73 protein-coding genes, 1 tRNA gene and 4 pseudogenes are annotated in these 81,252 nt (G+C 60.4%); 45 read left to right on the top strand and 33 right to left on the bottom strand.

Going from position 1 to position 81,252, the window contains the following annotated elements; genetic code table 11:
- Window positions 1–38 precede the first annotated feature (38 nt).
- On the bottom strand, window positions 39–2,609 hold the full coding sequence (locus tag NKJ94_RS05490) for a DUF4011 domain-containing protein (protein WP_352523392.1): 2,571 nt from the start codon (window positions 2,607–2,609) through the stop codon (window positions 39–41).
- Window positions 2,610–3,147: 538 nt separating this feature from the next.
- Here NKJ94_RS05490 and NKJ94_RS05485 point away from each other — a divergent pair.
- Both NKJ94_RS05485 and NKJ94_RS05480 read left to right on the top strand, forming a co-directional pair.
- On the top strand, window positions 3,148–3,813 hold the full coding sequence (locus NKJ94_RS05485) for a thermonuclease family protein (RefSeq protein WP_352523390.1): 666 nt from the start codon (window positions 3,148–3,150) through the stop codon (window positions 3,811–3,813).
- Window positions 3,753–3,956: an excalibur calcium-binding domain-containing protein gene (locus NKJ94_RS05480; RefSeq protein WP_352523389.1), complete on the top strand. Its 204-nt coding sequence runs from the start codon at window positions 3,753–3,755 to the stop codon at window positions 3,954–3,956. The genes NKJ94_RS05485 and NKJ94_RS05480 overlap by 61 nt, the downstream gene beginning before the upstream one ends.
- 29 nt (window positions 3,957–3,985) lie before the next feature.
- Here NKJ94_RS05480 and NKJ94_RS05475 read toward each other — a convergent pair whose 3' ends face one another.
- From NKJ94_RS05475 to NKJ94_RS05430, 10 genes and pseudogenes are all read right to left on the bottom strand, one after another.
- Window positions 3,986–4,867 carry a hypothetical protein gene (locus tag NKJ94_RS05475; RefSeq protein WP_352491527.1) on the bottom strand — a complete coding sequence of 294 codons (882 nt, stop codon included), beginning with the start codon at window positions 4,865–4,867 and terminating at the stop codon, window positions 3,986–3,988.
- 126 nt (window positions 4,868–4,993) lie between these two features.
- Window positions 4,994–5,140, bottom strand: a pseudogene (locus NKJ94_RS05470) (DUF4236 domain-containing protein); the annotation flags it as partial.
- Window positions 5,141–5,198: 58 nt separating this feature from the next.
- A complete protein-coding gene (locus NKJ94_RS05465) occupies window positions 5,199–6,239 on the bottom strand; it encodes an OmpA family protein (protein WP_352491463.1) in 1,041 nt (346 codons plus the stop codon).
- A complete protein-coding gene (locus tag NKJ94_RS05460) occupies window positions 6,236–7,549 on the bottom strand; it encodes a methyl-accepting chemotaxis protein (protein ID WP_352516048.1) in 1,314 nt (437 codons plus the stop codon). The genes NKJ94_RS05465 and NKJ94_RS05460 overlap by 4 nt, the downstream gene beginning before the upstream one ends.
- Window positions 7,549–8,319 (bottom strand): hypothetical protein, encoded by a 771-nt coding sequence (locus tag NKJ94_RS05455; RefSeq protein ID WP_352491465.1) that lies wholly within the window; start codon window positions 8,317–8,319, stop codon window positions 7,549–7,551. Before NKJ94_RS05455 ends, NKJ94_RS05460 begins: the two co-directional genes overlap by 1 nt.
- A 40-nt stretch (window positions 8,320–8,359) precedes the next feature.
- Window positions 8,360–9,793, bottom strand: a complete 1,434-nt coding sequence (locus NKJ94_RS05450) for a hypothetical protein (RefSeq protein WP_352516062.1) — start codon at window positions 9,791–9,793, stop codon at window positions 8,360–8,362.
- 854 nt (window positions 9,794–10,647) lie between these two features.
- Window positions 10,648–11,259 carry a nitrogen fixation protein NifQ gene (locus NKJ94_RS05445; protein ID WP_352491520.1) on the bottom strand — a complete coding sequence of 204 codons (612 nt, stop codon included), beginning with the start codon at window positions 11,257–11,259 and terminating at the stop codon, window positions 10,648–10,650.
- 323 nt (window positions 11,260–11,582) lie between these two features.
- A complete protein-coding gene (locus tag NKJ94_RS05440; protein ID WP_352491466.1) occupies window positions 11,583–11,783 on the bottom strand; it encodes a ferredoxin in 201 nt (66 codons plus the stop codon).
- 40 nt (window positions 11,784–11,823) lie between these two features.
- Window positions 11,824–13,041 carry a cytochrome P450 gene (locus NKJ94_RS05435; RefSeq protein ID WP_352480501.1) on the bottom strand — a complete coding sequence of 406 codons (1,218 nt, stop codon included), beginning with the start codon at window positions 13,039–13,041 and terminating at the stop codon, window positions 11,824–11,826.
- A gap of 852 nt (window positions 13,042–13,893) precedes the next feature.
- On the bottom strand, window positions 13,894–14,961 hold the full coding sequence (locus NKJ94_RS05430; protein WP_352523388.1) for a hemin-degrading factor: 1,068 nt from the start codon (window positions 14,959–14,961) through the stop codon (window positions 13,894–13,896).
- Window positions 14,962–15,684: 723 nt separating this feature from the next.
- On the opposite strand from NKJ94_RS05430, the gene NKJ94_RS05425 reads away from it, so the two are divergent.
- On the top strand, window positions 15,685–16,005 hold the full coding sequence (locus NKJ94_RS05425) for a HesB/IscA family protein (protein WP_023678237.1): 321 nt from the start codon (window positions 15,685–15,687) through the stop codon (window positions 16,003–16,005).
- Between the two features lie 69 nt (window positions 16,006–16,074).
- On the opposite strand, the gene NKJ94_RS05420 is transcribed toward NKJ94_RS05425, so the two are convergent.
- Window positions 16,075–16,467, bottom strand: coding sequence for a hypothetical protein (locus tag NKJ94_RS05420; protein WP_352523387.1), 393 nt, complete (start codon window positions 16,465–16,467; stop codon window positions 16,075–16,077).
- Between NKJ94_RS05420 and nifS the strand changes: the two genes are divergently transcribed.
- The 16 genes and pseudogenes from nifS to NKJ94_RS05340 all read left to right on the top strand — a co-directional run bounded on the left by nifS (window position 16,466) and on the right by NKJ94_RS05340 (window position 32,723).
- A complete protein-coding gene (gene nifS, locus NKJ94_RS05415; protein WP_352523384.1) occupies window positions 16,466–17,683 on the top strand; it encodes a cysteine desulfurase NifS in 1,218 nt (405 codons plus the stop codon). The genes NKJ94_RS05420 and nifS overlap by 2 nt on opposite strands.
- Window positions 17,680–18,887, top strand: a pseudogene (gene nifV / locus NKJ94_RS05410) (homocitrate synthase). The gene nifS and the pseudogene nifV overlap by 4 nt, the downstream one beginning before the upstream one ends.
- Window positions 18,884–19,264, top strand: a complete 381-nt coding sequence (gene nifW, locus NKJ94_RS05405; protein WP_352466655.1) for a nitrogenase stabilizing/protective protein NifW — start codon at window positions 18,884–18,886, stop codon at window positions 19,262–19,264. The pseudogene nifV and the gene nifW overlap by 4 nt, the downstream one beginning before the upstream one ends.
- 189 nt (window positions 19,265–19,453) lie before the next feature.
- On the top strand, window positions 19,454–20,305 hold the full coding sequence (locus NKJ94_RS05400) for an electron transfer flavoprotein subunit beta/FixA family protein (RefSeq protein WP_352466656.1): 852 nt from the start codon (window positions 19,454–19,456) through the stop codon (window positions 20,303–20,305).
- 18 nt (window positions 20,306–20,323) lie between these two features.
- A complete protein-coding gene (locus tag NKJ94_RS05395; RefSeq protein WP_352523382.1) occupies window positions 20,324–21,433 on the top strand; it encodes an electron transfer flavoprotein subunit alpha/FixB family protein in 1,110 nt (369 codons plus the stop codon).
- A gap of 9 nt (window positions 21,434–21,442) precedes the next feature.
- Complete coding sequence (locus NKJ94_RS05390; protein ID WP_352523411.1) at window positions 21,443–22,750, top strand: FAD-binding protein; 1,308 nt, start codon at window positions 21,443–21,445, stop codon at window positions 22,748–22,750.
- A gap of 11 nt (window positions 22,751–22,761) precedes the next feature.
- Window positions 22,762–23,061: a ferredoxin family protein gene (locus tag NKJ94_RS05385; protein ID WP_023678245.1), complete on the top strand. Its 300-nt coding sequence runs from the start codon at window positions 22,762–22,764 to the stop codon at window positions 23,059–23,061.
- A gap of 181 nt (window positions 23,062–23,242) precedes the next feature.
- Complete coding sequence (nifA, locus tag NKJ94_RS05380; RefSeq protein ID WP_352523381.1) at window positions 23,243–25,006, top strand: nif-specific transcriptional activator NifA; 1,764 nt, start codon at window positions 23,243–23,245, stop codon at window positions 25,004–25,006.
- A gap of 238 nt (window positions 25,007–25,244) precedes the next feature.
- Window positions 25,245–26,723: a nitrogenase cofactor biosynthesis protein NifB gene (nifB, locus tag NKJ94_RS05375; protein WP_352523380.1), complete on the top strand. Its 1,479-nt coding sequence runs from the start codon at window positions 25,245–25,247 to the stop codon at window positions 26,721–26,723.
- 32 nt (window positions 26,724–26,755) lie between these two features.
- Window positions 26,756–26,950 carry a 4Fe-4S dicluster domain-containing protein gene (locus tag NKJ94_RS37560; RefSeq protein ID WP_023678248.1) on the top strand — a complete coding sequence of 65 codons (195 nt, stop codon included), beginning with the start codon at window positions 26,756–26,758 and terminating at the stop codon, window positions 26,948–26,950.
- A 99-nt stretch (window positions 26,951–27,049) separates the two neighbouring features.
- Window positions 27,050–27,370 (top strand): nitrogen fixation protein NifZ, encoded by a 321-nt coding sequence (locus tag NKJ94_RS05365; RefSeq protein ID WP_352516056.1) that lies wholly within the window; start codon window positions 27,050–27,052, stop codon window positions 27,368–27,370.
- On the top strand, window positions 27,367–27,579 hold the full coding sequence (nifT, locus tag NKJ94_RS05360) for a putative nitrogen fixation protein NifT (protein WP_023678250.1): 213 nt from the start codon (window positions 27,367–27,369) through the stop codon (window positions 27,577–27,579). Before NKJ94_RS05365 ends, nifT begins: the two co-directional genes overlap by 4 nt.
- A 38-nt stretch (window positions 27,580–27,617) precedes the next feature.
- Window positions 27,618–28,523 (top strand): SIR2 family NAD-dependent protein deacylase, encoded by a 906-nt coding sequence (locus NKJ94_RS05355; RefSeq protein WP_352523379.1) that lies wholly within the window; start codon window positions 27,618–27,620, stop codon window positions 28,521–28,523.
- Window positions 28,524–28,596: 73 nt separating this feature from the next.
- Window positions 28,597–30,465, top strand: coding sequence for an ABC transporter ATP-binding protein (locus tag NKJ94_RS05350; protein ID WP_352523377.1), 1,869 nt, complete (start codon window positions 28,597–28,599; stop codon window positions 30,463–30,465).
- Entirely contained in the window at window positions 30,465–32,360 is a 1,896-nt protein-coding gene (locus tag NKJ94_RS05345) for an ABC transporter ATP-binding protein (protein ID WP_352523376.1), read from the top strand. The genes NKJ94_RS05350 and NKJ94_RS05345 overlap by 1 nt, the downstream gene beginning before the upstream one ends.
- A gap of 159 nt (window positions 32,361–32,519) precedes the next feature.
- Window positions 32,520–32,723 (top strand): hypothetical protein, encoded by a 204-nt coding sequence (locus tag NKJ94_RS05340; protein WP_352457028.1) that lies wholly within the window; start codon window positions 32,520–32,522, stop codon window positions 32,721–32,723.
- A gap of 251 nt (window positions 32,724–32,974) precedes the next feature.
- Here NKJ94_RS05340 and NKJ94_RS05335 read toward each other — a convergent pair whose 3' ends face one another.
- The 3 genes from NKJ94_RS05335 to nifA (NKJ94_RS05325) form a co-directional block, all read right to left on the bottom strand.
- Window positions 32,975–34,015: an LLM class flavin-dependent oxidoreductase gene (locus NKJ94_RS05335; RefSeq protein WP_023678254.1), complete on the bottom strand. Its 1,041-nt coding sequence runs from the start codon at window positions 34,013–34,015 to the stop codon at window positions 32,975–32,977.
- Between the two features lie 91 nt (window positions 34,016–34,106).
- Complete coding sequence (gene hisC, locus NKJ94_RS05330; RefSeq protein WP_352523374.1) at window positions 34,107–35,246, bottom strand: histidinol-phosphate transaminase; 1,140 nt, start codon at window positions 35,244–35,246, stop codon at window positions 34,107–34,109.
- A gap of 235 nt (window positions 35,247–35,481) precedes the next feature.
- Window positions 35,482–37,254, bottom strand: coding sequence for a nif-specific transcriptional activator NifA (gene nifA / locus NKJ94_RS05325; RefSeq protein ID WP_502904164.1), 1,773 nt, complete (start codon window positions 37,252–37,254; stop codon window positions 35,482–35,484).
- Window positions 37,255–37,995: 741 nt separating this feature from the next.
- Between nifA (NKJ94_RS05325) and NKJ94_RS05320 the strand changes: the two genes are divergently transcribed.
- The 3 genes from NKJ94_RS05320 (at window position 37,996) to NKJ94_RS05310 (ending at window position 40,923) form a co-directional block, all read left to right on the top strand.
- A complete protein-coding gene (locus tag NKJ94_RS05320) occupies window positions 37,996–38,205 on the top strand; it encodes a hypothetical protein (protein WP_156937379.1) in 210 nt (69 codons plus the stop codon).
- Window positions 38,206–38,259: 54 nt separating this feature from the next.
- Entirely contained in the window at window positions 38,260–39,588 is a 1,329-nt protein-coding gene (locus tag NKJ94_RS05315) for a dicarboxylate/amino acid:cation symporter (protein ID WP_352523373.1), read from the top strand.
- Window positions 39,589–39,891: 303 nt separating this feature from the next.
- Window positions 39,892–40,923, top strand: coding sequence for a LacI family DNA-binding transcriptional regulator (locus NKJ94_RS05310; RefSeq protein ID WP_352523372.1), 1,032 nt, complete (start codon window positions 39,892–39,894; stop codon window positions 40,921–40,923).
- A gap of 582 nt (window positions 40,924–41,505) precedes the next feature.
- Here NKJ94_RS05310 and NKJ94_RS05305 read toward each other — a convergent pair.
- Window positions 41,506–42,435 carry a LysR family transcriptional regulator gene (locus NKJ94_RS05305; protein ID WP_352523371.1) on the bottom strand — a complete coding sequence of 310 codons (930 nt, stop codon included), beginning with the start codon at window positions 42,433–42,435 and terminating at the stop codon, window positions 41,506–41,508.
- Between the two features lie 266 nt (window positions 42,436–42,701).
- Between NKJ94_RS05305 and NKJ94_RS05300 the strand changes: the two genes are divergently transcribed.
- The 9 genes and pseudogenes from NKJ94_RS05300 to NKJ94_RS05260 form a co-directional block, all read left to right on the top strand.
- Entirely contained in the window at window positions 42,702–43,295 is a 594-nt protein-coding gene (locus NKJ94_RS05300) for a NodA family N-acyltransferase (protein ID WP_352523370.1), read from the top strand.
- A complete protein-coding gene (gene nodB / locus NKJ94_RS05295) occupies window positions 43,292–43,951 on the top strand; it encodes a chitooligosaccharide deacetylase NodB (RefSeq protein ID WP_352523368.1) in 660 nt (219 codons plus the stop codon). The genes NKJ94_RS05300 and nodB overlap by 4 nt, the downstream gene beginning before the upstream one ends.
- Before the next feature lie 14 nt (window positions 43,952–43,965).
- Window positions 43,966–45,291, top strand: a complete 1,326-nt coding sequence (nodC, locus tag NKJ94_RS05290) for a chitooligosaccharide synthase NodC (RefSeq protein ID WP_352466667.1) — start codon at window positions 43,966–43,968, stop codon at window positions 45,289–45,291.
- A gap of 80 nt (window positions 45,292–45,371) precedes the next feature.
- Window positions 45,372–45,968 (top strand): nodulation methyltransferase NodS, encoded by a 597-nt coding sequence (gene nodS, locus NKJ94_RS05285; RefSeq protein ID WP_352523407.1) that lies wholly within the window; start codon window positions 45,372–45,374, stop codon window positions 45,966–45,968.
- A 35-nt stretch (window positions 45,969–46,003) separates the two neighbouring features.
- Window positions 46,004–46,237: pseudogene (locus tag NKJ94_RS05280) on the top strand (carbamoyltransferase N-terminal domain-containing protein); the annotation flags it as partial.
- 55 nt (window positions 46,238–46,292) lie between these two features.
- Entirely contained in the window at window positions 46,293–47,204 is a 912-nt protein-coding gene (gene nodI / locus NKJ94_RS05275) for a nodulation factor ABC transporter ATP-binding protein NodI (protein WP_023719311.1), read from the top strand.
- A 3-nt stretch (window positions 47,205–47,207) separates the two neighbouring features.
- Window positions 47,208–47,996 carry an ABC transporter permease gene (locus NKJ94_RS05270; protein WP_352516374.1) on the top strand — a complete coding sequence of 263 codons (789 nt, stop codon included), beginning with the start codon at window positions 47,208–47,210 and terminating at the stop codon, window positions 47,994–47,996.
- 67 nt (window positions 47,997–48,063) lie between these two features.
- On the top strand, window positions 48,064–49,014 hold the full coding sequence (locus tag NKJ94_RS05265; protein WP_352523367.1) for a LysR family transcriptional regulator: 951 nt from the start codon (window positions 48,064–48,066) through the stop codon (window positions 49,012–49,014).
- A gap of 31 nt (window positions 49,015–49,045) precedes the next feature.
- Window positions 49,046–49,312, top strand: a pseudogene (locus NKJ94_RS05260) (hypothetical protein); the annotation flags it as partial.
- Window positions 49,313–49,423: 111 nt separating this feature from the next.
- On the opposite strand, the gene NKJ94_RS05255 reads toward NKJ94_RS05260, so the two are convergent.
- A complete protein-coding gene (locus tag NKJ94_RS05255; protein ID WP_352516376.1) occupies window positions 49,424–49,657 on the bottom strand; it encodes a hypothetical protein in 234 nt (77 codons plus the stop codon).
- Between the two features lie 555 nt (window positions 49,658–50,212).
- Here NKJ94_RS05255 and NKJ94_RS05250 point away from each other — a divergent pair.
- The 4 genes from NKJ94_RS05250 to NKJ94_RS05235 all read left to right on the top strand — a co-directional run bounded on the left by NKJ94_RS05250 (window position 50,213) and on the right by NKJ94_RS05235 (window position 56,341).
- Window positions 50,213–51,004, top strand: coding sequence for a calcium-binding protein (locus NKJ94_RS05250; protein ID WP_352523366.1), 792 nt, complete (start codon window positions 50,213–50,215; stop codon window positions 51,002–51,004).
- 354 nt (window positions 51,005–51,358) lie between these two features.
- Window positions 51,359–53,167 carry a type I secretion system permease/ATPase gene (locus tag NKJ94_RS05245; RefSeq protein WP_502896047.1) on the top strand — a complete coding sequence of 603 codons (1,809 nt, stop codon included), beginning with the start codon at window positions 51,359–51,361 and terminating at the stop codon, window positions 53,165–53,167.
- Window positions 53,142–54,455: an HlyD family type I secretion periplasmic adaptor subunit gene (locus NKJ94_RS05240; protein ID WP_352523365.1), complete on the top strand. Its 1,314-nt coding sequence runs from the start codon at window positions 53,142–53,144 to the stop codon at window positions 54,453–54,455. Before NKJ94_RS05245 ends, NKJ94_RS05240 begins: the two co-directional genes overlap by 26 nt.
- 668 nt (window positions 54,456–55,123) lie before the next feature.
- The gene (locus NKJ94_RS05235; protein WP_352523364.1) at window positions 55,124–56,341 is read left to right on the top strand and encodes a tyrosine-type recombinase/integrase; all 1,218 of its coding nucleotides are present in this window, start codon (window positions 55,124–55,126) and stop codon (window positions 56,339–56,341) included.
- A gap of 21 nt (window positions 56,342–56,362) precedes the next feature.
- Here NKJ94_RS05235 and NKJ94_RS05230 read toward each other — a convergent pair.
- Window positions 56,363–56,438, bottom strand: a tRNA-Ile gene (locus tag NKJ94_RS05230).
- Between the two features lie 172 nt (window positions 56,439–56,610).
- Here NKJ94_RS05230 and NKJ94_RS05225 point away from each other — a divergent pair.
- A complete protein-coding gene (locus NKJ94_RS05225) occupies window positions 56,611–57,321 on the top strand; it encodes an SIMPL domain-containing protein (RefSeq protein ID WP_352523363.1) in 711 nt (236 codons plus the stop codon).
- Between the two features lie 133 nt (window positions 57,322–57,454).
- On the opposite strand, the gene NKJ94_RS05220 is transcribed toward NKJ94_RS05225, so the two are convergent.
- Window positions 57,455–57,811 carry a hypothetical protein gene (locus NKJ94_RS05220; RefSeq protein ID WP_352523361.1) on the bottom strand — a complete coding sequence of 119 codons (357 nt, stop codon included), beginning with the start codon at window positions 57,809–57,811 and terminating at the stop codon, window positions 57,455–57,457.
- Window positions 57,812–58,059: 248 nt separating this feature from the next.
- Window positions 58,060–58,506 (bottom strand): YcgN family cysteine cluster protein, encoded by a 447-nt coding sequence (locus NKJ94_RS05215; RefSeq protein WP_352523406.1) that lies wholly within the window; start codon window positions 58,504–58,506, stop codon window positions 58,060–58,062.
- Window positions 58,507–58,729: 223 nt separating this feature from the next.
- Here NKJ94_RS05215 and NKJ94_RS37555 point away from each other — a divergent pair, with 223 nt between their 5' ends.
- Both NKJ94_RS37555 and NKJ94_RS05200 read left to right on the top strand, forming a co-directional pair.
- Window positions 58,730–60,880 carry an OmpA family protein gene (locus NKJ94_RS37555; RefSeq protein ID WP_502896043.1) on the top strand — a complete coding sequence of 717 codons (2,151 nt, stop codon included), beginning with the start codon at window positions 58,730–58,732 and terminating at the stop codon, window positions 60,878–60,880.
- A 237-nt stretch (window positions 60,881–61,117) separates the two neighbouring features.
- Window positions 61,118–61,633 (top strand): TIGR00645 family protein, encoded by a 516-nt coding sequence (locus tag NKJ94_RS05200; protein ID WP_352523358.1) that lies wholly within the window; start codon window positions 61,118–61,120, stop codon window positions 61,631–61,633.
- 30 nt (window positions 61,634–61,663) lie between these two features.
- Here NKJ94_RS05200 and NKJ94_RS05195 read toward each other — a convergent pair whose 3' ends face one another.
- Entirely contained in the window at window positions 61,664–62,530 is an 867-nt protein-coding gene (locus NKJ94_RS05195) for an SDR family oxidoreductase (protein WP_352523357.1), read from the bottom strand.
- Between the two features lie 180 nt (window positions 62,531–62,710).
- On the opposite strand from NKJ94_RS05195, the gene NKJ94_RS05190 reads away from it, so the two are divergent.
- Together NKJ94_RS05190 and NKJ94_RS05185 are read left to right on the top strand one after the other, a co-directional pair.
- A complete protein-coding gene (locus NKJ94_RS05190) occupies window positions 62,711–62,977 on the top strand; it encodes a type II toxin-antitoxin system VapB family antitoxin (RefSeq protein ID WP_352523356.1) in 267 nt (88 codons plus the stop codon).
- Window positions 62,974–63,363 carry a type II toxin-antitoxin system VapC family toxin gene (locus NKJ94_RS05185; RefSeq protein ID WP_352523355.1) on the top strand — a complete coding sequence of 130 codons (390 nt, stop codon included), beginning with the start codon at window positions 62,974–62,976 and terminating at the stop codon, window positions 63,361–63,363. Before NKJ94_RS05190 ends, NKJ94_RS05185 begins: the two co-directional genes overlap by 4 nt.
- A gap of 7 nt (window positions 63,364–63,370) precedes the next feature.
- Here NKJ94_RS05185 and NKJ94_RS05180 read toward each other — a convergent pair whose 3' ends face one another.
- Together NKJ94_RS05180 and NKJ94_RS05175 are read right to left on the bottom strand one after the other, a co-directional pair.
- Window positions 63,371–64,006: a helix-turn-helix transcriptional regulator gene (locus NKJ94_RS05180; RefSeq protein ID WP_352523353.1), complete on the bottom strand. Its 636-nt coding sequence runs from the start codon at window positions 64,004–64,006 to the stop codon at window positions 63,371–63,373.
- 7 nt (window positions 64,007–64,013) lie between these two features.
- Complete coding sequence (locus tag NKJ94_RS05175; RefSeq protein ID WP_352523352.1) at window positions 64,014–64,883, bottom strand: S1C family serine protease; 870 nt, start codon at window positions 64,881–64,883, stop codon at window positions 64,014–64,016.
- 170 nt (window positions 64,884–65,053) lie between these two features.
- Here NKJ94_RS05175 and NKJ94_RS05170 point away from each other — a divergent pair, with 170 nt between their 5' ends.
- Window positions 65,054–66,001: a S1C family serine protease gene (locus NKJ94_RS05170; RefSeq protein ID WP_352523351.1), complete on the top strand. Its 948-nt coding sequence runs from the start codon at window positions 65,054–65,056 to the stop codon at window positions 65,999–66,001.
- 103 nt (window positions 66,002–66,104) lie between these two features.
- Here the strand turns inward: NKJ94_RS05170 and NKJ94_RS05165 are convergent, their stop codons facing one another.
- Both NKJ94_RS05165 and NKJ94_RS05160 read right to left on the bottom strand, forming a co-directional pair.
- Window positions 66,105–67,016 (bottom strand): arginase family protein, encoded by a 912-nt coding sequence (locus tag NKJ94_RS05165; RefSeq protein WP_352523350.1) that lies wholly within the window; start codon window positions 67,014–67,016, stop codon window positions 66,105–66,107.
- A 116-nt stretch (window positions 67,017–67,132) separates the two neighbouring features.
- A complete protein-coding gene (locus tag NKJ94_RS05160; RefSeq protein WP_352523349.1) occupies window positions 67,133–67,555 on the bottom strand; it encodes a VOC family protein in 423 nt (140 codons plus the stop codon).
- A 66-nt stretch (window positions 67,556–67,621) separates the two neighbouring features.
- Here NKJ94_RS05160 and NKJ94_RS05155 point away from each other — a divergent pair, with 66 nt between their 5' ends.
- On the top strand, window positions 67,622–68,248 hold the full coding sequence (locus NKJ94_RS05155) for a TetR/AcrR family transcriptional regulator (RefSeq protein WP_352523348.1): 627 nt from the start codon (window positions 67,622–67,624) through the stop codon (window positions 68,246–68,248).
- Here NKJ94_RS05155 and NKJ94_RS05150 read toward each other — a convergent pair.
- On the bottom strand, window positions 68,181–69,137 hold the full coding sequence (locus tag NKJ94_RS05150; protein WP_352523405.1) for a LysR family transcriptional regulator: 957 nt from the start codon (window positions 69,135–69,137) through the stop codon (window positions 68,181–68,183). The genes NKJ94_RS05155 and NKJ94_RS05150 overlap by 68 nt on opposite strands.
- A gap of 109 nt (window positions 69,138–69,246) precedes the next feature.
- Between NKJ94_RS05150 and NKJ94_RS05145 the strand changes: the two genes are divergently transcribed.
- The 3 genes from NKJ94_RS05145 (at window position 69,247) to NKJ94_RS05135 (ending at window position 73,974) form a co-directional block, all read left to right on the top strand.
- Window positions 69,247–69,891, top strand: coding sequence for an FMN-dependent NADH-azoreductase (locus NKJ94_RS05145; RefSeq protein WP_352523347.1), 645 nt, complete (start codon window positions 69,247–69,249; stop codon window positions 69,889–69,891).
- Window positions 69,892–69,967: 76 nt separating this feature from the next.
- Entirely contained in the window at window positions 69,968–71,401 is a 1,434-nt protein-coding gene (locus tag NKJ94_RS05140) for a 3' terminal RNA ribose 2'-O-methyltransferase Hen1 (RefSeq protein WP_352523346.1), read from the top strand.
- The gene (locus NKJ94_RS05135; protein ID WP_352523345.1) at window positions 71,398–73,974 is read left to right on the top strand and encodes a polynucleotide kinase-phosphatase; all 2,577 of its coding nucleotides are present in this window, start codon (window positions 71,398–71,400) and stop codon (window positions 73,972–73,974) included. The genes NKJ94_RS05140 and NKJ94_RS05135 overlap by 4 nt, the downstream gene beginning before the upstream one ends.
- A 7-nt stretch (window positions 73,975–73,981) precedes the next feature.
- On the opposite strand, the gene NKJ94_RS05130 is transcribed toward NKJ94_RS05135, so the two are convergent.
- The 7 genes from NKJ94_RS05130 to NKJ94_RS05100 all read right to left on the bottom strand — a co-directional run bounded on the left by NKJ94_RS05130 (window position 73,982) and on the right by NKJ94_RS05100 (window position 81,203).
- Entirely contained in the window at window positions 73,982–74,272 is a 291-nt protein-coding gene (locus NKJ94_RS05130; protein WP_352523344.1) for an HlyU family transcriptional regulator, read from the bottom strand.
- A gap of 114 nt (window positions 74,273–74,386) precedes the next feature.
- Window positions 74,387–75,004 (bottom strand): PadR family transcriptional regulator, encoded by a 618-nt coding sequence (locus NKJ94_RS05125; RefSeq protein WP_352523343.1) that lies wholly within the window; start codon window positions 75,002–75,004, stop codon window positions 74,387–74,389.
- A gap of 239 nt (window positions 75,005–75,243) precedes the next feature.
- Window positions 75,244–75,624 carry a thiol-disulfide oxidoreductase DCC family protein gene (locus NKJ94_RS05120; protein ID WP_352523342.1) on the bottom strand — a complete coding sequence of 127 codons (381 nt, stop codon included), beginning with the start codon at window positions 75,622–75,624 and terminating at the stop codon, window positions 75,244–75,246.
- A 207-nt stretch (window positions 75,625–75,831) separates the two neighbouring features.
- Window positions 75,832–76,125, bottom strand: coding sequence for a GYD domain-containing protein (locus NKJ94_RS05115; RefSeq protein WP_352523340.1), 294 nt, complete (start codon window positions 76,123–76,125; stop codon window positions 75,832–75,834).
- 201 nt (window positions 76,126–76,326) lie between these two features.
- Window positions 76,327–78,348 (bottom strand): RNA polymerase sigma factor RpoD, encoded by a 2,022-nt coding sequence (rpoD, locus tag NKJ94_RS05110; protein WP_352523338.1) that lies wholly within the window; start codon window positions 78,346–78,348, stop codon window positions 76,327–76,329.
- A gap of 373 nt (window positions 78,349–78,721) precedes the next feature.
- Complete coding sequence (gene dnaG, locus NKJ94_RS05105) at window positions 78,722–80,683, bottom strand: DNA primase (RefSeq protein ID WP_352523336.1); 1,962 nt, start codon at window positions 80,681–80,683, stop codon at window positions 78,722–78,724.
- 130 nt (window positions 80,684–80,813) lie between these two features.
- A complete protein-coding gene (locus NKJ94_RS05100) occupies window positions 80,814–81,203 on the bottom strand; it encodes an RcnB family protein (RefSeq protein ID WP_352523333.1) in 390 nt (129 codons plus the stop codon).
- Window positions 81,204–81,252: the final 49 nt, after the last annotated feature.

Genomic DNA, 81,252 nt, shown 5'->3' with positions numbered 1-81,252 from the left:
CGTCTCCTATGCATGAGGCTCTGCGCCGGCCAGCCGGCTTAACCCTCGTACCGTTGCATATCGGATGACGGGCCGCCCTCAGGCCCAGCAATCATAGGGACTAGCGCCAGCAGTGGCACAGATGGCGATCGCTCCCCACGCCAATCTGCCCCGAAGGCGGAACGGCCAAAAGCGTCGCCTTCGCGGACTCTTGCTGCGGCAGCCTGACCCTTCATCAACAGGTCGAGGAGACCAACTATCTGCGTCGCAGGCGCGCTGGGGTCGACCACAATAGTCCGCACAAGTGCAGTGGCGCGACGGTAGTCGCCGTTCAATGCTTTCAATATCCCGGTGTGTGTGGCGAGCGCTTGCCGCGCCGCGGCCACGTCGGTACTCCACGCGGCATCAACAACCTTGCCCTGAAGCTCGGCTCTGGCAGTCTCTAGCGTCGCTACGCTATCGGCAAGGTCGCCTGCCTGTTCCAGCCCAGAGTCCCAAACGGTGGCTGCGAATGCCTCAGGGCTCGCATCGGGGGCTGCCGCAACTCTCTCGCCAGTCACCACTAACCTGAGAAGTCCTGCAAGCGTGTCCGGTAGGACCGTAGACCCCAGTTCTTGATTTAGCCGCTCAGCTTCTTCCTGCAAGCGTGGCAGCAACACGGTTAGTTGGCGCGCACGATGGAAACCATCTTTCGGAAATTCCGAGGGAAGCTTTGCAAGCTCTGTCTCGAGACCTTCAATTGGCGTGTCGATAGCCATCGTCGCCAACTGCTCTGAAAGTTCCTCGGACTTGCGGGCGAAATCCGTTCCTGACCAGAGAAGCGATGAAGTGTCTTTCGGACGCTCATCCCATACCGGCGAGACGAGCGCCTCGGCAGGAAGCCCAGGCGCAGACGCAAGAAGTTCAGCGCGATCTTCTATCTCACCGCTGTCGCTGAGAATTTGCGGAGGCTTCGCCTCGATCCGCTCAGCAATATCGACCAGTTTGGCGTGCAGCGCCTTGGCTTGATCCAGCAACGCCGCGATGCGTGGGACGAGCCTCTCAATGGTCGTTGGAAGAACGACATCCAGGCCAACTCCCCTCCATGGGTGGTGGATGGGCAAGCCGATCTCGTTGATCCGTTGAGAGACCTCATCGAGCAATTTGCGACGTTGCGAAACGCCATCATTTGTCCAGCTTGTGGCGTCCGTAAGTTCGATGTCCACGGGTTTCTGACCGGCCTGCCTTAGGCGGGTCAGCTGACCTAGAACCTGATAAGCGGTGAGTTCGGAGGCTCCATACGGAACATGCATCCTTGTAGCATGTGCATTGAGTTTATCCCTAGCCTCCAGCAGGCGTTCAGTAAGAGAAGAAGCCAGCTGTCCGCGAGGCGATCCGAGTTGCCAGGTGCGCCGCAACTCCTCCAGCATCATGCGCTTGTTTGCCTTGTTGCTATGGAGCTCGAGGCAGGCGTCGCCCACCCCCGCAGTGTCAAGCCGTCGCTTCACGACCTCAAGTGCGGCCATTTTTTCCGCAACGAACAGCACGGTCTTTCCGTCGGCAACGGCCGACCCGATAATGTTCGCAATCGTCTGCGATTTTCCTGTCCCGGGAGGACCTTGGATAACGAGGTCGCGACCCTTTCTTGCATCATGGATCGCCAGCGTCTGAGAACTGTCACTGTCGACGATATGCAACATTTCGGCAGGCGCAATATGCGGATCAATCGCAATGTCGTCCGACATCAGCGGTTCGCGTGTTTCGAAACCATCTGAAAGAAGCGAGCGGATCTTCGGTTGTTCGATAATCTTTGCGCCATCCGGCCAGAGATCCGGATCCAGGTCACGGTACATCAAGAACTTAGCGAACGAGAAGAAGCCGAGCACCATATCATCGGCAAGCACCTGCCAACCCTCTTTGGTCGACACTGCTTCGGCAACGGCATCGAGATAGGCCGAGACGTCGAAGTCGTCTCCTACTTCAAAACGCGGCAGGGCGAGCTTGTGGATACGGTCGAGATAGAGTTCCAAGGAGAGGTTTGCGGTAAGATCTTCCGGACGAGCTCGCAGCCGAAACTTTTCTCCAGCGGCCCCTCGCTCAAGCCGTACCGGCACCAAAATGAGAGGAGCCTGACGGTTGTTTTCTTTGTTGTTCGGGTCAATCCACTTCAGCATGCCAAGGGCCAGAAAGAGGATATTGACGCCCTGCTCTTCCTCAAGTGTGCGGGCATCGTGGTAGAGATCAAGGAGCCGGCGCTGCAGCCCCGTTGGGGTCATCCTCGTCTGAAGCTTGGTGTCAGAATGTCGCGCAGATACCCCTCTATCGTCGAATCCTTCGTCCTCAGGCTGAGCAAGAGCAACGGGGGAATAGTCGATTTCCTCGTCTGGAGGGCTGCTTTCAACCTGGCCTGCCTTCGGCCGATCCGGCTTGCCGGCCAGGAAGGTAAAAGCCTTTCCTTCGCTCACCAGCAATCGATAGATCTCAGACGACCTCTCGTCGACAATATCGATCGTCTTCGCGCTCTTTGAAAACCGTGGCACATTCAAAAGTCGGTTGCGAGCAGAAAGGTCGAGCAATTCCATCCTGGCTCGCTCGAGCTTTTCCTTTAAAGGCAGATCGCTTTGGAAGACCGATTTTTCAACTTCCGACACTCACACCCCCCTGATAGGCTGGACACATAGAGCCTACACAAGGGCTGTCCGCAACATAAAATGCTCGTTTTTCAACTTCGAATGGCTGCCACCAACACTTCAATCGTTTTAGTATTGTGAGCACCGCGGCTTAGTGGAAAAATTGCGGATGTTTGTTTAATGTTCCGGACACTTCGCATCCCCACCTTGATCTCGAGGTTCCCTTTCGGACAAAATGCCATCATACCTCTGGACGAGGTGTTGGCAGCTCTGGCATCTGCCTCGCCGGCCACGACCAACTGGCGCACAAGCCGACTTCTTTTTCAATCGGCCCTCCTAATTGCATTCCGAGAAAACTTGTAGGCTCCAGCGCGGAAAGATGGTCGTGTTCACGAAAAGGGCAACTACAAAGTCGTGACTTCGGGCTGATCTGCGAAGGCACCATGGTGTTCAAAGCGCCGAACTACAAGGCAAACCAGCGCCAGCGAAAAAGGCGCCTACGAAGCGTGCAGAGGCACGTTAGAAATCATGCAGCCTGCGTTTCGCAAAGGATCGGAAATTGAATAACAATCGCTATTCTCATCGTCGCCGCGCGCGACCAAGGCGCGGCGCGGAACCAATCGTCCGCAGACGTTTCTTTCCAGATGTGCCCTTGCCTCTGATCCTAGTGATCGTGGTGGCCTTGGCTGCTTACGCCACCCACTATTTTACAGGGCCGGGCGACCAGTTACGTGGTCTGGATATAGCAAACTCGACCGGGTCGAGACCGGCGCCGATTGTCGGCATAGCATCGGTGGTTGATGGAGACACGATAGAGATCCACGGGCAGCGCGTCCGCTTCAACGGCATCGATGCACCCGAAAGCCGCCAATACTGCAATGACGCGAGCGGACATCAATACCCCTGCGGGCGCCAGGCGGCCGAAGCACTGGCGAATTTCCTTGCGGCTTCGCGGCCTGTCCAATGCACATTTGTTTCATGGGATCGGTACCGTCGCTTCGTCGGTGATTGCCGTCGCGCGGACGGTGTCAGCGTCGCGTCCTGGATGGTTGAACATGGTCGAGCCTTGGACTGGCCCCGCTACAGCCACGGGGCCTATGCGCAACAGCAAACTAAGGCTGAAACCGCTAAGGTCGGAATCTGGATTGGAACTTTTGACAAGCCTTGGGCGAAGCTACGAACCCAACCAAAAGCCCACTTGGGCTCATCAGCCGTCGCCAAGTAGCACAGAGCTACTCATGCCAACCTCGCCGCTTTTGCAGGCAGATTTCATCTTGCGAAGAAGCGCGTTGGTATCTCGCCAACTGCTCATGGGGGAGCAAGTTGGATCGAGATAGCGATGGGATTCCATGCGAAGGCGTTTGCTGACCTGGCCATGCTTTGAGCCATCGCCACTATCAGTCCCTTGAGTGCGCGTTCAGCGTTATGGATTGGCGGTCGGAGCTTCGATGCAATTGCGCGAGTGCCGATAGAGCCTGGCAAAAGGGCTGGCTGACGTTTGTCTTGGAAAATTCCACCAGCTCGTTAAGTCCGGACGGGCTAGAAAACCGCAACGCTTCGTAGCGGCAGACAGGGATCTGCCGATTGTCTTTGAAACGCTTGTCGGGCCCGCCGTTTTTGTTTGGGTGAGCCCAAGTGTAGCTCACGATCTCCGCATCAGATGGAACTTTGCCGGTCTCGATAAAATTACTCGGGGCGAATTGGGTCTGCAGATCGGCATATCCGACTGCGCCGTATCGGTTTCCGTCCTTCACCAGCACTAGGTCAGGCATGAAGAAGAGCACCTGCCGACCCACATGGATTGAAGGCGGAGTAACGTTGCTGCGCACAACCTTCGGCAAGGAGCTTTCAAGTGTCGTGGGCTTTTTATCGACCAGCATGCTGGCCCCGGCATTTCGCTTCCAAGCCGTCAGATCCTCTATCTTGCCGCCGGCAGCGACATGCCATCTCCCGCCGCAGCCGGTGAGAGTTTCGAACGCGCCGACAAGTCGCCCGTAGGCGGCCTCCGCGTCTTTTTCCAAATCGTAATAGAGCACGCTTACCCGGCGGTAGCTGTCAAACCATTTGCCAATGAGCATACCCGGCACAAAGGCACCGATGCCCAGCACCGGTGCGGCACCTCCGAGCTTGGTCCCCACAAGGAAACCTGCAATCCCGAACAGAACCGCGAGTGCTACGGACAGCCGCGTCTGCGATTGCCTAGCATTGATTTCATCGAGTACATTGGCAAATGTCTCGTCACGCATCTCCACCACATCGCGGGACTCGATTTCCCTCATTACGACGCCGTCAGAGACGTACTCCGGGGGCGAGGATTGTGGACGGGGTTGCGGCGCAGATCGGGTTTGAGAGAGCTGTACTACCTTCTTGGCGCTAGCCTTGCCTAAAGTGCCACGATAGTAGAGCCCACCGACGCCGGCGTGGATGTAGTGACCTCGTGGCCCAGTGCCGATGCGGAGGCCCTTCACGCCAACGGAAGCGCCAACCCCGCCGGACGAAAAGTTAAAGCGGAATGGTCCCGCACTGATCGATTTTCGAACGTAAAACCCCATAGCCCAATCCCCCAACTCAACTGCCGTACCGGCTAAGGCGCCAGTCTCTCGTCCCCATTCATGGCTTGGCGCCACCAACCGGCGCCAATTTTGATCGCTGCCTCACCCTAATCTCGATTCGCCTTCGAGCCCGCACATCGCCCATCTGCGCTCCGTCGGTGAGATGATCGCCGGGCAGGATGAGCTGACCACCTGACATCGGCAAAATCGTAAACCCCTTTAATGCGGGCATGTCACTGAGCACACTCGTGACTGAAATCGCGCGCGCCAGACCAAGGCCGGCATTGTCGGCGGGATGGAGTGAGCCGATTTCCACTTTCCCTGACAAAACCGGTTGGAGCCCTTTGTCCATGTTGGAGGATTCGCCCGCCATTGCCTGTTCGTCCGTGTGTCCAATCACCTCAATCACGTCGACACCGTAAGAGGTCGCAGTGCCGGCGATTGTCTTCGCAAGATCGCGCAACTTTGTTTTGAACGGATCCGAAAGCTCTGCGCTTCCGGTATCGAAATTATAGCCATCCAGTTCGCTGAGACTAATGATCGGCGGCCAATCGTGAGGTTTTGCTGCTTGCGTCGGCTCTGCAGCCTTCTTGAGCACATCAGCCAGATCCTGCAGCCCTTTGTCGGTGCCGATGTAACCAAATTCTTTCAAGACCTTCGCCGCATCTATCATGGCCTTGGCCTGATCAACGCTTATGTCGTTGTCCGCAAGGACCTTCGCGACAGGGGCATTTCGCACGACCTCCTCCAGGGAAATACCTGCTTCCTTGACCGACTTAACAGCATCCTTGGCCAGGACCAGCTCGCGCCATTCTTCGTCGGGAACGGTTCCTCCGCTCGCGGGCTGAAACACCGCTTTTATCTGAGCCAGAAGCCGCTTGTTTTCGGCTTCGAGCCTCTGCACGTTTTCCTTGTTTGATTGAGCGGCTCGCAGCGCCTCATCGGTCTCTTTCTGCTTTTTCGTGATGATAGCACCGGCTGCTAGCAGCAGGCAGAACACCAAAAGCAGCATCGTCTCGGCCATGGTCAGGCCCAGTATCAAACCGCGGCCGTAACCCTTGCGCTCGAAGGCGACCGAAGTTCCGCCAGCGTCACTCACCTGCCCCACCAACTGGTTCGCTTAGGCGGTTCCGTTCGTTCGGCGGGAGGCTCGCTTCCCAGAGTTTGGAAAGCGTCTGGTTGGGGCTCAGGCTCGACCCTAATCGGTGCGCTCTCGACGGTGTCATTTGCGGCCAGATCTGCCAGTGGCTGTTCGATCGCGATAGGAGCGTTGAGAGGGGGAACAGGCCTCGGCGCGTGGAGGCTTCTTCCTGCCAAGGTTGCGACAAGGTCTCCGGTGTCCTTGCTTTGCTTTTGCACCACTGCAGCAAGCGCCTGGGTCAAGCGCTGTTGCGCTTGGACACTCTCCGCTGTTTGCTCTGCGGCTGCCACAGCCCTTTCCACACCTGCGGCCACTTTAGCCACAGCATCAACGATGCCCGCCATGCGGGCTTGCTGTTCCTGCGAAGCCGTCTCTGTTTTGACAGCATATTGGGCGACCGCGCTGCCAAGGAGTTTCACCATCGGCGCCAGATCGTTCTTAAGGACCTCATCAGGGACGACAACCTTCTCTAACTTGGTGGCTACGCTGTCGGCCTGTTCACCCAGTCTGCCAACTGAAGAGGACATTGAGCTGTTGGCCTTGTCGAGCAGATCGGCTGCCGCCTCGACGCGCTGTGCGATCGACGAGAACTGACTTTCGATCTGCCCAAAATTATCGCTCAAAGCATTGCTGAGCTTTCCCGAGGCCTCTTGAACCGGTTTGATCGATTCCATCGCGATTTTATCTAGCGCCGATCTTATGTGCTCTCCGTTCCGCTCCGCTTGAACGGCAATTTCGGCAAAACCCTCCTCCAACATCTGATTGCTGACGCGGCGAAAGTCAGCGAATTCCCTGGTTACACTTTCCATCTCAGCTCTTACACGACGCGTCATATCGGCGAGCTCGTGCCTGGCCGTCCGTTCGATGTCGGCAGGATCGCGGCGCATCTGATTGTAAAAGATCCGCAGAGCAATGCCCGTGATCGTCGACGTCACCGCGATACCAAAGTTCCTCACGATTGTGTCGGTGGATCCTTCGGAACCAAACTGAAACAGCGATACGCCGAGACTCGTCAACGTAAACAGGAAACCCATGTAGTAGAGATTGTCGCCAGTCTGCTCATCGTGGAGCCGCAGCTTGCCGGTGAAGACGGACGCGGCAAGATAGATGAGCATCAGGCATACCGGTGCGCTCGCCGCCATTATCGGGTCTACGCCCGACAGCTTGGCTATTGCGATGAACACACAGCCGCCCAGGGTTAGTGTCGCAAAGACGACAAGGGGCAGGCTCGGATGTCCCAAGAAGGACTCCCCTCGCTTCTTGGCCATCAGTTTAACCCCTCCAACCCTACCAGCTTCTCAAACTCGCCATGATGAGCTTGAACCCACCGGGTCCAGAACTCTGCATGTCCGAAAGAGCCAAATGGCTTCTTCGCCCTATCGACATAGAGTATCGTAACCCCCACGCCATCAAGCGATGTCCCGTAGGTCCTGTCGGCCGAACTATCAAGGTACTTCTGGTAATCGAGACCCGAACGATATTGTGAGTACAGCGCCGTATGTTCAATCATATCCGACACGACTATTATTCGCTTTGCGGTCTTCTCTTTCGCCAAACCGCTATCGAATAATGACAGTTTGATTTTTTGCATTCCGGCCATGATTGGAGATTGGCTAGCGGATTCTCCATTGGGAATCTGGTCGGGAAGCTTCGTCAGAGGATCCTCGAATGCATCTTCCCATTTCTTCTGCCGCCGGGACGGATTGTTCGTCCAGCTGTCGACCGTCGAGCCATCGCCCGGGTTGCATCCATCAAACATCACAGTCAGGTCGCCGGGGGTCGGGCCCAGCGTCAATATCCTCAGATAGCCGCCGGGCTCGACGCGCCCAATGGTCTTACGGAATTCATTCTTCAAATCGGCCATGGTTATTGGCGAAATCGGGTCGGTGGCGTCGATCAAGACCGCCGTCAGGCTTACAGGACCGGCCAACGGGCAATTCGTGCTGGCGTCGATTTGGTCCTTCCCGGATCTCGACCACATCCAAACAAAACCGGCCAGCATCGCAGCCGACAGCACGGCCAATCCAACTGCTGCCACAATGGTGCCGCCACTGCCATTCTTTCTTCTGCGGCCCCGCCTAGCCATTCACGCTGTCCGGATGAAGCTTGTCGAGATCTCGGTACTGTTCGATCCCCCGCTCGCATTCCAGCCCGATGAGCCGCACCTGAGCGTTGAGTTCTTCCTGCGCGTCACGAATTGAGGCGCCCAGGTCCTTCTCGCTCCATTCATCGTCGGACGATATCAGGGGTTTTATGCGCTCGAGTCTGTAGGGCGTGGCAAAATGTTTTGGCGCTGGCTCTGTGCGGGCCTGGATATTGGCCTCCCTGTACTTTGCGAGAAGCTGGTTGCAGGCTCGCTCCAGCTGGTCTTGATGCTGCACAAAGAGCGTCAGCAGCCTCGACCGATGATCGATGATCGCCCGATGCTCCCTGCGTCTGCTCCCCAGCCGCTTGACGATGTCCTCCACCTTCTCGTTGTGCTCATCGCGCACCTCTTGCAGAGCCTCGATGAGCTCGCTCTTGCGCTCGATGTAGTCTTCCCTGCGAGCGACCAATCTGTTTTCGACACCCGCATAGCCTGGGTATGGGTCGAGAACGAACCAGCCGTCGATAAATGCAAAAATCGAAAACATGAGACCGATGCCGAACAGAAGCCAGGATTTCACATCCATAAGGCCGGCCGGATTGGCGAGCATGCTGCGCACAACCTCGACACCGGCTCCGTTCACAAAGGACCCGCTGACCTCGCGGTAATGTGCAAGCGCTAGGTTTATGGTCAATGCCAAGCCGATGTATGCCACTATCGACAACGCGCCGATCACCTTCACGAAAAACGATCTGTGAGTCACCAGGCGTGCACAGAATATTGCGAAAAGCAGAGCGGCGCCGATGTTCAAAAACGAGAACGCGGCGGCTTCGAGGAGTCCGCCAAAAAATCCCTGTTCATTTCCCTTGGCAAGGAAATTTCCGTTCATCGCCGTTTCAATCAGAAACAGGAAAATCAGCAAGGAAATTCGGAAAACGTAGGCTGCTCCGTGCTGAATCCTAACGGCGCGGACAAGCCCGTGCTTCTGTTTGAACCAGGCGTGCTCCTTCTCCGCGTCGTTGAGCGATTTTCGCAATCCGTGAAGTTCGTCCAGGCCTACCGCGATCGAGGCCTTGAAATCAGAAACACTGGCGGCGTTCGCCTGACGGATCAGACCAAATTGCTCTTCAAAGTCGAGGCCCGCCAAACGTCCGGAGAGAAGCTGCAGGCTATCCTCGAGGGTGTGGTGTGCCGCCTTTTTTTCGTCCTCGACCCTCTCGATGACTGCATGCTCAACGTCGTCGAAATTCTTGGCCGCCTTCGGAGGTTGGTTCGCCTCGCCCCGCTGCTTTCCGCGATCTCCAAGATCCATTTCGCGATCAATTTTCGCGACATCCAAGCTATTGAACAATTGGGTGCTGGCGCGGAAATCGTGATTTGCCTCTAGCAGTGACTCTCGCAGTTTATTTAGCTTTTCGAATTTTATTCCCACAGCACCGCACCCAGATTTTGTACCTCTGCCCGCACAAATGGCTTCTATGCACAGTAGAAGCAAAGGGCAACTGCGTCTTCGCAACTCTGCGGTCCACTGCTCACGAGACGATCGTCTGATGTAAAAATGACCACGATAGCTGCCGTGGCAAGCGGGCTTGGGCGAATGAATAGGCCAGGCAGCATACTCTTCTCCGCCGGGCTTTGTGGCGAAGGAACTGAAGATCACGCCAACGAGCTGATAAAATCGACTCCAGAGGCGTTTGCGCAGTAGCAGAAGCGCGCGCCCTATTTGGCTGGGACTAGACTGCCGACCCCAATGTCCGCCGTCCTGTGAAACCGGCTACGACCTCGATTGCTTCGTCGGCGACGTTGATTCGTTTGAGGCCAACAGAATTAGTCTTGAGCTTGATCGCCAACTTTTCTGCATCCTTCAACCGGGCCAACTGCTGCTCCAACTGGGCTTGCAGCTTTGCAATTTCCGGTTCAGGTCGAAAGTCGCCTTCTCTTCGAGCGCCTTTCTTATCGGCCCGCTGAAAATCGGTCGAAGTCTGGCGTTACCAGGTATAATGCTGACGTCAACAATGGACGCTTCGATATACCCGTCCACGTGGCCAGTTCCGTTCGTTCTTGCCGACTGGTTCTGCTGGGCGCAGTTATTTATGGCGCCTTGCTTGCCGCAGGGGCCATTCGCAGGTCGCGGCCAGTCATCTTGCCCAGGAGGCCGAAAAGAGGGCTATCGCTGCCGAAATGGCCGTCTCAACGATGGCGTCCGTGGAGATTTGACAACAGACATATGGCGCGGCGCGAGCGCTGACGCTGTACGACTGACGCAAGCGGCTCTCAATCCTAGGCGTTGTCCTTGGTCCGTGTGAGGCGGCTTTCGCCTTCATCCGGGCCGAAGCAGCTTTCGAAATCATTGCAGTCCCGGCAACTGGGGGCGCTGCACAGCGAAAAACCTTCGGCCTCGCAGAGCTTTCGGTAAAAGTATTTTTTCCATTTCATGTTTTGGGTGTTGCCGGCCGCCAGCGTCGGAAAATGCGAGGCGAGCAGGCGGCCGAGGTCGGTTCGATTAAAAAGGCCAAGGTCCTGCCAGAGGTGGTCATTGCGCATCGCACGCCGGGCGATGATCTTGGCGAAGCGGGCGCTCGCCGGGTCGCCATGTCGGGCATGCGCCAGCAGCAGTCCATGCAGAAGTTCTTCTTCCAGATCCGGCTCGGGCTCGCTCACCTCTTTCAAGGCAAACGCGTTGATAGGAAAAGCAGGGAAACAGCGGACCAGGACATCGCGCAACTCGGCGCGCGAAAGTCCGGTTGCCTCCGTCGCCGTCGCCTCGCCGGCCTCGATCTCCTCGAGCGCACGTGAAAGCACACAGGCAAGCACATGCTGGTCGAACCTCCTCTCCAGCTCGATGTGCGGCCATTGGCCGGTGCTGAGCCGGGCATAATGTTGGGCAAATATGGTGCGTTCTCCTGGTTTCGTCCTATCAAATCATGCAGAGACCCGGCCTGCCGCAACATGGGTCGGGCAGTTCTTCGGTATGGCACTCCGGGTCGCCTCGCGTCGAGTAGTTCGGCAATTCTCGTCTGGTCCGTCGGCTCTGACGCAAATTCTGTGATTGGAAGAGGTGTTCGCGAACCCCTGCCCTGCCGTTTGCGCCTCACGGGGAACACTGGCGCCGGAAATGCCCCTGCAGAGTTGGACGTGAACCGTGCGGGACAGAGGTCGCGTGCTGAGTGCGGCCACATGGTTCAAGCCCGCCAGACTCTCGGTTGAATGAGTCCTCAAAGCGCGCAGCGGGTGAGTTCCAGCGCACGTTCAGGACAGGATCGCGCGCCCCGCGATGCAGGCAGTTCCTCCCCTTCCGCAACTTCAATGTCACCGGGCAGGATGTAGCCCTCGTCATCAAGCTTGAAGATGTCCGGCGCTTGCGCCGCGCATCGCGCGTGACCCTGGCATTTGGCCTTTTGGACGATGATGCGCATTGCGCTGCCTCCATTGTCTGTGCCCCGGGTCGGGGCGGGCCTAAGACCAGTCCAGGATCAAATTTTCGATCCCGAACACATGGCCGCCAGAAGTTATCGGTGCCGTACCCTGCTTGATCCTGAAAGCCGGGATGCGCGCCAACCACTCCTCCAGGCCAATGACAATCTCCCGCCGGGCAAGGTGTGAGCCAAGGCAACGGTGGGGACCATAGCCAAACGCTGCGTGGCGGTTGTCCTCCCGCTCCAAATCGATTGTGTTGGGGCATTCGAATTCCGCCGGGTCACGATTGGCAATCATCGTGGCGCAGGAAACATAGTCCCCCTTCCGGATCGGCGCGCCTTCGAAGTCGATATCTTTCGTAGCCACGCGGATCAACTGAATGGGCGGATAGGCCCGCAGCAATTCTTCGGTTGCGAGCGGGATGCGGTCCGGTTCGCTCCGCAGCAATTGCTGATCTTTGAGGTTGCGCGCGAGGTACGCCAAGTCAAAGCCTATAGCTGCTGCGACCGTGTCGAGCCCAGCGACGAAGACAAGCACGCCGATGCCGCGGACTTGGGTGTCCGTCAGCCGGCGGCCCTCGACCCGTGCCTGCACGATAAAGCTCATGAAATCGTCAACCGCCTCCTGGCGGCGCATGGCTGCAAGTTCGTCGATGAATGCCACGATCGTCCGGGCAGCCACAGGTCGTTCCTTATCGTCGCCGTGGAGCAGATCTTTCCCCCAGCCGACGAATGTATCGAGTCGGTCATCGGGCAACCCCAGAAAGCGAAGAAAGGTGCTCACCGCGAAAGGAAAGGCAAAATCCTTCATCACGTCGCAGCTTGTGCCCGACGCGGCGATCCTTTCGATCAGCTCGACCGCCCGTTCGCGGACAGCCGGTTCCAAAGCCAACACCCGCTTTGGCGAAAGCAGCGGATTGAGCAGTGAGCGAAAGACGCCATGGGCCGGTGGATCGAGCTCAAGCGGGATCGTCGGCCAGTTTTCACCCAGTATGGAGGAGAAGATGCTGCGATGGCTGGAAAAAGTCTCTGCGTCCTGCAGCACCTTCCGCTGGTCCGCGGCACGGGTGATGACCCAGGTACCCCGGCCATCTTGCGTGTTGTAGCGGGAGTAAAAGATCGGAGGCCCGTCATGTACGCAAGCGACAGCTGCGTGTGGATCCCCGTTGGGTGTTGGTGGCATCCCTGGCGATGTAAACAGGCTGAAGTCCCTCACCATTTCGGGCGGGACATGATCTGGAACGGGGTTGGTCGCCATTTTGTTTTCTCTACATTGGCGTTCATGGCTCGATTGAGATTGCACCGCTGTTCATAAAGTCGATTTCCAGCATGGGCACGTCTCTTGTCGGGCGCCTTCTAGATTCTGTCGCCTGATACAGCCCACCTGCACCAGCGCGGATGAGATCGGTTGCGAAGTCGATCAGAAGGGGCATCTCCGCCGCGCTGCGGGCATGAAGCAAAGCCGCCGCTTATCCCCGTTAGGGTTGAGAGGCTGGTCAATCACCTCTGAGCTCCGTGACGCACTGCTGATGCCCTGCTGATCAAATTGTCGAAGCAAGTCGCGTGCCGGATAGGCGTACCCATGGCGCTGCACCAAGCAATGCCAGCCTGCACTAGGCCCGCCGCTGATGATCACCTGTCCATCATTCTTAGGACAACGTCCGACAACCGACATCCGTGGTCGGTTTTGTCGAGTCCGCGACATCGGGCTGTTCGGCCTGGCTGCTGCTGCACAGCCTTCCGGTCGACGAGCGAGGAGATCGCTCGCACGGCCCGGATTGAGCAACGACGCGATCCAGCGCAAGGTTCGGGTGCGGTCCGACAAGACCCGGCCGCGCTTCCGCTTCGGTTCGGCGCTGATGGCATATGCGTTGTTGTAGCCGCTGCAAGGATTTCCGGTCAGACGAGCGATGCACTCGTGCGCAGCGATCCGGCCGGCGACGAGCCTGACTGTATCGATGCGGTCAATTCCGGCGTGCACACCTGACCGTGCGTATGCGCTAACACGGCAAGCTCTATCGCACATGGACCTATATTTCCTCGCGAGCCGCTGTCGGAACGTGGCGCCGAGCCCTATGGCGGCCGGTTCAATCCTACGGGCCTGCCGGCTCTACACATCCCTGTCGGTCGGACCGGGAACGCGTGGCAGACTCTCGGCCAGAAACCGCCAGTCGCTGCGCTCGCGTTCGCCTTCCTTGCGCGTGCCGAAGAACTGGATGATCATCTTGCCGTCGGCGCCATAGGCTTCAACGGACGTGACGTGACCGTCCCTCGTCGGCTTGCGCACGGCCCAGACCTCGCGGATGTGATGGGTCCTAAGATGCAGATGGAAGGTCTCGTCTAGCACATTGATCCGCGGCCCGATCTGCTTGACCGACTTGATCGGGCCGGAATGGATCTGGATGCAACCACGATTGCCGACAAAGCACATGATCGGCATCTCGTCTTCGGCCGCCTGTTGGAACAGGGCGCCAACGGCATCATTGTCGAGCAGCCAGGCGTAATCCTCGTCGGCCATACGCATCGCCTGGCAGCGGCTGAGCTTCAGTGTTTTCAACATATGGTAGAACTGATGCACGTCGCTCAGCCGGCTCCAGTGCTCGCGTAGGTCGTCGACCGTGGCGGTTTGGTCTGGACTCACTGCGTTATCGCGCGCCCCGCTCGCCTCGACCGATATGATCGGCTCCTGGTCGGAGGATACGAGCTCTGCCGCCAGATTCTGATAGGCGTGCAGGTTCGAGGCGGGCCTGAGATGTATTTTGTGCATCGCCTCGCCGGTGGCATCAAAGAATTGCAGGCTGCGGCGGATCTCGGCTCCCTCGCGCTTCTCGACGGCGAAGCCATACGCCCACGCTTTCGGGAAGATGCGCAGGCCGATGTCGTCGCCGAGCACCATGGCATGCTGGTTGCCGGTGACCACTTTTTCGTAGACGCCGATCTTTTCGTGCACGGCACTTTCATTGCGGGTGAGCGCCATCACCTCGCCGACCGCTTCGAGGCCGGTCAGCAGATCATCGACGCGCGGCTCGATGCGCACCGCGCCGTGACCACAATGCGCCGCGACCAATTCCGCTTCCGAAATGCCCAATCGAGCGGCGAGATCATGCTCCCGGATTTTCGGATTGTCTTCGCACGCCCGCCGGATTTCGTCCGGCGACGGTTTCTCGCGCTGGTCCATGTCTTACCCCTGCTTCCACCTACGTGTGAGGATCAGCTGCCCTGCCGGTGAATCTTCAGCCGATCGGGCGCGCCGTAATGCTCGACCCTGATCTGCTGCTGGCCCGTGAACAAAGTGTCGCTGGACAGCGTGCGCACGTCGTCGCACCCGCGCGAAAACCGGGGGTGCTATCGGAGCGGCGAGACCCGAGTGACACGAGCAGGCACATGCCGATGGAATCTCATCGAGCCGGCCGGCGGCCACCGGGCGGTGGTGAGCGATTGTGGGTGTTGTCGCAATCGGCCAATCGGTCATTCGGATGCCACGGGCGGCGCTGCTTCGCCAAACAAAGCGTGTCTGACCCAGTCCTGACATGTTGCTCCCTTGCTTCGCCGCATCGATCGCGAGGGCACCCACGACACGATTGTGGATCGGCAGTCTCTTGCCGCCTCGCCAGTGGAGCCTCAAAAACCGTGCCAATTGCGCCGAAGCAGCTCAGAAGGAGTCTTCTGTAATGGTCATTGGTTTAATGTGAGTTCAGCCAACAACTCAGGCCCAACATCCCGCGTGGCGGACCCGACAAACCCGACAGTACGTGTCGGTTGGCCGACACCTTCGCAGCAATGGACTCACAAGAACCACCGCAGGGTCAGAGATGCCGCGCTGTGTTGAAACGGTTTTCGCTTTGGCACGGTGCATGCAGCGTGATGCGCAAGCAGGTCCCGGACTGAGGAGAATGGAGCCATGATTACGCTCACCGACAACGCTGTTGCCGCCATCAAGACTGCTCTTTCCCGCGCCAGCGAGCCGGCGGAAGGCTTTCGCATCATGGTCCAGGCCGGCGGCTGCGCCGGCTTCAAATACTTAATGGGCCTGGAGAGCGTGTCGCGCGAGGGCGACGCGATCACCGAGACAGATGGGATCAAGCTGTTCGTGGACGCGGGCTCCCAACCCCATGTCGCCGGCATGACCGTCGACTTCCTCACCGGGCTCGAATCTTCCGGCTTTGTCTTCGATAACCCCAACGCGCGCGAGAAGTGCGGCTGCGGCAAGTCCTTCAGTTGATCGCCCGAAGCGCCTGTGCGGGTCCATGAAGCGATTGCCGCCAACGGACTCTTTTGCGGAAGAGGAGGCTTACATGGCCGGCACAACAGATGTCCCCGTCCTCAACAACAAGGCAAGGTCAAAGCCGATCTCGGGACCGGCAATCGCTTCCGGTAGGATGCAAAGAACGTCGCCTGCCGAAACAGTTCGGTTCCTGGTGGCACCCGAGCTGCTGGCGGCCAAATCGCGCCGCTGCGCCAAATTCGGCTTATCGATAACGTTGTCGTGTTCGGGCGTCCTTACCTGCGGGCTGACGGCGGCGACTGCGGACTTGTCCATGTCGACGCCGATCCGGTCTAAGTCAAACTCTCGGGCGTCTGCGCCGGCTGCCAGTTCGGGCCCATCATCATCAACGGCATACGCCAGAGGCTCAATGAGGCGGTCGCGCGCTCGCGTCATTCCGGTCAACTGAGGATCGCACATGAAACCTGTCTACCTCGACAACAATGCAACCACACGGGTCGATCCTGAGGTCGTGCAAGCGATGTTGCCGTTCTTTAGGGATCAATTCGGCAACCCTTCGTCGGCGCACGCTCTTGGCGCCTCAGTCAGTGCGGCGGTGAGAAAGGCGCGGCGGCAGTTGCAAGCTCTGATCGGCGCGGAGTTCGACGATGAGATCACCTTCACCTCGGGTGGGACAGAAAGCGACAATGCAGCGCTTCTTTCGGCGCTCGAGGCGGCGCCCAACCGAACCGAGATCGTGACGTCCGCGGTCGAGCATCCCGCCGTGCTGACGCTCTGCGCGCATCTTGAGAAGACCCGCCGCGTCAAGGTGCACAGGATCCCGGTGGATTGCCGTGGCCGGCTCGACCTCGACGCCTATATGGCCGCCCTCACCCCACAGGTGGCAATCGTCTCGATAATGTGGGCGAACAATGAGACTGGTGTGATCTTCCCCGTGGCCAGGCTTGCCGAGTTGGCCAAGGAAGTGGGCGCCCTTTTCCATACCGATGCTGTGCAGGCGGTCGGCAAGCTTCCGATGGACCTGAAGTCGACCGCAATCGACATGCTGTCGCTCTCCGGCCACAAGCTGCACGGGCCGAAAGGGATCGGCGCGCTTTTCGTAAAACGTGGCGTCAATTTCCACTCGCTGATCAAGGGGGGCCACCAAGAACACAACCGGCGTGCTGGCACCGAGAATACGCCCGGCATAGTCGGGCTCGGCATGGCGGCCGAACTCGCCTTGAAATTCATGGACGACGAGACCACACGGGTAAAGTCGCTCCGCGACCGTTTAGAGGACGGGATTCTCCAGCGCATCCCAAGCACCTGTGTCACTGGAGATCCCCTGGAACGGTTGCCCAACACCGCAAACATCTCCTTCGAACATGTCGAAAGTGATGGAATTCCACTCCTCCTCAGCCGCGTGGGCATCGCGTGTTCCTCCGGCTCTGCCTGCACCTCCGGCTCTCTGGAACCGAGCCATGTCCTGAGCGCGATGAAAACGCCACACGCGGCAGTCCGCTTCTCCTTGGCGCGGGACAACGGCGAAGCGGACGTCGACCGGGTGCTCGAGGTCATGCCGGCAATCGTGGAGAAGCTGCGTGGCTTTCCCAGTTCTGGGCCGGGTAAGCGAAGCTCCGAAGACGTTCAATCCGGTCTATGCCTGAGCGGCAGCAGAACCGGCTACCGTTTATGACCCGTCATGTCTTTCTCAACGATACGACCTTGCGCGATGGCGAGCAGGCGCCCGGCGTCGCCTTTACCACGACGGAAAAGCAGGAGATCGCCGAGTCTCTTGCGGCGGCCGGCGTCACAGAGATCGAGATCGGCACGCCGGTCATGGGCGCCGACGAGATCGAAACAATTCGCGCCGCGGTCGCGCGGTGTCTCCCGGTTCGGCTCATGGCCTGGTGCCGGATGACGTCGCTGGATCTCGATGCAGCGATCGAGAGCGGCGTCCACGCCGTCAATCTATCGCTGCCTGCGTCGGACATCCAACTTGCCGCCAAGCTCGGCCTCGATAAGGCGGAGCGCTCCAGGTCATCGAACATATGGTGAGGCGCGCAGCCGCCGCCGGCTTCTTCGTCGCGGTGGGCTGCGAGGATGCCTCGCGGGCCAATCGGGATCATCTCGCCCGCGTCATCGAGACGGCTGCACACGCCGGCGCAAGCCGCGTCGGGCTAGCCGACACAGTCGGCGTTCTCGACCCGTTTTCGACCTTCGAACTTGTCGTCCAGCTTGTGGCGCAGTCTCCAATCGACCTTGAATTTCATGCGCACAACGATCTCGGACTTGCTGCCGCCAACACGCTGGCCGCAATCCGCGCAGGCGCGCGCCATGCGTCCGTCACCGTCCTGGGGCTCGGCGAGCGTGCGGGCAATGCCGCGCTGGAAGAGGTGGCCGCCGCGATGGCGGTCCTCGACGGCGCGGATACCGGCATCGAGCTGACCGCATTGCCCGACCTCGCCGCCCAGGTGGCTTGGGCCGCCCGCCGGCAGACCGCGGCCATTAAGCCGGTCGTCGGCGCCGATGTTTTCACCCACGAATCCGGCATTCACGTCGCAGGGCTGCTAAAGGACTCGCGTACTTATCAAGGGCTCGATCCGGCTCTCGTGGGCCGCTGCCGGCGTATCGTCATCGGCAAGCATTCCGGCGCCACTGCGATTGCCCATGTGCTGAGCGAAAGCGGTCGCGATCTCGACCCGGATCTGGCAGCCGCGATGGTGGCCCGCGTCCGGCGCGAGGCGGCCGAGACCAAATCGACCGTCACTGCAACTCAACTGGTCGAGCTCTACGATGGAATGTGCAGCGAGGCATCCCTCGCGGAGCTGTGCGGGTCCAGGTCAGCCGTGCGCGAGCGCACCGACACCACAGTTTTCCGACCAGGGAGAATGCAATGAATTGTTCCGCTGACAGCCGCCCCATCGATGTCACCAACATCCTCGCACGACTGAAGCGCCTGTCGGCTGCGGAGGAGTTCTTCTCAGTCCTTGGCGTCTCCTATGACCCGAAGGTGCTGAATGTCTCGCGGCTCCATATCATGAAGCGCGTGGGCCAATACCTTGCCGAAGAAGATTTCTCCGGTCTGCCCGACCAGGTGATTGCCGCGCGGGTGCGCGCGACGCTCGAACGCGCTTACGAGGACTTCGCGATTTCCTCGCCGCTCACGCATCGGGTCTTCAAGGTGCTCAAAGACCACGATCCGAACAAACCTGCCACGCCGGGCCGCACCTTTGTCCCGTTCGACTCCGTACTGAAGCGGTTCGGACAGGAATGACCGCGACACGGATTGCGACGCGACAATGTCGAGAAGCCGACAAATCCGGTCATCACCACAGCGCCCTCAGAAGCAACCAAGCGAAGTTCTAGGAATTGGGGGCAGCGCAAAACAGTTGGCACGAATGATGCAACCCAAGGAGATGAACCGCCAAGCCCGCATCCGGACAGGAGCCTGGAGAAACCGCCAATGCACATCGTAATCTGCATCAAGCAGGTGCCGGACTCGGCACAGATAAGGGTCCATCCGGTGACGAACACGATCATGCGCCAGGGTGTTCCGACCATCATCAACCCTTACGACCTGTTCGCCCTCGAAGAAGCCCTCAGACTGCGCGACGCCTATGGTGGCGAAGTCACCGTGCTCACTATGGGTCCGCCCATGGCAGAGGACGCGCTGCGCAAGGCGCTCGGTTACGGCGCCGACCGAGCGGTGCTCTTGACCGACCGCTATTTTGCCGGCTCCGACACGCTGGCGACCTCGTTCGCCCTTTCCCAGGCAATCGCGAAGGTTGGCGAGACGTTCGGCACGCCAGACCTCGTCTTCACCGGCAAGCAGACGATCGATGGCGACACCGCCCAGGTCGGGCCCGGCATCGCCAAGCGCCTCGGACTCCTGCAACTGACCTATGTCGCGAAGATCGCCTCTATTGACCTTGCTGCGCGCGAGATCAAGGTCGAGCGCCGCTCCGAAGGCGGCACACAGATGCTGAAGAGCAGGCTCCCTTGCCTGATCACCATGCTGGAAGGCACAAACGAGATCCGCCGGGGCTCGATCCAGGACGCCCTGTGCGCCGCGCGCAGCCAGGTCTTGAAATGGAGTGCGGCCGACGCCGGCATTGAGGATCTCACCAAATGCGGCCTACGCGGTTCACCGACGGTGGTCAAGCGCGTTTTCGCGCCTCCTGCGCGAGCGGAAAAGGCGGCAAAAATCGACACCGCCGAGATGGCCTTGCGCGATGTCGCTGACGAACTCATCACGGCAATCTTCACCCGCCAGCCGGCATTGGAACATGAGCTCGCCTTCAACGGCGGCGCGTGAGAGGGCAAGGAGCAGACGATGTCGAACGCGAACCGAGAAACCCCTCGCCCTGCCGCCGGCCGTGCCGGCATAAAGAAGGAGCTGCCCGCGCATTTCAAGGACTACCGGCACGTTTGGGTTTTCATCGAGCTCGAACGCGGCCAGGTCCATCCCGTATCATTCGAACTGCTCGGCGAAGGCCGCAAGTTAGCAGACAAGCTTCAGGTCCAGCTTGCAGGCGTCGTGCTTGGACCGCCGGGAGAGGCCATCGGGAACGCCGTTGCCGAAGCGTTCGCTTATGGCGCCGACCTTGTCTACATCGTCGAGGCGCCGCTGCTCGCCGACTATCGTAACGAGCCATTCACCAAGGCGATGACGGATCTGGTCGATACCCACAAACCCGAGATCCTTCTTCTCGGTGCCACCACACTCGGCAGGGATCTTGCCGGCTCCGTGGCGACGACCTTGCAGACAGGGCTCACGGCCGACTGCACCGAACTTGATGTGGATACCGACGGTTCGCTCGCCGCCACCCGTCCGACTTTCGGCGGTTCCTTGCTGTGCACGATCTATACGCTCAATTTCCGCCCCCAGATGGCGACAGTGCGACCGAGGGTCATGCCCATGCCACCGCGGGCGGATAAACCGGTCGGGCGTGTCATCCGGCACAAGCTCTCGGTAGCCGAGAACGAGATCGTTACCAAAGTCCTGGGCTTCCTGCCGGATAGTCAGTCGGCAAAGGCAAATCTTGCCTATGCCGACGTCGTGGTTGCGGGAGGCCTCGGTCTAGGCGCGGCGGAGAACCTGCAGCTTGTGAAGAATCTCGCGCGGGCAATTGGTGCCGAGCATGGCTGTTCGCGCCCGTTGGTCCAGAAGGGCTGGATGCCGGCTGATCGGCAGATCGGCCAAACTGGCAAGACCATCCGGCCGAAGCTTTACATAGCGGCTGGGATTTCCGGCGCCATCCAGCACCGGGTTGGCGTCGAGGGGGCGGATCTCATCGTGGCCATCAACACCGACCCGAACGCGCCGATTTTCGATTTCGCCCACCTCGGGATCGTCACCGACGCGATCCGCTTCCTGCCCGCACTGACGGAAGCCTTCACCCGGCGGCTGTCGCCCCACAGTCGCGATAAGCTTGCGAGCTAAGGGATGGACATGATTGAGGAACAATTCGACGCGATTGTTATTGGGGCCGGCATGTCCGGAAACGCAGCTGCTTACACCATGGCCAGCCACGGCCTGAAGGTGCTGCAGTTGGAGCGGGGTGAATATCCGGGCTCCAAGAATGTCCAGGGTGCCATCATGTACGCGAACATGCTGGAGAAGATCATCCCGGATTTCCGGGACGATGCGCCTCTCGAGCGGCATTTGGTTGAACAGCGGCTTTGGGTGATGGACGACACATCCCATACCGGGATTCACTATCGGTCGGACGACTTCAATGAGGCGAAGCCCAACCGCTACACGATCATCCGTGCCCAGTTCGATAAATGGTTTTCACGTAAGGTGCGCGAGGCCGGCGCGACGGTTCTGTGCGAGACGACCGTGACGGAACTCATCCGTGACGCCAAGGACAGGGTGATCGGCGTCCGCACAGACCGGGCCGGCGGAGCCATCTACGCGGACGTGGTCGTCCTCGCAGAAGGTGTATGCGGACTGCTTGGCACGCGGGCCGGCCTGCGCGAGATGCCGAAGCCGCAAACCGTGGCGCTCGCCGTCAAGGAAATGCATTTCCTGCCCGAAGAGGTCATTGAGCAGCGGTTCGGCCTGAAAGGCGATGAAGGCTGCGTGATCGAGGCGGTGGGCACGACCTCCCGCAGCATGGCCGGGCTCGGCTTCCTCTACACCAACAAGGAGTCGATCTCACTGGGCATTGGCTGCCTCGTCTCCGATTTCGCCGCGATGGTCGAGAGCCCTTACGTCCTCCTCGACGCCTTAAAAACCCATCCTTCGATCCGGCCGCTGATTGCCGGCTCGGAAGTGAAAGAATATTCCGCGCATCTCATTCCCGAAGGCGGCTACAAGGCTATTCCGCAGCTCTTTGGCGACGGTTGGGTCGTGGTCGGCGATGCCGCGCAACTGAACAACGCCATTCACCGCGAGGGTTCGAACCTCGCCATGACCTCCGGCCGCATCGCGGCTGAGGCAATCATCGAGGTCAAGAGCCGCAACGGTCCTATGACCAAACGGAATCTCGCCCTTTACAAAGCCCTGCTGGACAAGTCCTTCGTGGTCAAGGACCTAAGGAAATACAAAGACATGCCGGCCTTGCTCCACACCAATTCCTGCAATTACTTCACGACTTATCCGCGGTTGATGTCGCAAGCCGCGCAGAACTTCATGCGTGTCGACGGCACGCCGAAGATCGAGAAGGAAAAGGCGACCACGGCGGCCTTCATCAAGGCGCGCTCGCGCTGGGGGCTGGTCAGCGACGCGGTCCGCCTTGCATTGGCGTGGCGCTGAGGGGAGACGAAATGACGATCGCAGTGACGAAGTCACGTGTCGAGGACAAGCTTTACCAGAACCGCTACTTGGTGGATTCCGGCCGTCCGCATATCAAAGTGCGACCGCACGAGAGGCCAAGCGCGAACTTGCTCGCGCTGACCCACGTCTGCCCCGCGAAATGTTATGAGTTGAACGACAAAGGTCAAGTGGAGATCACTGCCGACGGCTGCATGGAGTGCGGCACCTGCCGGATTTTGTGCGAGACCAGTGGCGAGATCGAGTGGAACTATCCACGCGGCGGCTTCGGAGTCCTCTTCAAATTCGGATGAGGACGCACGCACCGTATCAAGAGGGTCAATCTTGGTACACCTGAGGTCGCGACCAACGCCAAGTCTATCTTTGCTTGATTTGCCGCGCCACGAAGAGAAGCTCGTGAATACTGTGCTTTCAGAATTCAGACTCAGACACAAAAGGAGGAGCACTCTGGACGACAACCGCTGAGGTGTTTCCATGGCTCACGTACCGCAAGATCGGGTCGACGAGGTAGCACCTCGGGATACCCGCCCCGAACCGCCCATCAAAAGCATGCCCCAAGCAGATATCGCGCTCAGGGGACTCTACGAGATATCGAAGGTGCTGACCGCCCCCAGCGAGCTGGAGACTACGCTCGCCAATGTCGTGAACATCCTGCCTTCGTTTCTGCAGATGCGTCACGGAGCAATCGTCGTCCTGGACGCTGAAGGAGAGCCGGAGATTGCCGCAACTGCCGGCAATACCCACGCACCTCAATCAGGCACTCGCCGCGTCATACCACAGGCCATAACAGATCAAATCGTCGCTACGGGGACGCCGCTCTTCATACCGGACGTCTGCAAGTCCCAACTATTTCAGGCTGACCTTCAAACATCTTCGAGCAGCGGCACCATCCCAATTGCCTTTATCGGTATCCCGCTAAAGGCTGATCATAAAATCCTTGGGACATTGTCGATCGACCGCGCCGGAGACGGCGCCACCGACTTTCGCGACGACGAGGACACATACTTCCTGACGATGGTCGCCAACCTTGTCGGCCGGACGATCCGTCTCCATCGCATCCTGAGTACAGATCGTCAGCGGTCTGTCCATGAGCAATGGAGACCGGAGAAATCGCCCAACGAGGGGAGGACCTACGACCCTGCCCGGCATGCGGATGTCAAAATCGACGGGATCATCGGGGAAAGCCCCGCACTCAAGCAGGTGCTCGAAACCGTCTCGGTCGTAGCAGGGACCAATTCCACCGTGCTACTGCGGGGTGAAAGCGGCACCGGCAAGGAATTCTTTGCGCAAGCCATCCATAAGCTCTCACGTCGGAGGAAGAAGTCTTTCGTCAAATTGAACTGCGCCGCACTGTCTGAAAGCGTTCTGGAGTCAGAACTGTTTGGGCATGAAAAGGGCGCTTTCACGGGTGCTATCTCCCAGCGCGCCGGTCGTTTTGAATTGGCAAATGAGGGAACGCTGCTACTTGATGAAATCGGCGAGATTTCGCCGGCCTTTCAAGCCAAGCTGTTGCGTGTCTTGCAGGAAGGCGAGTTGGAGCGAGTCGGCGGCACCAAAACGCTACAGGTCGACGTGCGCCTCATATGCGCCACCAACAAGGACCTCGAGACGGCCGTCATAAAAGGGGAGTTCAGGGCCGACCTTTATTACCGCATCAATGTGGTGCCAATTATCCTGCCTCCGCTCAGAGAGCGACCCGGCGATATTCCACGCCTTGCGAACGCCTTCCTCAATCGATTCAACAAGGAGAACGATCGCGCACTCGCCTTCGCGCCGTCGGCGCTTGACCTGATCTCGCAATGCTACTTCCCTGGTAACGTCCGCGAGCTGGAGAACTGCGTCCAAAGGACGGCCACACTTGCGCGTTCAAGGACGATCACGCCATCCGATTTCGCCTGTAAGAAGAGCCAGTGCCTTTCCTGGCTCCTCTGGAAGCGAGCCGACCGCTCGAATGGCGGCAATACCATCGACGATCTCGCACGGGTCAACGCAGGGCCGGTCGGATTGCGGCTGCCGGCCAGTCGCATCGGTGCCTCCGCAGGCAACGTATCTCCCCTTGCGGCCGGCGATCCAAACGATCCCGCTTGTCCCCCGCGTCTGACGGAACGCGACCGGCTGATCGACGCGATGGACAAGGCCGGTTGGGTTCAGGCCAGGGCGGCTCGTATCCTCGGCCTCACGCCGCGGCAAATCGGCTACGCGCTGCGCCGATATGGCATCGAGGTGAAGAAATTCTAGACGTCGTGATGACGTCAAACGTAAGCCCGGAGTAGTCTCCCTCACACTCTTCGCGCCCAAGGCTGGTAGCCTTCGCGACCCGATTTGCTTGTCCACTGTCGGAAGCCCGACAAAGGTGTGTCGGAGCAATCCGACGGAATCCGACACGAAAGCCAATTCGTGAACCAAACCCGCTCTTTGAGCTGGCATAGCTCTTGCGGTTTGAACTGCGACATTCACCCAGCAACGGAGCCGTTCGATGTCCGCACCGGCAATTTCGCTTGAGAGCCTCAGCACGACATTCGATGACCAGTTGCTTGCCACCGTGAAAGCCGGTGGCTGCGCGTCTTCGTCCTGCGGCTCGTCGATAAAGCCGGACGACATGGATCCGGCTGTCTGGGAAAAGATCAAGGATCACCCCTGCTTTTCAGAAGAGGCGCATCACTATTTCGCGCGCATGCACGTCGCGGTCGCGCCCGGCTGCAATATCCAGTGCAACTACTGCAATCGCAAATATAACTGCGCCAACGAAAGCCGGCCTGGGGTGGTCTCCGAAAAGCTGACGCCCGACCAGGCGCTACGCAAGGTGATCGCGGTCGCCAACGAGGTGCCGCAGCTTTCCGTGCTCGGCATCGCCGGACCTGGCGATGCCTGTTACGACTGGAAGAAGACGAAGGCAACGTTCGAACGAGTCGCCAGGGAAATCCCAGACATCAAGTTTTGCATCTCCACGAATGGGCTCGCGCTGCCGGACCATGTCGATGAGCTTGCCGACATGAATGTCGATCACGTGACGATCACCATCAACATGGTCGACCCTGAGGTCGGTGCAAAGATCTATCCTTGGATCTTTTACGACCATCGCCGCTACGTCGGCATCGAAGCCGCCCGGATCCTGCACGAGCGGCAGATGTTGGGTCTGGAGATGCTGACCGCGCGCGGCATCCTCACCAAAATCAATTCGGTGATGATCCCCGGCGTGAACGATGAGCATCTGATCGAGGTGAATAGATGGGTCAAGGAGCGAGGCGCGTTCCTGCACAACCTCATGCCGCTGATTTCGGACCCGGCGCACGGCACGCACTACGGACTGAGCGGGCAACGCGGCCCAAACGCAATGGAGATGAAGGCTCTTCAGGATCGTGTCGAAGGCGGCGCCCAGTTGATGCGCCACTGCCGGCAGTGCCGGGCAGATGCCGTCGGCCTGCTCGGTGAGGATCGTGGCCAGGAATTCACAGTCGACCGGATTCCCGGCGAGGTCACCTACGATGCCAGCAATCGCAAGGCCTATCGGGAGCTGGTCGCGGAGGAGCGCCGTGATCACGTGGCGGCTAGGAGAGAAGCGATCGGATTGGTCAAGGCAGCGAGCCCCGGCAAGTCCCTTCTCTTCGCGGTGGCGACCAAGGGCGGCGGCCGCGTCAATGAACATTTCGGCCATGCGAAGGAATTCCAGGTTTATCAAGCCTCGCCGAGAGGGATCAGTTTTGTCGGGCATCGGAAGGTGGAGCAGTATTGCCTCGGCGGCTGGGGCGGAGAAGCCGCCCTCGATGGCGTCATCGCAGCGCTTGAAGGCATAGATATCGTGCTGTGCGCCAAGATCGGAAACTGCCCGCAGGATCAGCTCGCCGACGCTGGAATCCAAGCCACCGACGCATATGCCCACGACTATATCGAGACCGCAATCAGCGCGATTTACGCGGCCGCGTCTGGGACCCCCGCACTCGCGGCGACGGCCTGAGCGCGTCTCATCCATTCGGACCAGGAGTTAAAATGGCTTTCAAGATCATCGCATCCCAATGCACCCAATGCGGCGCCTGCGAATTCGAGTGTCCCTCCGGCGCGATCAAGTTCAAAGGCGAGAGCTATGTGATCGAGCCGCAAAAGTGCACCGAATGCGAGGGGGTCTTCGATGCGCAGCAATGTGCCTCGGTATGCCCGGTGCCGAAGACCTGCGTTCCTGCGTGACGGACATTGGGCCGCCGACATGGTCGGGGATGCCTTCGCAGGACGCCTGGAACGCCTTTGTTCACAATCTGCAGCCTCAAGAGAAATCAGGGAACGGACATGTCGCTCGGACGCGAAGAGGAGGTCGAAATCCGCAGGCCTCCACGATTCATGCCGGGAGAGCGGGTACGTGCCACTCGCCACATAAAGAATGACGGCACCTATCCTGGCAGGGAGATCGGCGAAAATCTCGTGCGGAAGGGCGACGAGGGATATGTGCGCGACATTGGCACCTTTCTCCAGCAGTTCTTCATCTATGCGGTCGAATGGATCGACCGTGGCACCGTCGTCGGCATGCGAGCGCGTGAACTGATGAGCCTCGACAAAGCCGAGGCGCCCTGCAGTGCTGATAGCAATACCAATGAAGGGACGGCCAGATGAAAGTCATGATCCGCAGGACCGATGCTGGCTTGTCGGCGTATGTCCCGAAGAAGGACCTCGAAGAGCCGATCATCAAGCTCGAGAAGGAAGAGTTGTGGGGCGGAACTGTGACGCTCAGGAACGGGTGGAGGCTCCTCCTACCCGATCTTCCACGGGATACGCGTCTGCCGATCACCGTCGAGGCAAGGAAGGTTTCCGAAGAGGACTGATGCTGCCCCTTGATAAGGTGCGTCGCGAGGAAACGAGCATGAACACCATCCTGACATCGGGCCACCTCGTCATCGTGCGGGACAGTTTTGCCGAAAAGCTGCTTGACCTGGCGAAGGAAGCGCTCGCCGCCGATCAGGTGATCCCCTATCTCGGTCCGGGTCTTCTTGGGTTCAACTGTGCGGAACCGCCTGTGCCGCATACGCCCGAGGTCGTTGCCGCGGCACTCAATGCACGGGCGCCAGCCCCTTCCAGGATCCGCACCAATATGTGGTCGGTTGCGCAGTTCATCGAACAGCGCCGGCATCGCCGGACGCTTCAAGCTTGGATGACCGACATATTCGCAGCGCCGGTGGCGCCGACCCTCCTCCACGCCTGGCTCGCAAGGCTGCCGCTCTCCCTCATCGTCGACAGCTGGTACGCCGGCGCGATGCGCACGGCTCTCGGAGAGACCGGCCGAACGGACGTCGTTGAGATACAAGGCGTCACGCGGGCGAACGAAATCGGTAACATTTGGACGAAAACCTACGATTTGTCCGGGAGGGAACTCGACCCCCGATCGGGGGCGAAGACGGTTCTCTATACACCTCACGGGAGTATTAGGCCGGCGCAAAACTTTCTCGTCGCAGATTCGGACTATGTCGAAGTCCTGACCGAAATCGATATCCAGACACCGATCTCAGACGTGGTGAAGGAACGGCGCATCACCCGTGGATTTTTCTTCGTTGGCTGCCGCTTCAACGATCAGATGCTGCGCACCTACGCCAGGCAAATCATGAAGCGCTCCCGAGGTCCACATTGCGCGGTAATGGACGCGGAAACGCTGACCAGAAACGAAGCGCGTTTCCTTGCGGCAAGCGGAATCACGGTGATCGACATGCCAGTAGGTGAAGCCGCGGCTCGGCTTATAGGAACGGGCACTGCTGCAGGTGGTGGACAGGATTAACAATGGCGGGCCCCTTTGATGATTGGTCCTTCGGCTTGCCTCGAAGGCGCAAAATGCAGTCGGGAATACACCCGTGAGCAGTGATGCTATCGGCAGCGCAACGAACGCTCTGAATTCGTTGACCGATGTGGAAGCGGCGCGCTGGGGCCGGGATTTGAGTACGCTGTTGCGCATCACGCGTATGAATTTGCGGCATCCCTGGCAGGTCGCCTTCGCTATGGGCTCGACGATCATGGCGGCAATCCTCCAGTTGCTCATTCCCCAGCTTCTCGGCCGGGCTGTCGACCAGACCCAGACAGCCATCGGGGGCGGTGTCGCGGGGACCGCGGCAGGACAAGCGCTCTGGACCCCGGCTCTCCTGCTGCTCGCCGTCAGCGCGCTACGCGGCCTTTTCACGATGGCGCAGAACTATTTTGCCGAAGCCGTCGGGCATCATGTCGCGTACGAACTGCGGCTCGCCTACTACGACAAGATCCAGCGTCTCAGCTTTTCCTTTCACGACCGGGTCCATTCAGGCGATCTGATCACCATCGGAATGCTCGATCTCCAAGGCGTGCGGATGTATTTTTCCACCGCGCTCGTTCGCGTGCTCCTGCTCACCATGCTGATCGGGATCGGCGCCTACATGATGATCTCGACCGATCCCATGCTCGGCCTGGTCGCGCTGAGCTTCGTGCCTTTTGTCGCCTGGCGCTCATCGGCCACACAGCTTAGGCTGCGCGCCACCTGGCTCGACCTGCATGAGCGGCTTTCAGTACTAAGCCGCGTGATGGAGGAAAATCTCGCAGGCATCCGCGTGGTCCGCGCTTTTGCGGCTCAAGCCTATGAGATGCTGAAGTTCGACGGCGCTTCCAAGAACGCGCTCGACCTCGCCCACGACCGAGTTGACATCTACGTGCCCAGCACGTCGGCGATGACCTTGTCCTTCTTTTTCGCAATGGGATTGGTGCTCTGGATCGGTGGCAGCAAGCTCGTCGCTGGCGAGATAAGCGTCGGAACGGTGGCGACCTTCCTGACCTTCATGACAATCCTGCAAATGCCAGTCCGCCAGATCGGCCTCATGGTCAATGCCTTTGCCCGCGCTTCTAGCTGCGGTTCGCGGCTTTTCGGTCTCCTCGACCAGGAGATCACAATCAGGGATGCTCTCGAGGCCAGACCGCTCGAGATAAGCGACGGCACTCTGCGCTTCCACAATGTCTCGTTTGCGTACCCCAGCGCCGAAAACCGCGCCATTCTGAAGAACCTCAGCTTTGAGGCCCGTAGAGGCGAGACGATCGCGATCGTCGGTCCGCCGGGTTCGGGCAAATCGACGATAGCTCATCTGGTCCCCCGCTTTTATGACGTGACCGGTGGCGCCATCACGCTGGACGGCCAGGACATACGCAATGTCACCCTCGCGACGCTTCGCAAGGCGGTCGCCGTCGTACAGCAGGATGCATTCCTATTCACCACTACGATCGAGAACAACATCGCTTATGGCGATCCCTGGGCGAAGAGACAGCGAATCGAACGCGCTGGCGAATTCGCCCAGCTCCACAACTACATCCTCGGGCTCCCAGCGGGCTACGAGACGGTCGTGGGCGAACGCGGCGTCTCTCTCTCTGGCGGCCAGCGCCAGCGTCTCACGATTGCTCGCACCATGATGCTGCGCCCCTCCGTCGTCGTTTTCGACGACTCAACGGCCGCGATCGATGCCGGCACCGAGCAGCGCATCCGCGCGGCGATGCGGCGCTTCGCCAAGGATCGGGTGACGATCATCATCGCGCACCGGCTGAGTGCGCTTGTGCATGCCGATCAGATCCTTTTTGTCGATAACGGCGAAATCGTAGAACGCGGCACGCATCAAGAGCTTTTGGCGAAGCGGGGACGCTACAGGGCCCTTTACGATCTCCAGACGCGCCCGGGTGATGACAATATGACCCAGTATGGGGGCGCCCGCTGATGGCGCAGGGCCGCGCCGGCGAAGTCGAAGCCGAACGTGACGACGGTAGACGCCCTCCGCGCGCGGTTGTCGGCTCGCACCGCATCGAGGAGGAGATGTTCGGCCGGGCTTTCGACAAGAGCATCCTCCGGCGCATCTGGGCTTTCGTCCGTCCCTATCGGGCCAGGGTAGTCATCACGATTGCAGCAATGCTGATCTTCACCGGGACGCAGCTTCTCATCCCGTTGATCATCCGCTACGCGCTCGACCAGGGCATGAACCCGGCAAGGACCGATCGCTCAGCCCAGCTCGCGGCCGTCGGCGCGTTCGTTTTGGCGATTTTGGTCAATTTCGCTGCCGGCTACATGCAGGAAACCGTGGTTGGGAAAGTGGCCGAAACTGTCCTGTTCGACATCCGCCGCGCCATGTTTGGCCATCTGCAGAAGGTTTCGCTCTCCTTCATGGACAAGACCGAGGTCGGACGCCTCATGTCGCGCCTGCAAGGCGACGTCAACTCCATACAGGAATTCCTCGAAACCTCGGTATATTCCGTAGGCGATGTTGCGCTTCTCTTCGGCATCGTTTTCGTAATGCTGTGGCTCGACTTCCGGCTCGGCCTCCTGACGCTCTCGGTTCTGCCGGTCCTGGTGATCGTCCGCATTGTCTGGCTGCCGCGTGCCCGCGACGCCTTCATGGCCGCACACGAGACTAATTCCGTCGTCAACGGCGCGCTGGCCGAAGCCATTCACGGCGTGCGCACCGTCCAGTCAATGGACCGCCAGCAGGTGAATTTCATCCTTTTTGACGACAAGGCCCATGCCAACCTCAGGACCCACCTGATCGCTGCCAAATATGCACTGGTCATGGTGCCTATCGTCGATGGCCTCACCGGCCTCGCCATGGCCGCCGTTATTGTGGTCGGCGGCTCGATGGTCATGAATGGCCGCATAGATGTGGGCGTATTGGTTGCCTACCTATTTTACATCCAGCGCTTCTTTGACCCGATCCGCTCACTCACCCTGCAATATTCGGTCATGCAGCGCGCCATGGCCTCAGGCAAGCGCCTGACCGATGTGCTCGACGTCAAGATCGATGTTCAGGACAAACCCAATGCCGAGGTGCTTTCGCCCGAAATGGACGGCTCGGTCGAGTTCAGGGACGTCACCTTCGGCTACAATCCGAACCGTTCGGTGCTGAAAAATGTCTCTTTCCGGGTCAATCCCGGCGAGACGGTCGCACTGGTCGGGCCGAGCGGTTCTGGCAAATCGAGCGCGATGGCCCTGGTCCACCGCTTCTATGATGTTCAGCAGGGCCAAGTGCTGGTCGGCGGACATGATGTGCGCGATCTCACCCAGGAATCGCTCGGCCGCCAGGTCGCCATGGTGCTGCAGGAGCCGTTCCTGTTCACCGGGACGGTCTTCGAGAACATTCGATACCACAAGACGGAAGCCACGCGCGACAAGGTGATCGAGGCCGCCAAGGCGGTCGGCGCCCACGACTTCATAATGAGCCTCGCCGACGGGTATGACACCCAACTTGGCGAACGCGGCGACAACTTATCTCTCGGCCAGCGCCAGCTTATCAGTTTCGCCCGCGCCCTCGTCGCCGACGCCAAGATCCTCGTGCTCGACGAAGCTACCGCCAACATCGACAGCTACACGGAAATGCAGATTCAGAAGGCTCTGATAAAGCTGCTTGAAGGGCGCACTGGCCTCGTCATCGCCCACCGTCTTGCCACGATCCGGGGTGCCGACCGCATCATCGTGCTTCAGAATGGCCAAGTTATTGCGACTGGCAACCACGATCAGCTAATAGCCATGGGGGGCCTGTATTCCAAACTCTACAATCTCAACTACGCGTCCTTTGACGATATTCCAGAACACGATACGACCGTACAAGCCGGCTCCCAGACCTGACGTCTTGGCGGCCTTGTGGTACTGACATTGACTTCGGGCGTGCCGGCGGACACTCAGGCCGCCGCAGACGAGGAAGCAGGCAGCATTCATGCAAAGCACTCGCGCGGATCGTGAAGACCGGCTGCGAACGATTTCCTCCAGCGTCGTTATCCGACCGCGGTGCACGCCGCGACATCGGGCGAACTCGCTCCAGGTGGTGTCGCTCGGCGTAGCAAAGCCGCTCGCGAGCGCGCCCTCAACAGCGCCGTAGCGAGTGACGGCTTTGCTACCGCCGAGCCGCTGATGAAGCTGGATGCGGGAGCCGCCACCGGCGCCGCCCCGGTCGAGAAGAACCTCTTGCGGCGGGCTATGGGCAACGACTAGCGCGAGCGCGACGAGCAGATGCGTGCCGGCATCGTGACGCGCTCGGCCATCATCTCCTTAGGATCGTGCAGTCTCACACCGTGCCCAGATGCCGGCCAACGCACAAACCTGGTAATCTGTGCCGCCGGCTCGTCGTCAGTTTGGCCTCCCTCACGATTTCCCAATCCCCACCACGTGCACGCTCGAGCACGTGGATGTGAGGGAGCGCTGTTACAACGATTTACCTTCGGATCAGACCGCGAATTTCATGGTCAGCCAAGTCGAGCCATGATTTCGGATTGAATGGTCGTCGCGGTGTATAGGGAAGCATCTAGCGGCAGATTCCCAAATGCCAGTTGACAAAGAAGGTAGTTAGCACCTGCCTCTTCCAACTGACTGAGCAGAGCTTCTCGCACAGACGCTGCTGATCCTACCACGCACAATTCACTCTCGACTGCCGCATCGAAGGTCAGCGGCAGGTTGGGTGGAGTGGGGATAGCGTTAAGCTCGTAAAGGAATTGGAAGCTCTTGAGCCATCGTTCGTAAGCAGGTGCCGCGAGCGAATAGGCATGTGTGTCACAACGCCCAACCACGACCATGCGGAGCAATCCAATAAATGGCGCTCGATCGCCCGCGCCAGTGTTGTCCTCTTGATAGGCGCGGAACGCATCAGTAGTTTTGCGAACAGAAGAGGAAGGTCCTACACACGCGATATTTGCTCCATTCGCAGCGGCCCAGGCTGCGGACTCGGGTCGATTGGCGGCGACCCATGTCGGCGGATGTGGACGCTGATGAGGTCTTAGCGTCAAAGGAACGTCATTGAGCTCAAAATGGCGGCCTTGATAGCACAGCGTGCCAACCTTCATGGCATTAACAAGTATTTCAACAAGAATTTCGCTGGCTTCCGCATAGCGGCCCGGCACCGCGTCCGCACCAATCCCGAAGTAACCCAATTCGATCGGGAGAGCACCGCGCCCTATGCCCAGTTCGAGCCTGCCACCGCTCAACTGGTCCAGCATACAGATCTCTTCGAACGCACGCAGCGGATGATAAAGCGCAAGCAGCATCACCAAGGGTCCGAGACGCAGGCGCCGGGTGCGCTGGGCGACGCTCGATAAGAACAGATTCGGCGATGGACCTCTCCCATGGGGGGTACAGTGGTGCTCTGCGAGATGATAGGCATAGAACCCTAGCTGATCGCACGCCTCTGCTAATATCAGGCGATCTTCGTACTGCCGGGCGATATCGAGGCCGTCCTCGTCCAGATGATCGAAGATGCCGAAGGCTAGATTTGAAGGAAAGACGTTTGTCACTCGATATTGTCCCCGATTTTAAAGAAAAATGTTGTCGTGCTTGGGTGACCAAGCAAGTCTAAAGATAGCAATGTGTGATATCGGATTAGCGTCAGCGTACCGAACGAGCAGAGCCTGACGCTCCCCTGCCCGTGGTGCTTGGTATGTTTAAGCTTCCAACTATATCGCGAGCGGCAGCAAGAAATGCATCCAATTGCTCTTTTGTGCCGATGCTGACGCGGATGCAATGTTCCAAACCATTGTCCGGAAAGTAGGCAACGAGTATCTTTTGCCTTTCCAAGGCTGCTTGCCACCATGAGCCGTCCTGTCCCGCTGGCACACGGGCTAGCAAGAAATTAGCGTGGGAGGGCGTTACGGAAAATCCAAGTTGCGACAGTGCGGCTGTCACTCGCTGTCGTTCATGTCTGATGTGCTTGTGGTTCTCTGCGTAGGCGCCGCGATGCGCAAGCACGCTGATACCAACCGCATGCCCGATCACGTTCATGTTGAAGACGTTCTGGATGTTGCGCAGCCTGCCAATAATCTCAGGGTGACCGAAACCGAAACCGACGCGAATGCCGGCGGCGGCATAGCTCTTCGAAAATGTTCTCAAGATCAGAAGGTTCGAATAACGGTTGATGAGGCGCAGCCCGTGATCGGGTGCAAAGTCGACGTAGGCCTCATCGAGGACGACCAGGCGATCCGATTGTGCCACGAGGCGTTCGATATTGCTTATCGAGAGGAATGTTCCGGTCGGATTGTTTGGATTGGCCACCAGAATGAACTTGGCGTCTTTTGCCGGACCGGAAAGCAATTGCTCCATTGGCAGCGAATGAGTTTGACATCCGATCTCGAGAAACTCAGCACCATGCAACATGGCAAGTTTGCGGTTGAACGAAAACCCTGGCGATATCATCGCCACCTTGTCGCCAGGGGCGAGGAAAGCTCTGTAGATGAGTCCGAGCAGTTCAGACGACCCGTTGCCTGCGATGACCTGATCCGTGGATACGCCATAGGTATTGGACGCTGCTTCCCTCAAGCTGATGTTATCGTCGTCCGGATACAGATACTGGCGCTGGAGGGCCGCCACTGCACTTTGCATTATGATTGGCGGCAACGGAAACGGGTTCTCATTCGTATTCAGCTTGACAAAACTTTTGTCCGGCGCTGGTCCGTTGGACGGCAGAGCATCTAACTGTCGCGTCCCTTGCGGAAGAGACGAAAGCACAGCTTGCAGTTTTGCATCGGACATATTTTATCTCCGTTTCAGTCGCACAGGGGCATCCGTATGAGCTCGCAACGAGAGCAACATGGCGGACGGATTGACGATGGCAGCGTCGCCTTTCACAAGATGGTCGCAACGCCGGCTGCCACGGGAATTCGGCCAGGCTGTCCTCGGTCGGATCGACTTGACGCGGACGCGGATCTGCATCCCTGCGCGGGCCAAGCCGCTAAGCGGTCTCAGCTAATCCGCCTGAGTCAAGCTTTCACAGACGCTTGACCTCGATGCCGTATTTCCTCAGCACGTAGCCAATCTGGCGCGGGGTCAGTCCAAGCAGGCGCGCCGCCTTTGCCTGCACCCAGCCACATCTTTCCATGGCAGCAATGACGCGCTCGGCGTCGGTGGTCCTCGCGCCCAATGAGTGGGTTGCTCCGGCAGGCGGGACTGTTGTGGCGGCTGAACGAGCGGCCGCATCCGGCGGCGTGGCCGGATTCACTGCCTCTGGGAGGATTGGCGCTGGTTGCAGCTCGGCCTTGCCCGATCTGCTCTTCCGCAGCGCCTCGGCAAAGCATTGGTCGTGGGAGCACGCAAAGTCGTTTCTCCCGATTGATCGTCCCTCCGCCAGGATCGCTGTCCGGTGCACGCAATTTTCAAGCTCGCGAATGTTGCCGGGAAATTCACATTTCATCAGTACTTCAATCGCACGCGCATCGAAGGTCAGCGTACGGCCGTTCTCATCGTTGAAATTCTTGAGAAACTCAGCTGCGAGGAGCGGAATATCGCTGCGCCTTTGGCGTAATGCCGGCACCAGCAAGGGAACCACGTTGATGCGATAATATAGGTCGGCGCGGAACTCATTCCTTGCAACCGCCTCTTCAAGGTTCCTGTTCGTGGCGGCAATCACGCGAACGTCGACCTTGATGGTCTGGTTGCTGCCGACGCGCTCAAACTCCTGCTCCTGCAGCACGCGCAGTAGCTTTGCCTGGAAGGAGGCCGAGATCTCGCCGATCTCATCCAGAAACAACGTCCCCTTGTCGGCGAGCTCAAAGCGACCCTTGCGGGAATTGAACGCGCTTGTGAAGGCACCCTTCTCATGACCGAACAATTCGGATTCCAGGACTGTCTCTGGCAGCGCTGCACAATTGAGTTTGATGAAGGGCCGCTTGGCGCGCGGCGACAACTCGTGAATTGCCTTGGCGACCAGCTCCTTCCCGGTACCGGATTCGCCTCGCAACAGAACCGTGGTCTTTGCCTTAGCTACAACTGCGATCTTCTCGAGCAGCGCGCTTAGCGCCGGACTATCGCCAATCATTCCCTTGACGTGAACCTTCTTGCGCTGCGGTGCAGGGTGCTTGACATCAGAGAATTGCGTTTGCAGCCCATCTTCCACCTCCGTCGGTCGTTCGCGGTCGCCCGCGGAGAAGCGGTGCAACTTGACTGTCTGTCCCACCATGTTGGCTATCATGGTGAGCAGCCGGACATCATAATCGAGCCGATACGTTGACCTGCTGTCCAAGGCGCGGTCGATAATCAGCGTGCCTACGGCGTTCCCATCAACACGAATGGGAACGCCGATGAAGGACACGGTGTCGGAGGCCCCAAGCACCTCTATGTCAGCGGCAGTGAAGGCCGAATGCACCGCTATGTTCTCGGCGACGAGCGGCGTGTCCGTCGTCACAATCAGATCGATTGCCTTGCGCGGCAGGCGCATCCGGGAGCGCTCATCGCTGTTCTCGTCGCAGCCGGTGACTACGGTGATGTCCAGTTCGCCCTCAGCGTCGAAGAGAGCGATGATGCCGTGCCGCATCTGCACAAACGAGGGCAGGAGATCGACGACCTTGGCCAACGTGACTTCGAGCCGGGCGGGGTCGGTGAGTACTTTCGATATTTCGAAGATGCCGGTAAGCGCGTGCTCGTGCGATGGCACAAAAGGGACCGCGGTGTTCATCTCGGACTTTGGGTAAGCCCTTTTCGCATCCGGAAGCGAAATGCGGCACTCGCTGGCATTTTGTTCTGATTTGGGAATGTTGTGGTGCATGTGATCCTCGATCTCGCGCCATGAAATGCATGCCTGCGGCATGTGCGCCCGCGACGTCGCGGGCAAGCGCGAAAATGCTCTGACGTGAACTCGTGCCACCGCCGTGTGGTCGAGTGCAAAGCGGGTCGACCCCTGACGCATCGCTTGGCTCTCCCTCCACGAAGCTTGGTCACGTTCTCGGCTTGCACGGGGGCAACCACACGTTGATTTTCAAAAGACTGGAGCGAGGCGGGATAGTCAATCGAGCTTTCTTTCATTCGTGAAAGGAAACCTCGCGGCCTATGATAGAATTCATCAGTTCTAATTTTTGTCGGCGATGTTGAACGACAGAAATACGGCGCCGGCGATGCGGTGCCCGAGCGGCTGACCGCGCCGAGTATAAATTGCCGGGCCGTGCCATTCACCAGCGCCTGCGAACCAGGGGCGGCAGCGATAATCACTGCCGACGACACTGGTCGGTCGCGGCAACCGCCATTTCCTCGATATTGATGACGCAGATAAGGCGGCGGCGTCGCGTGTGAAGGCGCGAAGCTGGCGGTCGAGCGCGGCTTTCTCGCCGGTGCTCGGAACTTCTGAACCGCATCGTCGCGGTCAGCACCAGCGGCGTCAATCCCTACGTCTCGACGTCGCTTTCAAGCTGTCGCTGCAGCGGCAGCGCGGCAAAGAACACGGCAATTCTCCGCTCTGGTGCCAGCGATGCGGCCCTTCCCAAAGTCGGCAAACCGAGGAGCCCACCACGATGTGCAGCAAAACCGCAAGCCAGAGAGATCGACCGGCAATCTGCCGGAGAACATCAAGCGCGTGCTGGACGGCGGCCTTGTCATTCCCGTCTTGTGCCACCGCATTCATCCCATCATTGGCGAGCCCAACGTCAGTTCAGGTCATGCGGATCCATTTGGCATGGGTATTGCGGCGGCGTTGGTGCAGCGTTCGACCGGAGCGCCGCGATAGGGAGAAGCCCGGGAGAAGTCACGCCACCTCGATCCGGTCAGGGAGAGAGAAACAGTGTCAGCTGCACAAGTCCGCGGCGCGAGTCCCGCGCCCCGCAAACCCTTCTATGCCAAGCTTTACGCGCAGGTGCTTGCCGCCATCGCCCTCGGCGTCGCAATTGGCTATTTCTATCCGGGGACCGGCGAGAGCCTGAAGCCGCTGGGTGATGCCTTCATCAAGCTGGTCAAGATGATCATCGCGCCTGTCATCTTCCTGACAATTGCGACCGGCATTGCCGGCATGAACGATCTTCACAAGGTCGGCCGGGTCGCCGGCAAGGCAATGGTCTATTTCCTCACTTTCTCGACGCTGGCGCTGATCGTCGGCCTCATCGTCGCCAATGTCGTCCAGCCTGGCGCCGGCCTCAACATCGATCCGGCCTCGCTCGATGTCCAGGCCGTGAATACCTATGCCGCAAAGGCCCACGAGCAGTCGGTCACCGGCTTCCTGATGAACATCATCCCGCCAACGATTGTCGGTGCCTTCGCGGAAGGCGACATCCTGCAGGTGCTGTTCTTCTCGGTTCTGTTCGGCATGGCGCTCGCGATGGCCGGAGAGACGGGCAAGCCTGTCGTTTCCTTCCTACAGGCGCTCATCGCGCCTGTCTTCAAGCTCGTCGGCATTCTCATGAAAGCCGCGCCGATCGGCGCCTTCGGCGCAATGGCCTTCACCATCGGCAGATATGGCATCGGTTCGGTCGTCAACCTCGCGATGCTGGTCGCGACGTTCTATTTCACCGCCTTCCTCTTCGTGTTCGGGGTTCTCGGCGCGGTCTGCCGCTACAACGGCTTTTCGATCTGTTCTCTCATTCGCTACATCAAGGAAGAGCTGCTGCTTGTCCTCGCAACGTCCTCCTCGGAGGCCGCGCTCCCCTCGCTCATGCAGAAGATGGAGAAGGCGGGCGCCAGGCGTTCGGTTGTGGGTCTCGTCATCCCGGCCGGATATTCGTTCAATCTGGACGGCACGAATATCTACATGACCCTGGCGGCCCTCTTCATCGCGCAGGCGACGAACACGGATCTGTCAATCGGCGATCAGGTGCTGCTGCTGCTCGTTGCGATGCTTTCCTCCAAGGGCGCTGCAGGTGTAACAGGTGCGGGCTTCATCACCCTGGCTGCTACGCTCGCCGTAGTTCCGAGTGTTCCCGTTGCTGGGATGGCACTGATACTCGGCATCGACCGCTTCATGTCCGAATGCCGGGCGCTGACGAATTGCGTCGGCAACGCAGTGGCATCCCTCGTCGTTGCCCGCTGGGAAGGAGAATTGGACCGAGCGCAGATGAAAGCCGCCTTCTGCGGTCATCAGCTTGCCGAGGCATCAAACCGGATATCCTCCGCCGAGTAAGGGCGACGCACCGCGACCGGTTTCGCCAAGCTGGTCACATGACCTGAACGATCGACTCGCAGGCTCTAAACGGCGCCTCACGGACCATGTATCAGAAGCGCTAAATGTGTGAGTGCAAATCGTCGCCGCCCTAAGCGAATGAACCTTCCGTTATACCCGGCCGGTCTACGTCTGGAGTAGCCCAATACGCTGTCGATCATTCAGTATGCGGGCGTCTTCACTTTTGCCCACCCGAAACCATTGTCGAATCGCGCTAGGTGACAGAGAGCCAGCCTGCGTCAAAAACCAATCAGAATAGGACCCATGACCAAGCGCCCCACAATTGCCGATCTCGCCCGCGAAGCCCGAGTCAGCGTAGCAACGGTCGATCGGGTTCTGAACGCCCGCCATCCGGTGCGCGAGGAGACCGCGCGGCGGGTCCACGACGCCGCCCACGCGATCGGCTATCATGCTGCCGGGCTCATCAAGCAGCGCTTTCGGCGAGACCTACCGTGCTACCGTCTGGGCTTCATCTTGAGAAAACCGGCCCAGCATTTCTACCAAGACTTTGCGCGCGAGGTCGAAGCGTCGGTCAATTTGGCCCAGTCCTTCCACGGCATTCCGCTCATCCAATTCGCCCCGTCACATATGCCGAGCGACCTAATCGCACCGCTCAAGGATTTGGGCGCACGCTGCCATGCGATCGCGATGGTGGCACCGGACCACCCAAAAATTACAGCAGCGGTTGAGGACCTCAAGGCCAAAGGCATTCCAGTTTTCTCGCTGCTTTCCGACTTCGCCGCCGGCGTGCGACAGGGCTATATCGGCCTCAACAACCGCAAGGTGGGGCGCACGGCCGCTTGGATGGTGTCCAAGGTCGCAAAACGGCCCGGCAAGGTGGCGGTGTTTGTCGGTAGCCATCGTTTCCAGGGGCACGAGCTCCGTGACGTCGGCTTTCGCTCCTATTGCCGTGAGAACGCGCCGACGTTCGAGGTGCTCGATCCGCTTGTGAACCTGGAGAAACGGCAGATCACCTACGAGGCAACGCTTGATCTCATGCAGCGGGAACCCGAGCTCGTCGGCTTCTATGTCGCCGGGGGCGGCATGGAGGGCGCCATCTCCGCGGTCCGGGAAGAGGGTAAAAGTCGCGATCTCGTCGCGATCGTGAATGAAATCACGCCGGAATCTCGGGCGGCACTCGCTGATAACATCATCACGATGGCGGTCGCCACGCCAATGCGCCGGCTTTCCCAGGAGCTGATAACGCTGATGATGCGGGCTATCGAGACCGGCACTGCTGAAACACCAGGACAGACATTTCTGCCGTTCGACATTCATCTGCCGGAAAATATATGAAACTGATGGCTTCTATCGTAAGCGGGGAAGTTTCCTTTCATAAATGAGAGAAAGTTGATTGATGATCCCATCCACGCGGGGTAGCCGCACCCCACAGGCCTCAGCCGCGGCCCAGGATGAAGCGCCAATTGGGTGAACGGATCGGCCACGCGTTCAGGCGGAAGCGCGAGGTAAATTCCCTACATCCGCAGCGTCAATCGCGACCGGCTTCATTGCCAACATCTCGACGTTGTCGGTGCAGGGCGGTGTCGTCAAGGATGCCTCACGCCAGTAGCCGAGCGAGGCCGGCACAGTCCATTGGGATTGACCTCGTCGACCGGCATCTCCTCGCCTGGCCGCGCGTGAAAAGCCGCGGCAAGGCCGGGCAAAGTTGGCATTTGAGTGGGGCTAAACATCTTCTGGGACTTCGCACGCGAAATCGGAGGCGGCAGTCAACTCAGCACCAACCCGGGCATGTGTTCTGCTCGTTCCTGGCCCTCGTACTCAGCAAGGAACTGCGCCGCTCTGCCGAGCCAAAGGCCTGACGCCCGAATGGCAACCGCTCCTACGCGATCGCGACCGCCTCCAGGAAGCCCGAGACGCTCAATAGCTTTCAAGCAATGGCGCCAGGCGAGATGCCTCCTGCAACATCATTTCCCGCATCCACAGGCTTGCCGGATCAGTATTGTGAAGCGCAGGCCATTGGACGGCCTCCGTGAATGCGGGATGAGGAAGTGGCGGCGGAAGTCCGACAATCCGCAGGGGTGTTGTTTTTGCGAAATGCTGCGCCAGCCGTAAGGGCATGGTCCCGATGCGGTTGGTGCCTGATAGGACGGGCGCGATCAGGCTAAAGCCCTGTACGACGACCTCGATACGTCTCTCGAAACCGTGCTCGAGCAAATACCACTCCTCCATGGTGGGCTGCCGGGTATGCCTGAATTTGAGCACGACATGCCCCATCGACAAGTATCGCTCGAATGTAAGTGGCTCTGACAGCTGCTTGTTCGTGCCGCAGCCTACGCATACGAGCATATCTTCGAACAGGGCTGCGCGAGGATGTTTCGACATGAACACTTCCGGCATAATCAGAAAATCAACGTCGCCGCGCCGGAGAAGCTCCTCGGGGTCGTCGCAAATAGGCAGACATTCGAAGCGGACGGCGGGAGCTTCCCGCGCAGTACGCTCTACGATCCCCTTAAAAAGCACGAGCGTGAGGTAATCGGAAAGCATGATTCGGAAGAGACGATCCGATTGGGCTGGGTTAAAGGCGTCGGAGGAAATAATCGATAGCTGGATGTGCAGCAATGCGTCCCGGACTGCTGGGGCAAGCCCCTCCGCGCGCGGTGTCAAAATGAGCTCGCGGCCGTTCATCGTAAATAGCTCATTGCTGAAGTAGGCGCGTAACCGAGCGACGGCGGCGCTCATGGCCGGCTGGCTCAGATTAATACTGTTGGCCGCGGCAGTGACTTTACGCTCCCTGATCAGAGCGTCCAGCACAACGAGGAGATTCAGATCCAGCCCCTTAAACCGCATATCCTGATCTATCCAGCGTGTGGATGGGCATCATCTAAACAATCAATTTTACGAATTTACGAACCATGCATTAGAGGAACGTAAATGACCGACGTCAAGCTCAAATCGACGGCGCCGACACGGGCGGGAACATCGAGAGAGCTCATTGGCGAGCCCCACCGGCTGGCTCACCTTCGCTAACGACAACGGTTGAGTGCAGCCAACAACGCCGCCGCTTTGGCCGGGTAATGCGGCCCGCAAGAAACTATTTTGAAGAGAGGTCCTGAATGCGCCCTCAGGTGCAGTGGAAATTGTGCTGGGAAAACGAGTTGCAGCTCTCCGATCACGTCGAGCTCGCCGAGTTCTTTCGTGATACCTACGGGCCGACTGGGGCGTCCAACGCAGAACCGTTCGTGGGTAGTCGAAGCTGGGCCGGAGCCAGGCCTGAACTCCGCGCAATCGCCTATGATTCAAGCGGTGTAGCGGCTCACCTGGGCGTACTGCGCCGTTTCATCAAGGTTGACGCGGTCGACCTGTTGGTGGCTGAGCTGGGCCTGTACGGGGTACGTCCGGACCTTGATGGTCTCGGAATCGCCCATTCAATCCATGTCATGCTTCCAATACTGCAGGAGCTTGGCGTTCCATTCGCTTTCGGAACGGTCCGGGACGCGCTGCGGAATCATGTTGAGAGGTTCGGGCGGCGATACAGCCCTTTGGCCGTTTTGTCGGGAATTCGCGTGCGCTCCACCCGACCAGAGGCGCGCCTCGACCTGCCGCCCACACGCATCGATGACGCACTCACCATTGTTCTGCCAGTTGGACGGCCGATCAGCGAATGGCCCACGGGCACGATGATCGATCGGAACGGACCAGAGCTATGAGCCGTCCCGATTGCTTGTACGAAGTGCGCCGTGAGTGCTCTGACGGCACCGGCCGTCGCAGCGTTTATCTGACGTTTGACGACGGTCCCAATCCACTTTTCACACCGGAGATTCTCGATGTGCTGGCAGAGCAGCGGGTACCGGCGACTTTCTTCGTCATCGGCGCCTACGCCTTAGAGCACCCGGATCTCGTCCAACGAATGTTTGCAGAAGGGCACGAGCTAGGCAACCACACGATGACTCATCCGGATCTGTACAAATGCGGCTTCGGCGAAGTGCAACGTGAGATCTTTGAAGCGAACGGCGCCATCATGAGGGCGTGCCCGCAGGCCTCGGTGCGCTATATTCGCGCGCCCTATGGCGCCTGGAGCGAAGAAGTCTTCACAGCGTCACAGATCGCCGGGCTGACGGCCCTCCATTGGTCCGTCGACCCACGAGATTGGTCTCGCCCTGGGGTCGACGCGATTATCGATACCGTGCTCGCCTCTGTCCGGCCGGGCGCAATCGTACTCTTGCACGACGGATGCCCTCCCGGCGAGTTGAGCCAGGGCGCTCACGCCGGTCTGCGCGACCAGACGGTCACGGCGCTGTCCCGGCTGATTCCAGCACTTCATGAGCGCGGATTTGTAATCCGCTCACTTCCTCAACATCACTGAACAAACGAGATCCCATGACTCTTCTTGGTACAACCAGCACTGTGGCCATTTCGCTTTATGCACTGCTCTCGACTGCTTATAAGAGCATGCAGGGGATTTATGCTCTGCCGACAAACGACTCATCGGCGTTGGAGGATCTCGTCGGCTCCGATCAACTGCCCAGCGTGGATGTCATCGTCCCCTGCTTCAACGAGGATCCGCGCACGCTTTCAGAGTGCCTGGCGTCCATTGCAGACCAAGAATACGCCGGAAGACTTCGGGTCTATGTGGTTGATGACGGTTCTGGAAATCGCGAAGCCGTAGGAACTGTCCACGAAACCTACGCGCGCGACCCTAGGTTCGACATCATTTTGCTTCCCGAGAATGTTGGAAAGCGCAAGGCGCAGATCGCCGCGATACGCCGCTCATCCGGGGATTTGGTGCTTAACGTTGATTCAGACACGATACTCGCGTCCGACGTCATCACCAAGCTTGTACCGAAGATGCGAGATCCAGCGGTCGGCGCAGTCATGGGTCAGTTGATTGCCAGTAACCGGAGCGAGAGCTGGCTGACAAGGCTGATAGACATGGAGTACTGGCTGGCTTGCAACGAGGAGCGCGCGGCACAGGCTCGCTTCGGTGCCGTTATGTGCTGTTGCGGCCCATGTGCCATGTACCGCCGGTCTGCGCTCCTTTTGTTACTGGACCAGTACGAGTCGCAATTTTTTCGGGGCAAGCCAAGCGACTTCGGGGAGGATCGCCATCTCACTATCCTCATGCTGAAAGCAGGCTTTCGAACCGAGTACGTTCCGGGCGCCATCGCGGCCACAGTCGTTCCGAACAGACTCGGACCGTATCTGCGCCAACAACTCCGTTGGGCACGAAGCACATTCCGGGACACGCTGCTTGGGCTGCGCTTGCTGCCCGGCCTCAATAGCTATCTCACGTTGGACGTGGTCGGACAGAATCTCGGGCCGCTACTCCTCGCCCTATCGGTACTAACGGGCCTCGCACATTTCGCACTGACAGGCACTGTGCCTTGGTGGACAGGACTGATGATTGTGTCCATGACCATGCTCCGATGCAGCGTGGTAGCATTTCGTGCTCGACAGTTTCGATTTCTGGGCTTTTCCCTGCACACGTTCATCAACATCTTTCTCTTACTTCCCTTGAAGGCCTACGCGCTGTGTACATTGAGCAATAGCGATTGGCTGTCGCGAAGCTCTGCTGTCGCTACATCGAACACTGGGGGAAAACAGGCCCCCACCCAAACTCCGATCACTGGATCAAGCAGGGCAGAATTCTCACCGCATGCGGCTCCGCTTCGCAGGCTCAATCTTGCGCGGATTCTTCGGGATTAGCGCTGTCGAGCAACATCTGCGGCGACGAGTGATCGCTAATTACCTAGGTGGACGAGAGGTGGACGAGTTTGACCCAGAACATGAATCATCAGTTGCTCGATCGGGAATTGGCCGCAGACGATCCGTGGCGCCTCGACGGCAATCCGTTCGAGCGGGAGCGCCACACGCAAATGCTCCAGCTGGCGCTTGCCCAAGGCTCCATTACAAATGCCCTCGAAGTCGGGTGCGCTGCCGGCGCATTCACGGAAAAACTAGCTCCCTACTGCCAAGGGCTCACCGTCATCGATGTCGTGGCGCAAGCGATTGCTCGAGCACGTCAACGGATAAAGGAGCCGTCGCGCATCAACTGGATAGTCTCCGATGTTCAACAGTTTTCGACCGACCAGTTGTTTGACCTGATCGTTGTGGCGGAGGTCCTATACTACCTCGAAGACATAGCCGAGATGCGCGCGGCCGTCAAAAACCTGGTGCGGGTGCTTGCGCCAGGCGGGCATCTGATCTTCGGATCGGCAAGGGATGCTAATCGCCGTCGCTGGGGTCACGCCGCTGGTGCTGAGCCGGTCATCGCCATGCTGAACGAAACGTTGATCGAGGTAGAGCGTCTTGAGTGTCGGGGCGAGTCGGCTAACGAACACTGCTTGCTCGTCCGTTTCCGGAACCCGCTTTCCGCTTCCTGATGAATCGAATTTATCGCCGTTAACGTGGAGACACTATGCGCATCTGTGGTATCAAGCTGACCCATGACGGGGCGATCGCCCTTGTCGAGGATGGACGGCTCGTCTTCTGCGTTGAGCAGGAAAAGCGGCACAACAATCCGCGTTACCAAACCATCGATAATCTCGACGCAATTGTCGCCGCTTTGGCGGAACAGGGGCTAAATCCTTGTGATGTCGATCAATTCGTTATCGACGGCTGGGATGGCGAAGACGAGTCACAGTTTCAGGTCGGGCAGGCAACCAAGCAACCGCCAGTCTTGGCGACCCTCTCGGTAAAATGAACCCATGTCCATGGTAGCGATCGATCTTACTGACGTAAGCAAAACTTATGACAAGCTCGTTGTCGACAGACTGTCGTTCCGCGTTGCAGCGGGGGAATGCTTCGGGCTCTTGGGACCGAACGGTGCGGGCAAAAGCACGATTGCGCGTATGGTCCTCGGCATGACATCGCCTGATGCGGGGAAGATTACTGTGCTCGGCGCTCCAGTGCCGGCGCGCGCGCGTTTGGCACGTATGCGCATCGGCGTGGTCCCGCAGTTCGACAATCTTGATACCGCGTTCACTGTACGCGAGAACCTGTTGGTGTTCGGGCGCTACTTCCGGATGAGCAGACGCCAGATCGAAGCGGTTATACCGTCGCTGCTTGAGTTCGCCCGCCTCGAGAACAAAGCGGATGCGCGCGTCGCCGAACTGTCCGGCGGCATGAAGCGGCGCCTGACGCTCGCGCGTGCGCTGATCAATGACCCGCACTTGCTGGTGATGGACGAGCCGACCACCGGCCTCGATCCGCAGGCCCGCCACCTGATCTGGGAACGGCTGCGATCGCTGCTGGCGCGGGGCAAGACTATTCTTTTGACTACCCATTTCATGGAAGAGGCCGAGCGGCTGTGCGATCGGCTGTGCGTTATGGAGGAGGGGCGCAAGATCGCCGAAGGCCGCCCGTCCGCACTCATTGACGAGCAGATCGGCTGTGACGTGGTCGAGGTCTACGGCGGCAATCCGCATGAACTGGGTGCGCTGATCCGGCCGTACGCACAGCGCATCGAGGTGAGCGGTGAGACGCTTTTTTGCTATGCACCCGATCCGGAGCAGGTGCTGGTGCAGCTACGCGGGCGCGCGGGTCTACGCCTTCTGCAGCGTCCCCCCAATCTCGAGGATGTGTTTTTGCGGCTAACCGGGCGCGAGATGGAGGACTGAACAATGGGCGAACGTTATGCGGCGGGCATGCCCGCCAATGCGTGGAATTGGGTCGCGGTTTGGCGCCGCAACTATCTTGGATGGAAGAAAATCGGGCTTGCATCGGTTCTCGGCAACCTCGCCGATCCGATGATCTATCTGTTCGGTCTCGGCTTTGGCATCGGAACAATGATAGGTCCTGTTGATGGCACTTCGTACATTGCGTTTCTCGCGGCTGGCATGGTTGCCACAAGCGCGATGGCATCGGCGACCGCTGAAACGGTTTACGGGAGTTTCGGCCGCATGGACCACCAGCGCACCTGGGAAGCAATGCTATGCACTCAGCTGACGCTCGGCGATATCTTACTCGGCGAATTGGCGTGGGCAGCCACCAAGGCCCTGATGGCGGGCACAGCAATCACTATTGTTGCCACCACGCTCGGCTACGCATCGTGGCCATCCATCCTCTGCTTGCTGCCAGTCATCGCTCTCAGTGGCCTCGCCTTCGCGAGTCTAGCGATGGTCGTCACGGCGCTTGCGCCCAGTTATGAATATTTCATATTTTATAATACGCTTGTTATAACACCCATGCTGTTCCTTTGCGGCGCGATGTTTCCGGTCAACCAATTGCCCGGCGCTTTTCAGGACGTCGCCTCCTTGTTGCCGCTCGCACATGCAATTGACCTCATTCGTCCGGCGATGCTTGGCCGTCCGGCCGGCAGCATGGGCCTGCATATCGGCGCGCTTTGCATATACACGGTTTTGCCGTTCTTCCTATCGGTTGCTCTATTTCGTCGTCGGCTGATGCGTTGACGCTACTCACCATTCGTAAAATTGATTCTTTGGGCGATACCCATCCACGCGTCGGATAGGTCAATACATGCGTTTTAAGGGACTCGATCTAAATCTCCTCGTTGTGCTGGACGCTTTGATCAGGGAGCGTAAAGTCACCGCCGCGGCCCGCAGTATTAACCTGAGTCAGCCGGCCATGAGCGCCGCCGTCGGTCGGTTACGCGCCTATTTCAGCGATGAGCTATTTACGATGAACGGCCGCGAACTCATTTTGACACCGCGCGCGGAGGGGCTCGCCACAGCAGTCCGGGAGGCATTGCTGCACATCCAGCTGTCGATTATTTCCTGGGACGCCTTTAACCCGGCCCGATCGGATCGTCGCTTCCGCATCATCCTTTCCGATTACCTCACACTCGTATTTTTTAAGAAGATCGTAAAGCGTGCTGCGCGGGAAGCTCCCGCCGTCCGCTTCGAATGTCTGCTTATTTCCGACGACCCCGAGGAGCTTCTCCGGCGCGGCGACGTTGATTTTCTGATTATGCCGGAAGTGTTCATGTCGAAACATCCTCGCGCAGCCCTGTTCGAAGATATACTCGTATGCGTAGGCTGCGGCACGAACAAGCAGCTGTCAGAGCCACTTACATTCGACCGATACTTGTCGATGGGGCAGGTTGTGCTTAAATTCGGGGACACCCGGCAGCCCTCCATCGAGGAATGGTATTTGCTCGAGAACGGTTTCGAGAGACGTATCGAGGTCGTCGTACAGGGCTTTAGCATGATCCCGCCCCTTCTATCAGGCACCAACCGCATCGGGACAATGCCCTTACGGCTGGCGCAGCATTTCGCAAAATTAACACCCCTGCGGATTGTCGAACTTCCGCCGCCACTTCCTGCCGCATTCACGGAGGCCGTCCAATGGCCTGCGCTTCACAATAATGATCCGGCAAGCCTATGGATGCGGGAAATGATGTTGCAGGAGGCATCTCGTATGATTACCCCGCCTAAGAGCACCGGACGTCTCAGTTGTCGGCCGAATTGAGAAACTGACCCCCTCGGTTATGAGAGGAGGCATGGATGGCGATTGGGATTGGGCGATTCCTGCATTGTCGAGAACGATGCAGGGAGAGCAGATCCTTCAGCCTGAAGAGGTGGCAGCGATGCTGCGGCTGCATGAGCTTGGCTGGGGAATGAACCGACGGGCGAAAGAATTCGGGTGCGCTCGCAACACGGTGCCTCGGTATCTAAGCGAGGGCGGGACTGATCCGTTTCGCAAGCCTGTGCGGCCGACCGCGTTTGACGGACTGGACGATTGGCTGCGGGAGCGCTTCTTCCCCCATGGCTCGGGCTGGATGACGATCTCGACCCGCTCCAGATGCGCCGGGAACGCCTTGCGCGGTCGCGCAGCACGTCGCGGCTCGCCTGTCGGTCTTGCGGCCTCGAGCTCGGACTCAATCGCGCCGAGCCCGGTCTGATTTCGAAGGCGAAGGCCTGCTGGGCACGTTCGAGCTTCTCGGAGCTGCGACCGAAGCGGCGCGCTCCAGCTGCTTGACGATCCCATGAAGGTCGGCGATCCTCTCCTGGGCAGGCTCGTTGAGTGTCGCCATCCGGACGATCTCGGCCTTGAGTGTTTCGCTCCGGAGTTGTTGCAGTTCGGCCTTCTCCGCCGCCATGGCGACGAACATCGCCTTGAGCGTATCGATTTCGTGGGGACGGGGCGAAGCGCTTCTCGTCATGACGCCGACAGAAGCTTATTGTGCACGGCCTGAAGCCCGCCTTTTGCGCCTGAGTCACTTCGCCACGGCCTATCCGGCCGACCTCGGACGCCGTCTCCGTTCGGCTCAAACGAGCCAGTCCATGCCTTCCGAGCGCCATCAGTTCGGCGCGGCAAGCCGGATCACGCCGTTCTCCACCCGCGGCCAGCGGAACTTGTCCCCGTCCAGCGCTTACGGTGCGGGTATGCCGGCGTCGAGCAAACAGAGAGAAGTTTGGGGCCGAACCAGGTCGGCCCCGTTACGAAGTGTTGTCCTGGTGGTTTGAGTGTCGAATCTTCAGATCGATTGCTTGGGCGACCAGCGTCCCCGCCGCCAGCGAGCCCGCAACTGCTCAGCAGAAGGGCGAAGTGAACGTGAGTGCATCCATTTCGTAAATGTGTGTCTATCCAAGCAATCGATTTCTCTAATTATCCGATGAGGAATATCAAGGCGTCAGGCAGGGTGCATCACTAGGAGTATTTTGCGATGGTAAAGATTATCGAGGGTGGCCCGGGTTCCGAAACACTCCTCGGCACCGAGCTTGAAGATTGGATGGAGGGTTTCGGAGGCAATGACTGGATTGAAGGTCGTGGCGGCAACGACGAGATCTCGGGTGGCGCGGGCAGTGACCGAGCCATCGGCGGCGAGGGTAACGACCGCATCTTCGGCGGAGATGGCTGGGACGATCTCTCCGGCGACAACGGCCGCTTCAACCCGCGCGTCTCCGGTGAGGACAATGACAGGCTCAGCGGCGGTCCCGGCCAGGATGTCCTCTACGTGGGTGACGGCCAGGACACGTTGACCGGGGGCACCGACAGTGACACGTTCGTGTTCCAGTTCCACAATCCGGTGCCTGGGGTTGTCGGGTCGAAGTCGGACATTTCCACTATCACCGATTTCAACCCGGCGGAGGACAAGTTCGCCTTCGATGCGGTGGGCCTCTACAACGACGGTTTTGGCGCGAACTTCGTCAACAACGCCAGCATACAGTCCGGCTACCCGGTGAGCAGCTTCTACAGTGGTGCGGCCTCGGGTGCGAACGGCGAACACGTCGTGGTGATCACTGGCGAATCTTTCAACTCTGCTTCTGAAGCCGCGAGTGCGATCTCCGGCGAGCACGCCGGCGACATCATTGTCTACCAAAGCAGCTACACCGACAGAGTCGCAACTCTGGCCTATGTGACCGCCGACAACAGCGCGCATGAGTTCGCCCACCTGGGCGGTGTGGTCACCGTGGCCGACCTAGGCCTGACCGCGTCGGACTTCACCTTCGTTTGATCCAGAAAACCCATACGGTACATCGCCCCGCCCCCCCGGGGCGGGCGCTTTCCGTTTCCGCTACTTGCGATGGGCCGGGGCGCCCGGGAGCAGTCGCAGCGTGTACAGCTTGACGAAGCCCTGCGGGTCGCGCTGGTCGTACACCGAAATCTCCCCTGAAGGTGTGGGCGGTAAGCCTGTTCGGGCCCTTGCGGCCGGCCACGATGACGTTGCCCTTCCAAACCTTCAGCCGGACGGTGTTGTTGTTGACCCGCTCCATTAGATGCCAAACCAAACATATTCGGCGGGAGCACTGATCCTGAATCAGCGAGTCGGTTGCCGCTCGGGGAGCAATATAGGGAGCTGGGTCGCCAGATCCTCACGGAGACCTACGTGAGTAACCATTCCTTGAAGGATTCAGCTTTGAGACCTTTCCCTCTGACTTCCGCTATTTGGGGAGTTCTGTTGATCAGCGGCGTGGTCAACGTGCTTGCGCTGATCTCGCCGCTGTTCATGCTTCAGGTCTACGACCGCGTTCTGGCAAGTGGCAGCGTATCGACGCTAGTGGGGCTCGTCGTGCTTGCTGCAGGGCTTTATGCGTTCCAATGCCTGCTCGACGTTTTGCGCGCCCGCGTGCTGCTGCGGATTGGCGAGCGTTTCGATGAACAGTTTTCCGGACGCGTTCACGATGCGATCGTTCGCCTTCCGCTTTTAACGCGCATGCCGGGCGACGGCTTGCAGCCGCTTCGCGACCTCGACAATATTCGCGGATTCTTAGGTGGAAACGGTCCGACAGCGTTCTTCGATCTGCCATGGATGCTGCTTTATCTTGCCATTTGCTTCCTCCTTCATTTCTGGATCGGCATGACGGCACTTATCGGGGCGATCGGTCTCACATCTCTGACACTTCTTACCAACACTCTCTCGCAACGGCCGATACGCGAGACCATTGCCCACGACATGGTGCGCAATGGCCTACTGCAAGCAGCGCGTTGCAATGCCGAGGTCGTGCAAGCTCTCGGTCTCGGAAAGCGGATCGCTGCCCGATGGCACAAGGCCAATGCCGAGTATCTGGCCGCCAACCGGAAAGCTGGGGACGTGGCAGGTGGGCTGGGTGGCATTGCAAAGTCGTTGCGCGTGCTGCTGCAATCGGCCATTCTTGCCGTCGGCGCGTACCTTGTCATCAGGCAGGAGGCTACGGCCGGGGTCATGATTGCCAGTTCGATCATGATGGGGCGTGCGCTGGCTCCGGTCGATCTGGCCATTTCAAGCTGGAAACCCTTCCTCATGGCGCGCCAGGGTTGGGCGCGGCTGGAGGACCTCCTGGGAACGGTTCCTGAAACCGCTTCTGTTATGCCAATGCCTGCACCTGAACGCGAACTGCGCCTCGAAGGCGTGACAATCGTTCCGCCCGGCGAAAGGAAGCCGACCGTGACCGGCCTTGCGTTTGCCGTTCAGGCGGGAAGCGCACTCGGGATCATCGGTGCATCGGGTTCCGGCAAGTCGACACTCTCGCGCACCATCGTCGGCGCATGGGCGCCGGTCGCCGGAAAGGTTCGCATCGACAGCGCAAGCCTCGATCAATGGGACCGGGAAGCACTAGGCCGTCATATCGGCTATCTGCCGCAAGGTGTTGAACTGTTCGACGGCACCATTGCCGAAAACATCGCTCGTTTTGAAGATAATCCTGACCCTGAGGCTATTGTCGCCGCGGCGAAAGCAGCGGGCACGCACGAACTGATCCTCCGATTTGAGCACGGCTACGAAACTCCAATTGGTGAGGCCGGATCGGCACTTTCCGCCGGGCAGCGCCAGCGTATCGGTCTTGCCCGTGCTCTTTATCGAGACCCTTTCCTTGTTGTGCTCGATGAACCCAATGCCAATCTCGATGCGGAAGGCGAGGCTGCGGTCGTCAAGGCGATCGCCTCCGTGCGCGGGCGCAAGGGCATTGCGGTTGTCGTCGCCCATCGGCCGAGCGCCATCCGCGCCGTGGATTTGGTGTTGGTGATGGAAGGTGGACGGCAGCGAGCATTCGGTGCGCGTGATGAAGCGCTTTCCAAAGTCCTGAAGGGGGCAGCGATGGCACGAGGCGCTGGCGTCAAAGCCATCGAATCTACACAGGATAACGTGGGAGAGCGCGCTGACATGGAGGATCCCGGTGTCCGGCATTCATCAGAACAATGACGTTTCCAGCTCCATTCGCCGGCACCTGGTGGCGGGCCTTCTGGCGAGCGTGATCTTTGTTGGAGGAGCCGGAGCCTGGGCGGCCTTCACGAATCTCTCCGGTGCGGTTGTCGCGTCCGGACACTTTGTCGTCGATTCCTATGTGAAGAAGGTGCAGCACCCGACCGGTGGGGTGGTGGGAGAAATCCTGGTGAGCGAAGGTGATAAAGTAAAAGCCGGCGACATCCTCATGCGGCTCGACGCCACCCAGACGCGCGCCAATCTCGCTGTAGTCAGCAAGCGGCTCGATGAGCTGGCCGCCAACCTGGCACGACTCGAAGCTGAGCGTGACGATCTGGCGGAGATCGCCTTCCCGGACTGGCTGCTCGCCCGCAGAGATGTTCCGGACGTAGTTTCGGCAGTACATGGCGAGACGCGGCTGTTCGAATTCCGCAGACAATCCCGCGACGGAAGGCAGGCGCAGCTAGCGGAACGCATCACTCAATATGAGCACGAGATCGAGGGACTCAAGGCGCAGGAAATTGCTTGTGAGAAAAGCACCGAGATCCTCCAAAAGGAAATTGCTGCCCTGAGTGGGCTGCGCGACCAAGGCATTGTCTCGGACCAACGCTTGAACAGTCTGAAGACGCAGGTTGCCACTTTCGGCGGCGAACGCGGTGAGAAGATTGCACATCAGGCACAGACGGCAGCCCGCATAGCCGAAACGCGCCTGCAGATCCTGCAGATCGATCCGGATTTCAAGACGGAAGTCGGCCAGGAGCTCAGAGAGGTTCAGGCGCAGGTTGGGGAGTATGTTGAGCGCAAGGTGGCGGCTGAACAAGAACTGCGACGGATCGATATTGTCGCGCCGCAGTCAGGCGCCATTCAACAACTCGCAGTTCATACGGTCGGAGGAGTGATCACGCCCGCCGATCCGATTATGCTAATCGTGCCGGAAGGCGACGATCTTGCGCTTGAAGCACGAATCACCCCGAAGGACATCGACCAAATCCAGCTTGGTCACAAGGCCGTGCTGCGGATGTCAGCCTTCAATCTGAGGAGCACGCCGGTATTGAACGGATATGTCAGCCGGATCGCAGCCGATCTGGCGACGGACGAAAAAAACGGCGTTTCGTATTACCTGGTGCGTCTGTCGGTTCCGCATGCGGAACTGACGAAGCTCAAGGACCTGACGCTCGTGCCCGGAATGCCGGCCGAAGCGATGATCCAGACGGGCGAGCGTACGGCGCTTTCTTATTTTGTGAAGCCGCTGTCGGACCAAATCAGTCGCGCATTCCATGAGGAATGAAAGTGATCCACAGAAATATTTTGTTATTCTTGTTGGTTGTTACGCATGCATGAGAGTCATAACCGTCTGAAAACACAACCATGCCGTTCCTCAGTTGGATTGCGCCTCTGACTCAGATACGTGGTTCCGCGGTCATTTTGCCCTTGCAAGTCGCCGCCCATTCAGTTCTTGGCCTCGAGCGCATTAAGATACCCATCATCGTACACAAAGGCTGGAAAAGAGTCCGGTGTCTTGAGCGATCCTAGGTCTGGAGACCTAGGGTGAGCCTGCAAGCACAGGGCCAGGACATGATTGAGCGTCTGCAATATTCGGACAGGTGCATAGAAAGACAGGCAGGCGCCAAAGACGCGCTTTCAACGCACTAAACCGATGCTGCGCACCCCGAGCGTCTTGCCGCCCTCGCTCCCGCCGGTAGGAATCAATCGCGAGCAGGCTGCGACGTTCATCGGCGTAAGCTCAACGACCTTTGATGAAATGGTCCAGGACGGCCGGATGCCGCAGCCACGAATGCCGAGCAAGGGGCGCATTGTTTGGGACGTCGAGGAACTTGTATCGGCGTTTCGAAAGCTCCCTCACCGCCAAATCGGAGGAGCACCAAAGCTTGACGAAGATTCGCCGCCACTAGACAATCCTTGGGATCGAAAACCACGAACATGACGGATGAGCCCGTGAAGGTCGATCTTAAGGGCGTAGTGAAGGACACTGATCGCCACGGCAATGATCGGTACTATTTTCGCGCACCGGGTCGGAAGAAGGTCCGGCTCCGTGAACCGACCGGCAGCGACGAGTTCCTCGAGGAACTGCGGTGCGCGCGCGCCGAGGTCACTTATGTTCGGCCCGGCACTCTTCCCGAGATTTGCCGGCGCCTCCCCAAGCCTTCCGAGCCAGCGAAGAAAGGCACGTTGCTGTGGCTTTGCCAGGAGTATTACCGTCGGGGCGGCACGGAAATCACCCAAGACACTATGGCGCGCCGACGAGCAATTCTGGAGCGCGTATGCGAATTACCTCATCCCCTCGAAGGTGACCCGGATCCTCAGTATCCCACCAAGGGATCTCTGCCATTCGCCGGTATGAAACGGTCTCATGTTAAGGAGATCAGGGACACCAGGCTCGACGCCCTTGGCGCGGCAAACAATATCGTAAAAGCCATCAGCGCGATGTTTGAGTGGGCAAAGGACACAGAGATTCCGGGCGTCGACTCCAATCCCGCCCGCGGCATCAGACGGCTAAAGAGCGGCGACGGCTGGCACCCATGGGACGTGTCGGAGATCGTTCAATATGAGAAGCGGCATCCGCTGGGTACCGCAGCCAGACGTGCGCTCTCGATCTTCATGTTTACTGGCCTGCGGTTGTCCGACGTCGCGATCTTCGGTCGACAGCACATCACGCTCGTCTACAACGAGGAGACCGAGCAGTGGGAGAAGTGGATCAGAATTAAGCCTGGGAAGACCAGTCGTAACAAGGATGCGGTGTTGGTGGAGCTCCCGCTTCTGCCCGAACTAGAGGCGGAACTTGAGCACACGCCCTCCGACCAGATGACCTTCCTGGTCAATGAGTATGGTCGCCCGTTCTCGGAGAACGGTCTGGGCAACAAGATGCGCCAGTGGTGTGATCAAGCTGAGCTGCCGCACTGCAGTGCTCATGGAATTCGCAAGGCCGGCGCGACGATCGCCGCTGAGAACGGCGCGACGCACGAGCAGCTGAAGGCGATATATGGGTGGACTACGTACCAGCAGCCCGACCACTACATCAAGAAAGCGCGTCGCCGGAAGGTAGCGAGAGCGGCGAAATACCTGCTGGTTATCGATCGAAAAGAGAACAAAATTGTCCCACTTTCTGAGGGGGTTGAAAGAGGTGGGACAAAAATCGCCAAAAAATCCAATTAAATCAACGGCCACAAAAGCCAATGGTGGGCCCGGAGGGACTCGAACCCCCAACCAAGCGGTTATGAGCCGCCGGCTCTAACCATTGAGCTACAGGCCCCACGGCGCTGGATTAGTGTTTTTCCCTGAACCGCACAAGGCTTTCCGAGCAGGCGTTCCAAGGGGCTGGCAGAGATCGCCCAAATCAGCCCATATTGATAACCTATTGCACGTAGCCCATTGGACGCCGCTCAACACTCGGCTGTCTTGGGATCGCAGATCGAGGAGATTTCATGACCAGACGTATTTTGCCCCTGGCAATTGCCGCCGCAATCGCATTTCCGACGATCGCCGGGGCCGCCGATTCGCCGCCGCCACCGCGCATCGTCGTCACCGGCGAAGGCGAGGCGGCGATAGCACCCGATCTGGCTCTGCTGACGCTCAGCGTCATGCGCGAGGCCAAGACAGCACGTGCAGCGCTCGATGCCAATAACGACGCCATGGCCGCGGTGATCGCCGCGATGAAATCTTCCGGCATCAAGGAGCGCGACCTACAGACCGCGGGCATCCAGATCAACCCGCGCTATAACTACACCAACAAGCCCGACGGCAGCCAGGAGGCCGAGCTTGTCGCCTATCAGGTGACCAACACGCTTTCGGTGCGCATCCGCGACATCGACAAGACCGGTGACATTCTCGACAAGGCGGTGTCACTCGGCGTCAACCAGGGCGGCGGCATCTCCTTCTCCAACGACGATCCGGCGGCAGCCGTCACCGAGGCCCGCAAGAAGGCCGTCGCCAATGCTATGGCGAAAGCCAAGACGCTGGCCGAAGCGGCCGGCGTCGGCATCGGCCGGGTCCTGGAAATCACCGACCAGAATTTCGCACCACCGCCGATGCCGATCAACGCCAAGGCTTTCGATGCCGCCGGCGCATCGGTTCCGGTGCAAGCCGGCGAAAATTCCTATACCGCGCAGGTGACGGTGACTTTCGAACTGAAGTGATCATCGCTCGCAGCATGAAAAACCCCGGAGGATCGATCCCCCGGGGTTATTTGAGCCGCGCCCTTCCGTCCTGGCGGAAAGGGGCTCCGCTACTCTACCGGCTGCAAGTCAGCCGGCCGCAAGCCCGAAGATCTTAGCGATAGAGGACCGGACAGCCGCGGTCGTTGGCGAATACGATCACCACGCGGTCGCCATACTGGCGGCCAGCGACCTTGACCGTACGGCGGTTGATGTCGATGATGCGGATGCGGTGCAGGCCCATGCGTTCGGCCTTGTCGAGGGCACGCTCCGGCGAACAGGACCGGCGCCAGTTGCCATGACGGCGGTGTTCGCGGTAATTGCCATCGTCGTCGCCGGTATAGACGCCAACGCGCGGGTCCTGGTTGTTGCCGAAGCCGAGATAGATGCTGTCTGCATGGGCCGGGAGGGCAGCAAGCGTGCCAAGGCCGACAAGAGCCGAAAGAGCCGCCATCTTGATGGTGTTGAACATTGTAATTCTCTCCTTGTTGAGGGTTTCCACCCGTTTTCTTCAAACCGATGGGAGGAGAATGCACCCGTCTGTCTGAATTTTTTACGAACCGGCCGTTCATCTCCAGTTCATGCGGCAGAAACGGGGATAGTCTCTCGCTCCTGGAACCGGTGCTATGGACGGCGGTGCTATATAGGGTGGATGGGCATAGGTGGATGGGCAACGTCCGTTTTGCCGTCGGTTCCGCGTCCTCGATTCCGGAGTGACTCCTACGGCTCGTCAGCGAGCATATGGTCGAAATAATCGTCCGGCTCGGCAAGGTCGGTCTCGCTGGCGCTGACGCGGCCGCGCATCGAGATGCCGGCCTCATGTACGGTCTCGTCGCTTCCCGACACCAGCCGGTGCCACCAATAGAGATCGCGGCCCTCGGCAACCAGCCGGTAGGCGCAGGTCTTGGGCAGCCAGCTGATGGTGCGCACATTCTGCGGCGTCAGCCCGACGCAATCTGGAACGCGCGCCAGCCGGTTGGCATAATCGGAGCAGCGGCAGCTTCCGGCGTCGAACAGCCGGCAGCCGACGCTGGTCCAGTAGATATCGCCGGTGTCTTCGTCCTCGAGTTTGGCCAGGCAACATTTGCCACAGCCGTCGCAGAGCGATTCCCACTCGACCGGGGTCATCGCCTCGAGCGTCTTGGTTTTCCAGAACGGCTTTTCCATTGTCGGCATGTGGCCCTCGGACGCGTCAAGGTCAAGCACGGCAACGCGTGCACCCTCGTCCGAACCATACGCGGGGACCATACGCCGGGACATACGAATGACATGAAGTCGCCTTCAAAACGCCGGTCAATCGCCCTGTACCACCGCTAAAACCTACAAACAGGAACCAAACATGGTTGCTGAAAGTTTGGGCGGGGATGGGACGCCACAAGGAGTGTTTATGATGAAACGCCAACCACGGATTCTGGCAGGCACGGCGCTTGGCCTGTTGATGGCGTCCGCGCCGTTAGGCGCGTTCCCGCTGCAAGGCAGTGCCGCATTCGGCCCCGCCCAGAACAGCGCAATGCTTATCCCGGCGCAGTCGAATTGTGCCGAAGGCGAGTCGGCCGAAGCCTGCGCCCAAGGCGGAAAGTCGGAGCCGGAACGGAAGCCTGGCAAGAGGCGCGACCGGCAGCAGCAAACCGAAGCGGCGCCCGCCGAACAATCGAGCGAGCCCGAGCAGAAGCCGCGCAGGAACAAGCGCGAGCAGCAGCAGAGCGAATCCGCACCCGCCGAACAGCTTGCGCCTTCCGGCGAAGAGCAGGGCAATCAACGCAGGAAGAAAAACAGACAGCAGCAGCAGATCGAAGCCGCACCGGCCGACCAGCAGGCCGCTCCTGCGAACGATGATCAGCAGCAGCAAAAGCCACGCAGAAAGAAGCGTGACCAGCAACGACAGGAAGCCGCACCTGCTGAACAACCCGCCGAGCAGCTTGCCCCTGCAAACGACGATCAGCCGCTCACGCCGCGCAGGAAGAAGCGCGACCGGCAACAGCAGGAAGCCGCGCCTGCCGAACAGCCGGCCGAGCAGGCTGCCCCCGCAAACGACAACAACCAGTTGGGCAATCCGCGCAAGAGGAAGAACAAGCAGGACCAGCAGATCGAGGCGGCGCCGGCCGAACAGGCGCCGCGCAAGAAGGAACGCCCCGCCGGCGAGCCTCTCCCACAGACCGAGCCACTTCCAACCGACAAGCAAGCGGCTCCTGTCCAAGGCGAACAGCCCCAGGACCAGGCGAAAAAGCGCGGCAAGAAGCCCGTTGGGGAAGAGCCGGTGACAGGCGAACGGCAGCCCGCAACCGGTGAGCAGCCCGCCACGGGCGAACAGGCAGCACCCGCCGAGGGTGGGACCCCTGCTCAGGGCGAAGCCGCGGCCAACCCGAACGAGGCGCCCATCCTCGACAGCCAGAAGGATGTCAGGCGCAGGCACGGCAAGGACCAAGGCGGCCAAAACGCGGGTCGCCAAAATGGCGGCAAAACGGGTGGTCAGGAGAGCAACCAGCCTGTCGAGCAGAACGGCAACCAGGCGGAAGTCTCGAAACCGGCTCCAGTCGACCAGGGACCGCCGCCCACCGACGACCGGACAGCCCAGCAGGAGATCAAGCCTGAAAAGATCGCTCCAGTGACGGAGGAAAAAGGCAAGCGCATCGAGCGCTCGGCCGATTTCGAGGACGTTCGTCGTAGGCGCCGCCCGCAAGGCGCCAACGTTCTCAGGGAATTCGGCGACCGCGTCATCCTTCAGTTCAACAACCAGACTTACGTGGAAAGCAGCGATGCACCGCGCATGCACCGCGGCGCCAGAAATGTCTATTATGAGGACCTGTCGGGCGATCGCACCCGGGAAATCGTCGAGCGTGACAATGGTGTCCAGATCGTCACCATCCGCAACCGCTACGGTGATGTCATCCAGCGTTCACGCATCGCGCCTGACGGGCGCGAATATGTGCTGAGCTATGTCGACGAGCGCAACTATGACGATGATGCAGACTGGCGCGACCCGGGCGACGACCTGCCGCCGATGCGCCTTACCATTCCGCAAGAGGAGTACATTCTGGATTCCGAAGAGGTCGAGGATCCGGACGACTACTACACCTTCCTCGAACGGCCGCCGGTGGAGAGGGTCCAGCGCCTCTATTCGATCGACGAGGTCAAGCGCTCGGCCCGCGTGCGTGACATCGCCCGCCGGATCGACCTCGACACGCTCAACTTCGAGTTCGGTTCGGCTTCGATTTCCGACATCGAGGTCCAGAAGCTGGAGGGTGTTGCCAACGCCATGGAGAAGCTGCTGAAGAAAAACCCGGCCGAAACCTTCCTGATCGAAGGCCATACCGATGCAGTCGGCACGCCGGAAGCGAACCTCGCTCTGTCCGACCGCCGCGCCGAGGCGGTCGCCGAAGCTCTGACCAATGCCTTCGGCATCCCGCCGGAGAACCTGACGACACAGGGCTATGGCGAGGAGTATCTCAAGGTAGACACGTCGGGACCCAATCGTGAGAACCGCCGCGTCGCCATCCGCCGCATCACCCCCTTGGTGGCGCCGGTGGCCAGCGCCCAATAAACCGCAATGTGAACCGCGCGATTCGATCAACCATTGAATCGCGCGGTCATCAATCTTGAAACGCGCGATCACCAATCCCAAATTCTGGACAGGGCGTTCCCTGCCCCGTCCCGACTCCAGCGGGACACACGAGCCCCGCCGGTCCCCTCCCGGCGGGGTTTCGTTTTTTAGGACCTTGCAAACCGCCGCAGCCTGCCCGAAATACGGCGCTCCGACAACGGAGCCCGGAACCGCCGCATGAAGCGCCTCGAACTCGCCGTCGAATCGATCATTCTCGCCTCGCGCTGGCTGCTGGTCGTCTTCTATCTCGGACTGGGCGCGGCGCTTGCCATCTATGCCGTGTCCTTCGGCAAGAAGCTGTTCGAGTTCGTTTCCGTGGCCTTCACGCTCGACGACACCGACACCATCCTGAAGATGCTCGGCCTCATCGACGCCGCGCTGGTCGCTTCGCTGGTGGTGATGGTGATCATCTCGGGCTACGAAAACTTCGTCAGCCGCTTCGATGAAAATGACGGCAAGGTGCATTGGCTGGGCACAATCGATGTCGGCTCGCTCAAGGTCAAGGTCGCCTCGACAATTGTCGCCATTTCCTCGATCCACCTCTTGCAGGTTTTCCTGAACTCGGTCTCCTACACGACCGACCAGCTGATGTGGCTGACCGTCATTCATCTGGCCTTCGTTCTCTCGGCACTGATGCTTGCCTATATCGACCGGCTGATGGGTCTGGGCAAAGCCAAGAAGGCAGAGGAGTGAGCACGCGTCGGTGCCCGCTTGATATTTCTGTCAGTAGATACTTTGGATTTGGGTATCCGTCCGGTCGAACACCTCGTCCGGCACAAAAAAGTCGCCGGCGAGCGGACCCGTCGTGCCCGGCGCATAGGCCGATAAATCGCTGACGCCCTCGGCGCGCAGCACTTCTTCGTCGATGTAGAAATTGCCGGTCGCCTCGCGCGACGGCCTGACCAGAATGGCGTATGCGGCATCGGCCATGATGTCGGGCGAACGGCTCATCGCCGCCACCGTCGCGCCGCCCAGGAGGTTGCGCACCGCCGCCGTGTCGATGGTCGAGATCGGCCATAGCGAATTGACCGCGATGCCGTCCCTGGCGAACTCCGCGCTCATGCCCAGCGTGCACATCGACATGCCAAACTTCGCCATCGTATAGGCGACATGGTTCTTGAACCACTTGGCCTTCATGTCGAGCGGCGGCGCCAGATTCAAAATGTGAGGATTTTCCGCCAACTTCAAGTGCGGAATACACATTTTGGAGACGAGAAAAGTGCCGCGAGTGTTGATCTGGTGCATCAGGTCGTAGCGTTTCATATCGGTCTCCAGCGTACCGGTGAGCTGGATGGCGCTGGCGTTGTTGATGCAGATGTCGATGCCGCCGAACGTCTCCACGGTCTTGGCGACGGCTTCGGCGACCTGTGCTTCGTCCCGGATGTCGCACAGCGCGGGCAGCGCCTTGCCGCCGGCCTGCTCGATCTCTTGCGCCGCCGTGTAGATCGTCCCCGGCAGCTTCGGATGCGGCTCGGCGGTCTTGGCCGCGATCGTCACATTGGCGCCGTCGCGCGCGGCGCGCAGCGCAATCGCCAGCCCGATGCCGCGCGACCCGCCGGAGATGAACAGCGTCTTTCCCTTGAGCGACATCCTTGCGCCTCCCTGTGCTACTCTCTTTTCTCCTTGCGATCCTTGCCTGCACCGCCGACGGATACAAGCGCCCCTAACCCTTAGCGGTGGTGACGCTACGGAGGATCGTGGATTTCGCGGGGCGCGTTGAAACTGACGGCAACTTGGTATATATTCTATACGAGAAGGGAGAATATATAAATGGCTTTGTCGATCAAGAATATGGAGGTCGAGCAACTGGCACGTGAGCTCGCCCGCCGCCGCCGGGTATCGGTGACGGAGGCCATCCGTCAAAGCCTCGAGCGCGAGGTTGCGCGCGAGCGGCTTGTGCCGCGCGACGACACCGGTGACCTTTTTCAACGTCTGATGGCGATTGCCGAACGAGCCGCACGAATACCGGAGCGCAAAGACGCGATGAGCGACGATGAAATTCTCGGTTACGACGAGCTGGGTATCCCGACGCGATGATCATCGATTCCTCGGCGCTGGTCGCCATTTTACGCACGGAGCCGGGCTACGACCGCTTCGTTTTGGCGATCGCCCAGGCTGAAAGACGTTTGCTTCCGGCACCGACACTGCTCGAAACGACAATGGTGCTCGTCGGCCGCTGGCAGGACCAGATTATCGATCGCTTCGAAGCCTTTTTGCGCACCGCCTCGATCGAGACGATGCCCTTCACGGCCGACCACGCCGCGGTCGCTCGTCAGGCGTTCCTGCGCTATGGCAAGGGCCGGCATCCGGCAGCCCTCAACTTCGGCGACTGCATTGCCTATGCTACGGCCCGTATCGAAGCCATGCCATTGCTGTTCAAGGGCGACGATTTCCGGCTGACCGACATCGAACCGGCTGTTTGATCCACGGTTAGACCAGCACCAGGCCCTGCCGCATGGCGATGGCGATCGCATCGGTGCGGTTGGCAGCACCGAGCTTCGTCAGGATCGCCGCGACATGGAACTTCGCCGTGTGCACGGAGATGTTCAACCGCCGCGCGATAACCTTGTTGGGCGCGCCTTCGGCCAGCAGTGCCAGCACCTCGCTTTCGCGCGGCGAAAGCGTCGGCCGGACGATATGCTCGTCAGTCGGCTCCTCCTCGAACCGGTCGCTGTCATGAAAGGCAAAATCGTCATGCCGGTCGGACAGAGCGTGGCTGTCACGAGAGACACGGTAGCCCGCCGCCGCCAGCCGCGCGGCGGCGGCGATCAGCAACTCGTCCGCTGCCGCCGGCAGCACGGCAAACACTGTATCGGCCGGCCGCTGCCGGGTCGCCCGCGACGACAGCAGCACCCGGGGCATAGCGGCGTCGACGAGCCTGCCTTGCACGTCATGATCATCGACGATGGCGACATCCATCGCCCCGCTCCCGTCGACTTCGCCCGCCAGAACCGGCCGCAGATCATCGGTCGCGGCAAGAGCTGCGGACAGACTTCGCGCGCGCTCGACGTCGTCGAGGGCGATCAGCACCGTCAGCCGTCTGCCAGCGACCTCACCGCTTACCATCTATCCCTCAGCTCAGTGGCTTTTCGCCGATGGTCAAGGAGACCTCACGGTTCTCGCCGCCGCGCACCACGCCGAGCGTCACCAAGGCGCCGGCGCTGTCCGGCCCGAGCTTGCGGATCAGTTCGCGCGGGCCATGCACCGCCTCTGCGTTCCACGACACGATGATGTCGCCGAGACTGAGACCGGCCGCTTTCGCCGGGCCGTTATCGTCGAGGCTCATCACCATGGCGCCCTGTGTATCACCATTGCGGACCGGATGCAGACCCGCGCCAAGATAGCCGCGCGCCACATGACCCTTCTCGCGCAGCGTCGTGACTGCCCGCTCGATCGTCTCGTAAGGCATGACCAGCGCCCGCCGGCGCGGTCCGAACAGCAGCATGCCGATCAATCCGCCCTTGGCGTCGAGCACGGGGCCGCCCTCGAAACGGCCACCGGCATTGACGGCAAGGTTGATGCGCTGGTCGATCGTGCCGCCGCGCATCGAACGCCAGGCCGGACCGACCTCGCCGACCGTGCCGAAGGTGGCGAGCGCCGCACCGCCGCTATTGCCCGCGACGATCGCCAGATTGCCCGGCCGCACCGCATCCGCCTTGGTCAGCGACGGCATGCTCGGCGCGCCGGCCGGTTTCAAAACGGCCGTGCCGGTGGACGGGTCGCGGCCGACCAGTTCGGCCTTGACTGTTTCGCCCGAAGAAAACGTCAGCTCGATCTCCTCGCCGGCCTCGACCGACTCCTCGGCAGTGACGAAATAGCCGTCCCGCCAATGGAAAGCAGTTGCCGTGCGGTGGTGCGTCGCGAAGCTGGCCGTCGCTGGTGCCGCAGCTGCCGCTATGTCGGCAATGGCGTCGGAAAACGTGCTCAGATTGAAATCGCTCATGATTTGTCTCCTGGGTTCTTCGTGACCCAGATATCGCTCGGCAGGGCGTTCGCGAATACTCGCCTGACGGCTAGTTGGGCGTTTGACTGGCCATCTGGTCAGGTCGCGGCCGGTCTAGCCGCTCCGCACATATAGGCATCCTTCATTTTAAAAGACACGGAGCCCCGCAGATGGCCCTGCCCGCCCAGCAATTGCAATATGACGATGCCCTTCTCGATGCCTATTCGGCGACCGTCGCCGATGCCGTCGACCGCATCGGACCCGCCGTCTGCCGCATCGAGCGCGTCGGTGGCCCCGGCGGCCATGGCTCCGGTTTCGTTATCGCGCCGGACGGGCTGGTCGTCACCAACTTCCACGTCGTCGGCGATGCGCGCAGCGTGCGCGTGTCGATGCCGGACGGCGCCTCCAGGGAGGGCCGCGTGCTCGGCCGCGATCCCGACACCGACATCGCGCTCGTTCGCGCCGACGGCAGCTTTGCCGATATCGCGCCGCTCGGCGATTCCAAGCGTTTGAGGCGCGGCCAGATCGCCATTGCCATTGGCAACCCGCTCGGCTTCGAATGGACCGTCACATCAGGCGTCGTCTCGGCGCTCGGCCGCTCGATGCGTGCCTCCACCGGCCGGCTGATCGACGACGTCATCCAGACCGACGCCGCGCTCAACCCCGGCAATTCCGGTGGGCCGCTTGTGTCTTCGGCGGGCGAGGTCATCGGCGTCAACACCGCGATGATCCATGGCGCGCAAGGCATCGCCTTTGCGGTTGCCTCCAACACCGCCAATTTCGTCATCTCGGAAATCATCCGCTTCGGCCGCGTCCGCCGCGCTTTTATCGGCGTTTCCGCCGACACCACCAACCTGCCGCGCCGCGCAGCACTTTTGTCGCAAGTGTCGAGCAGCACCGCGGTGCGCCTGCGCAGCGTCGAGAAGAACAGCCCGGCGGACAAGGCTGGCCTCAGGGAAGGCGACATCATTGCCGCCATCGACGGACGGCCGGTCACCGGCGTCGACGATCTGGTGCGCATGCTCGACGCCGAGCGCATCGGCCACGAGACGCTGTGCACGGTGGTGCGCCGCTCCGGCATTACTCAGGTCACGGTGATGCCAGTGGCGCGAAGCTGAGCTCTCGACCATGATCCCGAAAAGTGGGAACCGGTTTTTCGGACAAGATCATGGTCAAACAAAAGATAGAGCCCCATCCCGATCCATCGGGATGGATGAGGCTCTATCGCGGCGCATAGATCCGGCTAAGCAGCGAGACCAGCAGCGCTGCCAGCTCGCCAGTCGGATCGAGATCCGGATCGAAAATGGTCATGTCCATTCCGGTGCAGCGCGGATCCGCCACCAGCGCCGCGAGGATGTCGACGAGATCGTCCGGATCGATGCCGGGGCTGCCCGGTGAATCCACCGCCGGCATCACTGTCTGATCGAGCGCATCGACGTCGAAATGCACCCAGTAGGGCCAGCCGGTTCGCGCCAGCGTGTTCCAGGTCTTGTCCAGGACCTTCGCCGCGCCAAGCTCACGCACGGCAAAGACGTCGATCAACGTCATCGCGGTCGAATTGATGTCCGGCCAGCCGAAGTCGGGGTTGCGGTTCTCGCGTTCGCCGATCTGTATCACCTGTTCGTCCGCCACAAGCGGTCTTGCGATATCAGGCCAGTCGGTCAGCAACGGCTCACCACGTCCGGTTGCAAGCGCAAGGTCCATGCCGGGGGCCGAGCCGAGTAAGGCGTTGACGTCGTAGTTGCCCGGATGGCGGAAATCGCTGTGACCATCGACATGGACCAGTGCAACCGGACCATATCGCCGTGCGGCAGCCAGCGCGCCAAGCAGGACGGCGCAGTCGCCGCCCACGACCAGCGGGAACTCGCCTCGTCCCAGCGCGCCGGCAACGACCTCGGCGAGTGCGAGATTGAAGCTGCGTATCGCGTTGCCGTTGCGCAGCCGGGTGCCCGGCTGTGGCTCGGTGAGATAGGCGGGCCGATCAAGATCAACCACCTTGGCGGGCGAAAGCATCTCGACCAAGCCGGCTTCGGTCAGAGCCTGCGGCGCGTGCCAGGTCCCCGGTATATGATGCGGCCGGAGCGGACGGAGGCCAAGGTTGGAAGGTGCGCGGACAAGGCAGATTTCACGCATGGAGAAGGCCCAAGATTGATGAACCCTAACCATAGACCGCAAAGGCGTGATCGGCCACGCGGCTGAAGCCTTCACGTCGCGTCTGCCGACAGTTCCTGCCAGCGGCGCTGTCTCGCTCAGCCCGCCGCGCCATCGGCATATTGCGCCAGGAATTCCGGGCGCGGCGGGATCGGCCTGATCACGTCGATCAGCACGCCGTTGGGGTCGCTGGTGATGAAATGGCGCTGGCCGAAGGGTTCGTCGCACAGCGTTCGCAGGATCGGCAGGCCGGCGGCGGTGATCCGCTCATAGATGGCATCCGGATCCCTGACCTCGAAATTGATCAGCAGGCCCGACGTGCGGCCCCGCCCTTCCTCCGGGATCGTCTCATGATCGCCCTGGACGATGCCGAGATTGACGCGGCGATCTTCGGCTGAGCGCAGATGCACGTACCAGTCGGCCTCGAATAGCGGCCTGAAGCCGAAATGCGCGACATAGAAGGCTGTCGTGCCGGCAACGTCGCCCGTCATCAGCACCGGATAATAGCTCGTCGTCCTCATCTTTCCTTCTCCTAGCGAATAACATACAGTCTGCATGTATATTGAATTAACATACAGGCTGCATGTATGCAAGAAGAATCCACGCGCCGCTCCAACCGCGATCGCACCGAAGCGACCCGCGCAGAACTCATCGCCGCGGCGCGAAAACTGTTCAGCGAAAAATCCTATGCCGAGACCGGCACACCTGAGATCGTCGCAGCCGCCGGCGTCACGCGCGGCGCGCTCTATCATCACTTTGCCGACAAGCAGGCGCTGTTTGCCGCCGTGGTCGAGCAGGAGGCGCAGGCTGTCGCGGAAGAGATCGAGCGCGCTTCGCCGCCCTCGCTGCTTGCCCGCGACGCGCTGATTGCCGGCTCGGATGCCTATCTGGTCGCTATGCGCGCTCCCGGCCGCACGCGGCTCTTGCTGCTCGACGGACCGGCCGTGCTCGGCCGCGCCGCCATGGACGCGATCGACAACCGCCATGGCAACCGTTCGCTGCGCGAGGGCCTTGTCGCCGCGATGCGCTCGCAGTCCATGGCGAGATTGCCGGTGGAAGCGCTGACCGCCTTGCTTGCCGCCGCCTTCGACCGCGCAGCGCTCGCCATCGAAGCGGGCGCGTCGACCGAGGACTATCGCGCCGTTCTCATGGCGCTGATCGACGGTCTATCTCCGACTCCTCCTCAGGCACCTCGCCCGGCTCGAACTCGTTGAAGCAGCCGAGCTGGCGCTTGAACTGGTCGATCAGCCAAGCCGCCGCCGGTTTCGGACTGCGGTCGGCCCGGTGCATCGCATAGAGCGGCGAACGCACCTCGCTGAACGGCTCCAGATCCAGTTCCACCAGCCGGCCACTCGCCAGATCGTCGGCAATCAGCCAGCGCGGCAGCCCACCCCAGCCCAGCCCCTCGCGCATCAGCATATGCTTGGTACGCAGATCAGTCAGCCGCCAGGTGCGGTAGGCAAAGACCCCAAAGTCGCGCCCCTTGGTGCGCTCGGACTGGTCGGTGACAACGAGCTGAGTGTGTTCGCGCGCATCCTCGATCGCCACCGGCTTCGGCAGCAGCGCCAGCGGGTGGCTGGGCGCGGCGGCCAGCACTATCGACATGAAGCCGATGCGCACGAGGTGGACGTCGACCTCGCCCAGCAGGCCGCCAACACCGAGATCGGCGTGCCCGCTGACGACATGATCGGGGATCAGGCCGAGCGTGCCGATATGCAGGCGCAGCATCACGGTCGGAAACCGGGCCTCGAACGCCTTCAGCACCCGCACCAGCACCGGTGAGGGCAGCGCCGCATCGACCGACAACGCCACTTCGGCCTCCAGCCCCTGATGGTGGCCGTCTACGCGCGAGCGGATGCGCTGCAGCACACCCGTCATGCGCCGCGCATCCTCCAGCATCGCCCGGCCGATCTCGGTCAGTTGCGGCTCGCGCATACCCTCGCGCTCGAACAGTTTCAGCCCAAGCTGCGCCTCGAGGTTGGCGATGCCATAGCTGATAACGGACTGCGCCCGGTTGAGCTTGCGGCCGGCGGCCGAGAAACTGCCGGCTTCGGCGACGGCCACAAAGATCTGAAGTTGGTCGAGCGTCGGGTTGGGTTGCATCATAATATCCACTTTATAGATGGATAGTATAGAAAATATACCAGTTTTTCGAATGGGTCGATGGCCCCATATCCAGCGGATAAATTATTTCAACCCTGGAGAGCCCACCATGTCCATCCTTCTCGTCACATCGAGCCCGCGCGGCGCTGCCTCGCACTCGACCCGCATTGCGACTGAATTCGCTGAAAAGCTTGTCGCCGCCGACTGGTCGAACACGCTTGTCGTGCGCGACCTCGTCGCCAACCCGCTGCCGCATATCGATACGGATTATGCGACCGGCATCTACACACCCGTCGAATCCCGCACCCTGCGCCAAGCGGAAGTGGTCGGCGTATCTGACACGGTGCTAGACGAGCTGTTTGCGGCCGACACCGTCATTCTCGCCACCGGCTTCATCAACTTCAACATCTCGTCGACGTTGAAATCCTGGGTCGACCACGTCGCCCGCTCCGGCAAGAGCTTTGCTTATGGCGAGACTGGCCCGAAAGGCCTCGTCACCGGCAAGAAGGTCTACATCGTGCTGGCTTCGGGCGGCATCTATTCCGAGGGCGCCGCGGTGCAGCTGGACCACGCCATTCCTTACCTGCGCAGCGTTCTTGGCTTCCTCGGCATGACCGACGTCGAGGTCATCCGCATCGAAGGCGTCGGCATGGGCGCCGATGCGGTGGCAGCAGCACTCGCCAAGGCATCGGCCAAGGTCGACGCCATTGTGGCTGCGACCGGGAATACCGAGGGCGTCGCTGCGGCGGCGTAAAGCGTCAGCATCGTCTGAATTGAATGAGGGCAGGCGCCCAGCGCCTGCCCTTGTTTGTCGTTAGCGACAGCCTGTGGTGGACCACACAACCGCCATTGGTTATTCCGCTTGTCTGCGTTATCCGTCGCGGATGTTTCTTTCCGTTGCCACAACGCACCGTCCGGCCACCGATCTCGGTTTCTTGCTGCACAAGCATCCGGATCGCCTGCACGAGACTGACCTGTCCTTCGGCAAGGCGTGGCTGTTCTATCCCGAGGCAACCGAAGACCGTTGCGAGGCTGCACTCCTGCTCGACGTCGACCCGGTGGGGCTCGTGCGGGGCAAGGGCCAGGCAGAAGGCTTGCTCGACCAATATGTGAACGACCGGCCTTACGCGGCATCATCCTTCATGTCGGTGGCACTGAACAAAATGCTGCGGACGGCGATGACCGGCATATCGAAGGAGCGCCCGGAACTGGCCCACAGCGAACTGCCGCTGGAGGCCGTGGTCACTCCACTGCCGATGCGCGGCGGTGAGGCTCTGGTTCGAAGTCTGTTCGAACCCTTGGGCTGGACAGTCAACCTGACGCCGATCGAAGGAATCGGGTCTGCTGGGGCCCCTAGGTATGGCCATCTGAAGCTGACCGGCACGGGCCGGCTAAGTCGTCTGCTGAACCACCTTTATGTGCTCATCCCGGTAATGGACGATGCCAAGCATTATTGGGTCGGTGAAGCAGAGATCGACAAGCTGCTGTCCAAGGGAGAGGGCTGGCTGGAAAAACACCCGGCCAAAGACCTGATCGTGCGCCGCTATCTTGGCAATCGCAGGGCCTTGGCCCGCATCGCCCTGGAGCGACTGGCTCCCGAGACGGCCGGCGAGGCACAACTTGCGGAGCTGCGCGTCACGCCGGAGGAGGCGCTGGAGACGCCGATCCGGCTGAACGATTTGCGCATGGAAGCTGTGGTTCAGGTCATTCAGGCGACGGGGGCAACTTCGATTGCAGATTTGGGATGCGGCGAAGGCAAGCTACTCTATCGGCTCGTGCGCGAGCGATGGGTGCACAAGCTGTTCGGCCTCGACCCGGCCGCCCGCGAACTGGAATGGGCGGCAAAGCGTCTCAAGCTGAACGAGTTCGGCGGGCCGCCCGAGGGCCGGGTCACGCTGCTGCATGGATCGCTGACATATCGGGACAGCCGCTGGGCCGCGGTCGACGTCGCCGTGCTGGTCGAGGTCATCGAGCATCTTGATGAGGACAGGCTGCCGCTGGTCGAGCGCATCGTTTTCGGCGAGACGGCGCCGAAGTCCGTGATCGTGACCACTCCGAACGCGGACTATAATGCGTTGTTCGCCAGACTGGCCCCCGGCGCATTTCGCCACCCCGATCACCGTTTCGAGTGGAGCCGGGATCAGTTCGAAGCCTGGGCTGCCAAAATCGGAGAGACCTATGGCTATGCAACCGCCTTCAGCGGTATTGGCGCAGAGGACCCAGTTCTCGGCGCACCAACGCAGATGGCGGTGTTCACGCGATGAGGGAACCCGACAAGACCGACCTCGCCATTCCTGACTTCGCCCTCGTGGTGCTGATCGGCTCGACCGGATCGGGCAAGTCGACTTTCGCCGCCAGGCATTTCCTGCCGACCGAGATCATCTCATCGGATCAGTGCCGCGCACTTGTTTCCGACGACGAGACCGACCAGGACGTCTCTGCAGATGCCTTCGATCTGGTGCGCGAAATTGCCGGTAAACGGCTTAAGCACCGCAAGTTCACCGTCATCGATGCCACCAACGTACGAGCCGCCGACCGCAAGGCCTGGGTTGAACTGGCACGCAAGTGGCACGCTTTGCCCGTCGCAGTGGTCCTCGATCCAGGTGTCGAGGTCTGCGTCGCGCGCAACGCGGTTCGAGCCGACCGACCGTTCGGCGCCGGGGTCGCCCAACGCATGACGACCGAGATCCGCAAGGGTCTTGGCGGCCTGCAACGCGAGGGCTTCCGCCAGGTCTGGAAACTCACCAGCGAGACCAGCATCGACGCGGCCAAGGTCTCGCGCCAACCGCTGTGGACCGACAAGCGCGACGATCACGGTCCGGTCGATATCATAGGCGATATCCACGGCTGCGCCGATGAACTTCAGATCCTGCTCAGTCGACTCGGCTACAGTGTCGCTTGGTCCGAGGATCGCGACGAACGAACGGTCACCGTGATCCCGCCGGAGGGCCGCAAGATCGTTTTCGTCGGCGACCTCGTCGACCGCGGCCCCAACGCGCCGGACGTTCTGCGCATCGCCATGAGCATGGTCGCGGCCGGGACAGCCTACTGTGTCCAGGGCAACCACGAACGCAAACTCAGCCGCTGGCTGGAAGGCCGCAAGGTTACGGTCGCCCACGGCCTCCAGCAGACTATCGACCAGCTAAGTGCACAGGACCGTGGTTTGCGAGAGGCCCTTCCGGCCTTTCTCGACGGTCTGCACAGCCATGTCTGGCTCGATGGCGGAAGCCTCGCCGTCGCCCATGCCGGCCTCAAGGAGGAGATGATCGGACGCGGCTCCGGCGCCGTGCGCGAATTCGCTCTGTACGGCGAGACCACAGGCGAAACCGACGAGTTCGGGCTGCCTGTCCGCGCCGACTGGGCCGCGGCCTACCGTGGCAAGACAGCCGTAATCTATGGACACACCCCAACGCTAGCCGCCGAGTGGGTCAACAACACCCTGTGCATCGACACTGGCTGCGTATTCGGCGGCAAGTTGACGGCCTTGCGCTGGCCGGAACGCGAATTGATCGAGGTGCCGGCAATCCAGACCTGGTCGGAACCGATACGTCCGCTGGGCGGGTCCGGTCCAGGCAAACCGGCGCAGGCCGACGCCGACGGCGTGCTCGATTACCAGGATGTCTCGGGTCGCCGTTGGATCGAGACAGGACTGCGGGGTCGGATCGTCGTGGCCGAGGAGAACGCCTCGGCAGCACTGGAGGTAATGAGCCGCTTCGCGCTGTCGCCGCAATGGCTGATCTATCTGCCGCCGACCATGTCGCCCTCCGAGACCAGCAGCAAAGACGGCTGGCTGGAACGTCCGGAGGATGCCTTCGCTTACTTCCGCGAGCGCGGTGTCGCTCAGGTCGTGTGCGAGGAGAAGCACATGGGTTCGCGGGCAGTGATCGCTCTGTGCCGGAACGCGCAGACGGCGCGCAACCGCTTCGGGACCCTGGGCAATGAGACCGGCGCAATCTGGACCCGCACCGGACGTTCCTTTTTCAACGACCGCGCCATGACGGAGGGTCTGCTCGCGCGTCTCTGCGCCGAGGTCGAGGCGGCGGATCTGTGGAGGGAACTGAGCAGCGACTGGTTGCTGCTGGACACCGAGATAATGCCCTGGTCGGCCAAGGCCGGCAGCCTGATCGAAAGCCAATATGCGCCGGTGGCGACATCCTCTGCCGCTGGTTTCAAGGTCAGCCGTGATGCCCTAGCCCGTGCAATAGCGCGCGGCGTCGATGCAGCCGGCTTGAACGCACGTCTTGAGGACCGGGCTGCCCGAGCGGCCAAATACGCCACGGCCTGGGCGCCCTACGTGTGGCCAGTCTCGGGCGTCGACGACCTGAAGATCGCGCCCTTCCACCTGCTCGCCAGCGAGGGGCGTGTTTGGTTTGACCAGGACCACGTCTGGCACATGACGCTCGCGGACCGTCTGGCCGCTGACGATGGCGTGGTCACGCCAACGCGGTGGCGAACGGTTGATCTGGTCGACGGCAGCGCCTGTGCGGAGGCCGTGTCGTGGTGGGAGGCGCTGACTGGCTCAGGCGGCGAAGGCATGGTTGTCAAGCCGCGCGACTTCGTCAGCCGCGGCAAGAAGGGGCTCATCCAGCCGGCGCTGAAGGTCCGCGGCCCGGAATACCTGCGCATCATCTATGGCCCCGAATATGACGCGCCGGACAATCTCATCCGCCTGCGAGAACGCGGCCTGGGCGGCAAGCGCAGCCTGGCACTCAGGGAGTTCGCGCTCGGTCACGAGGCGCTGACGCGATTTGTCGCCAAGCAGCCGCTACGCCGGATTCACGAGTGTGTTTTCGCCGTACTGGCGCTGGAGAGTGAGCCAATCGATCCAAGGCTGTAGTAACGATCTACCCGAAGATCTTCTCGCCTTGCTCATCGACCAGCTGGATGCCCTTCTTGATCGAGACGTCGACGGCGTCGTCGAGCCCGGCAAAGCGGTCGGCGCGGATGAATTTGTGCTCCTTCATCACGCCGTCGATCTCCTTCAAAACCACGCCGCAGGTCTGGTATTGGCCCTCCGCCTTGTAGGGCGTGGCGCTGATCAAAAATCCCTTGTGCTCGATCTGCTTTACCGGCGCCGCTGTCTTTGGCTCAGCGGCCTCGTTGCCGCCGCCGAAAAGACGCTTCAGAAAAGACATGGGGTAATCCTCCAACGGCAATCATCCTGCACCACATAGCGTGGTGCAGGATGATTTTCAGTACCGGTCCTTGGCCGAGCGGGCAAGGGCCGCAGCTGGCTTGGCAGTCAGAGGTCAGTCGCGTGACAGCGCTTCCAAGGCCTCTGCGGCAGCTTCCAATATGCTGATTGCCTCGGCCTGCTTTCCTTCAGGCGCATCGACGATTTCACCGAGCGCGGCGCGCAGCCGGTGGCGCACGGCGCGGAACTCGTCGCGCTTTTCCGAGCGGCCGCGCCGGCCACCATCGCCGTCGTCGTTCCAGCCGAACCAGTCGCGCGCCTTCGCCATCTTCCGGCCGAAGCGCTCGAGATGGTCGAGCACGCGGTCGACCATCTCGCGATTTTCATTGAGATGCGCCTGCCCCGCCTCGGTGATCGAAAACACCTTCTTGTTGCCTTCCGCCGAAGAAACGGCATAGCCGGCCTCTTCCAGGAAGGTCAGCGTCGGATAGACCACGCCGGGGCTTGGGCTGTAGACGCCGCTGGTGCGCTCCTCCAGTGCCTTGATGATGTCGTAGCCGTGACGCGGCGCATCGGCCAGCAGCGAAAGCGTGATCAGCTTGAGATCGCCGTCGGCCAGCATGCGCCCGGCGCGGAACATGTCGCCCGGCCCGCCGCATCTGCCGCCTCTCATGCCATGCCCGAACGGGCCGAAGCCGCCGCCGCGTCCGCCGAACTTGCCGGCCGTATGCATGAAAACGCGTTCGGCGCGTTCGCCAAAATGATGATGTCCGAAATGTTGTGCATCGTCTGCTCCTTGAGTTATGTCTTACGATATATCTCAATTAGCTACCCGCGATGGCCTCGTCAAGATATATCTTACGATGTATCTGAAGATAGCCCGGCCGGAATGATTTCTCAAGCGACGGCAGCCAGAAGGCACATGAGGGTCGGGACCGCTCCGTAAGCGTCTCCGATGCAAACGAATACCCGTCACCAGCGGCCTTTGCGCCGGTTCCAGGCATAGAGAAGATCGGCGAAGCGATCATAGGCATAGCGCGTCAGAGGCAGTGCGGCGGGATTGCCGAACAACCTCGCCAGCCAGCCTTCGCCGGGTGTCGCCCGCCACACCGCAATGGCAACGTCGGCGCCGACCAGCAATTTGCGGTCGGCGTCGGTCGCATGCAGCCGGCGCCGGATGTCCTCCAGCCCGATACGGTATCCGGCCAGCGCCGCCGGTTCGGCATTGATGTCGCGAAATTCGATTCGCCCGGCCTTGATCGCCTCGATCAGCCGTCGTTTTTGCCGGCTGATGCCGGCATCGCAGACGGGGCAGCGCGTATTGTACCAGACGGTCAGCAGAGGCTCGGCCATGTTTCGAAACGGCACCTGAGGGACGCGCACCGATTATCCGAGAAATGCCGTTGCGCCGCAACGTGACACGATACCGGCGGAATGGCCGGCTTCGCTGATGCATGTCGCCCAAAGGCTACGCAGCGGTTTTGCGATAACGACATGCATAAAAGAGCTTAAAGCGCGTCGCAAGGGCCGTTCAGCGCGACGCGCTTCAGGAGCAGCGGCTCACCCGAGCGAGGTGATGATCTCGCGATAGGCATCCTCCGGGAAAGCCTTGAGCGTCCGAGTCCTGACGTTGCCAGCCGTCGCCAGCATTAACGAGAAACGAGCCAAGACGGCATCGTCGGGCGCTTCGACCACCGCCACCATGTCGCAATCCCCCATGGTGAGATAAAATGCCTTGAATGATCCGCCCATGTCCCCCAACATCTTCTTGGCGGCATCGAGCCGCTTCGGCGACTCGCGCACATTTTTGGCGCCTTGTTCCGTCCAGTTGATCAGCACGATGTAAGTTGTCATGGCACACCTCCCTCCGGGGCCACGGAGCACGGCGTCAACTGCCGGGGCGGGCATCCGGGTTTGTCGCCCAGAAATGCATCCGATACGAAATTATCCTCCCGCAAGCCGCAGGCCGCAAGAGCGATAGCGTCGAATAGCCGATCGCCTATGCACAAAAAAGGGCGCCGACGGCGCCCTTTGAATCCCTAACCCTTGTTGGCCTCAGCTGTCGAGGAAGCTTCTGAGCTTGCGCGACCGGCTCGGGTGCTTGAGCTTGCGCAGCGCCTTGGCTTCGATCTGGCGGATGCGCTCGCGGGTGACCGAGAACTGCTGGCCGACCTCTTCAAGCGTGTGGTCGGTGTTCATGCCGATACCGAAGCGCATTCTGAGCACGCGCTCTTCGCGCGGCGTCAGCGAGGCCAGCACGCGCGTCGTCGTCTCGCGCAAATTGGCCTGGATCGCCGCGTCGATCGGCAGGATCGCCATCTTGTCCTCGATGAAATCGCCGAGATGCGAATCCTCCTCGTCGCCGACCGGCGTTTCGAGCGAGATCGGTTCCTTGGCGATCTTCAGCACCTTGCGCACTTTTTCCAGCGGCATTGCGAGCTTTTCCGCCAGCTCTTCCGGCGTCGGCTCGCGACCGATCTCATGCAGCATCTGCCGCGAGGTGCGCACGATCTTGTTGATCGTTTCGATCATGTGCACCGGAATGCGGATAGTGCGCGCCTGGTCGGCGATCGAACGGGTGATCGCCTGCCGGATCCACCATGTCGCGTAGGTCGAGAACTTGTAGCCGCGGCGGTATTCGAATTTGTCGACCGCCTTCATCAGCCCGATATTGCCTTCCTGGATCAGGTCGAGGAACTGCAGGCCGCGATTGGTGTATTTCTTGGCGATGGAGATGACGAGGCGCAGATTGGCCTCGACCATTTCCTTCTTGGCGATCGCGGCTTCGCGCTCGCCCTTCTGCACCTGGTTGACGATCTTGCGGAATTCCTGGATCGAAATCGCCGTCTCGGTGGCGAGGTTCTGGATCTCGGCGCGCAGGTCGTGGATCGCGTCCTTCTCGTTCTTGGTGAATTCCTTCCAGCCGCGCGAGGTCAGATTGCCGATCGAGCGCGTCCAGTTCGGATCGAGCTCCGAGCCCTGATATTCCTTGAGGAACTCTTCGCGGCGCACGCCATAGCTTTCGGCCAGCCGCAACAGCTTGCCCTCGTTCTGCACCAGGCGCTTGTTGATGTCGTAGAGCTGCTCGACCAGCGCCTCGATGCGCGCCGTGTTCAAGGACAGCGACTTCACCGCCTTGATCAGCTGGTCCTTCAGCTCCTTCAGCCGGCGGTCCTGACTGGGCGACAGCGTTCCGGCGGCGGCCAGCCGGTTCTCGACCTGCTGGTCCTGCAGCTTGCGCAGCTTCTTGTAGGTGTCGGCAATGACGTCGAGCGTCTCCATCACCTGCGGGCGCAGTTCCGCTTCCATCGCCGCCAGCGACAGGCTCGCCTCGTCCTCGTCTTCCTCGTCGTCATCCACCAGGCCACGGGTGTCGCCGCCGACATTGGTAATGTCGTCCTCGTCCTCGCGCGAACGGCGCGGCTTTTCCTCGGTCTTGGCTTCCTCGATACGCTCGACCACCGGCGCCTGCTTGGCCTCCGGCCCGGCATAGGTCGCCTCGAGGTCGATGATCTCGCGCAGCAGGATCTTCGATTCGTTGAGCTCGTCGCGCCAGATGATGATGGCCTGGAAGGTCAGCGGGCTTTCGCAGAGGCCCGCGATCATCGTCTCGCGGCCGGCCTCGATGCGCTTGGCAATCGCGATCTCGCCCTCGCGCGACAGAAGCTCGACCGAGCCCATCTCGCGCAGATACATGCGGACCGGATCGTCGGTGCGGTCGGTCGGCTCTTTCTTGGTCGTGGTGGCGGCAACGGCGGTGCCGGTCTGCTCGGCAAGCTCGTTGGCATCTTCCTCGGCATCAGCTGCGGTATCGGCGGCTTCGGGCTCCTCGCCCTGCTCGTCGTCCTCGACCACGTTGATGCCCATGTCGGAAAGCATGGCCATCGTGTCCTCGATCTGCTCGGACGTCACTTCCTCCGAGGGCAGCACCGAATTCAGCTCGTCCATGGTGACATAGCCGCGCTTCTTGGCGGTTTTGATCATCTTCTTGACAGCATCGTCGGAAAGGTCGAGCAGAGGGCCATCGGTCGCGGCCTCGCGTTCGGTCTCGACTTCTTCCTTTTCTTTTGTCGCCATAGTCTTTATTTTCTCCAAGCGGCTGAGTATCAAAGCCGCGTAAGCTGCTAGTCCGGTCAAATTGGATGCGCTCCTTCCAGAACGCGCTTTACCGGGCCAGTAACTGCATCTCTCGTTAAGTCCAGATTAACCCTGATATCTGTGGCAAGCTGACCGCCTGTCCAGTGATCAGTACCTTACATCGCTGCATTCCCGTCGATGCCGGGCGGGTTAACGTTTCGAATCGACCTGATTCCGCCATTCTGCCGGAAGGTCAAGCGCCTCTCGCATGATTCGCATGAAAAAAGCGAATCAATTACCCGACTTAGAGCACCGCACGCCCGATTCAACGCGCAAGCACGTCCTTACATTTCAGTCTTCTGGAGGCTTCTGTCTAAACGCGCCCAGCCCTGCCCGACGATACGCCAAACCCTTCGATCAGCGCTTCCGTTGCCTGCACATCACGAAATTGCGCCTGGATTTCGACCAGGTGCCGATAGTTTTCGTCCGTGGGATCGCTGGCGAGCGCTGCTTCCGCCTGCTTCAGCTCCTTATGTAAGGTGCGCGCGCTGCGCTGCAAGTGGAGAGCCTGGCTGAACGCATCGCGGGCATCGTCGAGTGCCGCTGTTTCCAGCGCCGGCCATTGCCGCGCCCGCTTGATCAGCGTCACCGCGCGCTGCCAGATCTCGCCACAGCCGGCCCGCTCGATCGTCGCGATCACTGCGTTGCGGTCGTTGGCCATATCATGCGCCATGGCGTCGAGGATCGCCGCATGCAGCCGCTTCAGATCGGAGTTGGCGAGATCGAGGAACTCGACATGGGCGAAATTCTCGTCGATCAGCACGGGATGGTTGACGAGGGCCGCAATGATCGTCGCCTCGCGTACCGACATGCCCTCGCCGCCGCGCTTGACCAGCGCCGAGCGGCCGAGACTTTCGGTGATCGCGGTGCGCCCACCGGCATTGCCGCCGCGCGCAAATTGTCCGCCGGGTGCTGAAGCCCTGCCTTGGAAACGCTCGCCGGGCCGTCCGTCCTGACGCCCCTGGCGTCCGCGCTGGGCACCGAAGAAGCTCTGCACCCGCTCGCGCATTTCCTGTTGGTAGTGATAGCGAAGGCTCTCGTCTCGGATGCGGCTGGTCAGTTCGCGCAGCGTCTTTTCGAGTTCGGCCCGCCGTTCCGGCGTGTCGAAGATGCCGCCGGCCGTCTCGCGCATCCACAAGAGATCGGCGAGCGGCCGCGCGTCGGAAAGCACGGCGCGGAACGCGTCCGGCCCTTCGGCCTTGACCAGATCGTCGGGATCCTTGCCCTCCGGCAGCAGGGCGAAGCGCACCGAGCGGCCCGCCTGGACCGCCGGCAGTGCCATGTCGGCGGCGCGCCACGCAGCCTTCAGCCCGGCCTGGTCGCCGTCGAAGCACAGCACCGGCTCTCCGGCCATGCGCCATAAAAGTTCGAGCTGGTTTTCAGTCAATGCCGTGCCGAGCGGCGCCACCACGTTCTCGAAGCCGGCCTGCGCCAGCGCGATCACATCCATGTAGCCTTCGACGGCAATGACCGTGCCGCCCTTGGCCAGCGCCCCCTTTCCCAGCGCTTGGCGCGCCCGAGCGAAATTGTAGAGCACGTTGCCCTTGTGGAAGAGCTCCGTATCGGGCGAGTTCATATATTTGGCCAGCGCATCCGGCGCCAGCGCCCGCCCACCGAAGGCGATGATCTTGCCCCTCGAATCGGGGATCGGAAACATGATGCGGTCGCGGAACCAGTCGTAGGAAACCGGGACGTCGTCGCCATGGCGCACCAGCCCGCACGCCTCGATGTCGGCCTTGGGGATACCCTTGGCGGCAAGATGCTCCTTCAGCGCATTGCGGCTGTCGGGTGCATAGCCGAGACGGAAGGACTGCTGCGTCGCCGGCGTCAGCCCGCGGTCGCGCAGATAGGCGCGTGCCTTTGCCCCTTCCGGTCCCTGCAGCCGTTCCTGGAAGAACACCGTCGCCATCTCCATGACATCGGTCAGGCTGGCGCGTTCCTTTTCGCGCCGTTCCTCATCGGCGTCGCGAACCGGCATCGGCACGCCGGCCATGTCGGCGATCTTCTCGACGGCCTCGGGAAAGCTCATCCCATCGAGTTCGGTCAAGAACTTGAAATGGTCGCCCGAAACCGAGCAGCCGAAACAGTGATAGCGGCCCTTCTTGTCCTCGCAATGGAAGGACGGGCTCTTTTCGCCATGGAATGGACAGCACGCCCAATAATCGCCGCGCGGCGCGTTGGTCTTCTTCCTGTCCCACGCGACGCGCTGGCCGATCACCGAAGAAATCGGCACGCGGTCGCGGATCTCATCGAGGAAAGCAGGCGGAAAGCGCATGGGGGGACAGCTCGTTTGGCCTCCATATAATCACGCCGGCGGAGTGCGACGACTCCTAATGGCGACCATACCCGGTTTTCACAGGGCGCACAAAGAAAAGGCGGCCACTGCGGGCCGCCTTCTGGATGATTCACTGCGTGGCGATGGCGCCGAAGATCAGGCCGGAGAGCACGCTGACCAGCAGATAGTCGTTGCCGACCCGGATCCACTCCTGACCGGGACCGGGGCGGCGCAGGCCATAGTGGCGATAGTCGCGGATCGGCTGATGGCGCTTCCAGCTGGAGTATCTCTGGCCGTTGCGCCAATGGCTGCGCTTCACGACGACCTTCTTCTTCACTACGACGCGCTTGTTCACGTCGACATGCTTGTTCACGTCGACATGCCTGCCGGGCTTTTGCCAGTCGACCTGGCTGTAGTTCGACCGCGGCGCGTTTGGTGTGTTCAGCGGTGCAGCCTCGCCCTGCAACGCCGTTGCAGCCAGCATCGAGAAGGCAATGGCGGAAAGAACGATGCGTTTCATGACGGGTACTCCTTGGTTGATGCCTATGGAATAGAGCCGGAAGGATGAA

The organism is Mesorhizobium sp. M0060, assembly GCF_040323155.1.
GTDB lineage: Bacteria > Pseudomonadota > Alphaproteobacteria > Rhizobiales > Rhizobiaceae > Mesorhizobium.
This window is presented reverse-complemented; position numbering and strand designations above follow the sequence as displayed.

Bases quoted from the DNA above. Each gene is read 5' to 3' on its own strand.
- NKJ94_RS05475 (WP_352491527.1), bottom strand. From the start codon at position 4,867: ATGAGGGAAATCGAGTCCCGCGATGTGGTGGAGATGCGTGACGAGACA.
- NKJ94_RS05460 (WP_352516048.1), bottom strand. From the start codon at position 7,549: ATGGCCAAGAAGCGAGGGGAGTCCTTCTTGGGACATCCGAGCCTGCCC.
- NKJ94_RS05440 (WP_352491466.1), bottom strand. From the start codon at position 11,783: ATGCGCATCATCGTCCAAAAGGCCAAATGCCAGGGTCACGCGCGATGC.
- NKJ94_RS05435 (WP_352480501.1), bottom strand. From the start codon at position 13,041: ATGGCGACCAACCCCGTTCCAGATCATGTCCCGCCCGAAATGGTGAGG.
- NKJ94_RS05430 (WP_352523388.1), bottom strand. From the start codon at position 14,961: ATGGACCAGCGCGAGAAACCGTCGCCGGACGAAATCCGGCGGGCGTGC.
- NKJ94_RS05425 (WP_023678237.1), top strand. From the start codon at position 15,685: ATGATTACGCTCACCGACAACGCTGTTGCCGCCATCAAGACTGCTCTT.
- nifS (WP_352523384.1), top strand. From the start codon at position 16,466: ATGAAACCTGTCTACCTCGACAACAATGCAACCACACGGGTCGATCCT.
- NKJ94_RS05420 (WP_352523387.1), bottom strand. From the start codon at position 16,467: ATGTGCGATCCTCAGTTGACCGGAATGACGCGAGCGCGCGACCGCCTC.
- nifW (WP_352466655.1), top strand. From the start codon at position 18,884: ATGAATTGTTCCGCTGACAGCCGCCCCATCGATGTCACCAACATCCTC.
- NKJ94_RS05400 (WP_352466656.1), top strand. From the start codon at position 19,454: ATGCACATCGTAATCTGCATCAAGCAGGTGCCGGACTCGGCACAGATA.
- NKJ94_RS05395 (WP_352523382.1), top strand. From the start codon at position 20,324: ATGTCGAACGCGAACCGAGAAACCCCTCGCCCTGCCGCCGGCCGTGCC.
- NKJ94_RS05390 (WP_352523411.1), top strand. From the start codon at position 21,443: ATGATTGAGGAACAATTCGACGCGATTGTTATTGGGGCCGGCATGTCC.
- NKJ94_RS05385 (WP_023678245.1), top strand. From the start codon at position 22,762: ATGACGATCGCAGTGACGAAGTCACGTGTCGAGGACAAGCTTTACCAG.
- nifA (WP_352523381.1), top strand. From the start codon at position 23,243: ATGGCTCACGTACCGCAAGATCGGGTCGACGAGGTAGCACCTCGGGAT.
- nifB (WP_352523380.1), top strand. From the start codon at position 25,245: ATGTCCGCACCGGCAATTTCGCTTGAGAGCCTCAGCACGACATTCGAT.
- NKJ94_RS37560 (WP_023678248.1), top strand. From the start codon at position 26,756: ATGGCTTTCAAGATCATCGCATCCCAATGCACCCAATGCGGCGCCTGC.
- NKJ94_RS05365 (WP_352516056.1), top strand. From the start codon at position 27,050: ATGTCGCTCGGACGCGAAGAGGAGGTCGAAATCCGCAGGCCTCCACGA.
- nifT (WP_023678250.1), top strand. From the start codon at position 27,367: ATGAAAGTCATGATCCGCAGGACCGATGCTGGCTTGTCGGCGTATGTC.
- NKJ94_RS05355 (WP_352523379.1), top strand. From the start codon at position 27,618: ATGAACACCATCCTGACATCGGGCCACCTCGTCATCGTGCGGGACAGT.
- NKJ94_RS05345 (WP_352523376.1), top strand. From the start codon at position 30,465: ATGGCGCAGGGCCGCGCCGGCGAAGTCGAAGCCGAACGTGACGACGGT.
- hisC (WP_352523374.1), bottom strand. From the start codon at position 35,246: ATGTCCGATGCAAAACTGCAAGCTGTGCTTTCGTCTCTTCCGCAAGGG.
- nifA (WP_502904164.1), bottom strand. From the start codon at position 37,254: ATGCACCACAACATTCCCAAATCAGAACAAAATGCCAGCGAGTGCCGC.
- NKJ94_RS05310 (WP_352523372.1), top strand. From the start codon at position 39,892: ATGACCAAGCGCCCCACAATTGCCGATCTCGCCCGCGAAGCCCGAGTC.
- NKJ94_RS05305 (WP_352523371.1), bottom strand. From the start codon at position 42,435: ATGCGGTTTAAGGGGCTGGATCTGAATCTCCTCGTTGTGCTGGACGCT.
- NKJ94_RS05300 (WP_352523370.1), top strand. From the start codon at position 42,702: ATGCGCCCTCAGGTGCAGTGGAAATTGTGCTGGGAAAACGAGTTGCAG.
- nodB (WP_352523368.1), top strand. From the start codon at position 43,292: ATGAGCCGTCCCGATTGCTTGTACGAAGTGCGCCGTGAGTGCTCTGAC.
- nodC (WP_352466667.1), top strand. From the start codon at position 43,966: ATGACTCTTCTTGGTACAACCAGCACTGTGGCCATTTCGCTTTATGCA.
- nodS (WP_352523407.1), top strand. From the start codon at position 45,372: ATGAATCATCAGTTGCTCGATCGGGAATTGGCCGCAGACGATCCGTGG.
- nodI (WP_023719311.1), top strand. From the start codon at position 46,293: ATGTCCATGGTAGCGATCGATCTTACTGACGTAAGCAAAACTTATGAC.
- NKJ94_RS05270 (WP_352516374.1), top strand. From the start codon at position 47,208: ATGGGCGAACGTTATGCGGCGGGCATGCCCGCCAATGCGTGGAATTGG.
- NKJ94_RS05265 (WP_352523367.1), top strand. From the start codon at position 48,064: ATGCGTTTTAAGGGACTCGATCTAAATCTCCTCGTTGTGCTGGACGCT.
- NKJ94_RS05255 (WP_352516376.1), bottom strand. From the start codon at position 49,657: ATGTTCGTCGCCATGGCGGCGGAGAAGGCCGAACTGCAACAACTCCGG.
- NKJ94_RS05250 (WP_352523366.1), top strand. From the start codon at position 50,213: ATGGTAAAGATTATCGAGGGTGGCCCGGGTTCCGAAACACTCCTCGGC.
- NKJ94_RS05225 (WP_352523363.1), top strand. From the start codon at position 56,611: ATGACCAGACGTATTTTGCCCCTGGCAATTGCCGCCGCAATCGCATTT.
- NKJ94_RS05220 (WP_352523361.1), bottom strand. From the start codon at position 57,811: ATGTTCAACACCATCAAGATGGCGGCTCTTTCGGCTCTTGTCGGCCTT.
- NKJ94_RS05215 (WP_352523406.1), bottom strand. From the start codon at position 58,506: ATGGAAAAGCCGTTCTGGAAAACCAAGACGCTCGAGGCGATGACCCCG.
- NKJ94_RS37555 (WP_502896043.1), top strand. From the start codon at position 58,730: ATGAAACGCCAACCACGGATTCTGGCAGGCACGGCGCTTGGCCTGTTG.
- NKJ94_RS05200 (WP_352523358.1), top strand. From the start codon at position 61,118: ATGAAGCGCCTCGAACTCGCCGTCGAATCGATCATTCTCGCCTCGCGC.
- NKJ94_RS05195 (WP_352523357.1), bottom strand. From the start codon at position 62,530: ATGTCGCTCAAGGGAAAGACGCTGTTCATCTCCGGCGGGTCGCGCGGC.
- NKJ94_RS05190 (WP_352523356.1), top strand. From the start codon at position 62,711: ATGGCTTTGTCGATCAAGAATATGGAGGTCGAGCAACTGGCACGTGAG.
- NKJ94_RS05185 (WP_352523355.1), top strand. From the start codon at position 62,974: ATGATCATCGATTCCTCGGCGCTGGTCGCCATTTTACGCACGGAGCCG.
- NKJ94_RS05180 (WP_352523353.1), bottom strand. From the start codon at position 64,006: ATGGTAAGCGGTGAGGTCGCTGGCAGACGGCTGACGGTGCTGATCGCC.
- NKJ94_RS05175 (WP_352523352.1), bottom strand. From the start codon at position 64,883: ATGAGCGATTTCAATCTGAGCACGTTTTCCGACGCCATTGCCGACATA.
- NKJ94_RS05170 (WP_352523351.1), top strand. From the start codon at position 65,054: ATGGCCCTGCCCGCCCAGCAATTGCAATATGACGATGCCCTTCTCGAT.
- NKJ94_RS05165 (WP_352523350.1), bottom strand. From the start codon at position 67,016: ATGCGTGAAATCTGCCTTGTCCGCGCACCTTCCAACCTTGGCCTCCGT.
- NKJ94_RS05160 (WP_352523349.1), bottom strand. From the start codon at position 67,555: ATGAGGACGACGAGCTATTATCCGGTGCTGATGACGGGCGACGTTGCC.
- NKJ94_RS05155 (WP_352523348.1), top strand. From the start codon at position 67,622: ATGCAAGAAGAATCCACGCGCCGCTCCAACCGCGATCGCACCGAAGCG.
- NKJ94_RS05150 (WP_352523405.1), bottom strand. From the start codon at position 69,137: ATGCAACCCAACCCGACGCTCGACCAACTTCAGATCTTTGTGGCCGTC.
- NKJ94_RS05145 (WP_352523347.1), top strand. From the start codon at position 69,247: ATGTCCATCCTTCTCGTCACATCGAGCCCGCGCGGCGCTGCCTCGCAC.
- NKJ94_RS05135 (WP_352523345.1), top strand. From the start codon at position 71,398: ATGAGGGAACCCGACAAGACCGACCTCGCCATTCCTGACTTCGCCCTC.
- NKJ94_RS05130 (WP_352523344.1), bottom strand. From the start codon at position 74,272: ATGTCTTTTCTGAAGCGTCTTTTCGGCGGCGGCAACGAGGCCGCTGAG.
- NKJ94_RS05125 (WP_352523343.1), bottom strand. From the start codon at position 75,004: ATGCATACGGCCGGCAAGTTCGGCGGACGCGGCGGCGGCTTCGGCCCG.
- NKJ94_RS05120 (WP_352523342.1), bottom strand. From the start codon at position 75,624: ATGGCCGAGCCTCTGCTGACCGTCTGGTACAATACGCGCTGCCCCGTC.
- NKJ94_RS05115 (WP_352523340.1), bottom strand. From the start codon at position 76,125: ATGACAACTTACATCGTGCTGATCAACTGGACGGAACAAGGCGCCAAA.
- rpoD (WP_352523338.1), bottom strand. From the start codon at position 78,348: ATGGCGACAAAAGAAAAGGAAGAAGTCGAGACCGAACGCGAGGCCGCG.
- dnaG (WP_352523336.1), bottom strand. From the start codon at position 80,683: ATGCGCTTTCCGCCTGCTTTCCTCGATGAGATCCGCGACCGCGTGCCG.
- NKJ94_RS05100 (WP_352523333.1), bottom strand. From the start codon at position 81,203: ATGAAACGCATCGTTCTTTCCGCCATTGCCTTCTCGATGCTGGCTGCA.